Consider the following 104,697-nt stretch of genomic DNA (forward strand, 5'->3'; position numbering starts at 1 on the left):
GGGAGCCGGCGCAGTGGGGGCCGGCGTACCGGACGGTGGCGGGCATGTCGCCGCCTCCCCCGACCAGGCCGGTGCCGCTGGCGGGCGGGCCGAGGCGTGGGGCGGCGCGGTCGTCGAGCTGGCCAGCGCGCCGAGTGAGGCGTGGCTGTCAGTCGCCGCCGGCCGCAAGGGCGGCCTACCGGACGCCGCCCGGCACGTACTCACCGCCGTGGACCAGGTCCGTTTCGCCCACGTGTACGTCGACGGCAGCCTCGTGGCGATCGGCCGGGGCACGGTGACCGGGCAAGGACGCTGGTTGGGCCTCGGCCTGATCGAGGTGCTGCCGGTGGCCCGCCGACAGGGGCTGGCCCGCCGGCTGATCAACGAGTTGGCCGCCTGGGGTGTGTCCGGCGGTGCGACACACGCGTTCCTCCAGGTCGAGCAGCGCAACACAACGGCCATCGCGCTCTATCAGCGGCTCGGCTTCACCACCCACCACACCTATTTGACCCGGTTCGCCCCGAACCCACAACGCTGACCGCCCCCACGAACGACCTCCCGGGCGATGATCCACTCCACTTCCCCGATATGGGGGTATCAGACGCTCCAGACACCGCCACATCGGCGATATGGAGTTGATCGAGCGCGCCTCCGGCGGCCAGCGCGCTTGGCGCGGTCCAGCACGGTCGGCACGGCCCAGCACGGCCAGCGCGGTCAGCACGACCCAGCGCGGTCAGCACGACCCAGCACGGTCAGCGCGACCCAGCACGGTCAGCGCGACCCAGCGCGGTCAGCGCGACCCAGCACGGTCAGCGCGACCCAGCACGGCCAGCGCGACCCAGCACGGTCAGCGGCGGACGACGCGGCGGGGTTTGGCGGCCTTGACCTCGGCGTACCGCTTGAGCTGCCAGGAGCGGTAGTCACGACCGAGGGCGGTGAGCACCAGGTAGCCGATCAACACCCCGGCGCCGGAGGCGAGCAGGTAGAGCCAGATCTGGGCGAAGAACGTCGGCGCACCGCCGGCGAACGGGTTGTGCCCGATCAGCAGAGGCCCGACCAGCACGGTCAGCACCATCGCCACCAGCACCACGAGGGCCATGTCGGCCGCCCAGTCGGCCAGCGGTCGGCGACGCCCCCAGCGGAAGGCGATCACGGCCAGGATCAGCCCGATCACCGCGAACATCGCCAACGACACCCGGTCGGCGGTGGTGTCGTCTCCCTCGAAGCCGAATCGGATGATCAGCCGGGCGACCACGTTGACCGCGAACAGTGCTGCCACGAGCACCCCGACATCACGCCACCGTCTGTCCATCGCTGGGCCTCCTGCCGTACGCCCCGTCGCGGGGCTCCATCCCTGGCAGGAATATCTACCACCCTTACCTGGGTGGCGTCATCAGCCCGAGCGTGGTCGGCGGGGCGAGGATCTGCCGGAAGCCCATCACCGCGAAGGTCATCGCGCCGGCCACGATCATGGCCAGGCCGACCCAGTTGTCGCCGGCGAGCAACAGGTCGCCCTCGCTGGTCCGGATGGCAGCCACCGCCATCAACGCGAACCATGGCACCGCGGGCAGCGCCACCGCCCACCTGCGGCCGACCGCCTCGTAGGCGAACCAGCTCAGCGCGATGTTGGCGCCGACGGCGAGGAGTGCCGACACGCCGATCAGTTGGCCGCCGACGCGGACCGTGGCCAGCAGCAGCTCCAGCACCCCGGTCAGCACTCCGGCGATCACCACGACGATCGCGCCGGCCAGCCGCAGGCCCAGGTCCAGCAGTCGCGGCGGCGGCCCCGCCGGGGGCGGGGCTTCCTGGTCGTCCAGAACCGTCATCGATGCGGGCAGGGTCACCGGAGACCCGCCGCCGCGACCGAGGACCGGTCCGGCGCGGCCCCGACCGGAGACCGGTCCGACGCGGCCCCGACCGAAGACCGGTCCGACGCCTCCCCGACCGAAGACCGGTCCGACGCCGCCCCGACCGAAGACCGGTCCGACACGGTCCCGACCGGGGAACGGTCCGGGGCGGTCTCCTCGGGGAGTCCGGCGAAGAGGTCGTCCTCCCAGCCGTACGGCCCGGCACCCGGGCCCTTCTCGCCGACCGCGAGGGTGAAGAACTCCACGCCCATGAACTCGCCGCCGAAGTTGCCGGCGATCGAGTAGAGCCAGGAGGTGGCCGGGATCTGGGTGGCGTGTGCCCGCATCGCGGCCTCCTTGGCCGTGTGCTGGTCGGTGCCGTCGATCCGGGCGGCGATCTGGGCGTCCGGGGTGCCGAAGGGCAGGTCGGCGATGTCCTTGATGCCGGCGAACGGGTTGTCGGAGGACTCGGCGAAGTGCGTCATGCCAGCTTCCAGCACGCTGAGCGGCATGGCCGTCCAGTAGACCTTCAGCGGGGCGCAGCCCTCGGCGGCGGCCAGCTCGACAGCGCGCATCGCCACCCGGTGTGCCTGGATGTGGTCGGGGTGGCCGTAGAAGCCGTTCGGGTCGTACGTGATCAAAACCTGCGGGCGGACCTCCCGCATGATCTCCACCAGGTGCCCGGCGGCCTCGTCGAGGTCGGCCTGCCAGAAGGCGCGGGGGTGCTCGTTGGTCGCGAGCCCCATCATCCCCGAGTCGCGGTAGCGGCCGGCACCGCCGAGGAAGCGGTGGTCGCTGACGCCGAGCGCCGCGCACGCGGCGGCCAGCTCGGCGATCCGGTACCCGCCGAGCTGGTCGGCCTCGGCGGCGGCGAGCTGGGCCAGCGCGGGTTCGTGGATCTCGCCCTCCTCGCCGAGGGTGCAGGTCACCAGCGTGACGTGCGCGCCGTTAGCGGCGTAGTGCGCCATCGTCGAGCCGGTGCCGATCGACTCGTCGTCGGGGTGCGCGTGGACCAGCAGCAGGCGGCGGTCGGGCAGCATCGTCACGACGGTCACTCTAACTGGCGGTTACGGCCGGCTGGCACTAACGCGTCCGCCCAGGTCGGCCACATCACCTCCGGTACCGCTCTACGATTTGCTGTGTGGACTTTCCGGAGCTGGCCGCCCGCACCCGCCGGTTCAGCCACGGCGCGCCACGCGCTGTCTCCGTGGCTGAGGACGGCGCTCGGGTGATCTTCCTGCGCTCCGCCGGCCCCGAGGATCCGGCGGATGCGCTCTGGCTGCTGGACGTGGCCACCGCCGAGGAGCGTCTGGTCGCCGATCCGGCCAGGCTGTTGGGCGAAGGCGGGGATGTCCGGTCTCTCTCCCCCGGCGAACGCGCGTTGCGCGAGCGGCTACGGCTCAGCGCCGCCGGCATCGGCTCGTACGCGCTGGACGCCGCCGGTCGAATCGCGGTGTTCGCGCTGGCCGGGCGGTTGTTCCGGGCTGATCTGGTGCACGGCGACGTGATTGAGGTGGCCGCTGTCGGCCCGGTTCTGGACCCGCGTCCGGACCCGACCGGGCAGCGCCTGGCGTACGTGACCGACGCGGCCGAGGGTGTGCGCCGGGGCGAGCTACGGGTGATCGACGCCGATGGCACCGACAGTCTGTTGGCCGGCGAGGACGCCGGGGTGAGCTGGGGGTTGGCCGAGCACATCGCGGCTGAGGAGTTCGGCCGGTTCCGGGGCTACTGGTGGGCGCCGGACGGCCGCATGGTGCTCGCCGCCCGGGTCGACGAGTCCCGCCTGGAGCGCTGGCACCTGCACGACCCGGCCGAGCCGGCCAGCCCGCCGACCGCCGTCGCGTACCCCCGGGCTGGTGGGCCGAACGCGGAGGTCAGCCTGCACCTGCTGGACCTCGACGACGGCTGGGTCGACGTGCACTGGGACCGGGAGACCTACCCGTACCTGACCGCGGTGAGCTGGGTCGAGGGCAGCCCGCTGATCACCGTGCTGCGTCGCTCGCAGCAGCACGGGTTGGTGCTGGCGGTGGACCCACGCACGGGTGAGACGCAGGTGCACGCCGAGTTGGCCGATCCGCGTTGGGTCGAACCGATCGCCGGCACGCCGGCGCACCTGCCGGACGGCCGGGTGCTGGTCGGCGGAGAGTTGGCCCACGACGGGTACGACGCCCGGTGCCTGTTCGCGGACGGCACCCTGCTCACCCCGCCGTCGCTGTACGTACGGCGGGTGGTGGGTCGGCTGCCGGCCGCTAGCGGCCCGGCCGACCTGCTGGTGGAGGCGAGCGACGGCGAGCCGAGTGAGCGGCACCTGTTCCGGGTCCGCACCACCATCGGCGGTGGGGTGGACGCACGCCGGGTCACCACCGACTCGGGTTGGTACACCGCCGCCGTGGGCGGTGACGTGCTGGCCGTCGGGGTCGCGTCGCTGGACCACGCCGGGGTGCGGTGGACGGTTCGTCGTGGCGATCAGGACATCGCCGAGCTGCGGTCCTTCGCCGCCAACCCGCCGTACCAACCGCTGCCGCTACTGGAACGGGTGACCGATCGGCGGTTGCCGGCGGCGGTGCTCTACCCCGACAACCACGTCACGGGTCGGCGGCTGCCGGTGCTGTTGGACATCTACGGCGGGCCGGGGCACCAGGAGGTGGTGGCGGCCCGGGCCGCGTGGCTGGAACGGCAGTGGTGGGCCGACGCCGGGTTCGCGGTGGTCACCATCGACAACCGGGGTACGCCGGGGGTGGCCCCGTCGTTCGAGAAGGCGATCCACCGACGGTTGGCCGACGTGATCCTGAGCGACCAGATCGACGCCCTGACCGCGCTCGCCGGCAAGCACCCCGACCTGGACCTGGGTCGGGTGGGGGTGCGCGGCTGGTCGTTCGGCGGGTGGCTGGCCGGGTTGGCGGTGCTGCGTCACCCGGAGCTGTTCCGGTGCGGGATCGCGGGCGCTCCGGTGACCGACTGGACGCTGTACGACACCGCGTACACCGAGCGTTATCTGGGGTTGCCGGAGGACGGCATGGACGTCTACGCGCACCATTCGCTCGTCGAGTTGGCCGCCGAGCCGGTCACCGGCCCGGACCAGGCCCGCCCGTTGCTGCTGGTGCATGGCATGGCTGACGACAACGTGGTGGCCGCGCACACGCTCCGGCTCTCCGCGGCCCTGCTGAGCACCGGCCGCCCGCACGCCGTGCTGCCGCTGACCGGTGCCACGCACCTGGCCGCGAACGGCACCGCCGAGCGCCTGCTCCCGCTGGAGCTGGATTTCCTCCGTACCCATCTGCGGTAAGCAGCATTCGGCGAGTCAGTTCGGCACCCCCAGCCCTATACCGAAAGGGCTCCAGGATTGGTTGCACGCTCCCAAGATCGTGCTCGAACCAGGATCCAGTGGTATCCCGGTGCCACATGGCCACTCAATCCAGGATCGAGCGTGACCTTGGGCGAGGCGAGGCAAGCTGGTCGCGGCGCGGGCAGCTACCGCTGGCCGCGCGCCCAGGGAGGACGGGATGGCAGCCGAGACTGGGCTTTGGCACCCCGAGTAGGGACAATGCGGCGGTGTCGGATTTCACGAAGCCGCTCGGTTACCGCCTCATCACTGGGCCCGATGATGCTGAATTCTGCGCCCGCGTCAGCGGGCTTCTCGATCAGGGCTATCAGCTACATGGGTCGCCGGCGCTGACCTTCGACGGCGACCGCGTCATCGCCGCGCAAGCGTTGGTGCTGCCGCACTCGGCCGTCCCCGAGGCGCCCGTGGGAAGCGCCAGGTAGAGCCGCCCTGGAACTCGACTTTCTCCGTACCCATCTGGGGTGAACCGTCATGCCCGCAGCACCTGGCCGCTGCGGCAGGCTGACGATCACCAACGCTCCACGAGTTGTTCCCGGCCCTGCGGCGGATCGTACGGCTCGGGCCAGTAGTCGATGATCTTGCTGATCAGCCCATGCTCGGACATCTCCAGCCAGACACACGCGTCCTGCTGCTCGTCGCCGACGCGAACGTCGAGTAACAGGGCAGCGAGGCGGCCGTCCGCGATCACCCGTCGCGGCCGCAGGTGCCAGTCGCCCGGATACTCGGTGTTGAACCGCAGGAACGCGTCCTTGCCGCGAATGCGCTCCCGAGTCTGCGGCATCTCGTAGACCACATCATCGGTGAGCAGGGCGGCCAACCCGGACCAGTCGCGGCCCTCCAAAAGATCAACGTAGGCGTGGGCGGTCTGCCGGGCCGTCGAGGTGTCATCCACGGCGCGGACCCTAGCCGCTGCCAGCGACAATCCGGCGAGCCTCGCACATCAGCGTTCCTGCCCGCGCCGATGCCCGCAGCACGCCTCGCGACCTGACGTAGGGCTTGTATCTCAAGCCGCCTGAGATCGTGGTCGCCCGTGGCCAAAACGAGTTGTACGCCATCGGGGATGTCGCCCGGCCGACCGGACCGAGCGTCAGCGCCGCCGGGCGTACCCCACCTTCGCTGATCTCCGGCGACGCCGGGACGGTGAATCTTGGACAGCGGCAAGCGACGGTGATCTTGGCGGGTCCACATCAGCGAGGCCGATGAACGGATACGGTACGGCGGACGCTGACGTGATCGGCCGTCGCAGGTTCTCAGGGGCGTGCGTCGTATTGGACCCGGGCCTCGAAGACGCGATCCATGTGTGTCTCCGCCCAGTTCTTGATCGCGACCATGACCGGGAACAGCTCATGGCCGAGCGGGGTGAGCGCGTAGTCGACCCGGACCGGCACCGAGGCGGTGACCGTGCGGGTGACCAGGCCGTCGCGCTCCAACGTGCGCAGGGTCTGGGTGAGCATCTTCTGGCTGACGCCGGCGATGCGGTGGGCGAGCTCGCTGTGCCGCTGCGGGCCGCTGGCGAGCGCTGGGATCACCAGGGCGACCCACTTGTCGGTGAGCCTGCTCAGCAGCTCACGGGTCGGGCAACCATCCAGGAACGCATCGTAGTCGCGTTTGGCCTGCTCACGGCGCTGGGCCGCACTCGTCGTCGCCATCTTCTCTCCTCCGGTGCCCTAGGCACTTTACGGTACCTACTTTCTCTCAGTGCCGACGATTCGTACGGTCGTGGTGATCACGAAATCCCACGAAGGAGACGGCGATGCGCGCAGTCAGCTATGCAGAGTTCGGAGGGCCGGAGGTCCTGCACGTGGCCGAGGTGCCGGTGCCCGAGCCCGGGCCGGGGCAGGTCCGGGTACGGGTGGCGGCGTCAGTCGTACATCCGGTCGATCTGATGGTCCGCGCCGGCCGGTTCCCGGCCCCCTTGCCGACCGGCCTGCCGTACACGCCCGGCTGGGACGTTGCCGGCAGCGTCGACGCGGTCGGCCCAGCGGTCGAGGAGTTCACGATCGGCGACGAGGTCATCGGCTTCTCGCCGTGGCTGCAGACCACGGCCGGCGCCCACGCGGAGTACGTGGTCCTCGACGCCGCCTGGCTGACCTCCGCGCCCGCCAGCGTCCCCGCCACCGAGGCGGCGACCCTGCCGACCAATGGCCTCGCCGCCGCCCAGGCCCTTGACCTGCTCGCGCTCCCGGCGGGCTCGACAGTGCTCGTCACCGACGCCGCCGGGCAGGTCGGTGGGTTCGTTCTGGCGCTGGCCCGGGCGGCCGGCCTCCACGCCACGGGACTCGCCGGGGTCGACGACCGCGAGTTCGTCGAGTCGCTGGGCGCGGCGTTCCTGTCGCGCACCGACGATCCGACGGGGACGTTCGACGCGGTCATCGACCTGGCGGTGATCGGGCCCTCGCTGCTGGACCTCGTCCGCGATGGCGGCGGCTACGTGGCCGCGTCACCCCCGCTTCGCCCGGAGCCGGTGCGGGGAATCCGGACCTTCGCGCTCGAGGTGCAACCGGACGGCTCCCGGCTGGGCGAACTGGTCAAACTCGTCACCAGCGGCGACCTCCCACTCCGGGTCGCCGACGTGTACCCCTTCGCCGACGCGGCGGCCGCCCACGACCGGCTGGCCCAAGGCGGCGTACGCGGCGGCGTGGTGATCGTCCCCTGATCCGCTACGAAAGCTCGGCCGTCGCGCTCCACCGCGGGTGTCCGCCCTACCGGCTTCCTGATTGGCGATCCGTCGGTGGGGTGGGCTCGCCTGGTTGGGTCTGCCCGACGGCGTGGCGCAGTGCGCTGACGAAGGCCGTGGTCGCGGGTGGATCCGGCGGTTCGCCGTAGGTGGCCAGGTAGACGTGCCGCCGGAAGTCGCGCAGGACGCTGGCCTCGATTCCGGGCGCGTGGTGGGTACGCAGTGCCAGCCCCGGCATGGTGGTCACGCCCATGCCGGCAGCGACCAGTGCCTGCTGGACGATGATGTCGTCGCTGGTGTAGGCGATGGGCGGGACGAAGCCGGCCCGATCGCAGGCCTCAAGGAACTCGCGGCGGCAGTTCTCGCAGCCCGCGATCCAGGCGGAGTCGCGGTTGCCGGCCAGTGTCTGGCCGGGTTCGAGGCTGAGCAGGTACATCGGATCGTCGAACAGATGGGTGGCGCGAATGTCGTCCGGGGTCGTGTCGTCGTAGCGGAAGACGACAGCGACGTCGACCTGTCCGGCCCGCAGCAGGTCGAGTGCCACGCGCGGGTGGGCCTCGGTCAGCTGCAGTTCGATGCCCGGGTGCTCGCGGCGCAGGGTGCCCGCGGCGTGCGGCACCAGCGCGGCGAGCGCCGACTGGAAGCCGGCGACCCGGACGCGGCCGGTGCGCAGGCCCACCATCGCCGACAGTTCCGCGGCGGCGGCGTCGACCCGGCCGAGGATCTCGGTGGCGCGGCGGGCGAGGTGCTCGCCCTCCGGGGTGAGCCGGATGCCCCGGCCGACCCGCTGGACGAGCCGGGCCCCGGTCTCGGCCTCCAGCCTGGCCAGATGATGACTGACGGCGGGCTGGGAGTAGTTCAGGTGCTTGGCGGCCCTGGTGACCGATCCCTGCGCGGCGATCGCCGCGAGAACCCGTAACCGCAGGATGTCCAGCATTCATAGAGGATACGCATGGGTTCGCCCAACTATCGTCATTAGACGAATGAGTCGGCGCGCGGGAGGCTGAGCGGGACAGACCCCCTGCGTGAAGGAGGAGCGGCCATGATCCGGTCACCGGCGACGCTCACCGATCTCGCTGCGGCCGTGCGCCAGGCGGTCGACGTGCGGACCGGCTGGACGGACACCGCAGAACGGGTCGCCGACCAACTCCGCGCGCATCTGCCCGGCCCCGAGATCCTGACGCCCGATCAGCGTCTCGGCCAGCCCGACCGGGTGGCGGGCCACCTGCTGCACGCCGAGCCCGACGGGGCGTTCTCCATCCTCGGCCTGGTCTGGCGCCCCGGGCAGACCACCCGGATCCACGACCACATCACCTGGTGCGTCGTTGGCGTGCTGTCAGGCATCGAGCACGAGGAACTGTTCGACGACGCGCTCAACCCCATTGGCACACGGGACAACCCACCCGGCGAGGTCAGCGGCTTCGCGCCGCCCGGCGACATCCACCGCATCCGCAACGTCGGCGACGAGACCGCCATCAGCTTGCACATCTACGGCACCGACATCACCCGCGTCGGGTCCAGCGCCCGCCGCTACTACAACTGAGGAACTTGAACCATGGACCAGGACGCCATCGATGAGGTACTGAACCGTCCACTCAGCCAGGAACTACTGGCCCGTGACCTGGCCAGGCTGGCCTTCATCGCGCTGGACGGCACCCCGCGGGCAATCCCGATCGGAATCGTCTGGAACGGCACGGAAATCGTCATGTGCACCGCGACGAACGCGCGGAAGCTCCCGGCGTTGCGCCGCAATCCCGCGGTCGCGCTGACGATCGACACCGAGTCGCATCCGCCGAAGGTTCTGCTCATCCGAGGTCAGGCGGAGCTGGATGTCGTCGAGGGCATCCCGGACGAGTACTACCAGTGGAACGGCACGTACCAGATGACGCCCGAGCAACGGGCCGAGTGGGAGGAGGGCGTGAAGTCGCTCTACGAGGGCATGGTCCGGGTCCTGGTGAAGCCAACCTGGGTCAAGCTGATCGACTTCGAGACGACCATGCCCACCGCCATCGAGGAGCTCATGCAGCAACAGCAGGAACGCCAACGCACCTGAACGCGCAGACGCACCGCCGCACGGCAAGGGTCCCCTTCCGACGACGCCGTCGGAAGGGGACCCAGCAGCGCCTGGTGCGACGCCGATGCCCACCCACAAGTAGCCGATGAGCGGGTGGTGGTCGTGATGTCACTGGGTACCGGTGCGGCCCATCATGGCGAACCCAGTCGGTGAGGCGAGCGGAGCTGCCGATGAGCGAAAGCCGCTAGCAGAGCGGAGTGTTGGAGCCGGGTGGACGGCCATCGACGCACAGGTCGCTGAGGGCGAAGGCGAGTCGGGCTGCAAGAGCCGCATCGGCGAGCGTGAGTTCTGCGATCAGCGCGGCTGTCGCCGCGGTGAGGGCACGGGTGAGTTCAGCTTCGTCGAGCGCGCGTACCAGGGTGGTGTTCAGCGGCGCGGTCACCTCCGAGGGAAGCAGGTGGGCACCTTTCGCATGGCTCGTAGGGTGACCGAGGCGCAGGCAGGCCAGGGCGAGAACCTGGCCGCGTAGGGCGCTTATCCACTGCTCGGCCTGCCACCAGCGGTGTCGTCGGATGCATGTCCACGCGTGCAGGGCATGGTGCCATCCCAACCCGACCAGGGTCCGCCGACAGGGGGACGGGTCTTCCTTTGCATGTGCGGGATGCCCGAAGACGGTGCGCCAGTTCGGGCCATGCGGACCGAACTCCGCAGCCGGGGTGAACCCGATGTCCACTTCGAGCATCTCGGGAAGCAGGAACACCCGATACACCGACGAGCCGGACGGTAAGTCCCAGTGATGAACGGCGGCGAAGTCACGGTAGAGCAGTTCGGTCCAGCGGCGCATCGCTGAATCCAGCGGTCCTTCGATGCCGAACGCCACGTCAATGTCCGACCATCGGTCGCCGCCGCTGACGGCGTGGGATCCGGTGATGGCGGCCCCGACGACGGCGGGGTCTCCTTCGGCCAAACCGAGCAACCGCTCTCGGATCGAGTCACGCTCGCCGACGGAGAACACCGCGCCACCCTATCGCCTCATTTCCAGTGACATGTGCACTAACTGACGGCCGCAACACATCCTCTTCTGGCCGCAGGTCGCACGGCGTGGAACGCGGCTGCCCGGCGGGTGGCGAGACGCGATCATGCCGAAGAAGCAGTGCAACCGATCTTGCTTGAACGGCAAGGGCCTCAACGGCCCGAGGCGCGCGGACGCAGCGAGGGCTGACAACCTTCGACGGTGGTAGCACAAGTGCTACCGTAGGGCGTATGCATGAAGTTGGACTGCGCGAGATGCGGCAGAACGCCAGTGACCTGGTGCGTCGTGCGCAATCGGGTGAACGCGTGACGATCACTGTCGCCGGCCGCCCGGCGGCCGTACTCGGCCCGGTCAGTCCTCGAACCTGGCGCGAATGGGACGATCTGGCCGGCCTGTTCGACCAACCCACCGACCCAGGGTGGGCAGGCGATCGGGACCTCCTCGACGACACTGTCACGGATCCGTGGGTTGAGCGGTGAGCCGCGGCATCCTCGACACCAGCGTCCTCATCGCTACGGACGTAACCCCGATTCCTGGCGAACTGGCCATCAGCGTCGCCAGCCTTGCCGAACTTCAGTTCGGTGTCCTGGTCGCGAAGACCGCCGAAGCGAGGGCGCTCCGCTTGTCGCGGCTGAGCGCCATCCAACGCCGATTTGATCCGCTTCCCATCGACGACGTCATCGCCGACAGCTACGCACGATTGGCCGCACGCGTCGTAGAGATCGGCCGCCAGCCGCGAGCCAGAGTTATGGACCTCCTCATCGCCGCAACCGCACACGCGCATGACGCCGCCATCTACACCCGCAACGCCGACGACCTAGCAGGCCTCGAAGACCTCATCACGATCCACACGATCTGACAGCGTCCCGCCGAGCCGGTCAGATGAAGCGGCAGGGCCGCACCAGGTGACCCGTGCAGCAGAAGCAGAAGGGCCTCCTCCCGACGACGCTGTCGGGAGGAGGCCCTTGCCTGCGGTGTGACTTACGGCTTGACGTACGCGTTCACGAACGACGCGTAGCCGAAGACGCTGGAGATGAAGACCCCGCCGGCCTTGGACCCGTGCACGTTGTAGGCCACGTCGACGAAGAGCGGCACCACCGGGGCGTACTCCTTCATGATCCGCTCGTCGAGCTTGGCCCACTCGGGGCCCTGCTCGGCCGCGGACATCGCCTGGATGCGGTCCATCTCGGCGTTGATTGTCGGGTCGTTGAAGTAGGACTGGTTGCTGTTGCCCTCGGCCTTGATGGAACGGCCGTCGTAGAGCACCGGCAGGATCGACGCCCCGCTGGGCCAGTCCGCCGCCCAGTTACCGATGTACAGGTCCCAGGGGTTGTCCTTCTTCTTGATCTCGTCGAGCTTCGCGTCGTCGGAGATGTTCCGCAGCGTGATCTTGAAACCGGCCCGCTCCAGGTTGGCCTTGAGCTGGGCGCCCTGCTGCTGCTCGGTCGAGTTGTCGGCGACACCGAGGACCAGCTCGGGCGTCTTCCCGCCGAGCAGTTCCTTGGCCTTGTCGACGTTGCCGTTCGGTCCCGCCGGGTACGCCTCGTACGCCTTGTAGCCGATGGTGGCCGGCGGCATCAGGGTGGTCAGCGGCGCGGCGACGGTCTGCCCGCCCATCGCCTTGATGAAGCCCTCGCGGTCGATGGCGTAGTTGAGTGCCTGGCGGACCTTCAGGTCGGTGACCCGCTGGTTGTTGATCACGAGCTGGTTGGCGCTCGGGGTCGGCGAGAGGATCGTCCGCGACTTGAGCGCGGCGTCCCCGGCCACCTTGGCGACCAGCGAGGCCGGCACGAAGTTGAAGGCGAGTGCGCTCTGGTCGGCGCCGTTGTCGGCGATCACCCGGTTGTTGGCGGCGTCCGCGGTCGGGCCGAAGCTCCACACGAACTGGTCCGGGTACTGGTGCCGGACCGGGTCGGTGTTCGCGTCCCAGTTGGGGTTGCGGTCCAGGGTGATCTGCACGCCGACCTGGTTCTTGGCGACCTTGTAGGGGCCGGACGAGAACGGCTGCTTGTCCAGGTCGACGCCGGTGTCCTTGTCGGCGGGCAGCGGCGCGGTGGTCGGCAGCGAGACCGCGAACGGCAGGTCACAGCGGGGCTTGGCGAACTCGAAGCGCAGCGTCTTGGCGTCCGGCGCGGACAGGCCGGGCGGCAGCGACGTCTTGTTCTTCTTGAAGTCCCACTTGGTGTCGAACTGCGGGGTGTCGGCCAGCCACTCCTGGAGGTAGGTGGGGCCGCCGGAGAGGTCCGGGTCGAAGGAACGGGCGATGCCGTACGCGATCTCCTTGGAGGTGATCGGCCGGCCGTCCTCGAACTTCACCCCGTCCTTGATCGTGAATTCCCAGACCTTGCAGTCGTTGTTGACGTTCTTGCCCGGGGTCTCGGCCAGGTCACCGACGAGGACCAGGCCGCCCTTGCCGTCGTCCTTCCAGGTGGTCAGGTAGCGCGCGAAGAGCGGGTTGGTCATCAGACCGGCGAACGAGTACGTCCGCTGCGGGTCGAGGTGGGAGATCGGCGACTCCCGGATGATGGTGAAGGTGCCACCCTTCTGGGCGCCGCTCACCTCGGCCGCCGGGCCCTGCGAGTCCTTGGGGTCGGTCGCGATGACCCCGGTCTGCTGCCGTTCGGTGTCGACCGTGGTGCCCTCGCCCGTGTTCTTCGAGCACGCACCCAATGCCACAACCAGAGCTATCGCGCCGCCTGCGGCAACCGCCACGCGTGGTCGCATGAAGTACCCCCTTCACCCATGTGCCGTGCGGTTCGTCGGAGCGAGAAACCGCCGACGTCCCGAGGATCGTAAGGAAGAAAACCTGCAAGTTGTGTAACAGTTGTCGATAAATTTCGCCACGGTCGGCGGGCCGGACACCCGGCTGCTCAGCGCAGCCGTACCCGGGGGTCGATCGCCGCGTAGAGCAGGTCCACCAGCACGTTCGCCAGCACCACGAAGACGGCCGCGATCAGCACGGTGGCCATGATGGTGGGCAGGTCACCCGAGCGCACCGCGTCCACCGCCGTACGCCCCAACCCCTGGATACCGAACGTCGTCTCGGTGATCACCGTGCCACCCAGCGCCCCGCCCACGTCGAGGCCGGCGATGGTCACCACCGGCGTGATCGCCGCGCGCAGCGCGTGCCGCCCGTACACCTTGGGTTTGGCCAGGCCCTTGGCCCGTGCGGTTCGGACGAAGTCCTCCGACAGCGTCTCCAACATCTGCGCCCGGGACAGCCGGGCGTAGATGGCCGAGAAGAGGAAGGCCAACGCCACCCAGGCGAGGACCAGCCCACTGGCCCACTTCGCCGGGTTGTCGAACAGGGACGTGTAGCTGGGCACCGGCAGCAGTCGCAGGTTGTAGACGAACACCAGCAGCAGCACCGCACCCACGAAGTAGAGCTGCAACGAGGCGCCGGTCAGCGAGAAGCCGATGGCGGCCCGGTCCACCCAGGTGCCTCGGCGCAACGCGGACACCATGCCCAGCCCCACCCCGAGCAGCAACCAGAGGATGGCCGCCGGGATCACGATGCTCAGCGTCACCGGCAGCACCCGGGCGATGGTGTCCGAGACAGCCTCGTTGCTGACGTACGACCAGCCCAGGCAGGGCGCGTCGCACCGGCCGCCCTGAGCGCTGCCCAGGTCCCGTCCGGTGACGATGCCCTTCATGTAACCGGCGTACTGGCTGACCAGCGGGTCGTTCAGGCCCAGATCGTCGCGGACCCGCTCCAACCGCTCCGGGCTGCAGTTCTTCGGGCACATGCCGCTGACCGGGTCGCGCGGCAGGGCGAAGAACATCAGGAAGGTCAGCACGCTCACCGCGAACAGGGTCAGCGTGGCCGAGAAGAGCCGCTTGATCAGAAATCGCGACATGGTTGACCCCCTACCGGGACGACTTCGGATCGAGCGCGTCCCGCAACGCGTCGCCGAAGAGGTTGAAGGCGAACACCAGCGCGAAGATCATGATGCCCGGGAAGAACACGTACGCCGGGTCGGTCTGGAGGAAGTCCAGACTGTCGTAGATCATCCGGCCGAAACTCGGCGTCTCGTCGCTGAGGCCCACGCCGATGAACGAGAGCGCCGCCTCGCTGGTGATGAACTGTGGCACCGCCAGCGAGAACGAGACCAGGATCGGCGCCCAGATGTTCGGCAGCAGTTGCCGGAAGAGCATGTGCGCCAGCCCGGCGCCGCTGGCCTTGGCCGCCTCCACGAACTCGCGCTCGCGCAGCGCGATCACCTGCCCACGGACCAGCCGCGCCGTGCTGGTCCACCCGAAGATGGCGAAGACGGCGATCAACACGCCCACCCCGAAGGCCGCCGACACCTGCCCCCGCTCGCCGTAGAAGCGCAGCGTCACCGTGGGGGTGAGCGCCAAGGCGATGATCAGGAACGGCATGGCCAGCGTCAGGTCGGTGATCCAGTTGATCACCGCGTCGAACCAGCCGCCCAGGTAGCCGGCGAGGGCACCGAGCACCACGCCGATCGTCGCGGTGATCAGGGCCGCGGCGAACGCGATGAAGAGCGAGGTCCGCAGCCCGTAGATCAGCCGGATGAAGATGTCCCGACCCAGCCCCGGCTCCAGACCGAACCAGTGGTCCCCGGTCACACCGCCGGCGTAACCCAGTGGCATGCCGAAGCCGTCCAACAGGTTTTGGAACTGCTCCCGCGGGCCGATCCCGTAGACCATCTCGATCAGCGGGGCGGCCAGCGCCAGCAGCATGAAGAAGATCAGCAGTACGCCGCTGACCTTGGCCGTACGGTCGCGGCGCAGCCGGAGCCAGGCGAGCTGACCCGGTGAGCGGCCGACGACACCCTTCGCGGCAGGCGCGCTCGCGTCCGGGTCGGACTCGATCTCGGCCAGCGCCACACCCTCCACCGGAGACAGGCTCACGACGGCACCTCCTCGACGCTCGTCTCGGCCCCGCGACCCGCCGGTTCGCCGCCGCTCACGGCGGCCTCCGCCACCAGGCCGGCGTCGGCTGGTTCCGGGCTCGTGCTGGCCGCTTCCCCTTCGGGGCTCGTACTGGCCGCTTCCCCTTCGGGGCTCGTGCTGGCCGATTCCCCTTCGGGGAAGTGACACGCGGTGGCCTGGTTGCCGCCGTCGCGGGGGACCAGCGCCGGCTCATCGGTGGCACAGATGTCCTGCGCCTTCCAGCAGCGGGTGCGGAACCGGCAGCCCGACGGCGGGTCGAGCGGGGTGGGCACGTCACCGGTCAACCGGATCCGACCCGCCGGGCCGAGCTTCGTGACGTCCGGGATCGCCGAGAGCAGCGCCCGGGTGTACGGGTGCTGGGGGCGCTCGTAGATGTCCGCCCGGTCGCCGATCTCCACGATCCGGCCCAGGTACATCACCGCGACCCGCTGGCAGAAGTGCCGGACCACGGCCAGGTCGTGCGCGATGAACACGAACGCCAGGCCAAGCTCCCGTTGCAGGTCACGCAGCAGGTTGACGACCTGCGCCTGGATCGAGACGTCCAGCGCGGAGACCGGCTCATCGGCGACGATGAGCTTGGGTCGCAGGGCGAGCGCGCGGGCGATGCCGATGCGCTGACGCTGGCCGCCAGAGAACTCGTGCGGGTACCGGTTGTAGTGCTCCGGGTTCAACCCGACCAGTTCCAGCAACTCCTGCACCCGGGCCTTGATCCCACCCGGCGGCTTGATCCCGTTGACCTGCAACGGCATCGCCACGATCCGGCCGACCGTGTGCCGGGGGTTCAACGAGGCGTACGGGTCCTGGAAGATGATCTGCAGATCCTGACGCAGCGGGCGCAACTCCCGACGACCGACGTGCGTGATGTCCTGCCCGGCGAACTCGATGCTGCCGCTGGTCGGCTCCAGCAACCGCACCAGCATCCGGCCGGTGGTGGTCTTGCCGCAGCCCGACTCCCCCACCAGGCCGAGCGTCTCGCCCGGGCGCACATCGAAGTCGAGCCCGTCCACCGCCCGCACCAGGCCGGTGGCGCGCAGCCCCTGGCGTACCGGGAAATGCTTGCTCAGGCCGCGGACCCGCAGCAACGGCGCATCGGTCATCGGGCCACCCCCACGGATGCGATGTCCTCGGCGTAGAGCGCGGCACGCTCCGCAGCGCCCAGATGACAGGCGACCAGGTGGCCGGTTGCCTCGGCCAAGCCCGCCGCGTCGGTTGCGTCGGCCGCGTCGACGGGGCGCAGCGCGGGTACCTCGCTCTGGGACCGGCCGCCGGTGCGGTCCGCGTACCGGCAGCGTGGGTGGAACGCGCAGCCAGGCGGCAGGTTGATCAGGCTGGGCGGGTTACCCCGGATCGGCAACAGGTCCGCGTCCGCGTCGCCGTGCAGCGACGGCACGCTGGAGAGCAACCCCCAGGTGTACGGGTGCTGCGGCGCGCGGAGCACCTGCTCCACGCTGCCCCGCTCGACGGCACGCCCGCCGTACATGACCAGCACCTCGTCGGCGACCTGGCCAACCACGCCGAGGTCGTGGGTGATCAGGATGATCGCGGAGTGGAACTCGGCCTGCAGGTCGGCGAGCAGGTCCAGGATCTGCGCCTGCACGGTGACGTCCAGTGCGGTGGTCGGCTCGTCCGCGATCAGCAAAGCCGGGTCGTTGACCAGGGACATCGCGATCATCGCCCGTTGCCGCATACCGCCGGAGAACTCGTGCGGGTACTGGTCGAAGCGACGCGCCGGCTGCGGAATGCCGACCCGGTCGAGCATGTCGATCGCTCGCTGGCGGGCCGCGCGCCGGCTGGCCTTCGGGTGGTGCACCCGGTACGCCTCGGCGATCTGCCGGCCCACCGTGTAGTAGGGGTGCAGTGCCGACAGTGGATCCTGGAAGATCATCGCCATGTCCCGACCGCGCAGCCGACGTACCTCCTCGTCGGCGAGGCCGACCACCTGCCGGCCACCGACGGAGATCTCCCCGGTGATGGTGGTCCGCTTGGGATCGTGCAGGCCGAGGATGGCCAACGAGGTGACGCTCTTGCCGGAGCCGGACTCACCGACGATGCCGAGGGTGCGGCCCCGTTCGACGGCGAACGACACCCCGTCGACCGCGCGCACCACGCCGTCCTCGGTGTCGAACCGGACCCGCAGGTCGCTCACCCGCAGGTAGGCGTCCTCGTTGGCGCGCTGCGCCGGCACGGTGGGATGGTCGTCCGGCTTCCCGGACGGCGCCGGATCCGAGCTGTCCACGGCGGCCTCCCTCAGTGACGAAGAGAACTTACAACAAAGTCCCGAGGGTGAAAATAAGCTACAAGGTCGGCACCTGTCAGCGTGCCCGAGCGTAACGAGTCAGCATCGGCCTCGCATCCCCCGCCACCTCCCCCAGCAGGGCCATTCATGGCAGTGATCGCACGTCAGGTGCGACCATGGTGTCGGCAGTACCGGGAGGATTCCCGCCGGCACGACGTGGAGGTGACGATGCCCGCGGCGGTGTTCAACCACGAAGGCCCGTGGACCGAAGAGGATTACCTCGCCCTCGGCGAGACGCAGCAACGCGTCGAACTTTTCGACGGGAGCCTTCACGTGACCCCAGCCCCCACCCCCCGGCACCAGAACATCTCCGGCGAACTACGCGCGGCGCTCCGTACTCCTGCTCGTGACGCCGGACTACACGTGCTGGAAGCGGTGAACGTCCGCCTCAGGCCCGGCCGGATCCCCATCCCCGACCTCGTGATCACCGGTCCGATCGACTTCGACGAACTCAACGTCGAGGCGAGTGACGTACGGCTGGTATGCGAGATCATTTCGCCGAGCAACGCGTCGACGGACAAGGTGCTCAAGATGCATTATTACGCCGCCGCCGGGATCGAGTGGTACCTGCTGGTGGAGCAGGGGAACGGCACGCTGCATCTCTACCGCCGGCAGGGCAGCCACTACACCGAGCAGTCCGTGACCAGGCCGGGAGATCTGCTCATACTCACCGAGCCGGTGAAGGCCAGCATTCGGCCGGAGGAGTTGCTTCCCTGACGGAGGCGGCCGGCTGCCCTAGGGTCGGTCGCATGACCGAGTTCGACGCGGCTTCCACCGCCGTCCAAGCCGCCCTCGATGCGGGCGCACGGTACGCCGATGCCCGGGTGATGCATCGTCGCTACGAGTCGATGACCGCGCGCAACGGGGATGTGGAAGAGCTGACCCAGGACGAGAGCATCGGGCTCGGTGTCCGGGCGCTGGTCGGGGCGAGTTGGGGCTTCTACGCCGTACCCGATCTCTCGGACGCTGCCGCCCGCGACGCCGGCCGACGTGCGGCACGGACGGCGATGGCCAGCGCGCGGGTGCCCGGCCCATCGGTCGACCTGGTGCCGGTCGAGGCGGTCACCGCCAGTTGGGCCTCCGGTTGTGAGATCGATCCGCTCGGGGTGCCCCTGTCGGACAAGGGTGACCTGCTGGTCGGCGCTACTCGCACGATGGCCGAGCACGGCGCGGACCTGGCCGAGGGCCTGTACCAGATCTGGGACACGGCAAAGTGGTTCGTCTCCAGCGAGGGGCACCGGATCGACCAGCGGATCCGGGAGTGCGGCGGCGGCATCTCCGCCACCTCCATCGGTGCCGGCGAGACGCAGCGCCGGTCCTGGCCGAGCTACCGAGGGCAGTACGGCACCACCGGCTGGGAGTTGGTCGAGTCGCTCGACCTGGCCGCGCACGCCGCGCAGATCGCCGAGGAGTCCAGGGCGCTGCTCACCGCACCGCCCTGCCCGGCCGGCGAGACCGATCTGATCCTCGGCGGCGAACAGTTGGCCCTGCAGATCCACGAGTCGGTCGGTCACGCCATCGAGCTGGATCGGATCCTCGGCTGGGAGGCCGCGTTCGCCGGTACGTCCTGGCTGGACCTGGCCCAGCTCGGCTCGCTGCGCTACGGCTCCGAGCTGATGAACATCACCATCGACCCGACGATCCCGGGCGCGCTGGGCAGCTTCGGTTTCGACGACGAGGGCTCCCCGGCGGTCAAGCGGGACGCGGTCCGCGACGGCCGCTGGGTGGGTGTGCTCGCCGGGCGGGATTCCGCCGCCATGGCCAGCCTGGACTACGGCGGCAGCGTACGGGCCGACGGGTGGGCCCGGTTGCCGATGGTGCGGATGACCAACGTCGGTCTGGAACCCGGCCCGCACACTCTGGACGAGATCATCGCTGCGACCGACGACGGTGTGCTGATGGACCTCAACCGGTCCTGGTCGATCGACGACAAGCGACTCAACTTCCAGTTCGGCTGCGAGGTCGGCTGGGAGATCAAGAAGGGTCGGCGAGGGCGGATGCTGCGCAATCCCACGTACACCGGAATCGGCCCGCTCTTCTGGCGGTCGATGGACATGCTGTCCAGCGAGACGGTCTCCTGGGGCACGCCCAACTGCGGCAAGGGCCAGCCCGGCCAGACCGGGCACACCGGCCACCCGGCCGCGCCGGCCCGGTTCAGGAACGTCCGGGTAGGAGTTTCGGCGTGAGCGGGCCTACCGAATTGGAGCTGGCTGGGCAGGTCATCGAGCTGGTCCGGCGCCTCGGCGGCCCGACCGCGCAGGCCGAGGCGGTGGTGACGCGCGCGGATCTGGCGTTGACCCGGTTCGCCAACTCGGCCATCCACCAGAACGTCGCCGAGTCGACCGTCGGAGTTCGGCTCCGGCTGCACGTCGACGGTCGGACGGCCGCGGGCAGCGCAAGCGTGGTCACCGCCGACGGCCTGCGCGCGCTGGTGGAGCGCACCCTGACCGCGGCGCGGCTCTGCCCGCCCGACCCGGGCTGGCCGGGGCTGGCACCGCCCGCGCCCACACCGGACGCTCCGGGAGTCGACGAGGCCACCGCGTACGCCGAGCCGGATCAGCGGGCCGACCGGGTCGGAGCGTTCGTGGCCGCCGCCGGGGGCCTCAGCACGGCGGGATACTGCCGCACCGCACACCGCTCGTCGGCGTTCGCCAACTCGGCCGGGCACACCGCGCAGGGCCGCTCCGCGGAGGCGGCGATGGACGGCATCGCCCGGCGCGACGGCGCGGACGGGGTGGCCCGCCGCTACGCCGACCGGCTCTCCGACCTCGACGGCGCCGAGTTGGGCGCGCAGGCGGCGGCGAAGGCGCGAGCGGCGGTCGACCCGGTCGAGCTGCCGCCGGGGCGCTACGAGGTGGTGTTCGAGCCGGCCGCCGTGGCGGACCTGCTGCAGAACCTCTCCTGGTACGGCTTCAACGGCAAGCGGTACGCCGAGCGGCAGTCGTTCGCCGAGCCGGGGACGGCCCAGTTCGACTCGACGGTGACCCTGGTGGACGACCCGCTGGGCTCGTCGGGTCTACCGTTCGACGCCGAAGGCACCGGTCGACGGGCGCTGACCCTGGTCGAGGCGGGCACCACCCGCGCGGTGACACACGACCGGCGGACGGCCGCCGAGGCGGGCGCGGAGTCCACCGGGCACGCCACCGCGGGTGCGGCCACCTGGGGTCCGATGCCCCGCAACCTGCGCCTCTCCGGCGCTGCGGCTGGCCCGGCCAGCCCGGTTGGCCGGAGCACCACCGGCACGGCGGCCGGTGCGGTGGTCGACACGGACACCGCGGCGCTGGTCGCTGGCGTACGCCGAGGGTTGTTGGTCAGCGATCTCTGGTACACCCGGGTGCTGGACCCGAAGAGCCTCGTCGTCACCGGGTTGACCCGCAACGGTGTCTGGCTGATCGAGGACGGCACCGTCGTGCGGGCGGTACGCGACCTGCGGTTCACCGAGTCGTACCCGCGGGCTCTCGGGCCCGGGGCGGTGCTCGGGCTGGGCGCGCGGGAGGTGCGCCAACCGGACCGGGTGGACGGTGTGTGGTGGGCTGCGCCCTCGCTGCGACTGGCGTCCTGGCACTTCACCGGAGGTGCTTCCGGCTGACCGGGGTGACGTTTCTCGACGAACGCCATCGACCGGCGTGCCGACGGCTTTTCCGCAGGCCAGACACACGGGACGCTCCCTTGCGCGGACGGCTCGCAGAGATCGGCGTAACGTGTGTCACTTAGCTGCGTCGGTCGATCCGGCGCAGTCGTTGGTGTGCGCATGACGTGGCAGCGGGTGCGGGTTCGCCGGTCCGCGTGCCGACCGGAGAAAGAGCAGCCCGCCCGTACGGGCCCGTCGAGGAGACGACTCGAATGACTTCAACGGCAACGAGGCCGCGGGGAGCGCGGGCGCGCGCCGCCATCGCGGCGAAGACGTTGCGTACCGACCGCTGGTGGTTCGCCCCGCTGATCACCGTGATCGGGCTCAGCGCCTGGGTCGCGTACGCGACGGTCCGGGTCTTCCAGCACGACAACTACTGGGTGGACGCGTACCACTACCTGACCCCGTTCTACTCCCCGTGCGTGACCGACCGGTGCGTCGAGGCAGCCTCGCACTTCGGCCGGTTCCTGCCCGGTTGGTGGGTCATCCCGGATGCCGCGCTGACCCTGCCGTTCCTGCTGCTGTTCCGGCTCACCTGCTACTACTACCGCAAGGCCTACTACCGGTCGTTCTGGCTGTCGCCGCCGGCCTGCGCCGTGCCGGACGGTCACAAGGAGTACGCCGGTGAGACCCGCTTCCCGCTGCTCGGTCAGAACCTGCACCGCTACTTCTTCTACGCCGCGGCGATCATCTCGCTGATCAACACCTGGGACGCGATCCTCGCCTTCCACTCGCCGAAGGGCTTCGGCTTCGGGCTGGGCAACATCATCCTGCTGGTCAACGTGGTGGCGCTCTGGGCGTACACGATCTCCTGCCACTCGTGCCGGCACATCATCGGTGGCCGGCTCAAGCACTTCTCCAAGCACCCGGTGCGGTACCGGGCCTGGACGTTCGTCTCGGCCCTGAACGTCCGGCACATGCAGCTCGCCTGGATCACCCTCGGCACCCTGGCGCTGGCCGACTTCTACATCATGGCGCTCGCGGCCGAGTGGTTCTCCGACCTGCGGTTCATCAACTAAAGGGCCCCTGACATGACCACTACCACTCGTATCGAACGACACCACTACGACGTCGTCGTCATCGGGGCCGGCGGCGCCGGTCTGCGCGCGGCGATCGAGGCCCGGCTGGCCGGCAAGAAGACCGCGATCATCTCCAAGTCGCTCTTCGGCAAGGCGCACACGGTGATGGCCGAGGGCGGCGCGGCCGCCGCGATGGGCAACGTGAACAGCCGGGACAACTGGCAGGTGCACTTCCGCGACACCATGCGCGGCGGCAAGTTCCTCAACAACTTCCGGATGGCCGAGCTGCACGCGAAGGAGTCGCCGCAGCGGATCTGGGAGCTGGAGACGTACGGTGCGCTCTTCGACCGCACCAAGGACGGCAAGATCTCCCAGCGCAACTTCGGCGGTCACGAGTACCCGCGCCTGGCGCACGTGGGCGACCGGACCGGCCTGGAGCTGATCCGCACCCTCCAGCAGAAGATCGTCTCGCTGCAGCAGGAGGACCAGCGGGAGTTCGGCTCGTACGACGCCCGGATCCGGGTCTTCTCCGAGACCACCATCACCGAGCTGCTGCTCGACGGTGACCGGGTCGCCGGCGCGTTCGGCTACTACCGCGAGTCGGGTGAGTTCGTCCTCTTCGAGGCGCCGGCCGTCGTGCTGGCCACCGGCGGCGTCGGTCGCTCCTACAAGGTCACCTCGAACTCGTGGGAGTACACCGGGGACGGGCACGCGTTGGCGCTGCGCGCCGGGGCGACGCTGATCAACATGGAGTTCCTGCAGTTCCACCCGACCGGCATGGTCTGGCCGCCCTCGGTGAAGGGCATCCTGGTCACCGAATCGGTACGCGGCGACGGTGGCGTACTGAAGAACTCCGACGGCAAGCGGTTCATGTTCGACTACGTCCCCGACGTCTTCCGCAAGCAGTACGCGGAGACCGAGGAGGAGGCGGACCGCTGGTACACCGACCCGGACAACAACCGCCGCCCGCCGGAGCTGCTGCCCCGCGACGAGGTGGCCCGCGCGATCAACAGTGAGGTCAAGGCCGGCCGGGGCTCCCCCGCCGGTGGCGTCTTCCTGGACATCGCGAGCCGGCGTTCCGCCGACGAGATCCGCCGACGGTTGCCGTCGATGTACCACCAGTTCAAGGAGCTGGCCGACGTCGACATCACCGCGGAGCCGATGGAGGTCGGGCCGACCTGCCACTACGTGATGGGCGGCGTGGAGGTGGACCCGGACTCGGGTGCCGCCTTCGGCCACGTACGCGGACTGTTCGCCGCCGGCGAGGTCTCCGGTGGTATGCACGGCTCCAACCGGCTGGGCGGCAACTCGCTGTCCGACCTGCTGGTCTTCGGCAAGCGGGCGGGCGGGCACGCGGCCAGCTACGCCGACGGGCTGGCCGCCCGGCCGAAGGTGGCCGTGGACGCGGTCGAGGCTGCGGTGGAGACCGCGCTCGCCCCGCTGCAGCGGGACACCGGCGAGAGCCCGTACACCCTGCAGCAGGACCTCCAGGTGGTCATGGGGGATCTGGTGGGGATCATCCGCCGGGAGGGCGAACTGGCTGACGCGCTCCGGCGGCTCGCCGAGTTGCGCGAGCGGGTGGCCAAGGTCAGCGCGTTCGGCGGTCGGCGCTACAACCCGGGCTGGCACCTGGCGCTGGACCTGCGCAACATGCTGGTGGTCTCGGAGTGCACCGCGAAGGCGGCGCTGGAGCGGCAGGAGTCACGTGGCGGGCACACCCGGGAGGACTATCCGGCGATGGAGCCGAAGTGGCGGCAGGTCAACCTGGTCTGCTCGTTGGACGGTGACACCGTGCAGCTGACCCGCAAGCCGCTGCCGAAGATGCGGCCGGAGCTGATCGGCCTCTTCGACCGGGCCGAGCTGGGCAAGTACCTCACCGACGAGGAGCTCGCTGACTTCGACGCCCTCGTCGCCGACGCTGGAGAGGCGGACAACCGATGAGCGCGAAGCGTCAGTTCCGGATCTGGCGGGGTGACGAGACCGGCGGGGACCTGCAGGACTACATGGTCGAGGTGAACGAGGGCGAGGTCGTCCTCGACGTCATCCATCGCCTGCAGGCCACCGACGCGCCCGACCTGGCCTGCCGCTGGAACTGCAAGGCCGGCAAGTGCGGCTCCTGCTCCATGGAGATCAACGGTAAGCCGCGGTTGGGCTGCATGACCCGGATGTCGACCTTCGGCGACGAGGAGACCGTCACGGTCACCCCGCTGCGTACCTTCCCGGTCATCCGGGACCTGGTCACCGACGTCTCGTTCAACTACGAGAAGGCCCGGGAGACCCCGGCGTTCGCCCCGCCGGCGGACGTGGCTCCGGGTGACTACCGGATGCAGCAGGTCGACGTCGAGCGCTCGCAGGAGTTCCGCAAGTGCATCGAGTGCTTCCTGTGCCAGACGGTCTGCCATGTGATTCGTGATCATGACGAGAACAAGCAGGCGTTCTCCGGCCCGCGATACTTCATCCGCGCGGCCGAGCTGGACATGCACCCGCTGGACAGCCGGACCGACCGCAAGGAGTACGCGCAGGCCGAACAGGGCCTCGGATTCTGCAACATCACCAAGTGCTGCACCGAGGTTTGCCCCGAGCACATCAAGATCACTGATAACGGGATCATCCCCATGAAGGAACGGGTCGTCGACCGCAGGTACGATCCCCTTGTGTGGCTTGGTAGCAAGATCTTCCGTCGGGGCGAGACGCCCCAGACCAGCGTGACCACCGCCCGTCAGGGCTCGGCGACGCCGGGCTCAGCCCGGGGCGGGGTCCACTCGCACGCGGGTGGCTCCCACGACCCGCGGGCTGAGGCGCAGGCGCAGAGCGGCGTCAACTGGCACCGGGAGGTGCCCCACCCGACCGCTCCCTCAGTCGACGACCGGGGCAAGCTGCCGCTGACCGAACTCACCTTCGACCGGGCCGCCGCGCCGTCGCCGTTCGGCGACGACGTGACCTTCCCGCTGCCTCCGGAGCACCTCAACTTCGCGCACCCGGAGCAGGACAACAAGCACTGAGCACCTCAACAACGACGGGGGCCGCGGCAACAGCCGCCGGCCCCCGTCCCATTCCCACCCCCACCCATCCCCACCGCCCCCTCCCCACCCTCCCTCCCCCTTTCTCACCAGTTGATCATGGGGTTATAGCTGCGACGCGCCGGCGAGGGCGGCTATAACCTCATGATCAACGGGGACTGGGGGGTGGGTTAGGTGGTTTTTAGTAGGGGGCGGAGGGCTGCGACTATGGGGGCGTCGGCCGGGAGCCAGGCGACCGAGTCCAGCTCGTCGGCGGCCAGCCAGCGGAGCGCGGAGTGTTCCAGGGCCTGCGGCTGGTCGCCGTGCAGCAGGCGCGCGGCGTACACCTTGAGCACCGAGCGGCCGTGTGCCATCCGTACGTTGCGGCCGACCCGGTCGCCGATCTCCACGCGTACGGCCAACTCCTCGGCGCACTCTCGGATCAGCGCGTCGGTCTCGGCCTCCCCCGGCTCGACCTTCCCGCCGGGAAACTCCCACATCCCCGCCACCTCCGGCGGGGCGGAACGCGCACAGGCCAGCACCCGCCCGTCCCGGATGATCGCCGCACCGACGATCACCTTCAGGTCCCGTCGTTCGGCTTGCCCGTCATCATTCGCCCGTTCGGTCCGCACGGGCGTCCAGGGTGCCAGATCAATCGGCGGTTTGGGTACCGTAGCCGTCCGCTAGGCCAGCAGAACACGGAAGTGTGGGCGTGGACACCCCTTCCGGGCGGCGAGAGACTAGGGGACACCGACAAGACACGGGATGGCGACGATTTGGCCACGAGCCGACAACGGCGCTTGGGGGGTGCGGTGATGCGCGTGCTGTTCAACAGCAGGGCCAAGCACGACTACCTTTCCGACGCGTTGACCTTGCTATCTGGTTGGACGCGCGAAGGTGAGCAGATCCGACGGACGCTCGCGATCGACGATACCCAACACGCCGCCCTGACTGAACGCGTCAAGGTCGTCGCGGACGCGCTGCACCTGCGTCCCGAGATCAGCCGTTCGCCCGACAGCACCCAGATCCGGGTCGGGCACGGCAACGGCGAGCCACTGACCGAGGGTGAGGTCCTGTTGGCCGCCCGCATCGAGGACGCGTACCGGGCGGTCACCGAGTCCTGATACCCGCGTCCGGAGCCACCTCCGCGTCCTGGGGGTACCAGCGCAGCTCCACCGAGTTGCCGTCCGGATCTTCGACGTAGATCGAGGTCGCCGAACCGCGGGCGCCGAACCGCCCGACCGGCCCGGTCAGCACCGTGAAGACCCCGGAGTCGACCGCCCGAGCCCAGTCCAGCGGCGCCACCACCAGGCAGAAGTGGTCGACGTTCGTGCCCTGCCGTTCGCCTCGAACGAGGTCGATGATGCTGTCACGGCTGATCCGCACCGACGGGAACGGGACTGCACCCGCGCGCCACTCGTCGACCCGTACCGGCGCCAACCCGAGCTTTCCGCAGTAGAAGTCCAGGGAGCGCTCCACGTCGGCGACGGTCAGCACCAGATGGTCGAAGCCAGTCACCCGCACCGCGCTCACGCCTCCTCCAGTTCGGCCGCGTCGCGCAGCCAGTCGGTGAACAGGGCCGGATCGATGTCGGCGACGGCGCGCAGCTTCACCACCGCCATCGCTCGGGCAGCGGGCCGGCCAGGCCGGCCAGGTAGTCGTCGATGCTCATCTCGCAGCCTCTCGGTCGAATGGTTGCCGTGCCGCGTTTACGATCCGCGAACGGGGACCGTTGACCAAGACCTGATGCCGCTACGATCGTTGCCCGCAGGTCAACGATGGGGGCATGGTGCTGGAGCGGTACGAGGTCGAGACGTTCCTGACGCTCGCCGAGGAACTGCACTTCGGCCGTACCGCCGAGCGGCTGGGGGTCAGCACCGGCCGGGTCAGTCACGTCGTCAAGAAGCTGGAGCGCCAGGTCGGTGCACCGCTGTTCGCCCGAACCAGTCGGGTCGTCCGGTTCACTCCGATCGGCCGGCAACTCGCCGATGATCTGGCCCCGCTCGTCGCCGGTATGGACGAGGCTTTCCGACGCGCGGTCGACGCCGGCCGGGGCGTCACCGGGACGCTACGGGTGGCGTTCCTCGGCGAGTGGACCGCACCGGTGCTGCTGCGGGCCGTGGCCCTGTTCTCCGAACGGCACCCCGACTGCCAGGTGGAGGTGCACGAGGCACAGTTGTCCAACACTCGTTCCGGGCTTCTCGACGGCTCCACCGACGTGTTGATCGCCTCGTACCCCTTCGACGGGATGTCCACCGGCCCGGCGCTGCTCTGCGAGGGCCGGGCACTGGCGGTGGCCGCGGGTCACCCGCTCACCCGGGAACGGTCCGTGTCGCTGGAGGTGCTCGCCGACCACCCGGTGGTGCAGTACCCGACGGTCACCTCGGTGGAGTTCAAGCGGGACCGCACCCCGGAGCGCACCCCGTCCGGCCGGCCGGTGCCGAAGGGTCCCGCCGGGAACACCTTCTCCGAGATGCTGTCCCTGGTCGCGCTGGGCCGGGGCGTCCTGCCGGTGGGCGAACACACGCGGCGCTACTACCCACGCTCCGACGTGGCCTACGTGCCCATCCACGACGCGCCACCCATCGAACGAGGGCCGGTCTGGCTGCCCAGCAACACCACCACCCGGGTACGCGAGTTCGTCCGCGCCGCCACCGACGCGAACGTCCGATGAGGCACGGCGAGCCGTGCTGACCAGCCACGTCGCGCAGATCTTCGTCGACGACGCGGAGTGGGCGCGTACCCTCGGCGACCTGCGGCGGGCGCTCGTGCCCGGCGGTCGGCTGGCGTTCGACGCCCGCGACCCGGCGGACCGCCGCTGGGAGCGGTGGAACCCGGCGGACTCGCGGCGGCGGATCACGCTGCCGGACGGCGGCGAGTTGCGCAGCTCGGCGACCCTCCGCTTCCGCACGGAGGCCGAGCTGTGCGACTCCCTGACCACGGCGGGCTTCACCGTGGACCGCATCCACGGCGGCTGGCACGGCGAGCCGGTGGGCCGGGGCGACGGTGAGTTCGTGGTGATCGCCCGCGCCGACACGCTGGCACCGGTTTTCTAGCCTTGGACACATGGCGAACATCGCGTATGACCGCAAAGAGCAGGTCCAGCAGATCGAGAGTGGCCTCCTCGACGGTGAGCAGATCATCGCCGTCTACGACGCGGTCGGCACCGGCACCGGGTTCATCGGGCTGACCGACCGCCGCGTGATCATCCAGGACCGCTCGTTCATCGGGAAGCGGTTCGCGATCACCAGCATCCCGTACTCGAAGATCACCAGCGTGAGTGTGGTCAGCAACAAGTCCTGGGGTGGCTCGTTCTTCTCCACCGGGGCGATCGCCATCCACGTTGGCACGCACACCTACGAGGTGGAGTTCCGTGGCGCGCAGAAGAGCCACCACGTGCACAACGTGATCCTGCACCACATCTCCTGACCACCGCGGCCCGGCGAGGCAGATATATGCCTTGCCGGGCCGCGGCCGTCTCTGGTCTGCTCGGTCGACAGCCACGCGAAGGGAGCAGCCACCATGCCCGACACGACGAAGTCCCTCCGATCGAACGTCATCCGACCTGAGGAATCGAGGCTTCGTGAGCAGATCTGCTCCGGCTCCCGTGGCGCGGGAACGCGCCACTGACCCCCTGACCAACCCCGGAGGCCGATGATGTCGGTCTTCGACGATCCCGGCCTCTTCGGCCGGCTGTGGGCCGCCAGCTACGACAGCCCAGGCAGCCCCGACCCCGTGCCAGCGGTGGACTTCCTGGCCGATCTGGCCGAGGGTGGGCCGGTCCTCGAGCTGGCGATCGGCACCGGCCGGGTCGCGCTGCCGCTGGCCGAGCGCGGTCTCGACGTGCACGGTGTCGAGGCGTCCGAGGAGATGCTGGCGCAGATGCGGGCCAAGCCCGGCGGCGACCGGATCCCCGTGGTCGTCGCCGACATGGCGGACGTACCGGTGACGGGTGAGTTCCGGCTCGCGTACCTGGTCTTCAACACACTGTTCAACCTGGTGGACGCCGAGCGGCAGGCGGACTGTTTCCGCAACGTCGCCCGGGTGCTGTCGCCGGGCGGGGCGTTCGTCATCGAGACGTTCGTGCCGGACCCGCGCGCCTTCGACCGCCATGAGCAGGTGCAGGTCTGGGGCGTCACCGAGGATTCCGCGACGATAAGACTGCATCGGTACGACCGACCGGCGCAGTCCTTCATCCGGCAGACCATCACCTTCGACGCCGACGGTGTGCACCTGAAGCCGTTCGCCATGCGGTACGCCTGGCCACACCAGATCGACGAGATGGCGCAGCAGGCGGGGCTCCGGCTCACCGAGCGGTACGCGGACTGGCACCGGCAGCCGTTCACCGCGGAAAGCCCGTCGCACATCTCCGTCTACCGGGCGGAGTAACGACGGGTTGGTCGACTCCGGTTCCGGGAATCGGGGATGTCGAGGTCTCCTTGACGCCCCGACTTCAAGGAACCGGAGTCGATCACCAGGGGCTTTCCGCCCAGGGCTGATTCTGCTGTTGGCAGTCTTTGTTGATCCGCGGGGCCAGCGCCGGGTCAACTGGCCAAATGATAGCCCGTTTTCCCCGCAGCTCGCCGTACTGGCCGGTGGTCAGTCACCCGCAGCTTCGGCGCGTCCTACCTGGGCTCGCCGTGTCCGCGTTGGGCGACGGCATGGCGGTGGTCGCGGTGATCTGGCTCGCCAGCGACCTCGCCCCGCCCGGTCAGCGCGAGACCTGGACCGCGCTGGCCATGGCCACGTACACCGTGCCGAGCGCGGTCGGGACTGTCGTCTTCGGCCGGCTGCTACGTGGACGCGGCGGCGCCCAACTCGCCGGGTGGGACGCGATCCTGCGGGCGTGCGCGCTCGCGGCGATCCCGCTCGCCCACCTCGCGGGCGTGCTCACCCTCGGGCTGTACGTGGTCCTGCTGGCCGCGTCGGCCCTGCTGCACTCGTGGGGCTCGGCCGGACGGTTCACCCTGATCGCCGAACTGCTGCCGCAGCGACACCACCTGCCCGCGAACGCGGTGCTCGGCACCATCGCCGGGTTCGCCACGATCGTCGGCCCACCACTGGCGGGCATCCTGATCGGTTGGGCGGGACCGGTGTGGGTCATCGCCATCGACGCCGCCACCTTCGCCGCGCTGGCCCTCACGTACCGCCTCGCCCTTCCCACCAGCGACGAGGCCCCGCGGGCCGAGCGCGGCGCTTCGCGGACCGCCGGCCTCGCGGTCATCCGCCGCAACCCCGCCCTGCTGGGCCTCCTGGTGTTGAGCCTCGGGTTCTTCTTCCTCTTCGGACCGGTGTACGTGGCCATGCCGTTCCACATCAAAGACGACCTGCACGCCTCGGCGACGCTGCTCGGCATCTTCTACGCCGCCTTCGGCGTCGGCGGTCTCGTCGGCGGCCTGGTCGCCGGTTACCTCCGCCGCTGGCCGCTGCGGGTCACCACCATCGGCATCGTCGTCGGGTTCGGGATCGCCATGCTGCCTCTCGGCCTGGGTGCGCCGCTCGTCGTGTCGTTGCCGGCCTTCGCCCTGGCGGGACTGATCTGGGCGCCGTACATGTCCACGTCGATGGCGCTGTTCCAGCGCAGCACGTCGACCGAGCAACTGCCGGCGGTGCTCGCCGCGAACGGCGCCGTCCTCGTGCTGGCGGTGCCCCTGGGCACCATGCTGGGCGGGCCACTCGTGCGTGCCGTGGGCGCGCGCCCGACGATGCTGCTCTGCGCCGTGGCGATCGTGGCACTCGGCCTGGTCGCCGGAGGGCTCGCGATCTCCCGGTGGAGCGCGCGAACCCCCGGCGGGCCGACCGGCACCGAGGTCAGTGCCCGTCGCTGATCTGCACGTCGTCCGGTGCCGGCTGGCCGTGGCCGGTCTCGACGAACGCCTTGAGACTCAGCAGGAAGGTTGCCCACTTGGTGCTGCACTGGTGCATCAGCTCGGTCGGCTCGCGCCAGCCCTCGTGTGAGAACTGGACGATCGTGAACTCGCCGCGTCTGTCGAGACGCCAGCCGATCTCGGTGCCGATCCATTCCGTCGGGCCGTCGGTGACCCGCCACCGCACCCGGCCGGCCGGGTCCAGCTCAAGGATCTCCAGGTCGAACCCGGGGTCGTCGCCGAACCGGACGGCCAACCGGCCGCCGACCTCGCTCTTGCCTGTCGTGTCGACCGACCACCAGCCGGCAACGCCCTCGGGAGATGCCACCGCCTGGTAGACGTCGTCGAGCGGGGCGACGACGCCGACCCGGTGCAGGATGTCGACCATTGTCATTCTCCTTCGTCGTGGTGGCGGTTGCGCTCGATCGCCTCGGCGATCCGCTTGATCCGGCGGAGCCGGTCGTCCCAGGTGGAGCCCACCGCCGACAACTGGGCGACGGCGCGGGCGAGTTGCGCCTCGTCGACCTGGTAGTGACGCTCGCGACCGGCCGACTCGGCGTGGATCAGCCCGACCCGGCCCAGGACGGCCAGGTGCTTCGAGACGGCCTGCCGGGTGACAGGTAGCCGCCGGCTCAACGACGTCGCGGTGCCCGGCCCGTCGGAGAGCAGAAGATCGATCATCGTACGACGGGTGGGGTCACCGATCGCCGACCACAGCTCGTCGTCGACAGTGGTGCTCACGGCGTGGCGACCAGCCGTGCGACGTACCCGCCCAGCCTGGGCAGGTAGTGGTCCCAACCGTTCTCGTGGAACTGGTACTGCGCCTCCAGGACGGCGATCTCCCAGCCCATCTGGCGGAACCCGGTCTCGGTCATCCGGATCTGGGTGCCCGTGCCGCTCGGGGTCAGGTCGAAGGTGACCAGCAGCGCCGGTCCACTCCGCTCCGGCTCGGTGAAGCACCACCGGAAGGAGAATCGCTTTGGCGGGTCGACCTCGACGACGGCGAGCGCGACGGTCGTCGTCTCGCCGGTGTCGGCGTTGCGCCACACCAGTTCGCCGGGTGCGCCCGCGACCGGTTCGAACCGCGCGTCGTCGGGCCACCACTCCCGCATGTGCTCGGGCTGACTGACCACCTCGAAGACCACTTCGGGTGACGCGTCGACGTGGATGTCGCGCTCGATGGTTCCCTGTTCCATGCGCCCCAACCTTTCGCAACCTTTGGTTGCACCCAACCCACGACAGCTCTCCGTTCTCGCGCAACCTTTCGTTGCATGTCGCGGTCTGGTCGTACCCGGGGCGCACAATGCCGTGCATGTCTGAGCCATCGCCGCACCGGCACCACGCCATCGACTACGTCGAGTTCACGGTGACCAACCTCGCCGAGGCCAAGCGCTTCTATGCCGACGCGTTCGGCTGGCAGTTCAACGACTACGGCCCCGGGTACGCGGGCATCCGCAGCCCGCACGACTCCGGCCCCGAGGTCGGCGGCCTCCGCCTGGACCAGGCCGTCCAGCCAGGCGGCCCGCTGGTGCTGCTCTACTCAGTCGACCTGGACCGGTCCGTGCAGGCCGTGAAGGAGGCCGGCGGCCAGGTGGTGAAGGGGCCGTACGAGTTTCCCGGTGGCCGCCGGTTCCACTTCACCGACCCCAGCGGCAACGAGCTGGGCGCCTGGGCCGAGCGGTAACCGTGCCCGGGTCCCGCACGCCGGTCACCCGACTCTGAGGTCACTGGCGAGGTGGGTGATCGTCGTCGGCGCGTCCGGGTCGCGGGCCACCTGTGCGACCACCTCCCGGGCCACCGGTCGCTGCCGCACCTCCGCGGGCGCGATGCTGTCGGCCCGCACCAGGACCCGTGCCGCGTTGGCGGGGTCGTCGACCAACAGGTAGGCGCGGGCCGCGTCGAGCAGGTGCGCGGCGCGGTGTTCGGCGGGCAACCACCGCCAGCCGTCCCGCCCGGTCGCCGCCTCGTGCAACGCCACCGCGTCGCGCCCGCTGCCCAGGTCGACAGCCGCGGCGACCCGGGCCAGCTCGACTGCCGTCGGCCCGAAAGCGGTCCGGTGGTGGTCGCACCCGTCGCCCACCCGAGCGGCCATCTCGGCCGCCTCGTCCAGCAGCCCGACGGCGGCCCGGTCGTCGCCGGAGCGTGCCGCCATCAACGCCGCCTGGATCAACAGCGACCCACACAGCGACAGCTTCTGCGGCGCGCCCTCCGCACAATCATCAGGAGCGATCCGGTACGCGGCGGCCAGCAGCACCGACCGCGCCCGCCTCGACGCCCGCAGCACCTGGCCGAGCTGCACCGCCGCGGCGGCCACCAACACCCGGTCACCGGTCGCGGCGGCCATCGCCCGATCGGCGGCCAACCAACCAAGGCTCGCCTCGCCGAGCTTCACCAGCACCGACGCCGTCACCCGGTACGCCTCCACCAACACCGCCCGGCCAGCCGCCGGATCCTGGGCATGCGCGCGCTGAACATCGACCAACAGCCTCGGCAACAGGTCGACCACCTGCGGATACCGCGCATGCTGAAAGGTGGTCCAGGCATGCCCCACCTGCCGCGCAAGACGATCAGCCGGCAGAACCTCACGGCCCGCCGCCGAAGGGCCAAGCGCCATCGCGTACGTCGACAGCGCCGCCCGGATCCGCGCGACACCCTCGGCCCGCCCGGTCGCGTCGACCGGTTGGGCGTCCCGCCCGAGCAGCGCTGCGGCATCGACCCGCAGGACTGCGGCGATGTCCCGGATCGTCGAGACCCGCTCCAACGACCGAACCCCGCGCTCCACCTTGTCGACCCAGCTCTTCGACTTTCCGAGCCGGTCAGCGAAGGTCTGCTGCGACAGCCTCCGCCGGACACGCAGGTAGGCGACCCGCCGCCCGATCGGCAGGTGGTCACCGGTCACGGCTCCACCGCCTGTCCGGCACCACCCGAGTTGTCTCCTCGACCGGTATCCGTTCGGCCTCGGCCTGGGCGAGCAGGCGCTCCTTCGCCGCCTCCCGCTCGGCCGCCTCCGCCTGCTCACCCTGGCTGGACCCTGGATCACGCCGCGTACCGCCCACCTGCACCCCCTCACTCCGGGGCGCGGCGGGGTGTGGTCCCCAAGGAGCACGACCGCCGCGCCAGACTCGGGGCGCGCGACGGCTGCCGCACAAAGCAACCCGCACCCCGGTGATGGGGACGCTACGGACAGTACGGGCGAGGGCTGGAACGCTTACGCACCACTACCGGCCTGCTACTGGATGGTCAGGCTCATTCGTTCGCAGAGGCCCCGCAACTCCGGCGAGACAACCCTCTTGCGCAGCAGCGCCCGCGCGGTCTCCCCCGCCGCCGCCGACGACCGGGCATGTTGCGGACCAACACGCTCGGCGGTGAGCAGCATCCGCACCGCATCCCGATCCCGACCCACCGCCTCGGCGGCCCGACCCATGTCGAGCCAGAAATACACCTGCCGCACCGCTGGCAGCCCCGCCAGTTCGACACCCGCAGCCGTCTCCAACGCCGCTTCGGGGCGGCCGGTGTCGAGTTCGAAGGCCATCCGCCACAGCGCCACATTCCGTGGCCCCCAGGCGAGATCCCAGCTCTCCGTCTCACCGGTACGCGTGGCGATCCGCGCGGCCTCGGTGAGATGCCCCTCGGCGCTTGCGTGGTCGCGCAGGCCGGCGAGGTGAAGCGCCCGCGCCAAGTGCAGGAAGCCGAGTACGTCCAACGCGCCGTCCCTCGCGCTGCCCGCCAGGTCAGCGGCGGCCACGTCACAGAGCGTTCGCGCCGGCCCGAATGCCCCCGAGTACGCGGAAACCCGGGCGCGGTTGGCAGCCGCGACCCCCGCGGCCACCGGATCATCGAGCAGACCCGCGGCCTGTGCGCAGCGCTCTGCGGCCAGCCACGCGTGAGCAGGGAAGCTGACGTTCAGGAGTGAACCCATCGCCACGCCATATACCGGCACCATCTCGGTGAGCGCCGCACGCCGATCGGTGAGACCGTGCATCGCCGGCACCAGATCGACCAGCCGGCGCAGGGCACCCGCATAGTCACACCGCCCGTACAGGTCACGCACGAGAGCCGCCTCACGCTGCACCTGCTCGGTCGTTGCGGCGGTGTCGCCACGCCCGGTCATCGGCGTGTCCATCATGATCCGCCACACCCGCTCCGCGTCGATGCGAGCGGCATCGAGCTGCCGGTCGGCCGGCGTGTACGCCTGCCCGGTCAGATCGGCCACCGAGCATTCGAGCGCGGCGGCCAGGTCCACCACCATGTACCGATCGGTGCGCTGCTGCCCGCGCTCGATCCGTGACCAGGACGTGTGCGAGACACCGGCGCGGCTGGCGGCATACCGCACGCTCCAGCCACGCAGTTCGCGGCGAGCACGAATGCGATCACCGATCGACGGATCATCAGGTATCGGGCGGCGAGGCATCAGCGGTACTCCCGGGGTGGTGAACTGCTGGCACTTCGGACGGTACACCGAAGAAACATCGTCATCAGTGACCGCGCGACTACGCTTGAACGGGTCGCTACGCAACTGGCCACAGCGAGGTCCGTGCGTGGATAGCCACTCGCCGAAGATCATCTGGTGCGGCAGAGTGGTCCCATGACCGGCAGAGGATTGACCGTCGACGGATCGATCGCACGCGAAGGCGCGCTGAGTCGGGTTCCACCGGCGTTCGGCGGTGTCGTCGACGCGGCACGCACCCGGATAGTCGAGGCAGTCGGCGGCCGCCGACTGCACAGCGCCTACCTCTACGGCAGCATTCCGCGTGGCACCGCCGTACCCGGAGTCTCTGATCTTGATCTGTTGCTCGCTCTGCACGCCGAGCCGACCGAGGCCGACCGGCGGGATGCCACGCGGATCGAGGAAGCCCTCGACCAGTCGTTCGACGAGATCGACGGCGTGGGCATCCTGCTGTTCAGCGCACGCACCCTGCTCAGCGAGCTTGAACGTCACGATCTCGGCTTCTTCGTCGCCTGCCTGTGCACTCCCCTGCTGGGCGACGACCTCGCCGACCAACTCCCCGGCTATCGGCCCACTCCCCTGCTCGCCCGCGAGACGAACGGCGACCTGTCGATCGCTCTTGCGGACTGGCGTCGGCAGGCGGCCGAGGCGAGCACCGACAAGCAACGTAGGAGTCTCTGCCGGCTCGTCGCTCGTCGCATCGTCCGGACGGGATTCACCCTGGTCATGCCTCGCTGGGGAGGCTGGACAAGCGACCTCATCGAGTCCGCCGAGGCGTTCGGTCGCTACTACCCGGAACGCGCCGAGCAGATGCGCGCGGCTGCCAGGACCGGGCGTGCGCCCTCGGCGGATCCGGCGGTACTACGCCACCTCATCGACGACCTGGGGCCATGGCTCGCGGTGGAGTACGCGGCCGTCCATGGTGAGAAGGCGGTCCGTCCCTGACGATGCACCATGCCCTGTCCGAGCGACGCGAGCGAACATGGCCACCACTCAGGCTCGGGCATCTACCTGCTTGACACTCCTACGCCGTATCAGGTCCGCTCCCGAACAGGTGCGAGCCCGGTTCCGGGGTCAAAGCACCCGGATTATGTTGATCATCGCCTGCCGGCTGCGGCCTTCCGCCACCGCCGACATCGAGGTGTTCACTTGTTCCACCGTCTTGCGTGACCTGGCCCGCCGGGTCCGCTTCCTTGAAGCTGAAGCCCGCTCGTACGAGAAAGCCTTCCTTGCCATCGTGCGCGTCTGGCGGCCTGACCTTCTGGATCTGACCGGGGTCGGCGCAATCGTCGCCGCTACCGTCCTGACCTCCTGGTCGCATCCCGGCCGATGCCGCAACGACAGCGCCTTCGCCATGCTCGCCGGCGCCGCACCCATCCCTGCGTCCAGTGGCAAGACCATCCGTCACCGGCTCAACCGTGCAGGCAACCGCCAGCTCAACCGAGCCTTGCACACCATCGTGCAGACCCGGCTCAAGAAAGACGAAGCCACGCAGGCCTACGCCGAGCGACGCCGCACCGAAGGCAAAACCGACCGAGAGATCAAGCGATGCCTCAAACGCTACGTCGCCCGGCAGCTCTACCGGGTCCTCGAAACAACACCCTCAACCCCTTGACGAACCATAGGAGCGTCTTACTCGTCTAGTCGGTGATCTCGCAGACCACACCGCCGGCCGCGACCGGGGTGCCGACCGCGACGCGGAGGTCTTTGACCGTGCCGGCACGCTGAGCAGGCAAGGGTTGTTCCATCTTCATCGCCTCCAGGACGGCGATCAGCTGGCCCGGTTGGACGCGGTCGCCCTCGGCCACCGCGAGCCGGACCACGGTGCCCTGCATCGGGGAGAGCAACGTGGTCGACGACGATGCCGCGGGGCGCGACCCGGCCGGGCGGCGTGCGGGCGGGCGCGGGGCCGCGGCGGTGGGTGCCGGGCGGATGGCCGGCATCGCCACCTCGACCCGGCGGCCGTTGACCTCGACCACCACGACCTGGCGGGGTTGCGGTGAAGCGGGCGGCTCTTCGGGGATCACCGGCTCGATGCGGTTGTCGAAGTCGTTCTCGATCCAGCCGGTGTGGACGCGGAACGGGGAGTCGGTGAAGGCGGGATCCTCCACCACGGCCCGGTGGAACGGCAGCAACGTGGCGACGCCGTCGACGCGGAACTCCGCCAGGGCCCGCCGCGCGCGCTGCAGCGCCTGCTGCCGGTCGGCGCCGGTGACCACCAGCTTGGCCAGCAGCGAGTCGAAGACCGGCGAGACCACCGAGCCTGCCCGCACCCCGGCGTCGAGGCGGACGCCGGGTCCGGCCGGCGGATCGAAGCAGGCCACTGTGCCGGGCGCCGGCACGAACCCACGGCCAGGGTCCTCACCGTTGATTCGGAACTCGATGGCGTGGCCGCGTACCGGAGGGTCGTCGTAGCCGATCGCCTCGCCGTCGGCGAGCCGGAACATCTCGCGGACCAGGTCGATGCCGGTGACCTCCTCGCTGACCGGGTGCTCGACCTGCAGGCGGGTGTTCACCTCCAGGAACGACAGCGTGCCGTCGGCGCCGACCAGGAACTCGCAGGTGCCCGCCCCGACGTAGCCGGCCGCGGCGAGGATCGCCTTGGAGGCGCGGCGCAGTTCAGCGTCCTGCGCCGCGGTGAGGAACGGCGCGGGGGCCTCTTCGACCACCTTCTGGTGGCGGCGTTGAAGCGTGCAGTCGCGGGTGGAGACCACGACCACGGCGCCGTGCCGGTCGGCCAGGCACTGCGTCTCGACGTGCCGGGGCCGGTCGAGGTAGCGCTCGACGAAGCACTCACCGTAGCCGAACGCTGCCGTCGCCTCGCGGACGGCCGAGGCGAACAGCTCGGGGATGGACGACAGGTCGCGGACAACCTTGAGCCCGCGCCCGCCGCCGCCGTGCACCGCCTTGATCGCGATCGGCAGGCCGTGCTCGCGGGCGAACCCCACCGCTTCGTCGGCGTCACTGATCGGCTGGAGCGTGCCCGCCACCAGCGGTGCGCCGGCCCGGCGGGCGATGGCGCGGGCGCTGACCTTGTCGCCCAGTTGGCGGATCGCCGACGGCGGCGGGCCGATCCAGACCAGCCCGGCGTCCAGCACGGCCTGGGCGAAATCGGCGTCCTCGGAGAGGAACCCGTAGCCGGGGTGGACGGCGTCGGCGTTGGCGGACGCTGCCACCGCCAGCAGCTGGCCCCGATCCAGGTAGGTGTCCGCGACGGTCTCGCCGGCCAGCAGGTACGCCTCGTCGGCGACGGCCGCGTGCACGGCGTCGCGGTCCGCGCCGGCGTAGACGGCCAGGCTCACCAGGCCGGCGTCCGCGGCGGCGCGGGCGATCCGCACGGCGATCTCACCGCGGTTGGCGATCAGGATCCGTTTCATGGGGCTGCCCTCCTGTCCAGACCGCGCCGCCACGCTGTCGCGTCGCGGCTCCTCCAGCGCGACCTGGCCGGCGGCGCCACGGGCCCGGCCGGATGCTCGGCCAGCCACGCGCCGATCACCACGGCGACGGCCGCCAATTCCTCCGCGGTGAGCCCGCCGTGCCGGTTCACAGCGGGATGTTCCCGTGCTTGCGCGGGACGCGGTCGACTCGTTTGTCGCGCAGCGCGCGCAGCGCCCTGGCTACCTGGTCGCGTGTCTCGCTAGGCAGGATCACCGCGTCCACGTAGCCGCGGTCGGCCGCCACGTATGGGTTGCAGAGCGTCTCCTCGTACTCGGCGCGCAGCCGCTCGCGTTCCTCCGCGGGCGCCTTCCGATGGAGCACACTGACCGCGCTATCGCTGCCCATCACCGCGATCTGCCCGGTCGGCCAGGCGAACGTGACATCGGTGCCGAGGTGCTTGGAGCCCATCACGCCATAGCCGCCGCCATACGCCTTGCGGGTGACCACGGTGACCATGGGGACGGTGGCTTCCGCGTACGCGTAGATGAGCTTGGCGCCGCGGCGGATGATGCCGCCACGTTCCTGTTCCGTGCTGGGCAGGAAGCCGGGCACGTCGACCAGGGTGAGGACCGGCACGTTGAAGGCGTCGCAGAAACGGATGAAGCGGGCCGCCTTCTCGCTGGCGTCGATGTCGAGCGCGCCGGCCAGGTGCATGGGCTGGTTGGCGACCACGCCGACGCTGCGACCCTCGACCCGGCCGAGGCCGCAGATGATGTTGGGGGCGAACAACGCGTGCACCTCGAGCAGCTCGCCGTCGTCCAGCACGCCACGGATGACCTGGGTCATGTCGTACGGGCGGCTGCCGTCGTCCGGGATGATCGTGTCCAGGTCGGCGGCCGCGATGGCGGGCGGCGCCGGTGCGTACTCGGGCGGGTCGGTCATGTTGTTCGACGGCAGGTGGCCGAGCAGCGTACGGACGTAGTCGAACGCGGCCTTCTCGTCGTCGGCCAGGTGGTGCGCGTTGCCGGAGACCGTGTTGTGCGTGTGCGCGCCGCCCAACTCGTCGTGGTTGACCCGCCGGCCGGTGACCGCGCGCAGCACCTCGGGCCCGGTGACGAACATGTGCGAGATGCCGTCGACCATCACCACGATGTCGGTGATGGCCGGCGCGTAGACCGCGCCGCCCGCGCACGGCCCGGTCATCAGCGAGATCTGCGGAATGACCCCGGACGCGGCGACGTGCCGGCGGACCAGCTCGGCGTAGTACGCGAGGGACACCACGCCCTCCTGGATGCGCGCGCCGCCGGAGTCGTTGAGGCCGATGATCGGCACGCCGGTGCGCAACGCCAGGTCCATCACCTTGATGATCTTCTCGCCGTAGACCTCGCCGAGGCTGCCGCCGAACACGGTGAAGTCCTGGGCGAAGACACAGACCTGCCGGCCGTCGACGGTGCCGTAGCCGGTGACCACGCCGTCGCCGTACGGCCGCTTGGTGTCCATGCCGAAGTGGTGGCAGCGGTGCCGGGCCAAGGCGTCCAGCTCCACGAAGGAGCCGCGGTCGAGCAGCGCGTCAACCCGTTCCCGCGCGGTGAGCTTGCCCCTCTCCCGCTGCCGCCGGGCGGCGGCCGGGTCGTACGGCTGCCGGGCGGCCTCTCGGCGGCGTACCAACTCGGCGTTCCGGTCCGCGGTCGTCACGGGAGGATCACCACCTGGGCCGCGTACGTGAGACCGGCGCCGAACCCGACGAGCAGCGCCCGGTCCCCGCGCGCCACCGCGCCACGCGACATCAGGTCCTCCATGGCCAGCGGGATGGAGGCGGCCGACGTGTTGCCGCTGTGTACCACGTCCCGCGCCACCACGGTGGTCGGCGGCAGGCCGAGGCTGCGCGCGGCGGCCTCCACGATCCGCAGGTTGGCCTGGTGCGGGATGAATGCGCCGAGGGCGCCAACGTCGATGCCGGCCGCGTCGAGGGCCCGCCGCGACACCTCCGGCACGATCGTGGTCGCCCAGCGGAACACCTCGGGCCCGGCCAGCCGCAGGTACGGCCGTTCCGGCTTCTCACCCCACGCGTGGTCGTGGCTGATCAGCGCGTGCTGACCGCCAACCGAGCCCCAGCTCACCGGGCCGATGCCCGGGGTGTCGGCCCGGCCCACCACGACCGCGCCGGCACCGTCGCCGAACAGGAACGCGCTGCCACGGTCGGTCGGGTCGACAATGTCGCTCATCCGTTCCGAGCCGACCACCACGATCCGCCGGGCCTGACCGGCACAGACCATCCCGTCGGCCAGCGCGAGCGCGTAGCAGAAGCCCGAGCAGGCGGCGTTGACGTCGAGCCCGGCTGCCGCGTTGGCGCCGATGAGTTCGGCGATGCGCGGCGCGCCGGGTGGCGACTGCTCGGTGAAGGACATCGAGGCCAACAGGACCATGTCGACTCCCTGTGGGTCGGTGCCGGCCTGGGCGAGGGCCTTGCGGGACGCCTCGGCGGCCATCGCCAGCACGGTCTCCCCCGCTCCCGCGATCCGCCGGGAGACGATTCCGGAGCGGCGCCGGATCCATTCGTCGGACGAGTCGATGCGTCCGCAGATCTCCTCGTTGCCGACGACCCGGGCCGGGCGGTACGCGCCGACGCCGAGGATCGCCGAGCCCGGCGTGGTCATCACTCCCCCTCTCGGGCACCGGCGCCGAGCGCCACCGGATCCCGTTCGACCCGGGCCCGCTCGATCAGCAGCGGCGCGAAGTGGCCGTCCAGGTAGCGGCGTCGGCAGGCGCGCCGCTGGATCTTGCCGCTGGAGGTCTTGGCGAGCGTGCCGCGGCGCAGCAGGAGCAGCTCGTCGACGTCGAGCCGGTGATGCTCGTGGACCGCCGCGCGAACCAGGTCGCGAACCGCGGCCGGGCCGGGCCGCCGCAACACCCGGCCGTCCACCTCGATGAGCAGGACGAGCCGCTCGTACTCGCCGTCGTCCACGGCGAACGCCGCGGCGCAGTTCGGGTACAGCCCGTCGACGGCGCGCTCGGCCGAGTACTCGATGTCCTGCGGGTAGTAGTTGCGGCCCTTGCGGATGATCACATCCTTGAGCCGGCCGGTGATGTACAGCTCGCCGTCGTACACGAACCCGAGGTCGCCGGTGCGCAGCCAGGTGCCCGGCCGGTCCGCGAGGCGCGCCCGGAACGTCTCCTCGGACAGCTCCGGGCGACGCCAGTAGCCGGCCGCCACGCACGGCCCACCGACCCAGATCTCGCCGACCCGGTCAGGGGCGCACACGACGCGCGTGGCCGGGTCGACGATCCGCACCTCGGTGCCGGGAACGGTGCCGCCGACGCTGACCGCCGGCGTGCTGCCGGCGGACGGGACGCCGAGGACGCGTACGGTGCCGTCGCGCAGCGCCGCAGCGTCCAGCCGTAGCATCCCCGGCCGCTGGTGCTGGCTGGCGCCGGTGACCTTCAGGGTGTTCTCGGCGAGGCCGTAACCCGGGCACATCGTGTGCGGGGAGAGCCCGTGCCCGGCGTACGCCTCCTGGAACGCGGTGACCACGTCCCAGCGCACCGGTTCAGCGCCGTTGGCGGCGACCCGCCAGCGGGACAGGTCGCCGACGTTCGCCGCCGCGCCCTCGGCGGCGGCGCGCACGCACAGCTCGTACGCGAAGCTGGGCGCCGCCGAATGGGTGCCGCCGAACCGGGCGATCGCCTCCAGCCAGCGGGCCGGCCGCCGCACGAAGGAGTCCGGCGCCATCAGGTACGAGGGCACCCCGGCCCACAGCGGCAGGATGATGCCGAAGAGCAGGCCCATGTCGTGGAACAGCGGCAGCCAGTTGACCAGGGTGGCGTCCGGGGAACACGGCCAGAGCTCGTCGGTCTCGCGGGCGTTGGCCGCGAAGTTCCGATGGGTGACCATGACGCCCTTCGGGTCGCCGGTGGAGCCCGACGTGTACTGCAGCAGCGCGATGTCGTCCGGGCCCGGCCGGCCCGCCGGCCAGTCCGACGCTGGGTCGACGCGGTCGAGTCCGTCGGTGGCGACCAGGTTCAGGCCGGCCAGCTCCGGTTCGTCGCCGAACCGCCCGAGCAGGTCGTCGCGCACCGCCTCGGTGGTGAGCACGGTGGTCGTGCCGGCGTCGTCGGCGACGCGGCGCAGGCGGGTCAGGCCGTCCCGCCTGCGGGGAACCTGGACCGGCGCGCCGGCGACCCGGGCCGACATGCACCCGAGCAGGCTGCGGATGAACTCCAGGCCCGACGGGTAGAGCAGCACCACGGTTCCGCCGCCGAGCCCCAGCGCGGCCAGGGCCGCGGCCCGGCTTCGGGCCGCCCGGTCGAGCCGGCCGTAGGTCAGGGTCTCCGCGGGGACCTCGCCGTCGCGCAGGAAGACGTAAGCTGTGCGATCCGACTGCTGCGCACCGCGCCGCCGGAGGATCTCCGGCAAGGTGTCCACTGTGTTCATGCGAGTTCTCCTTGTTCGATCCCGGTCTTCTCGAACTCGTCGAGCAGCAACTCGTGCCAGAACTCGGCAGACACCTCGAAGAACGGCCGGACGCCGCCTGGTTCCAGGTGCAGCTCGCGGCGATAGCCGTCGATGAGCCTGACGGCCATGAGCGAGTCGAAGCCGAGCTCGATCAGGTCGCTCCGCTCGGTCAGCTCGCCAGCGGGCAGCGCCAGTGCCTCCTCGAGGCTGCCGTAGACGTACTGCCGGAGCAGCTCCAGCCGTTCCGTCCGGTCGGTGGTGGCCGCCACCTTGCGCAGCACCTCCGACTCCGGCTCCGGTTCGTTCGTGGCCGGTTCGCCACCGGCCGGCTCGGCGGCTGCCGCGACGGTACCGAAGGCGCTGTAACTGCGGCGTTCGAAGCTGTACGTGGGCAGCGCAACGGTGTGCGCCGGCACCTGCGCGTAGACCGCGGACCAGTCCACCGGCAGCCCCGTCACGTAGAGCTCGCCGAGTCCGCGCAGCGCCTCGGCTGGCTCGTCGGCGTCGGCCCGCATCGACGCCACCCAGGTGTGCTCCACGCCGAGGCACTTGGTGCCCAGGCCGAGCAGGGTGCGGCCCGGACCGGTCTCCACGAAGGTCGCGTGGTCCAGCTCGCGGATCGTGCGCATGCCATCGTGGAACCGCACCGGTTGGCGGGCCTGCCGCGCCCAGTACTCGGGGTCGGCCAGCTCGCGCTCGCCGGCGACTGCGCCGGTGACGCCGGAGACCAGGGGCACCCGGGGCGGCCGCACCCGGATGCCGGCGGCCACGTCCCGCAGCCGGTCGAGGACCGGGTCCACAAGTGGCGAGTGGAACGCGTGCGAGACGTTCAGGTCCCGGTGCCAGCGGCCGGCCGCCGCCAGCGCGGAGCGGACCGTGGCCAGCGCGGCGGTGTCACCGGAGAGGACCAGCTCGCCGGGCGCGTTGATCGCGGCGATGCCGACCAGCATCCGCTCCCGTTCGGGCAGGCCGGCCAGCAGCTCGACGACCTCGTCCGGCGCCATCCGCACGGCGAGCATGCCGCCCGGCGCCATCTCCTGCATGGCCGCGCCGCGCGCGACCACCAGCCGGAGGGCGTCCGGCAGCTCCAACGCTCCGGCGATGCAGGCGGCGGCCAGCTCGCCGACGCTGTGCCCGAGGACCACGGTGGGCCGGACGCCCCACGATCGCCACAGCTCGGCGGTCGCGTACTCAAGGCAGAACAGGGTGGGTTGGGCGTACCGGGTCTGGCGGAGCTCGTCGTCGGCGGTGTCGAAGAGCAGCTCGACGAGCGGCCGGCCGAGCGCGTCCGGCATCTGGTCCGCGCACTCGTCGATGGCCCGGCGGAAGACCGGTTCGGCCTGGTAGAGCCCTCGGCCGGCGCCGGCGTACTGGCTGCCCTGACCGCTGAACAGGAAGGCGACCCGGCGGTGGTGGCGCGGTGCGGCGGCCCGGGCGATGACCGCCGGGCTGGGCTCGTCGCGCAGGTGACTGGCCAGCGCGCCGGCCAGGCCGGAGGTGGTGTCGCCGGTTACCGCAAGCCGGTATATCTGGTGCGAGCGGCCGACCGCCGCGGTCCGGCACACATCCGCCGCCGTCCGGCCGCGATCATCGGCGAGGTCGGCGGCATAGCGGACCGCGAGCTGCCGCAGAGCGGTCCGGGTGCGGGCGGAGAGCGGCAGCAGGTGTACGCCACGCGCCGGTTCGGCCGGACGGTGCCGCTCCGGCGGCTCGCTCAACACGATGTGCACGTTGGTGCCGCTGGCACCGAACGAGCTGACGCCGGCGTGCCGCGGGCCGTCCACCGGCCACGCGACGGTCCCGGCCGGCACCTGCAGGGGCATCTCGTCCCAGCCCACGTCGGGGTTCGGCCGCCGCAGGTGCGGATGCCCAGGGATCACGCCGTGCCGCACCGCAAGCGCCGCCTTGATCAGGCCGGCTGCCCCGGCCGCCGCCTCCAGGTGCCCGATGTTGGCCTTCACCGAGCCGACCAGCAGGGGTCGGTCGCGGTCGTGGAACACCGCGTCGAGGGCGCGCAGCTCGATCGGGTCGCCCAGCGGCGTACCGGTGCCGTGTGCCTCGACGTAGGACACCTCGTCCGGCCGTAGTCCCGCCTCAGCCAGGGCCGCCCGGATCACGTCCTGCTGGGCCTGGCCGTTCGGCACCGAGATGCCACTGGCCCGCCCGTCGTGGCCGGCCGCGGTGCCGCGGATCACGGCCACCACGTCGTCGCCGTCGGCGACCGCGTCGCCGAGCCGCTTGAGGACCAGGACGCCGCAGCCCTCCCCCCGGACGTACCCGTCGGCGGCCGCGTCGAAGGTGTGACAGCGCCCGCTGGGCGACAGCGCCCGCGCCTTGCTGACCAGCACAAAGCCGTACGGGGAGAGGATGACGTTGACACCGCCCGCGACCGCCAGGTCGCATTCGCGGCGCCGCAGGCTGGCGACCGCCAGGTGGACCGCCATGAGCGACGACGAGCACGAGGTGTCCAGCACCAGGGCGGGCCCGCGCAGCCCGAACGTGTGCGCGATCCGGCCGGCGATGAAGCTGTTCTCGCCGAGCAGCTGCATGCCGTCGATTTCGGCCGGCGGGCACAGTTGCTGGCGGAGCCGGACGTAGTCGTTGGTGCTGGCACCGAGGAAGACCCCGGTACGGCTGCCGTCCAGGGTGTCCGCGGCGATACCGGCCCGCTCCAGCGCCTCCCAGACCACCTCGAGCGCTATCCGCTGCTGCGGGTCCATCCCGACGGCTTCGGCGGCGGAGACCCGGAACGGCACCGGGTCGAACCCGGTCACGTCGGGCAGGAAGCCGCCGTCGGTCGTGTAGGCCTTGCCTGGGACCGACGGGTCGGGGTGGTAGAAGGCGGTGCTGTCGGCGCGGTCGGCCGGAAAGGGCCGGATCGCGTCGGTGCCTGCGACCAGGTCGTTCCAGAAGGCGTCCGGGTCCTCGGCCGCGGCGGGCAGCCGGCAGCCGATCCCGGTCACGGCGATCGGCTCGGCCCGCTGTGCGGCCAGCTCGCCGCGCAGTCGCTCGATCATGTCCAGCGCGTCGGCCAGCCGGTCGCGCAGGCTCGGGTCACTCATCGGCGGGTGTCCTCCCTGGTGAGAGTGCGTGCGGCGGTCATCTCCCGCGCGAAGCGCGCCAAGAGTTCGTCCTCGGGTTCGGCAACGGGCTGCGGCGGGGAGGTGTCCGGCGCCGGCTCCGGCTCGACGACCTGGTCGACCAGGTAGCGGGCCATGGCCAGCGGGGTGGGCTGCTCGAACGCGATCGTGGTGGGCAGCCGGCAGCCGAACCGCCGCTCCAGGCGGATGCGCAGCTCCAGCGCCATGACCGAGTTCATGCCGAGGTCGAAGAAGCCCTGCTTCGGCTCGATCTGGTCAGCCGACTCCAGGCCCAGCACCACGGCGGCGTCCGCACCGACCGCGTCGGCGGCCCAGCTGAGCCGCTCGTCGGCGGCCAGGCCGCGGAGCACCTCGGCGGTGCCGCCGGCCGCGCCGGCCCGCTGCTCCTCGACCGCCCGGGCCTGCTCGTCCAGCAGCGGCCAGGGCCCGCTCTGCCGGTACACCGGCACGGTCAGCGCCCAGTCGGGCCGGGCCACCACTGTCTCGCTGCGGTCGGTGCCGACGAGGTAGTCCAGCGCGGCCAGCGCCTCCCGCGCGGCTGGCAACGCGAAACCGGCCCGGACCGTCCGGGACCGGGTGGTCGGGTCCACCGGGCCGGCGTCGTCCCAGGGCGTCCAGTTCACCGCCACCCCGGCCAGCCCGGCCGCACGCCGCTTGCGGACCAGGCCGGTGAGTAGGCCGTCGCCGATGGCCTGGTGGCCGGCACCGACCGAGCCCCAGGCACCGGCCGCGCCGCAGAACACCACGAACAGCTCGAGCCCGGCGCCGTACCGCTCGTGCAGGTGGCGCGCGCCGGCGTAGCGCTCCCGGGCCACCCGGGCGGCGTCCGCGGCGGTGGTGGGCGGCGTTTCCCGCAGCGCCCAGTCGAGCCCGAGCCAGACCAGGCCGCGCGGCGCTAGGCCCTGCCGGTCCAGATCCGCGCACAGCGCCTCGGCCGCGGCCGCGTCGGCGAGGTTCGCTGGGCGGACCCGGACGTCGGTCCCGGCGGTGCGCAGCGCCGCCAGGTCCGGGTGATGGTCGAGGGTGGCCGCCGCGGCCGCGTCGGGGACGGTCAGGACGATGTGCCGCGCGCCGCGCCCGGCGAGCCAGCCGGCCACCGCCGGCCCGACGCCGGGGTCGGCGGCGGCGACCAGGTACGCGCCCGACCGGTCCAGCCGAACCGGGGCGTAGCCGGGCTCGACGACGCCGGCCGCCTCGACCCGCGCCACCAGGCGGCGCCCAGCGCGCAGCGCCACGTGGTCCTCACCGTCGCCGTGGTGCAGCTCGGCCCGGATCGCGGCCGCCTCGGCCTGCGGGTCGCCTGCACGGGGATCGAGGTCGAGCAGGCCGCCCCAGCCCTTGGGGTGGTGCAGCGCGGCGCAGCGGGCGAGCGGCCACAGCGGCACCTGGTGGGGTGAGCCCGACCGGTCGCCGGTCAGGTGCTGGCCGCCCCGGGTGACGATCCAGGCGCCGCTGCCGCCGCGGACGGCGAGCGCGCCCAGCAGCCGGTGCACGGTCGCGTAGACGCCGGCCGCCGCGTCGTCACCGTCGATGTCCGGGCCGTCGATGTCCGGGCCGTCGATGTCCGGGCCGTCGATGTCCAAGCCCCACAGCAGCACCGCGCCGCGACAGCCCGGGCCGTCGCCGAGCTCGTGCACCAGCCCTTCGACCGTCTCAATGTCGAGTGCCCCGGGTGCCGGGCGGAACACCACGGTGGCCCGTTCCCCCACCTTCTCGAGCTGGGCTGCGAGGGCCTCGCCAACGCCACCCCGGTCGGCCAGGATCAGCCAGGCCGCATCCGGGTTGGCGACCGGCGGCGGGTCGACCGGCTCAGCGCCCCGGGAGCGCGGTCGCCACCCGGTCTGCCAGACCAGTTCGGTCAGGGTGTCGCGGTCCGCGTCAGCCAGCTCGCGGACCGGCGTGCGCCGCAGTCGTACCCCGTACGCGGCCAGCACGTCGCCGGCGTCGTCGGCGATGTGGAGGTCACCGACGACCTCGTCGTCGCCGCCGCCAGTGACCCGGGCGGCCACCCGGAGCGCCGGTCCCGGGTCGCGCAGCAGGAGCACCCGGTCGGCCGCGACGAGGTCCCAGCCGTCGCCGGCGAGGGCGTCGAGGCCCGCCGCCAAGGCAAGTGGCCGGCGGCGCCACGCACCCGGACCATCGTCCAGCTCGACGGCGACCGCGTCCTGCGGCGCGAACGGCGCTGTCCCGTTACCCACGGTGGCCGGGTCGTACGGCGCGACCAGGCAGGAAAGGCCGGTTCCGGAGGTCACCGCGGTGCCGCCGGCCGTGGGCGTGGCCCGCAGTGACAGTGTCACCGGAGCCGACGGCCCGACCGGCACCGGGGCCGGCAGCCGGACGTCGGTCACGATCGCGACCTCACCCGGTGCCGCGGCCGCCGCGGCCAGCTCCAGCCACAACGCCCCGGGGACCGTGCGGACCGCGCCGACCGCACCGGCGCCGCAGCGGGCCAGCCGGTCCGCGTCCACCACGGCCTCGCCGACGCTTTCCCCGTCGGGCAGGTCGATCCAGCGGCGCAGCAGCGGATGCCGGGTCGCGGTGCCGCCGTCGGCCGGGTGGGCGGCCCGGTGCTCGACCCAGTAGCTGCGGTGCTCCCAGGCGTATCGAGGCGCCGCAGTCCGCCGGCCGGCCGGGACCAGCGGCCGCCAGTCCACCGTGACCCCGGCGACGTGCAGACCGGCCGCGGTCTCCAGCAGCACGTCGGCCGGGTCCCGTTCGCGGACCAGCGAGGGCAGCGCGACGGCGTCGTCGTCACGCACCGCGTCCAGCAGCAGGGGATGCGGCGAGATCTCCACGAACGCGTCGACGTCGTCGGCGCGCAGCCCGGCCAGCGCGGCGGCGAAGCGGACCGGCTCGCGCACATTACGGGCCCAGTACTGCGGGCTCAGCTCCGCCGTCGCCAGCGCGCCCGCGGCCACCGACGAGAAGAACGGCAGACCGTCCGGTGCCGGGCGCAGGTCGGCCAGGCGCTCGGCCAACTCCCGGGCGTGCGGCTCGACCAGCGGGCAGTGGCTGGCGCCGTCGGCCCGCACCGGGCGGCAGAACACGTTGCGGTCGCGCAGCCGGTCGGACAGCCAGGCGACGTCGTCGCGTTCGCCGGCGACGACCGTGGACCGGCCGCCGTTCACCACCGCGATCCAGAGGGGTCGGCCGAGGTTGGCCAGCAGCTCGGCTACCTCGCTCTCCGGCAGCCCGACCACGACCATCGCACCCCGGCCGATCAGCCGCTGGATCGTCTCGGCCCGGCGGCAGGCCAACGTGGTCGCATCGGCAAGCGAGTACGCGCCGGCGGCGTAGGCGGCGGCGACCTCGCCGACGCTGTGCCCGATCACCGCGTCCGGCCGCACGCCGAGGTGCCGCCACAGGTCGGTGAGCCCGGCCTGCACCGCAAACAGGGCGAGTTGCTGCCGGTCGTCGAGCAGTTCGTCCCCGGCGGCCAGCGCGTCGTGCACGGACCAGCCGGTCAGCTCCCGGACCCGCTCGTCGCACCGCCGCACGGTCTCCCGGAATACCGGCTGGCCCGCCAGCAACGCCCGGCCCATGCCGGTCCACTGGGAGCCGTGCCCGGAGTAGACGAACGCCAGGCGGCGAGTGCGCCCGCCCACGGAACCGAGCACCAGGTTGTCGGCGCTTTCCCCGGCCGCCAGCGCGGCCAGGCCAGCGGTCAGGTCGGCACCGTCCCGGCCGGTGACGACCGCACGGTGGTCCATGGTGGTGCGGTGGCGGCCGGCGGTGTAGCACAGGTCGGCGATGGCGCGAGCGTCGGCGGACGCCACCGCCGCCCGCCACCGCTCAGCCTGGGCGCGCAGCCCGGCCTCGTGCGGGGCGTAGAGCGGCAGGAGGTAGCGGGCTTCGTCGGAGGACGCCGGCTCCGGAGGCAGGTTCGGAGCGTCCGGCGGCTGCGCCACCACGAGGTGGGCGTTCGTGCCGGTGAAGCCGAAGGCGCTGACGCCGGCGATACGCGGTCCGGTCCAAGTGGTACGCGTCACCGGCACCTCGAAGGGTAGGTCGCGCCACGGGATCGCGTCGCTCGGACGGGAGAAGTGCAGGTGCGGCGGAATCTCCCCGGTGCGGACCGCGAGTACCGTTTTGATCAGGCCGGCGATGCCGGCGGCGGCCTCCAGGTGGCCGATGTTCGTCTTCACCGAGGCCACCCGGCAGGGGTTGCCGGAATCGCGGCCGTCGGCCAGCACGGCGCCCGCCGCCTGCAGCTCGATCGGATCGCCGAGCGGTGTGCCGGTGCCGTGCGCCTCCAGGTAGCCGACCTCGGCCGGGCGCACCCCGGCGTCGCGCAGCGCGGTCCGGATCAGCTCTTCCTGGGCCGGTCCGCTCGGCACGGTGAAACCGCTGCTGGCGCCGTCCTGGTTGACCGCCGAGCCGAGGATCACGGCCAGCACCCGGTCGTGCTGCGCGACGGCGGCGCTGAGTGGCTTGAGGACCACGACGCCGCAGCCCTCGCCGCGGGTGTAGCCGTCGGCGGCGGCGTCGAAGGTCTTGCACCGGCCGTCCGGCGCGAGCGCTCCGGCCGCCTGGCTGGCCCGGTGGATCGTGGAGCGCAGCATGAGGTTGACGCCACCCACGATGGCCGTGCTGCTCTCGCCCGCGCGCAGGCTGCGGCACGCCAGATGGACGGCGACCAGCGAGGACGAGCACGCCGTGTCGACCGCGAGGCTCGGCCCGCGCAGCTGCAAAAAGTGCGCGAGCCGGCCGGGCACGGCTGCGAACGAGACCCCGGGGCCGTAGGACAAGTCCACGTTGTCCGGGCTGGCCGTCACGACCTGCTGGTAGTCGGACGAGTTCAGTCCCACGAAGACGCCGGTCGCGCTGTCCGCCAGGGTGTCCGCCGGGATGCCGGCATCCTCGATCGCCTCCCAGGCGACCTCCAGGAAGATCCGCTGCTGCGGGTCGAGCGCCCGCGCCTCGCGCGGCGGGATCCGGAAGAACCGCGCGTCGAACCGGTCCACGCCGTCGAGGAAGCCGCCCCGCCACGGGGTTTCGTCCTCGAACCGGCCGTCCGGCACCGTGCCGATCGCGTCGGCACCGGCGAGCAGCGACTCCCAGAACGCATCCGGGTCGGCCGCGCCCGGGAAGCGGCAGGCCAGGCCGACGACCGCGATGGGTTCCGCCGCCCCGGGCGGTTGCGGCCGGTCGGCCACGGCACCCGCGGCCACGGCACCCGCGGCCGGCGCTGCCGACGGCAACCGGCGGGCCAGCTCACGGGCCAGCCGGGTCACGGTCGGGTGATCGATGGCCACGGTGCTCGGCAGCTCGGCACCGAACTCGCGCTGGAGGGCACGCCGCAGCTCTACCGCGGTCAGCGAGTCCATACCAAGCTCGGCGAAGCCCCGGTCGGTCGGCACCTGGGCCGGCTCCACGCCCAGGACCGCCGCCACGGTGCGGTGGACTCTGCGCTGGACGTCCGGGCGCTGGACGTCCGGGCGCTGGACGTCGGGGCGCTGGACGTCGGGGCGCTGGACGTCGGGGCGCTGGACGTCGGTGGGCGTCCTCTCGACCGCCGGCGCCACCGGTGCCGCTGGCGGCGCCACCGCGCTGATTGCGGCCTGGCCGGGGGCGTCCGCGCTGATTGCGGCCTGGCCGGGGGCGTCCACGCTGAACCAGAACGGGCTGTGGTGCCACGGGTAGGTGGGCAGCCCGGCCGGGTCGCCCGGGTCTGGCTGGACGGCCGCGAAGTCGAGGTCGTGCCCGGCCCGGTAGAGGGCCGCGGCCGCCTCCAGGAGGGTCCGCCATTCGTCCTGTCCGGTACGCAGGCCCGAGGTGGCGGTCACCTCCGCCCCGGCGGCGGTCGCGCTGCCGGTCACCGCGGAGAGCAGCGAACCGTGCGGCCCCAACTCCAGGAAGGTGCGTGGGCCGGCATCCAGGCAGGCGCGCACCGCGTCGTGGAAGCGCACCGGCTCGCACACGTTGCGGCCCCAGTAGGCGGCATCGAACAGTGGGCCGTCGCCCGGCGTGCTCGGGAAGACCGGCACGGCGGGCTCGCCGACGTTCAGGTCACCAAGCTCCGCGACGAGCCGGTCCGCGTGCGGCCGCAGCGCCGGATGGTGAAAGGCGTAGCGGCCCGGGACGAGACGGTGCGGCACGCCGCTGCCGGCCAGCGACCCGGCCAGCGACATGAGCGCCTCCTCGGGGCCGGAGAGCACGACCGACTCCGGCCCGTTGACGGCCGCCACGACGACGCCGTCCGGGCACCGTGTCACCGCGTCCTCCGTCGGAAGGCGGACAGCGAGCATCCGGCCGGTGTCGTACGCCGGTTGGAGCACCCGGCCGCGCAGCACGATGATCCGGGCCGCGGTCGCCAGGTCCAGCGCGCCGGCCACGTGCGCGGCGGCGACCTCGCCCATGCTGTGCCCAACGATGGCGTCCGGCACGATCCCCCAGCTCCGCCACAGAGCGGCCAGCGCGACCTGGAGCGCGAACACCACCGGCTGGGCCGTCTCGGTGCGCAGCAGCGCCTCCGCCGAGCCGGTGCGCAGCACGTCGAGCACCGACCAGCCGGCGACTGCGCCGATCGCCTCGTCGCAGGCGGTGAGCGCGTCCCGGAAAGCCGCGCTGCGTTGCGCCGCCACCAGCCCCATGCCCGGCCGCTGCTGGCCCTGGCCGGAGAAGACCCAGCACACGCCGGGCGTCGTCGCGGCACCCAGCCGGGTCCGGGTCTCCGCCGTGTCGGCCAACTGCTCGGCGAGCTCGGCGGCGGTGTCGCCGACAACTGCCAGCCGGAACTGCCGGTGATGGGTACGCCGGACGCCGGACGCGCTCGCGTAACCGGCGGGATCGTCCTGCCTGCCGAGCCGATCGCGGTGCGCGGCCGCCAGGTGCTCCAGCGAGGACGGGCTGCGGGCGGACAGCGGCAGCAGCATCGGGCCGGTGCGCGCCCGGCCCGGTGCTGCCGGTACCGCCAGCGCCGCGGCCAGCACCACGTGGGCGTTGGTGCCGCTGAGCCCGAACGCGCTCACCCCGGCGAGCCGCGGCCCGTCGGCCCAGTCGGTCAGCTCGGTGGGCACCCGCACCGGCCAGTCCTTCCACCGAATGCCCGGGTTGCCGGTGCCGAAGTGCAGGTGCGGCGGGATGAGGCCGTGGCGGATCGCCAGGGCGGTCTTCACCAGGCCGGCAACCCCGGCCGCGCCGTCGGTGTGGCCGAGGTTGGTCTTCACCGACCCGACCAGCAGGGGCCGGTGCGGTTCGCGGTCGGCGCCGTAAACCCGGGCCAACGCGCCCATCTCGATGGGGTCGCCGAGCGGTGTGCCGGTGCCGTGCGCCTCGACGTAGCCGACCTCCGCCGGCGTCACTCCCGCGTCCCGCAACGCCTCGGTGATGACGTCGCGCTGCGCCGCGCCGTTGGGCACGGTCAGGCCGGCGCTGGGTCCGTCGTGGTTGACGGCCGTGCCGCGGACGACCGCGATGATGTCGTCCCCGTCGGCCAGCGCGTCGTCGAGCCGCTTGAGGACGACGACGCCGGCGCCCTCCCCGCGGACCATGCCGTCCGCAGCGGCGTCGAAGACCCGGCACCGGCCGGCCGGGGAGATGGCCCCGACCTTGCACATGAACATGGTCAGCTCGGGGGTGAGCATCACGTTGACGCCGCCGGCCAGCGCCAGGTCCGCCTCGCCGCTCCGCAGGCTCTGCACGCCGAGGTGGACGGCCACCAGCGACGAGGAGCACGCGGTGTTCACCGCCAGGCTCGGGCCGTGCAGGCCGAGCAGGTAGGACAGCCGGCCGGGGCCGAAGCTGGCCTCCTTACCGGAGGCGTACCAGGCGTCGATGCCGCGCAACCCGGCCTGCCGGGTGTGTAGCAGGAAGTAGTCCATGGCCAGCGCGCCGGTGTAGACCGCGGTCCGGCTGCCCAGCAAGGAGTCCGGGGGGATGCCAGCGTCCTCCAATGCCTCCCAGGCCACCTCGAGCAGGATTCGCTGCTGCGGATCCATCTGGCGGGCCTCGTGCGGCGGCACGCCGAAGAAGCCGGCGTCGAACCCGTCGATCCCGTCCAGGAAACCGCCCCAGCGGGCGTACATCCGGCCCGGGGCGTCCGGGTCCGGGTCGTAGAACCGCTCGGTGTCCCAGCGGTCGGCCGGAACCTCGCGAATCACATCGACGCCGTCGCGCAGCAGCGACCAGTATCCGTCGCGGCCGGCGCCACCATTCGGGAAACGGCAGCCGACGCCGACGATCGCCACGGGAACCGGCCGGTAAGTGCGCATGAAATGCCCCCCATGCCAAACGGCAAATCGTGGATCAATAAACTGCGAATGCGGAATCGCACGATGGAAGAAAGCTAACTGCCGGCTCCGGATCGCGTCTTCGGCTGCTGTGTCGACATGCGAAAGGTGGAGCCTTTCATCATCCCGACGGACGTCGTTCGGCGGAATTGCGGAAGGGCTCGTCCGCCACGATCTGCCGCAGGCGGCGCCGGTCCACCTTGCCGGTGCCCGACCGCGGCAGCCGGTCGAGCCAACGCACTCGGTCGACCAGCATGGACCGGGGCAACAGCCCGGCGGAGTGCCGCTTGATCTCCAGCAGGCCGGGCCGGTCGCCGTCCACTGCCACCAGGAAGGCGACCAGCTCGCGGTGCAGGCCGTCGCCCGCCGTCACCACCGCCGCGGCCGCGACGGCGGGGTGCCGCAGCAGGGCGGCCTCGATCTCGCCCGGCTCGATTCGATGGCCGCGCACCTTCACGCAGTCGTCCCGCCGGCCGACGTACTGGTAGTTGCCGTCGTCGTCGAGGACCACCAGATCGCCGGTGCGGTACGGCAGCTCACCCTGGGGCCGCCCACCCCAGTAGCCGAGCATCACGGTCGGGCCGCTGACCAGCAGCTCGCCCTCTTCTCCCGGCCCGGCCGAGGTACCGTCGGCGCGGACCGCCCAGACCCGGTCGCCGCTGGCCGCCGTACCGATCGGCACCGGGGTGATCCGGTCCGGGGCCACGTCGGTCACCTCGTAGGCGGTGCACACATTGGTCTCGGTCGGCCCGTACAGGTTGAACAGGCGCACGTCCGGCCACCAGCGCCGGAGCCGCCGAACGTAGTGGACCGGGAACGGCTCCCCCGCGAACAGCACGGCCCGTAGCGCCGGCAGGTCCGCGTCGAGCAGCGCCGCGTCGTCCATCATCAGCATCAGCACCGACGGCACCGAGTACCACACCGAGATGCGCTCCCGGGCGACGAAGTCGACCAGTTGGGCCGGCGAATAGGAGAAGGTCTCCGGGATCAGGCTGACCGACGCGCCGGCCCGGAAGGCGCCGTAGAGGTCGAGAACCGACAGGTCGAAGTGGAACGGCGCGTGGTTGGACAGCCGGTCCTCCGGACCGAGGCCGAGCTCGGCCACCGCCCAGTCGACGAAGGCCAGCGCGTTGCGGTGGCTGATGCAGACGCCTTTCGGTTCCCCGGTCGAACCCGAGGTGTAGAGGATGTACGCGAGCGAGTCCTCGGTGGTGTCCGGCTCGGGCGGCGGGCCGGCCGGAGGCGACTCGATCTCCGACCAGGCCGCACCCGGCGTCGGCAGCAGCAGGTACGCGGGTGCGGCGTCGCGCAGCTCGTCGCTGCGCGCCTTCGTGGTGATCACGACGGACGCGGCGCAGCCCCGGACGATCCGCGCGGCGCGGTCGGCCGGACTGAGCGGGTCGATCGGCACGTAGACCGCCCCCAGCCGCAGCGCCGCCTGCATGGCGGCCACCACCAGCACGGATTTCTCCGCCCAGAGCACCACCCGGGCGCCGGCGCGTACACCACGCGCGGCGAGGGCGGCGGCGATGCGATCGGCGGTACGGTCCAGCTCGGCGTAGGTGAGCTCGCCGTCCGGTCCGGCGACGGCCGGCGCGTCCGGTTGCCGGGCGGCTGCCTGTCGCACCGGTTCGGTCAGCTTCACAGTCCCAGCTCCTTTCCGATGATCTCTCGCTGCATCTCCGAGGTGCCGGAGAAGACGGTCGACGGGAGCGCGTCCAGCAGGGCTTTCTCCTCCGGGCTGCCGCCCAGGTAGGCGGCCGCACCGAACACCTGTAGGGCGTCCGTGGCGGTGTGCACCGCTGCCTCGCTCACCGCGGCCTTGGCCAGCGCCGCCAGCAGGACGGCGTCGCCCGCGTCGCGGGCCGCGCAGGCCCGGTAGAGCAGCGACCGGGCGCCCTCCAACCGCAGCTTCATGTCCGCGATCCGGTGCCGCACGGCCTGGAAGGACCCGATCGGCGCGCCGAACTGCCGGCGCTCACGGGCATACGCCACGCACCGCTGAACCACCCGGTCCATCAGCCCGAGGTAGCCGGCGAACAGACAGGTCCGCTCCCAGTGCATCGAGGACTGGAAGATGGCGGCGCCGCGGCCCTCGGCGCCCAGCCGCGCCGACTCTGGCACCGGCGTGTCGGCGAGACGCAGGCGGCCAGCCGGACACCGGGCCAGGACGATCTTGGGCAGCGGGCCCTCGACGGTCACGCCGGGCGCGTCGCGCTCGACCACGAAGGCCGAGACACCGAGGAAGCCCAGGTCCGGGTCGGTAGTGGCGTAGACGACGAAGACGTCGGCCAGCGGGCCGTTGCTGACGAACGACTTCTCGCCACTGAGCCGATAGCCGTCCGGGGTGCGGACCGCCTTGGTGGTCAGCGCGGTCACGTCCGAGCCGGCCTCGTCCTCGGTGATCGCATTGCCGGCGATCCAGGTGCCGTCGCAGAGCCGCGGAAGGACCCGCTCGCGGATCTCGGCCGTGCCGTGCTCCGTGATCGGCATGGCGCAGGCGAACAGGTGTGCGGCCACGCCGAAGACCAGTCCCATGTCCGGGTAGCCGCGGCCGAACGCCTCCATGGCGTGCGCGGCGCCGACCGCGTCGAGGCCACCGCCGCCGTATTCGGTCGGCACGCTCAGCCCGGGCAGCCCGAGCGGGGCGCACTGGCGCCACTCCTCGCGGGTGAAGTGGCCGTCGGCGGGCGCGGGCAGCGCGCGTACCGCCGCGATGATGTTCTGATAGCGGGCGCGCTGCTCCGCCGTCCAGTCGAAGCTCATCGGTCGCCCCGCTCAGCCGGCCGGCCGCGCGACGCCGGCCAGGGCCAGCTCCCGCTCGGTCTCGGCGACGGTGGTCTCCACGCGGGACATGGCGTGGCGCAGGATCGGCGGTCCCATCAACGACGTGAACACGGCGATCAGCACGATCACGGTGTAGGTCGCGATGTTCAGCACACCCAGGCGCAGGCCGGCGGTCGCGACCACCACCTCGACCACGCCACGGGCGTTCATCCCGGCCCCCAGGGCGATGCCCTCCCAGTGCGACAGCCGGCTGGTGCGAGCGCCCAGGTAGGCGCCCGCGAACTTGCCGACGACCGCCACCAGCAGCAGCGCGATTCCGGTGAGCAGCACCTTGGGGTCGGCCAGCGCGGTCAGGTCCATGCGCAGGCCGGCGGTGGCCATGAACAGCGGGGCCAGCACGCTGAGGACGACCGTCCGCAGGGGTGAGAGGTGCTGCCAGAGGGTCGGATCGTCACCGCTTACCTGACCCACCAGGATGCCCGCGACAAACGCGCCGAACAGCGGCTCTATCTTCATCGCGTGGGTGGCCGCAGCGCCCAGCAGGATCACCACGACGGCCACGGTCACCCGCACGCCGCCGTCTCCGGCCCGGCCGGCGAGCCGCATCGCCCAGCGCACCAGCGGACGGCCGATGAACATCGCCGCCACCACGAAGGCCACCAGGTACAACGCCGACAGCGACACCGCCCCGGCCCGTACGCCGGTGGTCGCCGCGGCCGAGACCACCGACAGCAGGAACCAGCCGACGGCGTCGTCCACTGTGCCGGCGGCCAGCGTGAGCTGGCCGATGTCCCGGTGCAGAAGGCCCATGTCGGCCAACGTCTTGGCGATCACCGGGATCGCGGTGACGCACATGGCCACGCCCAGGAAGAGAGCGAAGACGCCGCGCCCGGTCCCGTCCGGGATGAGTAGGCCCGGCACCACGAAGCCGGCGCCGATGCCCAGCGCGAGCGGCAGCAGGAGCCCGCACAAGCTCACCCGCACCCCGGTCGAGCCGCGCTTGCGCACCATCGCCAGGTCCAGCTGCGCACCGGTCAGGCCGACCAGCAGCAGCACGCCGAGTTGGCCCACCGCGTCGGTCAGGTGCAACTGATCCGCATCGGCGGGCAACACCCACTCGAACGCGCCGGGCGCCAGTGCGCCGGCCAGCGACGGACCCAGCAGGACGCCGGTGAGCAGCTCACCCACCAGCGCGGGGAGTCCCAGGCGGACCGCGAGGCGGCCCAGCGCGAGCGCCACCAGTAGCAGCAGCGAAACCTGTAACAGGAAGACGAGCAGGACATGTGGTGCCAGCGACGGTAGTGGATCACTCATCGTCGGACCTCCCTCGGCTGCGACACGGCGGGGGAATCGCCGCAAGTTAGCGTAGGGAAACCGATCGGCGTCATCTTCCGTCGGAATCAGCAGGTCTTCGGTGCCCGGCTCTGGTCCGTTCGGCGATGTTTGTAGGCACACCAGCCGACCGGATGCCCACACAAATGTGGTCTTGCACGCCAGCTCCGCTGCTCATCACGTCACTACAACGGTGGAAGCCATATCCCCGCCCGCTGTCTACATTCGGCATACCGGGCGGTGGCTATCGCCTTGTCATTCTTCAGATCCGCAGAGGGGGTTTCAGATGGACTACGACCAGACGCTCAAAATTCTCCTGGAATTTGTGGAGAAACATGTCTTGGCGGGGGCCGGACAGACCGGTTCGGAACCAGGGCTGACGGCGCAGACCCCGCTGCTGGAATGGGGCGTACTCAACTCTCTGCGGCTGACCCAGCTGCTGGGCTTCATCCGCGACGAGCTCCAGGTCGACGTGTCGCCCGAGCTCATCGTCGGCCGCAACTTCCGGGACCTGGACGCGATCACGCGCCTCGTCATCAGCCTGCACGACGACCCGGCCCGCGTCTAAGCGCGGCCATCGACAGACGAGGAGTCAGCGTGAGTGACGTCGATTTCGACATCGGCATCATCGGTGGTGGGCCGGCCGGCTCAACCGCCGCGTCATACCTGGCCAAGGCCGGGCTCTCCGTGGCGGTATTCGAGGATGAGCTCTTCCCGCGCCAGCACGTCGGGGAGTCCCTGGTGCCCGCCACCACGCCGGTGCTGGCCGACATCGGGGCGCTGTCCCTCGTCGACGGCGCCGGCTTCCCCCGCAAATACGGGGCGGCCTGGACGTCGGCGGCCGAGGACGACATCCCCACGCTCGGCTTCAGCGGGCTGTCGCACGGCTTCGGCTCGGCCGAGATCCTCTTCAACGAGCGCGACCAGCCCGGGGTGCACCAAGATTACACATACCACGTTGACCGCGGGAAGTTCGACCTGCTGCTGTTGCAGCACGCGAACTCGCTCGGCGCGAAGGTCTTCGAGGGGGTACGGGTCCGCCGGGTCGACTTCGAGCAGCCCAACCCGAACCTCGTCTTCTCGCTCGGCCGCAACGAGATGTCGGTGCGCACCCGCATGGTCATCGACGCCAGTGGCCGCGGCACGCTGCTCGGCCGGCAGCTCAAGCTCAAGGTCTCCGACCCGGTCTTCAACCAGTACGCCATCCACGCCTGGTTCGACAGCCTGGACCGGCAGGCACTGGCGTCGCGCGAGGGGCAGGCCGACTACATCTTCATCCATTTCCTGCCGATCAGCGACACCTGGGTGTGGCAGATCCCGATCACCGACACGATCACCAGCGTCGGTGTGGTTACCCAGAAGAAGCACTTCGCCTCGTCGCCGTCCGACCGGGAGCAGTTCTTCTGGGAGTGCGTGAGCAGCCGCCCAGCGCTCGCCGCCGCACTGCGGTCCAGCGACCAGGTTCGCCCGTTCAAGTCGGAGGGCGACTACAGCTACGGGATGAAGGAGATCTGCGGGGACAACTTCGTCCTCATCGGGGACGCCGCCCGCTTCGTCGACCCGATCTTCTCCAGCGGCGTCAGCGTGGCGCTCAACAGCGCACGTATCGCCTCCACCGACATCATCGCGGCGGCCGAGAAGGGCGACTTCGGCAAGCCGGCATTCGCGACGTACGAGGAGAAACTGCGCCGCGGCGTGCACAACTGGTACGAGTTCATCTCGATCTACTACCGGCTCAACATCCTGTTCACCGCGTTCGTCCAGGACCCTCGGTACCGCCTCGACGTACTGAAGATGCTCCAGGGCGACGTGTACGACGACGCCGAGCCGGCCGCGCTGGCCGCGATGCGCAAGGTGACCTGGGCGGTCGAGAACGACCCGGACCACCTATGGCACCGGCACCTCGGCAGCCTGCGGGCTCCGGCGTCGGCTCCCCTGTTCTGACGATCCGGAGGCGCTGGCATGCAGAGCACGGCGGCGACGTTCGACGTCGCGATTCTCGGCAACGGTCTGGTCGGCTCGACCCTCGCGGCCGTGCTTGCCAGGCGCGGCGCCCGGGTGGCGCTGATCAGCGAGGACACCCACCCGCGCTACACCCCGGGCGAGATCGCCACCCCCTACACCGCCGCGCTGCTGCGGATGCTGGCCGAGCGCTACGACGTGCCCGAGCTCGCGGCGCTGGCCACCGCGAAGCGTGCGCGCACTGAGGTGTCCGCGCATCTCGGCACGGCCCAGGCCAGCAGTTTCGTCTACCACCGCGGCGGCGGGCCACGGGCACCACGGGAGGTGTTCCAACTGGCGCCGCCGCGCGTCCTGCCGGCACCACCGACGCTGTATCGGCAGGACACCGACGCGTACGTCTTCCACACCGCCTGCCGCTACGGCGCCACCTCCTACCAGCAGGCCAAGGTGGCCGAGGTGGTGACCGACGCGGACGGCGTCACGGTGGTGCGCGCCGACGGCCGGACCATCCGGGCCCGGTTCGTGGTGGACACCGGCGGCCGCGGCGCCCGCCTGATCGACCTGTTCCACACGCGGGAGCAGCCGAGCCGGCTGCGCCACCGGTCGGCCGGCATCGCCACCCACATGGTGCGGGTCGGCTCGCTCGATCTGGCGCCGCCGGACCGGCCGCCGGTCCCGTGGGGCGCCGGCCCGTTGCATCACGTGTTCCGCGGCGGCTACGTGTGGGTGGTGCCGTTCGGTCCGGGCCGCGACGGCACACCACTGGTGTGGAGTGTCGGCGCATCCCTGACCGGCGTCGAGGCCGTGGGCGAGCCGGCCGAGCTGTGGGCCGGGCTGCTGGACCGGTTCCCGGACATCCGCGCGCAGCTCGGCGCTGCCCGGTCGGTGCAGCCGTGGGCCACGTTCGAGTCGGCGCCGCTCGGCGACGGTTGCGCCGGCGACCGCTGGTGCGCGATCGGTGAGGCCGCGGGCTTCGTCGATCCGCTCATGTCCCGGCCGCTGCTGCGCGGCCTGGAGGCGGTCGGTTTCCTGGGCGGGCGGCTGCTCGACGCGATCCGCACGGGCGACTTCGGCGCGCGCCGGTTCCAGTTCATGACCGAGTTCGCGCAGCGCGCGATGGATGCCGACGACCGCCTGGTGCACGCGTTCTTCGGCGCGTCGGTCGACTACGGGCTGTGGAGGGCCTTCCTCGCGGTGTGGGAACTAGGTTCCTTCTACGGTCGGCTCACGGTCGAGCACGCCGGGCGGGAGTTCGAACGGCTGGAGACGGCGAAGTATCTGGGCCTGCCGTTCCCCGGCCACGAGGGCTATCACGAACTGTTCGAGCGGGCCTGCGCCGACATCGACGACGTGACAGCCGGCCGGACCAGCGCGCAGGCGGCGGCCGGCCGGATCCACGCCGGCCTGCGGGCCACCGGCCTCGTGCCGCCCGGACTGCCGCTGGCGGACCCGTCGCTGCGCTTTCTGCACCCCGGCCCGGCCGATCTGGTGCGGCTGCTGCGGTGGGACGCGCCGGACGAGGTCCGCCCGCTGATCACGGCCATGCGAAGGAGCAGGAGATGAAGAAGTACGACCATGATGTGGTGATCCTCGGCGCCGGTATCGCCGGTTCCATCCTCGGCGCGGTCCTGGCCCGCAACGGCGCGGACGTGCTGGTGATCGACGCGGGCTCGCACCCGAAGTTCGCGATCGGCGAGTCGATGATCCCGTACACGCTGCTGACGTTGCAGGCCATCGCCGACCGGTACGACGTGCCCGAGGTGAAGACGCTCAGTAACTTCAAGGCCTGCACCCGCGACATCAACCCGTCCTTCGGCTGGAAGAAGCACTTCGGCTTCCTGCACCACCGGCCCGGCGAGGAACCGGATCACTGGGAGGCCAACCAGTTCAACACCCCCGGTGTCCTGCACACCTCCAGCCATCTGTTCCGGCAGGACACCGACGCGCACATGTTCCACGTGGCGGTGAGGTACGGCTGCCAGGCCAAGCTCGGCTACCGGGTCGAGGACGTGGAACTCGATGAGGACGTCGTGGTGGTGCGCGGTGCCGACGGCGCCGAGATCCGGGCCCGCTACCTGGTCGACGCCAGCGGCTTCCGCTCCCCGCTGGCCGACAAACTGGATCTGCGGGACCAGCCCTGCCGATTCAAGCATCACTCCCGGTCGATTTTCACCCACATGATCGGGGTCAAGCACACCGACGAGGTGCTGCGGCACAGCGCCGACCAGCGGCCGCCGGTGCCCTGGCACCACGGCACGATGCACCACCTGTTCGAGCGCGGCTGGTTCTGGGTCATCCCGTTCAACAACAACCCGTACTCGCGCAACCCGCTGTGCAGTGTCGGCCTCACCATGGACAACCGGCTCTACCCGAAGCCCGACGGGGTATCGCCCGGCGAGGAGTTCTACCAGTTCGCCGCCCGGTTCCCCGCGGTGGCGCGGCAGTTCGCGGACGCGCGACCGGTGCGCGAGTGGGTCGGCACCGGTCGGCTGCAGTACTCGTCGCGCAACTCGATCGGGCACCGTTGGTGCCTGATGTCGCATGCCGCGGGCTTCCTCGACCCGCTGTTCTCCCGGGGCCTGTCCAACACCGCCGAGGTCATCAACGCGCTGGCCTGGCGGCTGCTGGCGGCGCTGGAGGACGACGACTTCTCGGTGCAGCGGTTCGCCTACGTGGAGAAGCTCGAACAGGGCCTGCTCGACTTCAACGACAAGCTGGTCAACTCGGCGTTCACCGCGTTCGACACGTACCCGCTCTGGAACGCGGTGTTCCGGATCTGGGCGTTCGGCTCGGTGATCGGCGGGTTCCGGGTGCAGCGGGCGCTGGCCAAGTACCGCACCACCGGCGACGTGAAACATCTGACGGCGCTGGAGGACCCGCCGAACGTGGGCCTGTGGTGGCCGGACCACGACGGTTACCGCAAGCTTTTCGACGCGATGGTGGAGGGCTGCTCGGCATACGAGAAGGGCCTGACCTCCGCCGACGACGTCGCACGCGAGCTGTTCAGCCGGATGCGGGACGCCGACTTCGTGCCACCGGGGGTGGGCTTCGCCGACGAGAACCGGCCGTACCTGAAGCCGTCGCCGAGGGTGCTCGCCAAGGTGCTGCGCTGGGCGGCCCGGGAGGCGCCGCCGGAGCAGAAGGAGATGGTGATCGGCACCGCGCGGGACATGCTGAAGTCGGCGACCCGCGGCCGGCGGCTCTTCTGAGCGGCAGACACCACAAGGGGATCGGGCCCATCGGCTGAGATGGGCCCGATCCTTTTTCCTTGCCCGCTGCGCCGACGGGGGGCGGCGAGGGGCATTCAGTAGACGCTTATGGCCCGCAGGTCCTCGATGACGGCCTGGTAGGCGCGGGACTGGAAGACGGGCATGAGCCGCAGGAGCTTGGCGCGGTCACCGCTGACCTTCAGCCGGCCGGTCATGAAGCCGGTCGCCGGGTGCATCTTGCCCTCCTGGAGCTTCACGCTGTCGGGGTAGCTCGCGGTGATGGTGAACGACGGCTCGGCCACCTCGCCGATGCGGGCCTCCACGATGCGCCCGCTGCGGATGCGGAAGTAGTAGGGCCACCGGCCGGCTTCGGGGTGCTCGAGCACCACGTACTGAACATCGAGGTCGGTGCCGGGTCGCTCGGGCTGGTCGGCGGCGCGCCGCTCCAACTCGCGGAAGAATTCCTCGGACAGGTACTTGACCGTTGTCATCGGGGGGCCTCCTGGTCGGTGTGCACGTGAAGCGTCTCCAGCCCGCGCAGGGTCAGCCGCGGGCGGTACTCGGGCGAGCCGTCCAGCCGCAGCACCGGGAACCGCCGGAGCAGCCGGTCCAGGACGACCTCGGCCTCCAGCTTGGCCAGCGCCCAGCCGAGGCAGTGGTGGATGCCGGCGCTGAACGAGATCGGCTGGTGGTCGTCGCGGCGGACATCGAAGCGATCCGGGTCGGGGAACTTCTCCGGATCGCGGTTGGCCGCGGCGAGCAGCGTGATGACCGTGGACCGGGGCGGGATCTCCTGCCCGGCCACGATCAGCGGCCGGCTGGTCATCCGGATCACCAGGTGGACCGGCGGGTCCCAACGCAGAACCTCCTCCACCGCGCCCGGGATCAGTGACGGGTCCTTGCGCAGCAGCTCCATCTGCTCCGGGTGTCGCAGCAACGCGTAGACGGCGTTGCTGAGCAGGTGGGTGGCGGTCTCGAAGCCGGCGCCGACCACCATGTTGCAGAAGCCGATCAACTCCGCGTGGCTGAGCCGGCCCTCCTCGTCCTCCATCTGCACCAGGTCGGAGAGCAGGTCATCCTGCGGCTCCGCGCGCCGCCGCGCCACCAGGCCGTCGAAGTACTCGTCGCTGAACTCGGCGCCGGCGTCCGCCTCGAGCAGTTCCTCGGAGGTCAGGCCCAGCTCGAAGGTGCGCTGGAAGTGGTTCATCGGCGCGCGCAGCGGCGGCGCCTCCTCCCGCGGCACGCCCAGCATCGCGCAGATGACCTGCAGCGGAATGTCGTAGAAGACGTCGTTGAGGATGTCGCCGCCGCCGGCCGCGGCGAGCGGCTCGATGAACTCGTCGAACAGCGACTCGATCACCGGCCGCATCGCGTCGATCCGGCGCGGAGTGAAAGCCCGGGCGATGATCCGCCGCAGCCGGGTGTGCGTGGGCGGGTTGGCCCACAACATGCTGGTGCTCATCCGGCGCAGCGAGGCGTGCTCGGCCCAGTCCCCACCGAACCGCCCGTCCATGAACAGCTCGGGGTCCTTGCCCACCTCCTTGTCCCGCAGCACCTGGTTGACGTCGTCGTACCGGCTGAGCACCCACAGGCCCATGGCGCTGTGGTGCACCGGCGCGGCCTCGCGCAGGCGGTGGTACCGCGAGTACGGGTCGGTGCGGCCCTCCGGCGACAGCAGCACCTCGGACAGGGCCGCGTCGGCGGCCTCGTTGAACATCGTGGGGGTGATGGTCACGGCTTTGCTCCTCCGGTCGAAGGCCGGGCCGACGCGCCGAGCACGGCGCGGAGCCCGTCGCGCACGACCGCGCCGGTGCCGGGCGGCGCCGACCGCAGCGTCCACAGTGCGAGGCGGGCCAGGTCCGGCGGTGTCGGGTGGTAGTAGCGTTTGCGTGGGTCGGTGAAGCCGAACACGTCCGGCACCACCTCGGCGTCGCGGAGCAGCACGAAGAGGCGCTCCCCCGCGGCGGACGGGTCCGCGGCGCCGTCGGCGCACAGGCCGACCGCCCGGTCGAGCAGCCGCCGGAAGCCAGCGTCGCCGGGGAACGGCGAGCCCGCGTCGGGGCTGCCGGCCAGCGCGCGGGCCGGGCGGTCGTCGCCACGGCGCAGCCGCCGCAGCGCGCCCTGCGCCTGCAGCGTGCCGAAGAGCAGCCCGACCTCCCAGACCCGCAGCACTGCCTTCCACAGCAGCGGGCTGCGGGTGCCGGCGAGCACCATCTCGGCGAGGGTGTTGCCGCCGGCGCGCAGGCTCGCCAGCGTCGCCTTCGCGGTGGCCACGCCGGCCGGGTCGAGTCCGCCGGCGCCGCGCCCGCGCAGCAGCACCGCCAGCAGGCCGGCCGCGGCGAGCTGGTCGGTGAGCCCGCGGGAGAGGAAGAAGCCGGACGGTTCCCGCCCAGGCAGCGCACACCACCGCGGCCCGGCCAGGGTGGTGCCGGCCGGAGGACGGTGGGTCACCACGGTCCACGGCTGCACCACCCGGGCCGCACCGAGCTGCGCCCTGATCATCGGGTACGGCTCGATCAGGTCCCGCAAAACGTCGCCCGGCGACGCGCCGGACGGGAACGGATACCGGGTCGCGTCCACCGTGAGGCCAACGCCGGTGACCAGGCTGGTCGACCTGCGATGGTTGCCGAACGGCACCCGCCACAGGTAGCCGCCGTCGAAGACGTGGTAGCACGGCCCGTCGTCCCAGCGGCCCGGCGCACCGAACGCACGGGTTGAGCCGGTCGCCTCCCGCATCGAGCCGGCGCCGACCAGGTGCGTGTGCAGCGACCAGCTATGCGCCGGCAACTCCTCGCCGTCGACGAGCCCGGCCCCCGCGGCGAAGGCCTCGCCGCCACCGCCCGCGTCGACGACGAAGCCAGCGTGGAACCGCCGGCCGTCGACGGCCGTGAGGGACACCCCGGACGTCTCGATGCGGACCTCGGCCAGGCGCACGTGCTGCCGGGCGTCGGCGCCGTACCGCACCGCGGCGTGGAACAGGAAGCTGTCGGTGTCCTGCCGGTACAGTGTCGGCTCAGCCGGTATCGCGGCCGGGCTGGTGATCTGCAGGACGTCCGCGGCGGCCGGGGCCCGCCCGTGGTGGTGGTAGAGGAAGCCGAGCGTGCGTCCGACCCCCGTGCTGCGGCTCACCCGCCGGCTGGCCGAGGGGGCGTCGGCCAGCCAGGCCAGCTCGGGCACCCGATGCCAGACGGCCATGGTGCGCAGCAGCGTCGCGGTGTACGGCGTGACGATCTCCTCGGTGCTGAACCGGGGATGGCCCCCGGGGTCGAGAAGCAGCACCCGGGTGCCACCCCGGGCGAGCGCCGCGGCCAGCGCGGAGCCGGCGAACCCGGCCCCGAGCACGGCCACGTCGTAGGAGGACTCCTGCGCCATCTCGACCCCTTCTCCCGTCCGGCCTTCCGTCTTAGGAGCACGCTATGAACGTGGCGCGCTCCTGTCTTCCCCACCCAGGAGTCCCCCCTGGGACGGAGCACCCCTCCGGAAGGGGGTCCCGATCACTGCCGGAGGCGGTCCAGGTATTCCCGCAGTGGCGTCACGTCGTGGGCGTCCGCCCGCAGGCCGAGGTAGCCGTCCGGACGGATCAGGAACATCGCCGGGCGGTCGGCGCCGTACCTGCGGTGCACGTCGCCGTGCTGGTCCACGAACACGCCGGCCGGCACGTCCAGCATTGGCTTGCGCACCACCGTGAACACCCGGCCCAGCGAGCCGAGTACCGCCCGGGCCCGGTCGGCGGCTTCGGCCAGCGCCGCCGGTTGCTGCTGCCCGCCGAACAGCAGCAGGCGGTGCCCCGGCCCGCGCAGCAGGTGCCGCAGGGTCTCGTAGCCGTTGCGGTCGCGCAGGAAGCCGTCCGGCGCGACGTCACCGGGGGCCGGCCCGGATGGGCCGGCGGCCTGCCACCGGTCGAGCACGGCCGGGCTGTCCCGGTACTCGATGTTGAGTCCGCCGAAGGAGCGCACCACCTTCTCCTCCGCCCGGCGGATCCGGTCGAGGAGGTGAAGGACGCCGTCGCGCATCATCCGCGACACCGGCGAGTGCAAGGTGACCGCCTTGGTGGCCCGCTCGGTGCGCCGCAGAACCTGCTTGGCGACATTGGAGCGTTCCTGCTCGTACGAGTCGATGAGCATCTCGCCAGCGGCGCCCTGCACCACAAGTGCCAGCTTCCAGCCCAGGTTGTACGCGTCCTGCAGGCCGGTGTTCATGCCCTGGCCGCCGACCGGGCTGTGGCTGTGCGCCGCGTCGCCGCAGAGGATGGTGCGCCCGGAGCGGAATCGCTCGGCCCGCTGCTGCCGCGCTGTGAACTGGGTTGTCCACAGTGGGTCGGAGAGGGCCGGGTCGAGCGTGGTTTCTGCGGCCACCAGGCGCCGGAACACCTCGATGTCCGGATGCGGGCCAAGCTCATGCACGTCGTCGCCCTCGTAGTCGATCACCAGCCGCCAGCCGTCCGGGCGGGGCAACGGGACGGCGGCGAACACCCCGTGCCCGCCGAAGATGACCTGGATCCGGTCGCGCGGGAGCCGCCATGGGGCGCGGACGTCAGCGAGCAGGAAGGTGCGGTTCAGGTCGTGGCCGGCGCCGCCGATCCGTGCCGCCTCCCGGATCATGCTGTGCGCGCCGTCGCAGGCGACCAGCCACTCGGCGGTGCATTCCTCCTCGGCGCCGTCCGCGCGCCGCATGATTACCGAGGTGCTGTCGCCGTCGCCGCGCCAGGCGATGACCTCGGTGCCCCACTCCGGCTCGACGCCGAGCCTGGTGGTGTGCTCAAGCAGGATCTCCTCGGTCCGGGACTGCGGCAGCGCGACGCTGAACGGGAACGGCGACTCAGCCTTGCCCAGTTCGACCGACGCGACCTCGTCGGCACCGTCGCTGATCTGGATGCCGATGATCGGCACGCCGTCCCGGACCACGCTGCCGGCCAGCCCCAGATCGTCGAAGGTTTCCAAGGTACGCATCAGCACGGCCAGCGCCCGGCTCTCCCGCACCGGCCCGGAGCGGCGGTCCACCAGCCGCGCCTGGACGCCGTGCCGGGAGAGCTCCGCGGCGAGCATCAGGCCGGTGGGACCAGCGCCGACGATCAGGACCGGGCTCGTGGTGTGACGCATCTCGGTCGTCATGCCCGCTCCTCCCCCCGGCGGTGTTCGCCTGCATAGACGACTGGGACGAGCAGCAGGCCCACGACGGCGGCCGCGATGACGGCGGTCAGTCGGCCAGCGGACAGGTCGGCGAACCCATGGATGACCGGGTTGTACCACTCGAAGATCGGCGTGAACGGCCACCAGCGCGCGAAGGCCTGCGCGGCCTCGGGCAGGTACGCCATCCGGCTGAAGCCGCCGCAGACGAAGAACGTCATGATCGCGCCGAGCGTGACGACCGGCTGCGCGGCCCGGAAATGCCGCAGTAGGTAGCCGAGGACCAGGCCGAACGCCGCGCAGGCCACCATGACCGGCAGGAACCCGAAATAGACCCCGAGCAGCCGGCCCGGGCTCACCTCGAAGTGGCCGATGGCGTACGAGAGGGCCAGCGGCAGCAACGACATCACGGTGGCCATCAGCACCGCCGAGAGGATGATGCCACCGCCGGCCGCGGCGATCGGCAGCGGCGTCAGCAGGATCTCTTTGCGGGTGCGGTATTCCCGCTCGACGAGCATCAGGTTGGCCGCGATCAGCATGCTGCCGAAGAACCAGGCGAGCAGGATGCTGCTGCCGCCGAGATACGCGGCGCGCCATACGTCGTCCGGATGCTCGGTCTGCTTGGCCAACTCGACGTCGAGCGCCCCCGACGCGTTGATCGAGTTGACCGCCAGCTCGATCCGGCCGCGGTAGTTCTTCGCCGCGTCCGAGTTGACGTTGAACGAGTCGACCTGGATGCGGTGCGTCTGGTCGTAGTCGGGCGGGATCACGATGACCGCGTGCAGCCGACCCCAGCTCAGCTCGTCCCGGGCCTCGGCCAGGTCGGTGGTGACGATCCGGAAGTAGGGACCGATGTCGGAGTGGGCGTCCCGGACGGCTTGCTCCGCCTGCTGACCGGCCGCGGAGCTCGACTGGTTGACCAGCGCCACCGGGTAGGCGTCGCCGACACCGCCGTAGACCATCGTGGACAGGATCAGCATGGCCGACGGCACGATGACGACCTGGATGATCAAGGCTCGTTCCCGCCGGAGCAGCAGCAGGTTGCGGTGGAAGACCGCCAGAATCGCGCGCAGGATGGACATTACAACCTCCCTACTGTCCTTGGGTGAAGGTGAGACGGGACCGGAGGAACCAGACGGACGACGTCACCAGCACCGCCACCAGCGCTGCCATCCAGCCGGCCGCGCCGGGCAGGGTGGCCACCAGTGGCAGGCCCTCCATCGCGGCGCGGATCTGGTCGGTCATCGACGCCACCGGCCAGTACCTGGTGGAGAGCCAGAGCGCCTCGACGAGCCCGCCGTGCGCGTAGCCGCGTAGGTAGGACTCGAAGCCGCAGAGCAGGAAGTGCACCAGGGTGAGCACCGCCGCCAAGGGCACCACCGGCAGCGACCGGCGCAGCGCCACGCCGAGCAGCATGCCCAGCGCCGCGCCGTAGAAGAACAGCGCCAGCATCGGCAGCCAGGTGCCGGGGCCGAGACGGGACAACGGATAGTCCAGGGTCAGTGCGAGCGTGCCGGCCACCAGGGCGGTGCTGAGCAGCGTCTGCACCGAGGTGACCGCCCATTTGCCGACGATGAACGGGGTGAAGCTGCGCGGTGCCAGCACGATGCCCTTGGCCGTGCGGTCCTCCCATTCGCGGGCCACGAGGTTGCCGGTGTTGACCATGGCGGCGTACAGGATCGTGAACATCAACAACCCGGTGCCCATGTAGCGCTGGAAGCTCATGTCCTTGCTGAACCGCGGATTCTCCTGAATCACGACCGCGGCCGACGGCGACGACGCGACGCTCATCTCCCGGATGATGTGCTCGATGCGCAGCTCGAAGTTCTTGGTGATGTCGGAGTTGATGTTTTCCAGCTGGAGGTTCACCTCGGCCCGGCCGGCGGCCGCCGCGGTGTCGAAGCCCGCCGGGATGCGGACCAGCCCGATGGTGTCGCCGTCGCGGTACATCTCGGCGGCGCGCTCCGGGTCCTCGGTCTTGATCAGCCAGGCCTTGCCGTCCTCCGACTTCATCGACCGCATGATCTGCATGAACTGGTCGCTGTAGACGCCCTGCGAGTCGCGGGCCACGACGATCGGCACGGTCGTGGCGGCCTGCACGATCAGCGAGTAGAGCAGCGCGAACAGCGCCGGCACCAGAATGCTGATCACCAGGAACACCGGGCTGCGCAAGGTCATGACCAGGTCTTTGCGCACCAGTGCGCGGATAGCGCGAAACATCGTCGTCTCCCTCAGTTGCGCAGGCTTCGGCCGGTGAACTCAAGGAACACGTCCTGCAGGTTCGCGTCCTTGAGCTCGAAGCTCTCGATCTGCCGCGGCTGGGCGCCGAACCGGCCCTGCTGGAGCGCGGCGAGCACCTCCAACGCCTGCGGCGACCCTTCCAGGCCCACGGTCACCACCTGGTCGTCGCGGGTCACCCGGTGCAACGCGGACATCGCGTGCTCGGCCGCCTGGGCCACGTCGGGCGAGGCGAACCGCAGCACCAGACGCAGCGCGGTCACCTTGGCCTTGAGCTCGGCCAGCGTGCCCTCGGCGACCGCGGCACCCCGGTCGATGATCAGGATGCGGTCGGCGAGAGTCTCGGCCTCCTCCATGTAGTTGGTGCTCAGCAGCACGCTCATGCCGCCGTCGGCCAGCTCGCGCACCCGGTCCCAAATGGCCTGCCGGGACTGCACGTCGACGCCGAGCGTGGGCTCGTCGAGCAGCAGCGCCTGCGGCTTGGTCAGTAGCGCCCGGGCCAGGGTGAGCCGGCGCTGCATGCCGCCGGAGTAGGTGCCTACCCGGTCGTTCTGCCGGTCAGTGAGCTGCACCAGTTTGAGCACCTCGCCGACCTGGGCCTTGAGGTCGCCGCTCACGCCGTAGTAGTTGCCGTGGAACAGCAGGTTTTCCCGGGCGTTGAGGCTGTCGTAGAGCGCCGTCTCCTGCGGCATGACGGCGAGATTGCGCAGCACCGTCTTGCGCTCCTTGTGCGGCTCCTGACCAAACACCCGCACCTGGCCGTCGGTGGGCTTCCGCAGCCCGCAGATCAGGTTGATGGTGGTCGTCTTACCGGAGCCATTGGGGCCCAGGAGGCAGAAGATCTGCCCCCGCGGGATCGCGAAGGACAGCTCGCGGACCGCGACGAACTCCTCCTTGCCGCGCCGGTGGAAGCGGACGGAGACCCGGTCCAGCTCGATCACCGAATCGTGACCGGTCAGGTCGCGCAGACTGGCCGGGTCGGCCATGGTGGTCATGGATTGCTCCTTCGGTAGTCGGTGGCCGACGACGGTGGGGCCGTCGTCGTGACGAAAAATGAGACGTGCCGCTCGGCCAGCTCGCGGCCGAGCGCCCTTTCCTCCTCGGTGGACTGAGCGTTGAGATAGACGAAGCGCACGTTGGCCAGGGGCGCGAGCAGCTCCCAGACCAGCTGCTCCGCGGTGAACTCGGAGCGCAGGCGGCCGGTGGCGAGCCAGACCTCGAACAGCGGGTGCAGCTGCCGCTGCACGGCGGCGATGGCGTCGGTGAGGCTCTTGCCGCCGGCCGCCTTGCCCAGCAGGCCCTCGCGCATCATCACGCTGCTGAAGCGGCGGGCCCGTGGCTGGTCGAACGCATCGACGATGCGGCGCGCCAGGTCGGGCAGCGCCGCTGCCGGGCCCAGCTCGGCCAACGGGCTGAGGTCGACCCCCAGCTCGCCGAGCTCGAGCAGGCCGGACTGGGCCATCAGCGTGTCGAAGATGGCCTGTTTGGAGTCGAAGTGGACGTAGATGACGCTCTCGCGCACACCCACTGCCTCGGCGAGCTCCCGGATGGACGTGGCGGCGAAGCCCTTGGCGGCGAAGGCCTCAAGGGCCGCGTCGAGCAGCGCCTCGCGGGTGTGCAGACCTTCGGCCTTGGCCGGGCGGCCGGGTCGACGGGTAGCGGCGGATCGTGGCATGACAGAATCCTAACGTACGATCGTTATTTAAAAACCTAACGGTTGATCGTAATTTTTCACTAACTGAAAGTGCCGCGCCTCTCCGGCCCGGCCGAGCCGCCCTGACGTGCGAGAACCGTCCAAACTCGACCGCGCCGGCAGGGCATGGAGGCGGTCGCGGACGGCTTCGGACGCAATACTGAGCGTTGCAATGTAAAGATCCCCATGTATCTTCATGCCGGTGAATGTCTACTCCGTCGGGGGAGAGAGACGTGTCCGACAAGCCCATTTCCGCAGGTGATACCGCGACCCGGCTCCTCCTCGTTGACGATCGGACCCTGGTTCGGGTAGGGGTTCGCATCCTGCTGGAGCAGGTCCCCGGTTTCGAGGTGATCGGGGAGGCCTCGGACGCCCGTGAAGCCATCCGCAAGACCAGCACCCTGACCCCGGATGTCGTGATCATCGACGCGTTGGCCCACCGAGTGGACGCCGCCGAGGTCACTCAGCGGCTGCTCAGCAGTCCCCTGCGCCAGCCCCCCCGCATCCTGATCCTCGTCAACGCGGAGGACGAGGGCCGCAAGGCGCTCCAGGCCGGCGCCGCAGGTGTGCTCCGCAAACACGCCACCGCGGATGAGTTCGTCTCCGCGATCCGGATCATCGCGGCCGGCTACCTGGTGCTGGCGCCCCAGACCAGGTATCCCGCGCACGCCGCCACCATCGTCGAACACACCGTGGCCGACCCGCAGATGCAGGGCGCGCTCACCCCGCGCGAGATGGACGTGCTCAAGCTGATCGCCCGCGGCGCAACCAACGCCGAGATCTCCCGGGAGCTCTCGTTACGGGAGAGCACCGTGAAGTCTCACGTGCAGCACCTGCTGACCAAGTTGAACTTACGCAGCCGCGTGCACGCGGTCATCTATGCCTTCCACACCGGCCTCATCCAGACCCGGAGCATCGAGCTGGAGCGGCGGTGACCGGAGTCGCGATGCCGGCCAGATCCTCGGCCAGCGCCGCCATCAGCGGGGCGATCTCGTCCTGGAGGTAGAAGTGGCCGCCGCCGAAAGCGCGCTCGCCGAAATCGTCTGACTCTCGCCGCCACGCCCGCGTGCCGGCGTCCGAGGTGAGCGGATCGCCGGTGCCGCGGTAGACCCGCACCGGACAACCGAGCGGCTCGCCCGGCTGCGTGGCGTACCGGCGCAGCAGTTCGAGGTCGGCCCGCAGCGGTGGCAGCAGCAACGAGCTCAGCGCCGGGTCGGCCAGCACGGCGCTCGGCACCCCGCCCAGCCCGGCCAGCCGCTCCAGCAACCGCGGATCGTCGGGTGCGGGCAGCCGCAGCCGGCCCGCCTGCGGCGCCCACGGCGCGTCGAAACCGGAGATCAGCAAGCCGGCCGGGGGCACCCCGGCGCGCTCCCGCATCCGGCGGGCGGTCTCGAAGGCCAGCAGCCCGCCCATGCTGTGACCAAACAGGACGAGTTCGGCGGGTGGCATCCCGGCGAGTTCCGCGGCCAGCGCGGCGGTGACCGCCCCGGCCGTCGTGACCGGCGCCTCGCCGCGTCGGGCGCCGTGCCCGGGCAACTCGACGCCGATCGGCTCCACCCACTCCGGCAACGCGGCGACCCAGGACCGGTACGCCGCCGCACTACCGCCGGCGTACGGCAGCAGCACCAGCCGCAGCCGCGCCGCCGGACGCGGCCGCCACCGGTGCAGCCAGCGCCCCTTCATGACTCGTCGTCCGGTGCCGGGCAGCGGACCTGGCCGTACCGGCCGCCGAGGAACGCGAGCGGCTCGGTGTCCCTGAGGATGCCGAACTCCAGCACCTCGCCGAGGACGATCAGATGGTCGCCGCCCTCGAACTCGGCCTTGGTCCGGCACTCCAGGTACGCCACCGCGCCGACCAGGATCGGCGCGCCGGTGCGGCCCGGGCGGAACGGCACGTCGGCGAAACGGTTCTCCCCGGCGCGGGCGAACTGCCGGGAGATGTGCTCCTGGTCCGCGCCCAGGATGTTGATCGCGAAGCCACCGGCCTGCTGCAGGCCGGCCTTGGCGCGGGACGACGAGTGCACGCAGAACAGCACCAGCGGCGGTTTCATCGACACCGACGTGAAAGAGTTCGCGGTCAAACCGAGCGGTACGCCGACGACATCCGCCGTCACCACCGTCACCCCGGTGACAAACCGCCCGAGCACCCGGCGCAGCTCCAGCTCATCGAGCGTTACCTCGGACCTCATGCGCACCACCTCGCCGTAGTTTGCTGATTCCGAGTCAGCGTAGGAATGTGCACCGTCGGTGTCTTCCATCAGCGTGATGAGCACGGCGCATCCGGTCACCGGGTGCTCATACCTGCGGACTAGCCTCTACTGTCCGCAAACCGGCGGATGCCGGCTCGGCCGGCGGCCCCAGAGGCGCAGCTTGTCCGGTTTACGCAGGGTTCGGACCCACCGGATCCGGTCGTCGGCGAAGGCTGGACGCGGTTTCGGGTCTGCTTCCGAGGAAGGCGCGGATCCCGCTGAGGGCGGCCTCCCGGTCCAGATCTGCCATGACCAGCGTCCCCTGCCCGCGTCGCGAGTGTCGCAACGAGGGAGTCGGCGGTTCGGCGCTGCCCGTGCGGGAACTCGGCCTGCTCCGGCGACCCCATCGACCCGGTCGTCCATGACGTTCCACAAGCCAGCCAGGCCGCCTCTTGTCGCGGCGTCTGGCGGGCGGGCCGGAGTGTGACCAGGGCGTGCAGCCACATTCGCGACGACATGCTTCCCAGCGCTCAGGGCGGGTCGGGCAAACAAGACCACGTCAATGATTCACTGCCGGCCACACACAATCTTTGTCTCGTTCACCTCGGCGACACCTTCGGAACGTCGTGAGCACCGACGGCAAGACGTGATCATCCGGCGGTGAGGCGCCTGGTCGCCCCGGTGCGGACTGCCCGCGCAGCGGCTCGTCAGTCCGCACGCACGAGACCCACCCCAGGGGCTAGTCGCCCCCTGAGCTTCCGGAGAAACAGAACATGGAGTTACCTGCGCGGCGGTCCCGAAGCTGGCCGGGGACTCTCAGATTCGGTCTGCCCCCACTGATCGCGGTGTTGCTCCTGGCACCGGTCGCGGTGCTCTTCCAGCAGGCCCATCCGACAAGCGATGACCGCGCCTCTGTGCAGCGAGAACGCGACGGCGCCAGGTATCTCCGGCCACTCGGCCAAGTTGCCGTCGCGCTGGTGGATGCCCAGTCCGCAGCCGTGGCCGGTCGGCCCGCCTCGGGCGAGCCGCTCAAGGAGGCAGTAGCCGAGATGGCCGTCGTCGACACCCGGCTCGGCGGCGAACTGCTGGCACGCGAGCGTTGGGCCGGGCTCCGGGCGAAGATCGACGCGCTGCCCAATCGTGGCGCCGACGAGGCCGCCGACACCATGGCCACCTACAGCGAGGCCGCCGACCTGCTCCTCGGGCTCTACCGCAAGGTACGCGAGGCTTCCGGACTCGCACGCGACTCCGTCGCCGACACCTATTACCTGCAGGACGGTGCGGCCGAGGAACTGCCCGAGGCGCTGGTGAACGTCGGGCGATTCAGCGACCTCGCGATGATCGCCTCCGGCCAGAGCAGCGAGCACCACGAGCTCACCATTGCCAACCTCGGCACTTACCGCTCAGACGCGCTCTCCTCAGCCGATGACCTGATCGACGACCTACTCGCGGCGGAGACCGAGAACGTCAGCCTCAGCAGCGGAGTGCTCGGTGAGATCGACGCCTTCCAGCGGGCGATGGAGACGTTGGGCGCCGTCACCTTCGCGACCAAGGCGAAGCCGAGTCCGGCCGGTACTGCCAAGCCGACCTCCAACGGCAAGGGCGACAACTCGGACGACGCTGACCCTGCGGGCAGCGGCCACAGCGCCGCCACGAGCCTCGTCGTCGACGTCGCCCAGGTCAGAGCGGCCCGCACCACCGCCCAGGACGCCGCGGCCAAGCTCAACACGGCCATCCTCAACGAGCTGGACGGTCGGCTTTCCGCTCGGGCTGATGACCTCGACGGCCAGCGGCGACGCGTCTTGGGCGTTACCGCTCTCGCGGTCGCTCTCGCGGTCACCGCGGTGTGGGTGGCCCTTCCTCGTAGGGTGCGCCGGAGACGACGCGCGGGCAGACGAGACACCAGCTCACTGTCTTCGCCGATGGTGCCCCAGCCAGCCGCACCGCCGGCCCTGCAGAGCAGAGGTGGCGTCCACCCGCAGGCTGGATACCCCGCGCTCGATGAGGACAGCGACCCGAAGCATTGGAACCGGACAAATGCTGCTCGATAGACTCCGCATTCGGGGCAAGCTCGCCGTTCTGCTGGTCATTCCACTGTTCAGCATGGCCGCGCTGGCCGTGCCGGTGGTCGCCGAGCGGGCAGGTGCCGCAGCACGAGCGGACCGGGCCGCCGTCGCCGCACGCACCGCGGAGCTGGTCGGCACAGTGGTGCAGGAGTTGCAAGAGGAGCGGCTACTCTCCGTCGGCTACCTGCTCGGCGTGGCGGACCATGCGTCTCTGGTGCGGCAGTCGACGGCGGTAGACGACAAGGTCGAGGACCTGCGCGCGAACCTCGACATCGATCGGTCCAGCCCGATCGTCGCCGCGCTGGACGGTGTTCGCAAGATCACCGACACACGAACCGCCGTCCTGGCGCACAAGGCCAGCACCGACGCGGCACTGACGGGCTTCACGAGCGTGATCGGGCCGCTCATCGAGGCACCCCAGTTGTTGTTCGACGCGGATACCGCCACTGCCGCAGGCCGCCAGCTGGTCGCTCTCGACGCCCTGCTGCGCACCGACGAGCAGATCAGTGCCGCCGGAACGCTGCTCCTCCTCACCGCCGCGGCACCGAGCCAATCCGCCAGCAGCCGCTACATCGCCACGCTGGCCTTACTGCAGGTGGCGCTCGACCGGTTCCACGCCTTCGCCACCAGTGAGCAGACCGCACTCCACCAGCTGATCAACACTGGGGTGATCGCCCGAACGGGACAAGACTTCCTGGCTCTGGGGGCAGCCGACCCGAGGTCCGCCGTCACAAAAGTACCGATCACCACCATCTTCCCGGCCGTCTCTTCGCTCGGCCGACTCGGCGAGTTCGTCAAGAAGAAGCTCGTCGCCGACATCATCACCGAGGTCAACGACCAACAACGCCACGCGCTCACCACCGCGTACACGGTGGGCGGGCTGGTGCTGCTGACGCTCCTGTTGGTGGTGGCCCTCAGCGTCGCGGTGGCCCGTTTCGTGGCCCTCCCGCTGACGTGGCTGACCAACTCCGCCGAGCGAATCGCCCGGCTCTCGGAGGCGGAACTGGTCCGCATCGCCGACGACGAGACGGAGTCGCCATCCCCGGTTCGACTTGACCCGATCGACGTCAGCGGTCACGACGAGATCGGGGACCTGGCGCGCGCCTTCGAGCGTGTGCAACACACCGCGGCACGGCTGGTGGAACGGCAGGCAGCGAGTAGACGCAACGTGGCGCAGATGTTCGGGCACATCGGTCGGCGCACACAGAACCTCGTCGGTCGTCAGCTCGCGCTCATCGACCGGCTGGAGCAGCAGGAGACCGATCCGGGCCGCTTGCAGCACCTCTACCGACTGGACCACGTGTCCAGCCGGCTGCGCCGCAACGCGAACAGCCTGGTGGTCCTCTCGGGTTGGAACAACTCGGAGGGCCACATGGCCCCGCTGCCGCTCGGCAACGTGGTCCGGCTCGCGCTCGGCGAGATCGAGGACTTCACCCGAGTCGACGTGGAGGTCACCGACGACGTGTCGGTCGTCCCGGCCGCGATCGGCGACCTCGCACTCACCCTCGCCGAACTGATGGAGAACGGCACCACCTTCTCACCGCCCCACACCCGGCTCACGGTCGTGTCCCAGACGCTCCCCCACGGGGTACGCATTTCGCTGGTCGACCACGGTATCGGTATGCCCGCGGAGCGGCTGGCCGAGGAGAACGTCCGCCTGACCCGACGCGAGCGGCTCGACCTCGTGCCGACCGAGCTGTTGGGGCTCTTCGTCGTCGGCCGGTTGGCTCGGCGACACAACTGGCGGGTTTGCCTCACTGCGACTCCGGGTGGTGGCGTCACTGCCGATATTGAGATCGATTCCCGCCTCTTGGTCGACACCCCAGCCCGGGCAGGGAGGTCAGGCAGGCCGGGCGTCACGAAAATTGCCGGCATCGGCTCGGCGCCGCAAGCCGTGGAAACGGCGCGCGCAGGAGAGAACCGGCGGAGTCCCGAGCTGCCGAAGACCGAGGGCACGACCGATCGCGAACGCGTCGAATCGGTCACTCGGCCACCCAACGAGCTGTCGCTGAACCCGGCGCTGCTCGACCGGGCGAGGCAGACACTCTCCAGCGGCGCCAAGTGGAACGCGTTCGCTCCGCTCGGCAGCCCGGCCACTGCGGCACCGTCCAACGGCGTCGTCGCCGTTCCCACCCCCACCGCGGTGTCCGGGAGCGCCGTGGGGGGCGGACCGGTGTCCATCGCCGGCTCGGGGTCGCTGGTTGTTCCCCCGATCCCGCAGGCCCGACCAGCGGCGGCTGCCGTGCCCCAACTCACCCGACGGATACCCGGCGCGAGTCTGCCCGACGCCGAGCCGGTCCCGAGCTACCACGGCAGCGCGTCGGCACCAGAGAATCCCGACGAGGTTCGCCGTCGGATCAACCAGTTCGAGGCGGGCATCCAGCGCGCCCTAGGTGAGGCAAGCCCGAGTTATCACCGCGAAGAAGGTTCACCACGATGACGAGCCCATTCCTCCACGAGAACGCCACGCACAACCCGAACGGGGACTTCACCGGCCTCAGCCATGAGGCGAGGACCTTCAACTGGTTACTCGATGGGTTCACCACCAACACAGCCGGCGTGCTGGAGGCGATCGCCGTCTCCTCGGACGGATTGCTGATGGCGATGTCGGCGACAAAGGACCGACCGAACGCGGAACGGCTCGCCGCAGTGGTGTCCGGGATGACCAGCATGTCCGCTGGCGCCGCCAACTGGTACGCCCTGGGGATGCTCAACCGGATCATCATCGACATGACCGACGGCTACTTGTTGATCACGACCATCAGCAGCGGCTCCGTACTTGGTGTCGTGGCCGATCGTTCGGCAAACCTTGGAACGGTGGCGTACGAGATGACCCTCTTCACCACCCGGGCAGGCAGCGCGCTCACCCCGCAGCTCATCGTTGAACTGAAGAACTCGGTTCAGGGCTGAGCGGGCGAGTCAACAGCGACGTCATGCACTGGAAGGAACCTGACGGGGAGGAGCCGGCACCGGGCGTCCAGATCCGTCCCTACCTGCGGGCCGTAACGCCGGCCGAGCAGTTCGCTGGGCCGGCACCGACCCCCGAGGCAACGCTCGACCCTGCCATCACCGACGTTCCACGTCCCTTCGTGCTGACCTCGGGACGAGTGGCGGGAACCGACCCCTCGATCAGTCTGGAGACCCAGGTGACGGCCAGGCATCCGGGCCTGAGCTGGGACTCACCCGGATTGTCGCGGCTGACTCCCGAGATGCGGAACATCGTCCTGCTCTGCGCTGAGCCGCTCTCCGTGGCGGAGGTCTCGGCCCAACTACAACTGCAGCTCGGCGTGACGAAGGTCCTGGTCGGCGACCTGCGTGCCGCCGGTTACCTGGACGTACACGTGCGTCACGGGGCCGAATCTTTCAACCCCGACGTGATTCTGAGAGTGATCGATGGACTTAGCGCAATCTCCTGAGTGGCAGGCCAACGCACCCCAGAGCAACGGCTCGGTTCACCCGCGACCGTCTGATGAGGCTGACCCGATCCGTGGCCGGCCATCCGTGCCGCTGCCTGTGAAGATCGTCATCGCAGGCGGCTTCGGCGTCGGTAAGACCACCACCGTCGGTGCCATCTCCGACATCGCGCCGCTGACGACCGAGGCGGCAATGACCGAAGCTGCGGTCGGCGTCGACATCCTCGGTCTCGGATCGGAGAAGACCACGACCACGGTCGCCATGGACTTCGGCTGCGTCACCATTGACCGGAGCCTCAAGCTCTACCTATTCGGTACACCTGGACAGTCGCGGTTCGGCTTCATGTGGGACGACCTGGCCCACGGCGCGCTCGGCGCGCTCGTCGTTGTGGACAGCGCCCGGCTCGACGACTGCTACCCCGCCATCGACTACTTCGAGCACGCCGGCCTGCCCTTCGTCGTCGGCGTCAACGCCTTCCACGGCCACCTGATGCACGAGCTGGCGGAGATCCGTTGGGCCCTCGCGATCGGCGATCAGGTGCCGGTGGTGCGGTTCGACGCGCGCGAGCGAACCTCGGTACGGGACGCGCTGCTGGTGGTACTCGGCACCGCGCTGAACAAGGCGCTCGGAGAACAGCCCGGCTAGCCACACCATCCTGACGCCGCAGGCATCGACAGCGAGGCCGCCGAAACCCTCCGACCTGCGTTTTACCAGATCAGCGATGTGGTGTTGGGGCACCCCTACACGTTGAAGCGGAACTCCACGACGTCGCCGTCCTGCATGACGTACTCCTTGCCCTCGATGCGGACCTTGCCCGCCGCCTTGGCCGCCGGCATCGAACCGTGCTCGACCAGGTCGTGGTAGGAGACCACCTCGGCCTTGATGAAACCGCGCTGGAAGTCACTGTGGATGACACCCGCGGCCTCCGGCGCGGTGGCGCCGACCGGGACGGTCCAGGCGCGCGCCTCCTTGGGGCCGGCCGTGAGGTACGTCTGGAGGCCGAGGGTGCGGAAGCCGACCCGGACAAGCTGGTTGAGGCCGGGCTCGTTCTGCCCGATCGACTCCAGCAGCTCGCGGGCCTCCTCCTCGGGCAGGTCCACCAACTCAGACTCGATCTTGGCGTCCATGAAGACGGCCTCGGCGGGGGCGACCAGGGCGCGCAGCTCGTCGAGGAACGACTCGTTGGCCAGCTCGGCCTCGTCGACGTTGAAGACGTACAGGAAGGGCTTCGTGGTGAGCAGGTGCAGCTCGCGCAGGTGCTCCAGCTCGATCTTGGCGGCGGCGGCACCGGAGTAGAGGGTGGTGCCGCCGTCGAGCACCTCGATGGCTGCCTTCGCGGCAGCGACCGCGACGGCCCGGTCCTTGCGGAGCTTGGCTTCCTTCTCCAACCGGGGCAGGGCCTTGTCCAGGGTCTGCAGGTCGGCGAGGATCAGCTCGGTGTTGATCGTCTCGATGTCGTCGGCCGGGGAGATCTTGCCGTCGACGTGCACCACGTTCGGGTCGGAGAAGGCCCGGACGACCTGGCAGATCGCCGAGGCGTCCCGGATGTTGGCCAGGAAGGCGTTGCCCCGGCCCTGCCCCTTCGACGCGCCGCGAACCAGGCCGGCGATGTCGACGAACGACACCGGGGCCGGCAGCACCTTCTGCGAGGAGAAGATCTCGGCCAGCTTGCCCAGCCGCTCGTCGGGCAGCCCGACCACACCGACGTTGGGCTCGATGGTGGCGAACGGGTAGTTCGCCGCCAGCACGTCGTTCTTGGTCAACGCGTTGAAAAGCGTGCTCTTGCCGACGTTGGGCAGGCCGACGATGCCGATGGAGAGACTCACGACCAGCCAGCTTACGCGGGTGCCGATTGGGCCGACCCACGTGGCTCCGATTCGACGGGCCGGGCGATCGATCGTCGCTCCCGCCGGGCCGGGTCGAGCATTGTTACCCTTCCCGATTCGATGTCGCGCTGTTGGAGGTGGGATGAACTCGACCTTGCCCGAGCTGTACATCGCCGTCGATGTGGAGGCGGACGGGCCGATCCCCGGGCCGTACAGCATGATCTCGCTGGGGATGGCCGTGGCCGGACAACCGGATCTGACCTTCTACACGGAGCTACGTCCCATCTCCGACGAGTTCGTGCCGGCGGCGCTGGCCGTCTCCGGGCTGGACCGGGACCGCCTGCTGCGGGAGGCGCCCACCGCGCAGGAGGCGATGTCCGCCGCGGCGGCCTGGGTCGACGGGCTGCGTCGGATCGGCCGTCCGGTCTTCCTCGCCGCGCCCGCCGTCTGGGACGGCATGTTCGTGCACTGGTACTTCGTCCGCTTCGTCGGCCGCAGCCCGTTCGGTGTCACCGGCTCTGGTGTCGATCTCCGCAGCTACTGGATGGGGCTGACCGGCGGCGAGTGGGTTCAGACCCACAAGAGCACGATCAAGAACGAGCTGGGCCTGCACGGCGTGCCGCACACGCACCACGCCGGGGAGGACGCCGCCGAGCTGGCGCAGGTCTTCGACGCGGTGCTCCGCCGCCGACAGTCCGCCGAGCAGGATTGACGCTCAGGCGAGCAGGCGTGGGGCGATGACCGTCTCCTGGACGCTGCCGTCGGCGCTGCGGCTGACCTCGTACGCCGAGACGCCCTCGCGGTCCGCGATTGCCTCGACCAGCCGGGTGCCCCGGTAGACCAGGCCGACTCCGTCGTCGGTGCAGTGGCTGGTCGGCAGCGTCCCGTTGCCGACCAGCTCGTGCATGAGCGGGCGCCGCTCGGCCTCGCTGTCGTAGTGCACCCCGTTGCCGTACGGCAGCCAGGCCAAGCCCTCGGTGAAGCCGCGCAGGCGGGGACCGAAGCTGTCGGTGGCACCGCCGACGTGCCAGCAGATCGAACCGGCGGAGACGCCGGCCAGCACCACGCCAGCCTGCCAGCACTCGTGCAGGATCTCGTCGAGCCCATGCACCCGCCAGATGGCGACCAGGTTGGCCACGCTGCCGCCGCCGACCCAGACCACGTCCTGGGCGAGCAGGTGGGCGCGGACGTCCTCGACGTTCGGCATCGGGAACAGGTTGAGGTGCGACAGCCGGAACCGGGTGTCCGCGAACGCGCCGTAGACCGCGCTCAGCGAGGTGGGCTGGTCCCCGAGGGCCTGCCCGAGGTAGCAGATCCGCGGCTGCGGACCGGCCTCGGCCAGCTCGGCCGCCAACTCGAAGACCGGGCCGGGGCGCAGGTCGGCGGGGCCCCGGTCGCCCCGGAAGAAGCCCATGCTGGTGGCGAGGATTGTCGGGTCGCTGGCGGGCATCGGGGCGTCCTTCCGTCGGGGCGTTGCGGCGTCCATCCTGCCGCAGCCAGCCCTCCGCCCGTGGGCCGGTCGCTCACCTCCCGCCCACGGTGATCATGGGCTTGGCGTGGCCTGCGCAGATCGAACCCCCGCCAGGCCCGTGATCAACGGGACAGGTCTGGTCGCCGCTGGCGGGGCACCTCGACCTCGGGCCATCGACCCGAGGCCAGCTCGTCGGCCGGGGGCAGTTGCGCGGCGGCGGCGTGGGGCAGAGTGAATCGATCAGCGGCGGCCGGGCCAGCCGAGACCGACTCGCGCAGCATCCAGTGCACCTCGTCCGCAGTCCAGCCCAGCCCCGGCCGCGCGGCGATCTCGCCAACCAACCGCCGGCCGACGCGGGTGTCGTCGTCGTAGAAGCGCATGCACCAGTGGTGCGTCCACATCCCCAGGGCACGCAGACCCGCGTCGTCGAGTGAGCCCGCCAAGCGGCCGCAGGCGGTGTCGGCGAAGGCCTGCTCCGGGTCGGTCGCCCGGTCCCGTTCGATGGCGCCACCAGCGGCCGGCGCGACGGCCCGCATGCGGCGGTAGAGGGACTGCGCCACCGCGCGCGGCAGCGGCGGAAACGCGCCCTGTGTCGACGCCGCCGTCCAACCCACCACGCTCGCCATTCGCCGCACCCCTTCTTCAGTTGGTGGCCGGACGTTACCCGGCACGACCGACACTTCCGGGCCGAAAACCCCCGCAGATCATGGATAGCGACGATGACCTGGGGCGTCTGTACGGGTGACAACGAAATGGGGTGGTGGGTGGGCGCGCGCGGCTGGCCGAGTTCGTCGGCAGCCGTACGCCGGCGCTGATGCGGGTCGCGTACCTGCTGACCGGGGATCGCACTGCCGCCGAGGACCTGTTCCAGTCGGCGTTGGCGCGGACCATCCCGAAGTGGGGATCCGGTCAGCCTCATCGGCGGCGCCGCTGACCCCCCACGCCCCCGGGCGGGGCTGGGCACAGTGAGGTCCGATTCCCGCCAGCAGGCGGCCCGACCAGCGGGGCATCATCGGTGACATGGAGTTGGACTTCGAGCGTTGCTACCGGGCCGTGGACAGCCGCGACCAGCGGTTCGACGGCTGGTTCTACACCGGTGTGACGTCCACCGGCATCTACTGCCGGCCGTCCTGCCCGGCGATCACGCCCAAGCGGAAGAACGTCCGGTTCTTCCCGTCAGCCGCCGCGGCGCAGGGCATCGGGCTGCGCGCCTGCCGCCGCTGCCGGCCGGACGCCGCACCGGGTTCACCCCTGTGGGACGTCCGCGCGGACGTGGTCGGCCGGGCGATGCGACTGATCGCCGACGGCGTGGTCGACCGGGACGGCGTACCGGGGCTGGCCTCCCGCCTGGGTTACACCGAACGGCACCTGCACCGGATGTTGAGCGCCGAGATGGGCGCCGGGCCGCTCGCGCTGGCCCGGGCTCAGCGGGCGCAGACCGCCCGAATCCTGATCGAGACGACCGGCCTGCCCATGGCGGAGATCGCGTTCGCCGCGGGCTTCGGCAGCATCCGGCAGTTCAACGACACGCTCCGCGAGGTGTACGCGAGCGCACCGTCCGACCTACGGACGGCCCGGGGCCGCCAGCAGGCGCCGACCGGGGCGGGGACCATCGCGCTCCGGCTGGCGTACCGTCCGCCGCTGCACGCCCAGGCGCTGCTGGACTTCCTCGCGGTGCGGGCGCTGCCGGGCGTGGACGAGGTCCGCGACGGGACGTACCACCGGGGTTTGCGGTTGCCACACGGCACCGGCCAGGTGGCGCTGACCCCGGCGGACGGGCACGTCGCGGCGACGCTGCGGCTGGCCGACCTGCGTGACCTGGCCCCGGCGGTGGCCCGTTGTCGGCGGCTGCTCGACCTGGACGCGGACCCGGCGGCCATCGACGCCACGCTCGCCGCCGACCCGGCGCTCGCCCCGGCGGTCGCCGCCGAACCGGGAATCCGGGTCCCCCGTGCGGTGGACGGCTTCGAGATGGCCGTCCGCGCCATCATCGGCCAACAAGTCTCGGTCACCGCAGCCCAAAAATCCCTAACCCGCCTCCTCCAAACCCCAACCCCCACCCCAACCCCCACCCCCGACCGCGTCGATCATGAGGTTATTGCCGACGGCGTCGGCGTGTCGCGACAACAACCTCATGATCACCCGGGCGCAGGGGGGCCGGGGGCGGGCGGAGGGGGGTCGGGGGCGGGGGGACTGCGGGGGTTTTTGGGTGCGGAGGAGCTGTTGGCGTTGCCGGACTCGGGGTTCGGGATGCCCGCCGCACGGCGGGAGACCCTGCGGGGGCTGGCGCGGGCGGTGGTCGACGGGTCCCTGGACCTCGCGGCGGGTGTCGATCGGGAGGACGCCGTCCGGCGGCTGCTCGCGCTGCCCGGCATCGGCCCGTGGACCGCCAACTACCTGGCCATGCGCGCCTTCGGCGACCCGGATGTCCTGCTCAGCACCGACCTCGCGGTCCGCCGCGGCGCCGCCGCGCTGGGCCTGCCCGACACCCCGACAACCCTCGACGGGTACGCCGAACGATGGCGCCCCTGGCGGTCCTACGCCACGATCAGACTCTGGAGAGCGGCATGAGCATCGACAGCACCGTGCTGAGCACACCGACCGGTCCGCTCAGCATCCTCGCCGGCCCGGACGGCGACGTTCGGGCAGCCGGTTTCACCCCGGACCCGGCGGCGCTGCTGCCCCTGGTCCACCCGACCCTGCGGGCCCCGTTGCGACAGCGGGCCGACCTCGGCCCGGTCAGCGCGGCCGTGCGGTCCTACCTGGACGGTGACCTCAGCGCCATCGACACGGTGCCGATCCGTCAGCACACCGGCGGGGAGTTCATGGCGCACGCGTGGCAGGTGCTGCGCGAGGTGCCTCCGGGCACCCCGATCACCTACACCGGGTACGCCGCGCTCGCCGGTCGGCCACCGGCGGTGCGGGCCGCCGCGGCCGCCTGCGCCCGGAACGCGGCGGCCCTGTTCGTGCCCTGCCACCGGGTACTTCGCACCGACGGCACGCTCGGTGGCTACCGCTGGGGGCTGGACGTGAAGAAGTGGCTTCTCGGTCATGAGCGACGCTTGACGGCAAGCTGACACAATTGTCACCTTCTATTAACGCTACCGTCTGGTAGTGCCTGTGGAGAGCGGCGGCAACCCGGCCACGTGGGTCGCCGCGCCCCTCCACCCGTTGCACAACCTCTGGCGGCTGCGTCCCTACCTGCGCCCGTACGCCGCCGAGTTCGCCTGGCTGCTCGTCGCGGGCCTCGCCGGAACGGCGGCCGGGATCGCCGTACCGCTTGTCGTGCAGCGGGTGGTGGACGGGCCGGTGGCCCGCCACGAACCGGTCGGGCTGCTTCAGCTCGGCGGCCTGGCGCTGCTGCTCGGCGTGGTCGAGGCGGTGCTCATCTTCATCCGTCGGTGGGTGCAGTCCTCCTCGGCGGTGGGCATGGAGGCGGCACTACGCGCCGACGTCTACGCCCACCTGCAGCGGTTGCCGACGAACTTCCACGACCGCTGGCAGTCCGGCCAGTTGCTCTCCCGGATCACCAGCGACCTGTCGGTGATCCGCCGGTTCCTCTCCTTCGGCGTGTTCTTCCTGGTGCTCAACCTGACCACCTACGTGGTCGTGGTGGTGCTCCTGATCAACCTGCACCCGCTACTCGGGGTGCTGGTCGCGGCCAGCGGGGTGCCGCTGCTGCTGATCAGTCGCCGGTTCGGGCGGCACTACCATGCCGCGTCCCGGCGGATGCAGGACCAGCAGGGCGACGTGGCGACCCTGGTCGAGGAGACCGCACAGGGCCTGCGCACGATGAAGGCGTACGGCCGGGGGCCGGAACTGGCGGCCCGCTTCGCCGGCGGGGCCCGGACGTTGCACGACACGGGGGTCAGCAAGGCTCGGCTGCTGGCCAACACCTCGGCGTTGCTGGACCTGGTGCCCAACGTGACGCTGGGCGTGGTGCTGGTGGCCGGGTCCGCCGCGGCCGCGAAGGGCGCGCTCACCATCGGCGAGCTGGTCGCGTTCGTCAGCCTCCAACTGATGCTCATCTGGCCGGTGCAGTCGCTGGGTTGGATCATCGCGAACGGTCAGGAGGCCGCCACCGCCGCCGACCGGCTCCAGGAGGTGCTGGACACTCCACCCCAGATCGTGGACCTGCCCGGCGCGCTCGCGCTGCCCCGCGACGCGGTCCACGGCCGGCTCCGTTTCGAGCGCGTCGCGTTCAGCTACCCGGGTGCCACCACACCGGTGCTGCGCGAGATTGATTTGATCATCGAACCGGGCGAAACGCTCGCCCTGGTCGGTGCCACCGGCTCCGGCAAGAGCACGCTGCTCTCCCTGGTGCCCCGGCTGCACGAGGCGACCGCCGGCCGGATCACCCTGGACGGGCACGACCTGCGCGAGCTGCGGCTGGCCTCCCTGCGCCGACTGGTCGGGGTGGCGTTCGAGGAGCCCACGCTGTTCTCCATGTCGGTGCGGGAGAACCTCACCCTGGGTCGCCCGGACGCCGGTGACGACGACGTCCGGGCGGCCCTCACGCTGGCCCAGGCGGACTTCGCGTACGAGTTGCCGTGGGGACTGGCCACCCGGGTAGGTGAGCAGGGACTGTCCCTCTCCGGCGGGCAACGGCAACGACTCGCGTTGGCGCGGGCTGTGCTCGGCCGGCCGGCGGTGCTGGTGCTGGACGATCCGCTGTCGGCCCTCGACGTGCACACCGAAGCGCTCGTCGAGGCGGCACTGCGGCGGGTCCTGCGCAACAGCACCGCGCTGCTGGTGGTGCACCGGCCGTCGACGATCGCCCTGGCCGACCGGGTCGCCCTGCTCGAAGACGGGCGCATCACCGCGGTCGGGCGGCACTCCGACCTGCTGGCCACCGTGCCGACGTACCGGGCGCTGCTCGCCGCCGAGCCGCCGACCGGGCACCCGCCCGCAGCCGGAGCCGCCGGCCCGAGCCCGTCCCCATCGGACGGGCGGGGGCTGGTGCGCTCGTGACGGTCTCCCAGCAGCCCGAACCGCCGCCCGAGGAGGAACCGGAGCTCACCCGCTGGCGCGGAACCGCCACGGACCCGGAGGCCGACCGGAGCCGAGCCGAGGACGCCACCCCCGAGGCGGTGGCCCGGCTGCGCCGGCTCAGCCGGGCCCTGCTCGCCGACGAGCTACGACCACACCGGGGGCGACTCGCCGCCGCCGTCGGCCTGCTGCTGACCCAGAACGCCGCCGCGATGGCCGGCCCGTACCTCGTCATGGTCGGCATCGACCGGGCCATTCCACCGCTGCGCGCCGGGGATCCTGGCCCGCTGGTCGCCGTCGCCGGGGCGTTCGCGGTCGCCTCGATGACCGAGTACGCGGCCCGCCGCGGGTTCCTCACCATCTCCGCCCGGATCGGCCAGGCCGTCCTGCTCGACCTGCGACAGCGGGTGTTCGGGCACTTCCTGCGGCTGTCCGTGGGCTTCCACGAGCGGTACACGTCCGGCCGGATGGTCTCCCGGCTCACCAGTGACCTGGACTCGATCGCCGAGTTGGTAGACGGTGGAATCGACAGCCTGGTGATGGCCGGGCTGTCGATGTTGTCGGTGGCCGCCATCCTGCTCTGGCTGGACCTGCCGCTGGCCGCCGTGACGCTGCTCGCCTTCCCGTTCCTGTTCTGGCTCTCCCGTTGGTTCGCCAGGTCGTCGGCGAGCGCGTACCGGCGGACCCGGGACGCGGTCGCGCTGGTCATCGTGCACTTCGTGGAGTCGATGCGGGGCATCCGGGCGGTGCAGGCGTTCCGCCGGGAGCCGCGCAACCAGCGGATCTTCGTGGCGCTCGGCGACGACTACCGACGAACCAGCCTGCACACGTTCCGGCTGATCGCCACGTACTCGCCGGCGATCAAACTGATCGGCAACGTCACCGTGGCGGTGGTGCTCTGCTACGGGGGATGGCGGGTGCTCGGCGGACAGACCGAGGTCGGTGTGCTCGCCGCGTTCCTGCTCTACCTACGTCGCTTCTTCGAGCCGATGCAGGAGTTGAGCCAGTTCTACAACTCGCTGCAGTCGGCCACCGCGGCGCTGGAGAAGTTGGCCGGGGTGCTCGACGAACGGCCGTCCGTGGCCGAGCCGGCCCGGCCCACACCGTTGCCGACCGGGCCCGGCCGCGGCGAGTTGACCTTCCGGGCGGTCTCCTTCGGATACCGCGCGGGCACCCCGATCCTCGGCGGGCTGGAGCTGACCGTGTCAGCCGGGCAGACCGTGGCGCTGATCGGACCGACCGGCGCGGGCAAGTCGACGATCGCGAAGCTGGTCGCCCGGTTCCACGACCCGGACACCGGCACCGTCCGGCTGGACGGGGTCGACCTGCGCGAGGTGAGTGACGCCGACCTGCGCCGCGCGGTCGTGCTGGTGACGCAGGAGAACCACCTGTTCACCGGGACCGTCGCGGAGAACATCCGGTTCGGCCGCCCGAGCGCCGACGACGCGGCGGTCGAGGCCGCCGCGCGGTCGATCGGCGCCCACGACTTCATCGCCGCCCTACCCGACGGGTACGCCACGCAGGTGCACCGACGTGGCGGCCGGCTCTCCGCCGGGCAGCGGCAGTTGGTCGCGTTCGCCCGGGCGTTCCTGGCCGACCCGACCGTACTGATCCTGGACGAGGCGACGTCGTCGCTGGACGTGCCGACCGAGCGGCTCGTGCAGCGGGCACTCGGCACCATCCTGCGCGACCGCACCGCTCTGGTGATCGCACATCGACTCTCCACCGTGGAGACGGCCGACCGGGTGCTCGTTCTCGACAACGGGAAGGTCGTCGAGGACGGCCCGCCCGGTGTGCTGGCCGAGGCCGACGGCCGGTACGCGACCCTGCACCGGCAGTGGCGCGACTCGCTGATCTGAACCAGCGATCCGCAACTACGTGGCCCGACCCCCCGGCGGTGCCTACGATCGCAGGATGACCGATACGGCGAGGACGGCCCGCGCCGGCGTTCCCGAGCGTCCAACCCTGGACGGGCTCGAGGAGAGCTGGGCACGCCGCTGGCAGGAGGAGGGCACGTACGCGTTCGACCGCTCAAAGCAGCGTAAGGACGTGTACGCGATCGACACCCCGCCGCCGACCGTATCCGGCGAGTTGCACATGGGGCACGTGTACTCGTACACGCACACCGACACCGTCGCGCGGTACCAGCGGATGCGCGGCAAGGCCGTGTTCTACCCGATGGGCTGGGACGACAACGGCCTGCCCACCGAGCGTCGTGTGCAGAACGTCTACGGGGTGCGCTGCGACCCGGCACTGCCGTACGACCCGGTGTGGCGGCCACCGGCGACCCCGGTCGACGACGCGGCCCGCCGCGACCCCACCCCGATCTCCCGGCGTAACTTCATCGAGCTGTGTGAACAACTGACCGTCACCGACGAGCAGGCCTTCGAGGCGCTGTGGCGGCGGCTCGGGCTCTCGGTGGACTGGTCGCTGACGTACACGACGATCGGCCGGATCGCCCGGGCCACCAGTCAACGGGCGTTCGTGCGCAACCTGCGGCGTGGCGAGGCGTACCAGTCGGAGGCACCGACGCTCTGGGACGTCGGTTTCGCCACCGCGGTCGCCCAGGCGGAGTTGGAGGACCGGGAGCGCCCGGGTGCCTACCACCGGCTGCGGTTCGTCGCGTCCGGTGGGCGTGAGGTGCTCATCGACACCACCCGGCCCGAGCTGTTGCCGGCCTGTGTGGCGTTGGTCTGTCACCCCGACGACGAGCGGTACGCCGACCTGGTGGGCGGCACCGTGCACACTCCGCTGTTCGGCGTCGAGGTGCCGCTGCACGCCCACCCGCTCGCCGACCCGGCCAAGGGCACCGGCGTCGCGATGGCCTCCACGTTCGGTGACCTGACCGACGTGACCTGGTGGCGTGAGCTGCGGTTGCCCACCCGCGTGGTGATCGGCCGGGACGGTCGGCTGCTCGCCGAGCCGCCGGCCGGGGTGCCGGCGCAGCCGTACGCGGCGCTGGCCGGGCAGACCGTCAACGGCGCCCGCCGGGAGATCGTCGGAATGCTGGCCGACGCGGGTGATCTGATCGGCGAGCCACGCCCGATCACCCACCCGGTCAAGTTCTACGAACGCGGTGACCGGCCACTGGAGATCGTCTCGACCCGACAGTGGTATCTGCGCAACGGTGGCCGGGACGACGCTCTGCGGGCCACACTGCTGGCCCGGGGCGAAGAGTTGCACTGGGTGCCGGCGCACATGAAGCACCGCTACGACCACTGGGTGGGCGGCCTGACCGGGGACTGGTTGGTCAGTCGCCAACGCTTCTTCGGAGTGCCGGTGCCGGTGTGGTACCGGCTCGACGACATTGGCGAGCCGGACTGGTCCCACCCTCTCACGGCGGACGAGTCCGCGCTGCCGGTCGACCCATCCAGCGACCCGGCGCCCGGCTACGACGAGTCGCAGCGCGGACAACCGGGCGGCTTCGTCGGTGACCCGGACGTGCTGGACACCTGGGCGACCTCGTCGTTGACGCCGCAGATCGTCGGCGGCTGGGAAACCGACCCGGACCTGTTCGCCACGATCTTCCCGATGGATCTCCGCCCGCAGGGGCAGGAGATCATCCGGACCTGGCTCTTCGACACCGTGGTCCGTTCGCACTTCGAGCACGGGGTGCTGCCCTGGCGGGACACCGTGCTCTCCGGCTGGATCCTCGACCCGAACCACAAGAAGATGGCCAAGTCCAAGGGCAACGTGGTCACCCCGCTGGCACTGCTGGAGCAGCACGGCTCGGACGCGGTCCGCTACTGGGCGGCCAGTGGCAAGCCCGGCATGGACCTGGTCTTCGACGCGGCCCAGATCAAGATCGGCCGCCGGCTGGCCACCAAGCTGCTCAACGCCTCCAAGTTCGCGCTCGGGCTGGGCGCGGCGGACGCGCTGCGCGCCCCGTACGACACGGCGCGTCTGACGCCGCGCCGCGACCTGGAGCTGTCGGCGACCGCACCACTCGACCGGGCCATGCTCGCCGAGTTGGCCACCGTGGTCGCCGCCGCGAGCACCGCGTTCGACGCGTACGACCACACGGCGGCGTTGCAGGTGACCGAGGCGTTCTTCTGGCGGTTCTGCGACGACTACATCGAGCTGGTCAAGGAACGCGCCTACGGCACCGGCGCGGCCGCCGACTCGGCGCGGGCGGCGCTGGCCTCGGCGCTGTCGGTGCAGTTACGGCTGTTCGCCCCGGTGCTGCCCTACGTGACCGAGGAGGTCTGGTCGTGGTGGCGGTACGGCTCGGTGCACCGTGCGCCGTGGCCCACCACCCACGAGGTGGCCCGGTCGATCGAGGGGTCGGGCGACCCGGCGCTGTTGCGGCTCGCCGGCGACGCGTTGAGCCAGGTGCGGCGGGCCAAGTCGGAGCGGAAACTGTCGATGAAGGCGGAGGTGCCGCTGGCCGAGGCGCTCGGCCCGGCGGCGCTTCTGGAACAGCTCACCCTGGTCGCCGACGACCTGCGGGCAGCCGGCCGGATCGGCAAACTCGACCTGCTCCCCGACCGCACCCCGGAACTCGTCATCGCCTGCGCCTTCTGACCTGTGTCCGCCGCCGCCCACCCCGCCGGGGCGGCGGCGGACCGGTCCTCACCAGCCGCGCAGGAAACGCAGCCCGAGCAGGATCGCGATCACGGCCGGCCCCACCAGCAGGGTGATCGCCTGGAGGCGGTACGGCATCCGGTGCCGGGTCAGCTCGCCCGCGTTGCCCAGCACGATGGCCCCGGCCAGCATCAGGAACGCACCCCACCAGCCGGTCTCCAGGTCGAGCAGATCCACCCGGATCAGTTGCAGGGTCAGGCCGAGCAGCGCGCCGGTCAGCGCCAGCAGGGCCACCGCCCGGTGCAGGCCGCGGGCCAGCGGGTGGGCGGCCCGCCAGCCGTAGGTGCCGGCGACCGCCAGGCACGGCAGCACCACCATGAGTGGCCAACCTCGCCCCATCACGCCGAACATCAGCAGCGCGCCGACCGCGAAGACCATGGTGCCGACGCAGGCGAGCATGTACCCGGCGAAGGCCCGACTACCACCCCGGGCCAGCAACGGCCCGCCGCTGGCCGCGATCAACGCGGCCGGGATCAGGATGAACACGGCCCACCAGTGGAACTGGCCGCTGCCCTGCGCGGCCGTGGCGACCGTGGCGCAGGCCAGCCCGGCGACCGCCAGGCTGGTCAGCCACGGCCGGCTACTCCTGGAGTACGGCTCAGCCAACGACGTTCGCTCCGCTTCGACGCTCACGCCCCTCAGCCTGGCCCGGTGTGGGCCCACCGGTCCATCCGGCCAGCCCTACCGCCGGACGGTGGCTGGCCGGAACACCGTTTCGCACCGGCCTCAGCTCGTCTCGCCGGCCACGCTGAACGAACGCAGACGGTCGATGGCCAGCACGGTGAAGCCGATGCTCACCAGCGCGGTCATCACCGACGCCACCGGCACCGACACGGTGGTCTCCAGCAGCCCGGTGGGGGCGAGCCGGTCGGCGAGGGCGATCACGTACTGCTGGATGGAGAGCACCTTGGTGCCGCTGACGAAGTTGCCCAGCAGCCCCTCCCAGATCAGCACGTACACCAGGCCGAGCAGCACCGGCCGCCTGGTGACCAGGCTGAGCGCGAGGAACAACGCCGAGTACGCCAGCGCGCCGAGCGTCGCCGAGGCCGCCAGCGCCAGACCGAGGCGTACCGAATCGGCCAGCACGCCCGCGACGTAGAGCGGCACCGCGACGGTGACCGCGGTGACCCCGGCGGCCACCGCGAGCTTCGGCAGCACGATCTGCCAGCGCGGCAGCGGCTTGGTCAGGATGTGCACGACCGTGCCGTCGTCGATCTCCGCGCCCAGCACACCCGTGCCGATGATCAGCGCAACCACCGGCAGCACCACGGCCAGCCCGAGGCCGACCAGCACCGGCGGCCCCCACTCGCCCGGGTCCACCCCGAGCGACCGGCAGAGCACGGCCAGCCCGAGCAGCACCAACGGCAGCGGGAGCAGCAGCAGGAACCGACGCCGGCCGAACAGCCCGCGCGCGGTGATCCAGGTAATTGTCGACATGTCAGGCCTCCACCAGGTAGGAGAAGACGCTCTCCAGAGACTCGTCGGACGGCACCAGTTGGCGCACCCGGATGCCTTGCTTGAGCGCGATCCGGGGCAACGCGCGGGTGAAGGCGCCATAGTCGCCGGCCCGCACGGTCAGACCCGTCGGGTCCAACTCGACGCCGCTCACCGACGGCTCGGCGATCAGCGCGACGGCCAGCGCCCGGTCGTCGGTGGAGCGGATCGCGAAGACGTGCGGGCGGTTGGTCATCAACCGGCGGATGGTCCGGAAGTCGCCGGAGGCCGCCAGCCGCCCGGCCACCATCACCTGCACCGTCCCGGAGACCTGCTCGACCTCCTCCAGGATGTGCGAGCTGAACAGGATCGTCCGGCCGGCGTCGCCCAGCGTGTGCAGCAACTGCATCATGTGCAACCGCTGGCGCGGGTCCATCCCGTTGAACGGTTCGTCGAGCAGCAGCACCTGCGGGTCGTGCACCAGCGCGGCGGCCACCCGGGCCCGCTGCCGCATGCCCTTGGAGTACGTGCCGATCCGGCGGTCCTGCGCCGACTCCAGCTCCACCAGGTCGATCGCCCGTCGGGCGGCCGCCGCCGGATCGGTCAGCCGGTGCAGCTTCGCGCTGGCCAGCACGAACTCGTACGCGGTGAGGAAGCCCTGCACCGCCTCCCGTTCGCTGACCAGCCCCAACCGGCGATAGACGTCCGGGTTACGCCAGGTCGGCTCGTCGTCGAGGGTGACCGTGCCACGCGACGGCGCGAGGAACCCGGCCATCATGTGCAGCAGCGTGGTCTTGCCGGCGCCGTTCGGGCCGAGCAGGCCGGTCACGCCCGGCCCGAGGGCCATGCTGATGTCGTTCACCGCGACCACGTTGCCGTACCACCGGGACACCCCGGTCAGACTGAGCGTGCTCATCAGGAGGCGACCTTCCGGTAGCGGGCCAGCAGGAGGGCGGTCGCGCCGGCGACCAGCAGCACCGCGGCCAGGGCGTAGACCGGGCCGAACCCGCCGATCGACAGGCCGGCCTCGCCGTCGTCGAAGAGGAGGTCGCCGAGCGCCCAGATGCCCGTCCCCCGCACCAGCGTGGTGGGTGAGGCCAGACCGGCCAGTTCGTTGGCGGCACGCGACGGCAGGATGCTCAGCACCCCGACGATCGGGGTGGTCATCAGGAAGACCGCGACCACCCCACCGGCGGCGAAGGCGCGCTTGCCGGTCAGCGAGGCGACCAGCAGCCCGATCGAGGCGAAGACCGCCGCCCACAGCCCGGCGTAGAGCAGCCCGGGCAGCAGGTCGAGCAGCTCGTTCCAGACCCCACTCATCCCGTCCTTGGTGGTGAACGCGGCACCCAGGAACATCAGCAACTGTGGCCCGCCGAGCAGCAGCCAGAGCGCCGTGACAAGCGCCAGCAGCTTGGCCAGTGCGTAGTCGGTGCGTGGCAGCGGTCGGGAGAAGTACAGCGGCAGCACCCCGCTGCGCAGGTCCCGGGAGACCAACTCGGGCGCGGCCACCGCGACGAAGAAGATGACAAGCCAGCTCATCGAGTCGGCGAACTGGGCGTACGTGGCGACCACCTCGCCGATCTGGCTGCGGATGGCCGCAAGGGCCACCGCGACCAGGGTGACGATGCCGACCACCAGCCACGGGAAGATCTTTGCCTTGGCGCTGCGCCCGAACCCGAACACGGTACGTACCCCGTGCAGGTAGAGGGCGCCGAAGACGTGGCGGCGGCCCAGCCTCGGGCCCTCGTAGCGCTGGTAGCCGATGTCGTGGATGACGCCGGTCGGCGCGGGGCGCACGGCGGCGGAAGACGGCTCAGGCATTGGTGAGCTCCCTCGCGGCGAAGAGTTCGGCCACCCGGTGCCGGCGCTGGTCCAGTCGGTGCAGTGGCAGGTCCAGTTCGGCGACCGCGCCCAGGATCAGGTCGTAGGTGCGGTCGTCGGCGAGCGGTACGAGGAGCAGACGCCCGTCCCGCGCCACCGGCAGCTTGAGCGCCGTGAGCCGGGCGGCAAGCTCCTCGGTGCCCTCGCTGACCTCCACGGCGAGCACGTCGGTGGCCTCGGTCATCGCGGAGATGTGGTCGGCGCGCAGCAGCTTGCCGCCGTCGATGGCGATCAGCGTGTCGCAGATCCGCTCCACCTCGCCGAGCAGGTGTGAGCAGACCAGCACGGAGATGCCGAACTCGGTGCCGATCCGGTGCACCAGGGCCAGCATGGCGTCGCGGCCGGCCGGGTCCAGGCCGTTGGTCGGCTCGTCGAGCAACAGCAGGTCGGGGTCGTGCACCAACGCCTGGGCCAGCTTGACCCGTTGCTTCATGCCGGTCGAGTAGCCACCGACCGGGCGGTAACGCTCCTCGTAGAGGCCGACGTGCCGCAGCGCCTCCGACGCCCGTTCGCGGGCGGCGGTGCGTGGCAGGCCGCTCATCCGGCCGAGGTGGGTGACCAGCTCGGCGGCGGACAGGTCCGGCGGAAGGCAGTCGTGTTCGGGCATGTAGCCGACGCGGGCGCGGACCGCCGCCGGGTCGGTGGTCGGGTCGATGCCGAGCACCGAGACCTGACCGCTGGTGGGGGCGATCAGGCCGAGCAGAATCTTGATCAGCGTGGATTTTCCGGCGCCGTTCGCGCCCACCAGGCCGATGATCCCGGGCTCGACGGCGACGGTGAGGTCGGCCAGCGCGGTGACCCGACCTCCGTACGTCTTGGTGAGCGACTGGGTCGCGATCAGTGTCACGTTGCCCAGCGTAGGGAGTCGATGCCCACCACGGACACCGGCACGCCCCCGGCGCTCCCCTGATCATTGCCGCGGCGTACCCCTAAGGACCCTCGCCCGGGTGGTCGGATCATCGTCGCCGTAGGCGTCCGGCGCGACCCCGCCTCCGGAAAGGCCCGTCCGGGGTGACACCATTCACCTTCCGGCCGGCTGGCCGTCGCGCCCGCGCCACCGGGGCGTCGAGCGAGTTTCTCTTCGCCGCGGGGACCGGTTCGTTGTGGAGCCGGGTGCGATCGACAGTAGGGCGGCGGCGTCGGCGTTGATCCGCCCGCAGGGGTCGTGGAGTGGCACTCTCGACCGATCGGCGGTCGGCTGCGAAACTGTGTGCCGGTCAGCGAGTGGGGGGCGTGGATGAGCAACGGCTGGGTGCTGCCCGACGAGGTGCTCCGGGACGCACCGGCGTACACGCCGCGTCCCGGTGAGCTCGCGGATCTGGAGCTGCTGCTGACCGGTGCGTACGCCCCTCTGACTGGTTTCATGACCCGCGCCGACCTGGTGTCGGTCAGCCGGCGCGGCCGACTGGCGGACGGCACTCCGTGGCAGGTCGCGGTGACGCTCCAGGTGCCGACCGCGCTGGCCCAGGGCTTCGATCCGCGTGACCCGGCCCGTCGGGCGCTGGTGCTGACCGACGGTGAGGGCGCTCCGGCGGCTGCCCTGGACGTGGCGGACGTCTGGCAGGTGCGCGAGGGCGTGGCGGGAGTGGGCGGCCAGATCCGTCGGTTGGGCGACGGTGGTCACGGCCCGTTCCAGCGACTGCGCCGCTCCCCCGAGGAGGTCCGGGCGTTGCTGCCCCCGGGCCGGGTGCTCGGGGTGATCGCCGACCGGCCGCTGCATCGTCCGCAGCTCGCCCAGATCGCCCATGCCGCCCGTACCCTGGCCGCGCACCTGCTCGTGATGATCCCGGTCGGTGAGGGTGGCGCCGGTGGGCTCCCACCGGAGGCGCTGGTACGCACCATCTTCGCCGCCCGGGACCGGATGCCACCGGCCACCGTGGTCGCGGTGCCGCTGTCCCACCGCCGGGAGGAGATCAGCGACGCGCTGCTGCGTGCCCGGGTCTCCGCCGCGTACGGAGTCACCCACCTGCTCTCCACCGGGGAGATGCTCTCCGGTGCCGGGCTGCGGGTGCTGGTGCCGCGTGAACTCGCGTACGACAACCGGGACGGGCAGTGGCGCTGGCGGGAGGACATCCCACCGCGCAACCGTCGGCTCGCGCTAACCCAGCCGGAGATCGACGACCTGCTCGACCGGGGCTTCCCGTTGCCGGAGTGGCACACCCCGCCGGCCGTGGCGAGGGAGCTGGCCCGGGCTCGGCCACCGCGCCGGCACCGCGGCCTGGTGGTCTTCCTGACCGGCCTCTCCGGCTCCGGCAAGTCGACGATCGCCCGAGGGCTGGCGGACGCGTTGCGGGAGAGCGGTGACCGCACGGTGACCCTGCTCGACGGGGATGTGGTGCGCCGGGAACTCTCCGCCGGGCTGGGCTTCACCAAGGCCGACCGGGATCTCAACGTCCGAAGGATCGGGTGGGTGGCCTCCGAGATCGCCCGGCACCGGGGGGTGGGCATCTGCTGCCCGATCGCCCCGTACGCGGCGGCCCGCGCAACGGCCCGTGAGATGGCCCTGGCCGCCGGGGCGGGTTTCGTGCTGGTGCACGTCGCCACTCCGCTGGAGGTGTGTGAGCGTCGGGACCGGAAGGGCCTGTACGCGCGAGCGCGAGCCGGCCTGCTGACCGGGATGACCGGCATCGACGACCCGTACGAGGAGCCGACCGACGCCGACCTGGTGCTCGACACCACTGACCTGAGCGTCGCGGACGCGGTGCAGGCCGTGCTGCACCAGCTGACCGAGACCGGTTGGGTGGAGCTGAAGGTCGCGTCCGCCTGAGGCGTCGCCGCACCCCGTTTCTTCCGGCGTTGCCGGCTACGCGCTAGTGTTCATCTTTGTTGGAACACGTTTGACCGCGTGAGAGCACGTGGACCCCCGGGAGGCACGGCGAATGCTCGCTCAGCAGCGGCAGGCAGCCATCCTGGAGCGGGTCCGGTCGACGGGCGGCGTCCGGGTCAGTGAGTTGGCCGGCGAGTTCGGTGTCTCCGACATGACCATCCGGCGTGATCTGGAGGCGCTGCACGAGCGTGGTCTGCTGGCCAAGGTGCACGGCGGTGCCACGACAGCCGGGTCGAGCTCGACCGACGAGCCGGGCTTCCACGCCAAGTCGGTCCGCCAACTGTCGGAGAAGGCCGCCATCGCGGACCGGGCGGCCCAACTGGTCCGACCTGGCGCGGCGGTCGCGCTCTCCGCCGGCACCACCACGGCCGAGCTGGCCCGGAGGCTGGTGGACGTGCCCGGCCTGACCGTGGTGACCAACTCGCTGCCGGTGGCCGAGATCCTGCACGCCGGTGGCCGACCGGACCAGACGGTCGTGCTCACCGGCGGCGTACGCACCCCATCGGACGCGCTGGTCGGTCCACTCGCGGTCGGAGCCGTCCGGTCGCTGCACCTGGACCTGCTCTTCCTGGGCGTGCACGGCATCACCGAGCGGGCCGGCTTCACCACCCCGAACCTGATGGAGGCGGAGACCGACCGGGCGCTGGTGGCCGCGGCGGACCGGCTGGTGGTGCTCGCCGACCACACCAAGTGGGGCACGGTGGGAATCTCCTCGATCGTCGAGCTGGCAGCAGCACACGTACTGGTCAGCGACGACCGGTTGCCTCCGCCCGCGCGACGGGCACTCGGCGAGCAGGTGGGCGAATTGATCATGGTAACGGCGACAGGGGCGGGCCGCGCGACGCGCACGCCGACGAGTGAGGGGGCGGCGCAGTGAAACGCACCGCGATCGATCTGGCCGACGGCCGGGAGCTGATCTACTTCGACGAGCGCGACGACGCCGTCCGCGACCAGCCGGACCGCCGCGATCTGCCGCCGCCGCCCCCCGCCTCCCAACTGCGCTACGACCCGCTGACCGACGAGTGGGTCGCGGTCGCCGTGCACCGGCAGACCCGCATCTTCCTTCCGCCGGCGAGCGAGTGCCCCCTCGACCCGTCGCAGGGCGACCGGCTGACCGAGATCCCCGCGCCCGACTACGACGTGGTGGTCTTCGAGAACCGGTTCCCGTCGCTGAGCGGCCGAGTCGCCGACGAGCCCGGGGAGATCACCCCGTTCACGCCGGTGCGCCCGGGTGTCGGTCGGTGCGAGGTGGTCTGCTTCACCTCGGACCACAACGCCTCCTTCGCCAGCCTGCCCCCGCGCCGGGTCCGCACCGTGCTCGACGCGCTCGCCGACCGGACCGAGGTGCTCGGTGAACTGCCCGGCGTGGAGCAGGTCTTCTGCTTCGAGAACCGGGGCGTCGAGATCGGCGTCACCCTGCACCACCCGCACGGGCAGATCTACGCGTACCCCTTCGTGACGCCGCGCACCCGCGCGCTGCTGGCTGCGGCACGCCGGCACGCCGAGCGGACCGGCGGGGGCAACCTGTACGCGGACGTGCTGGCCGCCGAGCGCGCCACCGGTGACCGGGTGGTGGCCGAGAACGAACACTGGACGGCGTTCGTGCCGGCGGCCGCCCGCTGGCCGTTCGAGGTGCACGTCGCGCCGCACCGCGTGGTGCCGGACATCCCCGCCCTCAGTGACAGCGAGCGGGACGCTTTCGGGCCGCTCTACCTGGACCTGCTGCGTCGCTTCGATGGCCTGTTCGACATGCCGATGCCGTACATCTCGGCCTGGCACCAGGCGCCGGTGCGGATCGACCGGGAGTTGGGCCACCTGCACCTGCAGCTGTTCAGCATCCGGCGAGCCAGCGACAAGCTGAAGTACCTGGCGGGCTCCGAGTCCGCGATGGGTGTCTTCATCAACGACATCGCTCCGGAACGTGCCGCCGAGTTGCTCCGCGCCGCCTGAAGAAGACGCCTGGGGAACAGGGCGCGGGGGGCCCGGGACAGGGCCCCCCGCAGGGAAGGGACGGCTGGCTGTGCACGGCACAGCCGGGAAGGCTGGCTGATCGGCGCACGGGTGCCGCGGGTCGACCGTGGTCAACCTTCCTCGGACGCGACTGGCATCTCGTCCATCCTGGTCAACGAGGCGCGCCGGCCGGAGTGACGCCAACCGGCGCGTCACCGCCGGAAACGCCGAAGCCCGCCGGCAGGTGCCGGCGGGCTCCGATCATGCGGTACGCCTGGATCAGGCAGCGATCCGACGGGCCAGGTTCTCGTCGAGCGCGTTCATGAACTCGTCGGTGGTCAGCCACGGAGCGTCGCGCGAGATGAGCAGCGAGAGGTCCTTGGTCATCTGGCCGCCCTCGACGGTGTCGACGATGACCTGCTCCAGGGTGTTGGCGAACTCGGTGACCGCCGGGGTGCCGTCCAGCTTGCCCCGGTGGGCCAGACCCCGCGTCCAGGCGTAGATGGACGCGATCGGGTTGGTCGACGTCTTCTCACCCTTCTGCCACTGCCGGTAGTGCCGGGTGACCGTGCCGTGCGCGGCCTCGGCCTCGACGGTGCGGCCGTCCGGGGAGAGCAGAACCGAGGTCATCAGGCCCAGCGAGCCGAAGCCCTGCGCGACGGTGTCGGACTGCACGTCACCGTCGTAGTTCTTGCAGGCCCAGACGTAGCCGCCCTCCCACTTGAGCGCGGCGGCGACCATGTCGTCGATCAGCCGGTGCTCGTAGGTGATGCCGGCTGCGGCGAACTCGGCCTTGAACTCGGCCTCGAACACCTCGGCGAAGATGTCCTTGAACCGACCGTCGTACGCCTTGAGGATGGTGTTCTTCGTGGACAGGTAGACCGGGTAGTTGCGGTCCAGCCCGTACCGGAACGACGCCCGGGCGAAGTCCCGGATCGACTCGTCGTAGTTGTACATGCCCATGGCGATGCCGCCGCCCGGGAAGTTGGCGACCTCCATCTCCATCGGCGCCCCGCCGTCGGCCGGGGTGTAGGTGATGGTCACCGTGCCCGGGCCGGGGACGACGAAGTCGGTGGCCTTGTACTGGTCACCGTGGGCGTGCCGGCCGATGATGATCGGCTTGGTCCAGCCGGGGACCAGCCGCGGCACGTTGGACATGATGATCGGCTCGCGGAAGACGACGCCGCCGAGGATGTTGCGGATGGTGCCGTTGGGCGACCGCCACATCTTCTTCAGGCCGAACTCCTCCACCCGGGCCTCGTCCGGGGTGATGGTCGCGCACTTGACGCCGACGCCGTGCTCCTTGATGGCGTTGGCGGCGTCGATCGTGACCTGGTCGTCGGTCTCGTCGCGGTGCTGGATCGACAGGTCGTAGTAGTGCAGGTCGACGTCGAGGTAGGGCAGGATCAGCTGCTCCCGAATCTGCTTCCAGATGATCCGGGTCATCTCGTCGCCGTCGAGTTCTACGACCGGGTTGTTTACCTTGATCTTCGCCATCGACCGGCGCTCCTCTCGGGGGACATGCTCAAGCAGTACGAGCGTACTGCAATTGGGCCGGCAGCTCCCAGCCGGCCTCGACCGGCCGGCGGAAACCGGGCTGCACGGCACAGGAGTTCGCTGGCAGGATCGCCCGATGCCACTGAGCCGCACCATCGGGTCTATCACGGTCACCGCACTCACCGACGGCGAGGGGGCCTTCTTCCAACCCCGCACGGAGGCGTTTCCGCACGCCACGGCGGCCCACTGGCAGGAGGCCGACCGGCGCGACCCCACCTCGGTGACCGCCGACGGTCAGTGGTGGCTGCGGTTCCGCAGCTTCGCGATCCGTTCCGGTGGCGGGCCGGTCACCCTGGTCGACGCCGGGATCGGCCCGACCGACGCGCCCGCCGCGAGCTGGGCGCCGGTGCCCGGCCGGATGCCCGCCGAACTGGCCGCCGCGGGCATCGACCCGGCCGACGTCGACACGGTGGTGCTGACCCACCTGCACACAGACCACATCGGGTGGGCGGTCACCGGCGCACCGGGACGGCCGTACTTCCCGAACGCCACCTACCTGCTGCAGCGCGCCGAACTCGACGCGGCGGAGGCGCTCAACCCCGGACTGCCGGCCGGCCTGATCGCGCCCTTGCGCGCCGCCGGCCAGCTGCGGGTGGTCGACGGCGAGACCACCCTCACCCCGGCGGTACGTCTGCTGCCCACGCCCGGCCACACACCCGGCCACCAGTCGGTGCTCCTGACCGCAGCCGACGAACGGATGCTGGTCACCGGCGACCTGCTGGTGCACATGGTGCAACTCGTCGACCCCGACCTGGCGTACGCCCACGAGGAGGACCCGGAGCGAGCCCGCACCTCCCGGCTGACCGCCCTCCGCGCCCACTCCCCCACCCTCCTAGCCACCCCCCACCTGGGAACCCCCTTCACCCCCCACCCATGATCACCACTCGCCATGAGTCAAGATCCGCACAACATCCTGGTTGTAGTGGCCTC

91 protein-coding genes and 1 pseudogene are annotated in these 104,697 nt (G+C 71.0%); 44 read left to right on the forward strand and 48 right to left on the reverse strand.

Annotated features, from left to right (window positions below; all coding sequences use genetic code 11):
* Positions 1 to 517 (forward strand): GNAT family N-acetyltransferase (locus tag C7C45_RS10965; RefSeq protein ID WP_146247306.1); only part of this gene is annotated, 517 nt, incomplete at its 5' end.
* Positions 518 to 826: 309 nt separating this feature from the next.
* Here C7C45_RS10965 and C7C45_RS10970 read toward each other — a convergent pair.
* The 3 genes from C7C45_RS10970 to mshB form a co-directional block, all read right to left on the reverse strand.
* Complete coding sequence (locus tag C7C45_RS10970) at positions 827 to 1,291, reverse strand: hypothetical protein (protein WP_110563519.1); 465 nt, start codon at positions 1,289 to 1,291, stop codon at positions 827 to 829.
* A gap of 64 nt (positions 1,292 to 1,355) precedes the next feature.
* Complete coding sequence (locus tag C7C45_RS10975) at positions 1,356 to 1,805, reverse strand: hypothetical protein (RefSeq protein ID WP_244200327.1); 450 nt, start codon at positions 1,803 to 1,805, stop codon at positions 1,356 to 1,358.
* Between the two features lie 14 nt (positions 1,806 to 1,819).
* A complete protein-coding gene (gene mshB / locus C7C45_RS10980; protein WP_110563520.1) occupies positions 1,820 to 2,881 on the reverse strand; it encodes an N-acetyl-1-D-myo-inositol-2-amino-2-deoxy-alpha-D-glucopyranoside deacetylase in 1,062 nt (353 codons plus the stop codon).
* 86 nt (positions 2,882 to 2,967) lie between these two features.
* On the opposite strand from mshB, the gene C7C45_RS10985 reads away from it, so the two are divergent.
* The gene (locus C7C45_RS10985) at positions 2,968 to 5,112 is read left to right on the forward strand and encodes a S9 family peptidase (protein WP_110563521.1); all 2,145 of its coding nucleotides are present in this window, start codon (positions 2,968 to 2,970) and stop codon (positions 5,110 to 5,112) included.
* 266 nt (positions 5,113 to 5,378) lie between these two features.
* The gene (locus C7C45_RS34930; RefSeq protein WP_244200328.1) at positions 5,379 to 5,591 is read left to right on the forward strand and encodes a DUF1737 domain-containing protein; all 213 of its coding nucleotides are present in this window, start codon (positions 5,379 to 5,381) and stop codon (positions 5,589 to 5,591) included.
* 86 nt (positions 5,592 to 5,677) lie between these two features.
* Here the strand turns inward: C7C45_RS34930 and C7C45_RS10995 are convergent, their stop codons facing one another.
* Positions 5,678 to 6,091 (reverse strand): nuclear transport factor 2 family protein, encoded by a 414-nt coding sequence (locus C7C45_RS10995; RefSeq protein WP_110563523.1) that lies wholly within the window; start codon positions 6,089 to 6,091, stop codon positions 5,678 to 5,680.
* A 328-nt stretch (positions 6,092 to 6,419) separates the two neighbouring features.
* Positions 6,420 to 6,818, reverse strand: coding sequence for a winged helix-turn-helix transcriptional regulator (locus tag C7C45_RS11000; RefSeq protein WP_110563524.1), 399 nt, complete (start codon positions 6,816 to 6,818; stop codon positions 6,420 to 6,422).
* A gap of 104 nt (positions 6,819 to 6,922) precedes the next feature.
* Between C7C45_RS11000 and C7C45_RS11005 the strand changes: the two genes are divergently transcribed.
* The gene (locus tag C7C45_RS11005) at positions 6,923 to 7,825 is read left to right on the forward strand and encodes an NADP-dependent oxidoreductase (RefSeq protein ID WP_110563525.1); all 903 of its coding nucleotides are present in this window, start codon (positions 6,923 to 6,925) and stop codon (positions 7,823 to 7,825) included.
* Positions 7,826 to 7,871: 46 nt separating this feature from the next.
* On the opposite strand, the gene C7C45_RS11010 is transcribed toward C7C45_RS11005, so the two are convergent.
* Positions 7,872 to 8,783, reverse strand: a complete 912-nt coding sequence (locus C7C45_RS11010; protein ID WP_110563526.1) for a LysR family transcriptional regulator — start codon at positions 8,781 to 8,783, stop codon at positions 7,872 to 7,874.
* Between the two features lie 105 nt (positions 8,784 to 8,888).
* On the opposite strand from C7C45_RS11010, the gene C7C45_RS11015 reads away from it, so the two are divergent.
* Together C7C45_RS11015 and C7C45_RS11020 are read left to right on the forward strand one after the other, a co-directional pair.
* Positions 8,889 to 9,389 carry a cysteine dioxygenase family protein gene (locus C7C45_RS11015; RefSeq protein WP_110563527.1) on the forward strand — a complete coding sequence of 167 codons (501 nt, stop codon included), beginning with the start codon at positions 8,889 to 8,891 and terminating at the stop codon, positions 9,387 to 9,389.
* Between the two features lie 12 nt (positions 9,390 to 9,401).
* Positions 9,402 to 9,899, forward strand: a complete 498-nt coding sequence (locus C7C45_RS11020) for a pyridoxamine 5'-phosphate oxidase family protein (protein ID WP_110563528.1) — start codon at positions 9,402 to 9,404, stop codon at positions 9,897 to 9,899.
* A 205-nt stretch (positions 9,900 to 10,104) separates the two neighbouring features.
* On the opposite strand, the gene C7C45_RS11025 is transcribed toward C7C45_RS11020, so the two are convergent.
* Positions 10,105 to 10,875 (reverse strand): hypothetical protein, encoded by a 771-nt coding sequence (locus C7C45_RS11025; protein WP_110563529.1) that lies wholly within the window; start codon positions 10,873 to 10,875, stop codon positions 10,105 to 10,107.
* A 248-nt stretch (positions 10,876 to 11,123) separates the two neighbouring features.
* Here C7C45_RS11025 and C7C45_RS11030 point away from each other — a divergent pair, with 248 nt between their 5' ends.
* On the forward strand, positions 11,124 to 11,372 hold the full coding sequence (locus C7C45_RS11030; RefSeq protein WP_110563530.1) for a type II toxin-antitoxin system Phd/YefM family antitoxin: 249 nt from the start codon (positions 11,124 to 11,126) through the stop codon (positions 11,370 to 11,372).
* Positions 11,369 to 11,752 carry a PIN domain-containing protein gene (locus C7C45_RS11035; RefSeq protein ID WP_110563531.1) on the forward strand — a complete coding sequence of 128 codons (384 nt, stop codon included), beginning with the start codon at positions 11,369 to 11,371 and terminating at the stop codon, positions 11,750 to 11,752. Before C7C45_RS11030 ends, C7C45_RS11035 begins: the two co-directional genes overlap by 4 nt.
* 122 nt (positions 11,753 to 11,874) lie before the next feature.
* On the opposite strand, the gene C7C45_RS11040 is transcribed toward C7C45_RS11035, so the two are convergent.
* From C7C45_RS11040 to C7C45_RS11060, 5 genes are all read right to left on the reverse strand, one after another.
* Positions 11,875 to 13,617: an ABC transporter substrate-binding protein gene (locus tag C7C45_RS11040; RefSeq protein ID WP_110563532.1), complete on the reverse strand. Its 1,743-nt coding sequence runs from the start codon at positions 13,615 to 13,617 to the stop codon at positions 11,875 to 11,877.
* Positions 13,618 to 13,763: 146 nt separating this feature from the next.
* Positions 13,764 to 14,750, reverse strand: coding sequence for an ABC transporter permease (locus C7C45_RS11045; protein ID WP_110563533.1), 987 nt, complete (start codon positions 14,748 to 14,750; stop codon positions 13,764 to 13,766).
* A 10-nt stretch (positions 14,751 to 14,760) separates the two neighbouring features.
* Positions 14,761 to 15,768, reverse strand: coding sequence for an ABC transporter permease (locus C7C45_RS11050; protein WP_110563534.1), 1,008 nt, complete (start codon positions 15,766 to 15,768; stop codon positions 14,761 to 14,763).
* Positions 15,765 to 16,907, reverse strand: a complete 1,143-nt coding sequence (locus tag C7C45_RS11055; protein ID WP_167454698.1) for an ABC transporter ATP-binding protein — start codon at positions 16,905 to 16,907, stop codon at positions 15,765 to 15,767. The genes C7C45_RS11050 and C7C45_RS11055 overlap by 4 nt, the downstream gene beginning before the upstream one ends.
* On the reverse strand, positions 16,904 to 17,995 hold the full coding sequence (locus C7C45_RS11060; RefSeq protein ID WP_208641129.1) for an ABC transporter ATP-binding protein: 1,092 nt from the start codon (positions 17,993 to 17,995) through the stop codon (positions 16,904 to 16,906). The genes C7C45_RS11055 and C7C45_RS11060 overlap by 4 nt, the downstream gene beginning before the upstream one ends.
* A gap of 279 nt (positions 17,996 to 18,274) precedes the next feature.
* Here C7C45_RS11060 and C7C45_RS11065 point away from each other — a divergent pair, with 279 nt between their 5' ends.
* The 6 genes from C7C45_RS11065 to C7C45_RS11090 all read left to right on the forward strand — a co-directional run bounded on the left by C7C45_RS11065 (position 18,275) and on the right by C7C45_RS11090 (position 25,758).
* On the forward strand, positions 18,275 to 18,823 hold the full coding sequence (locus C7C45_RS11065) for a Uma2 family endonuclease (RefSeq protein WP_110563605.1): 549 nt from the start codon (positions 18,275 to 18,277) through the stop codon (positions 18,821 to 18,823).
* 32 nt (positions 18,824 to 18,855) lie between these two features.
* Positions 18,856 to 20,292, forward strand: coding sequence for a TldD/PmbA family protein (locus tag C7C45_RS11070; RefSeq protein WP_110563536.1), 1,437 nt, complete (start codon positions 18,856 to 18,858; stop codon positions 20,290 to 20,292).
* Complete coding sequence (locus C7C45_RS11075; RefSeq protein WP_110563537.1) at positions 20,289 to 21,695, forward strand: TldD/PmbA family protein; 1,407 nt, start codon at positions 20,289 to 20,291, stop codon at positions 21,693 to 21,695. The genes C7C45_RS11070 and C7C45_RS11075 overlap by 4 nt, the downstream gene beginning before the upstream one ends.
* Before the next feature lie 254 nt (positions 21,696 to 21,949).
* The gene (locus C7C45_RS11080; protein WP_110563538.1) at positions 21,950 to 22,756 is read left to right on the forward strand and encodes a hypothetical protein; all 807 of its coding nucleotides are present in this window, start codon (positions 21,950 to 21,952) and stop codon (positions 22,754 to 22,756) included.
* A gap of 12 nt (positions 22,757 to 22,768) precedes the next feature.
* Positions 22,769 to 24,697 carry a fumarate reductase/succinate dehydrogenase flavoprotein subunit gene (locus tag C7C45_RS11085; RefSeq protein ID WP_110563539.1) on the forward strand — a complete coding sequence of 643 codons (1,929 nt, stop codon included), beginning with the start codon at positions 22,769 to 22,771 and terminating at the stop codon, positions 24,695 to 24,697.
* Positions 24,694 to 25,758 carry a succinate dehydrogenase/fumarate reductase iron-sulfur subunit gene (locus C7C45_RS11090; protein WP_110563540.1) on the forward strand — a complete coding sequence of 355 codons (1,065 nt, stop codon included), beginning with the start codon at positions 24,694 to 24,696 and terminating at the stop codon, positions 25,756 to 25,758. Before C7C45_RS11085 ends, C7C45_RS11090 begins: the two co-directional genes overlap by 4 nt.
* Before the next feature lie 188 nt (positions 25,759 to 25,946).
* Here C7C45_RS11090 and C7C45_RS11095 read toward each other — a convergent pair whose 3' ends face one another.
* Positions 25,947 to 26,387: a (deoxy)nucleoside triphosphate pyrophosphohydrolase gene (locus C7C45_RS11095; RefSeq protein ID WP_110563541.1), complete on the reverse strand. Its 441-nt coding sequence runs from the start codon at positions 26,385 to 26,387 to the stop codon at positions 25,947 to 25,949.
* 183 nt (positions 26,388 to 26,570) lie between these two features.
* Here C7C45_RS11095 and C7C45_RS11100 point away from each other — a divergent pair, with 183 nt between their 5' ends.
* Entirely contained in the window at positions 26,571 to 26,879 is a 309-nt protein-coding gene (locus C7C45_RS11100; protein ID WP_110563542.1) for a 4a-hydroxytetrahydrobiopterin dehydratase, read from the forward strand.
* Here the strand turns inward: C7C45_RS11100 and C7C45_RS11105 are convergent.
* Positions 26,866 to 27,288, reverse strand: coding sequence for a VOC family protein (locus C7C45_RS11105; protein ID WP_110563543.1), 423 nt, complete (start codon positions 27,286 to 27,288; stop codon positions 26,866 to 26,868). The two genes, C7C45_RS11100 and C7C45_RS11105, sit on opposite strands and share 14 nt — an antisense overlap.
* A gap of 256 nt (positions 27,289 to 27,544) precedes the next feature.
* Between C7C45_RS11105 and C7C45_RS11115 the strand changes: the two genes are divergently transcribed.
* The 5 genes from C7C45_RS11115 (at position 27,545) to C7C45_RS11135 (ending at position 31,583) form a co-directional block, all read left to right on the forward strand.
* A complete protein-coding gene (locus C7C45_RS11115; RefSeq protein ID WP_110563606.1) occupies positions 27,545 to 28,429 on the forward strand; it encodes a LysR family transcriptional regulator in 885 nt (294 codons plus the stop codon).
* Positions 28,430 to 28,442: 13 nt separating this feature from the next.
* Positions 28,443 to 28,811 (forward strand): hypothetical protein, encoded by a 369-nt coding sequence (locus C7C45_RS11120; RefSeq protein ID WP_110563544.1) that lies wholly within the window; start codon positions 28,443 to 28,445, stop codon positions 28,809 to 28,811.
* Positions 28,812 to 28,821: 10 nt separating this feature from the next.
* Positions 28,822 to 29,184 (forward strand): PH domain-containing protein, encoded by a 363-nt coding sequence (locus C7C45_RS11125; protein WP_110563545.1) that lies wholly within the window; start codon positions 28,822 to 28,824, stop codon positions 29,182 to 29,184.
* A gap of 228 nt (positions 29,185 to 29,412) precedes the next feature.
* Positions 29,413 to 30,144, forward strand: coding sequence for a class I SAM-dependent DNA methyltransferase (locus tag C7C45_RS11130; protein ID WP_110563607.1), 732 nt, complete (start codon positions 29,413 to 29,415; stop codon positions 30,142 to 30,144).
* Between the two features lie 167 nt (positions 30,145 to 30,311).
* Positions 30,312 to 31,583, forward strand: a complete 1,272-nt coding sequence (locus C7C45_RS11135) for an MFS transporter (RefSeq protein WP_110563546.1) — start codon at positions 30,312 to 30,314, stop codon at positions 31,581 to 31,583.
* Here the strand turns inward: C7C45_RS11135 and C7C45_RS11140 are convergent.
* The 3 genes from C7C45_RS11140 to C7C45_RS11150 are packed head-to-tail and all read right to left on the reverse strand — an operon-like array spanning position 31,567 to position 32,818.
* The gene (locus tag C7C45_RS11140; RefSeq protein WP_110563547.1) at positions 31,567 to 32,010 is read right to left on the reverse strand and encodes an SRPBCC family protein; all 444 of its coding nucleotides are present in this window, start codon (positions 32,008 to 32,010) and stop codon (positions 31,567 to 31,569) included. The two genes, C7C45_RS11135 and C7C45_RS11140, sit on opposite strands and share 17 nt — an antisense overlap.
* A gap of 2 nt (positions 32,011 to 32,012) precedes the next feature.
* Positions 32,013 to 32,363 (reverse strand): ArsR/SmtB family transcription factor, encoded by a 351-nt coding sequence (locus C7C45_RS11145; protein WP_110563548.1) that lies wholly within the window; start codon positions 32,361 to 32,363, stop codon positions 32,013 to 32,015.
* Positions 32,360 to 32,818, reverse strand: coding sequence for an SRPBCC domain-containing protein (locus C7C45_RS11150; RefSeq protein WP_110563549.1), 459 nt, complete (start codon positions 32,816 to 32,818; stop codon positions 32,360 to 32,362). Before C7C45_RS11150 ends, C7C45_RS11145 begins: the two co-directional genes overlap by 4 nt.
* Before the next feature lie 116 nt (positions 32,819 to 32,934).
* Here C7C45_RS11150 and C7C45_RS11155 point away from each other — a divergent pair, with 116 nt between their 5' ends.
* Positions 32,935 to 33,306 carry a VOC family protein gene (locus tag C7C45_RS11155; RefSeq protein WP_110563550.1) on the forward strand — a complete coding sequence of 124 codons (372 nt, stop codon included), beginning with the start codon at positions 32,935 to 32,937 and terminating at the stop codon, positions 33,304 to 33,306.
* Between the two features lie 24 nt (positions 33,307 to 33,330).
* Here the strand turns inward: C7C45_RS11155 and C7C45_RS11160 are convergent, their stop codons facing one another.
* The 3 genes from C7C45_RS11160 to C7C45_RS11165 all read right to left on the reverse strand — a co-directional run bounded on the left by C7C45_RS11160 (position 33,331) and on the right by C7C45_RS11165 (position 36,000).
* On the reverse strand, positions 33,331 to 34,521 hold the full coding sequence (locus C7C45_RS11160; RefSeq protein ID WP_244200330.1) for a helix-turn-helix domain-containing protein: 1,191 nt from the start codon (positions 34,519 to 34,521) through the stop codon (positions 33,331 to 33,333).
* Positions 34,511 to 34,678 carry a hypothetical protein gene (locus C7C45_RS34010; protein ID WP_167454699.1) on the reverse strand — a complete coding sequence of 56 codons (168 nt, stop codon included), beginning with the start codon at positions 34,676 to 34,678 and terminating at the stop codon, positions 34,511 to 34,513. Before C7C45_RS34010 ends, C7C45_RS11160 begins: the two co-directional genes overlap by 11 nt.
* A gap of 173 nt (positions 34,679 to 34,851) precedes the next feature.
* On the reverse strand, positions 34,852 to 36,000 hold the full coding sequence (locus tag C7C45_RS11165) for a helix-turn-helix domain-containing protein (protein ID WP_244200334.1): 1,149 nt from the start codon (positions 35,998 to 36,000) through the stop codon (positions 34,852 to 34,854).
* A 207-nt stretch (positions 36,001 to 36,207) separates the two neighbouring features.
* Here C7C45_RS11165 and C7C45_RS11170 point away from each other — a divergent pair, with 207 nt between their 5' ends.
* Both C7C45_RS11170 and C7C45_RS11175 read left to right on the forward strand, forming a co-directional pair.
* Complete coding sequence (locus tag C7C45_RS11170; RefSeq protein ID WP_110563551.1) at positions 36,208 to 37,014, forward strand: nucleotidyltransferase; 807 nt, start codon at positions 36,208 to 36,210, stop codon at positions 37,012 to 37,014.
* Positions 37,015 to 37,159: 145 nt separating this feature from the next.
* Positions 37,160 to 37,684 (forward strand): transposase, encoded by a 525-nt coding sequence (locus C7C45_RS11175; protein WP_208641124.1) that lies wholly within the window; start codon positions 37,160 to 37,162, stop codon positions 37,682 to 37,684.
* A gap of 25 nt (positions 37,685 to 37,709) precedes the next feature.
* Here the strand turns inward: C7C45_RS11175 and C7C45_RS11180 are convergent, their stop codons facing one another.
* From C7C45_RS11180 to C7C45_RS11220, 9 genes are all read right to left on the reverse strand, one after another.
* Positions 37,710 to 39,446 (reverse strand): acetyl/propionyl/methylcrotonyl-CoA carboxylase subunit alpha, encoded by a 1,737-nt coding sequence (locus C7C45_RS11180; protein WP_110563552.1) that lies wholly within the window; start codon positions 39,444 to 39,446, stop codon positions 37,710 to 37,712.
* Between the two features lie 166 nt (positions 39,447 to 39,612).
* The gene (locus C7C45_RS11185) at positions 39,613 to 41,142 is read right to left on the reverse strand and encodes an acyl-CoA carboxylase subunit beta (RefSeq protein ID WP_110563553.1); all 1,530 of its coding nucleotides are present in this window, start codon (positions 41,140 to 41,142) and stop codon (positions 39,613 to 39,615) included.
* Positions 41,139 to 42,104: a beta-ketoacyl-ACP synthase III gene (locus tag C7C45_RS11190; protein ID WP_110563554.1), complete on the reverse strand. Its 966-nt coding sequence runs from the start codon at positions 42,102 to 42,104 to the stop codon at positions 41,139 to 41,141. The genes C7C45_RS11185 and C7C45_RS11190 overlap by 4 nt, the downstream gene beginning before the upstream one ends.
* Entirely contained in the window at positions 42,104 to 43,879 is a 1,776-nt protein-coding gene (locus C7C45_RS11195; RefSeq protein ID WP_110563555.1) for a fatty acyl-AMP ligase, read from the reverse strand. The genes C7C45_RS11190 and C7C45_RS11195 overlap by 1 nt, the downstream gene beginning before the upstream one ends.
* Positions 43,876 to 46,962 carry a type I polyketide synthase gene (locus C7C45_RS11200; RefSeq protein WP_110563556.1) on the reverse strand — a complete coding sequence of 1,029 codons (3,087 nt, stop codon included), beginning with the start codon at positions 46,960 to 46,962 and terminating at the stop codon, positions 43,876 to 43,878. Before C7C45_RS11200 ends, C7C45_RS11195 begins: the two co-directional genes overlap by 4 nt.
* A complete protein-coding gene (locus C7C45_RS11205; protein ID WP_110563557.1) occupies positions 46,959 to 55,214 on the reverse strand; it encodes a type I polyketide synthase in 8,256 nt (2,751 codons plus the stop codon). Before C7C45_RS11205 ends, C7C45_RS11200 begins: the two co-directional genes overlap by 4 nt.
* A gap of 139 nt (positions 55,215 to 55,353) precedes the next feature.
* Positions 55,354 to 56,877, reverse strand: coding sequence for an amino acid adenylation domain-containing protein (locus tag C7C45_RS11210; protein ID WP_110563558.1), 1,524 nt, complete (start codon positions 56,875 to 56,877; stop codon positions 55,354 to 55,356).
* Positions 56,874 to 57,998: an acyl-CoA dehydrogenase family protein gene (locus C7C45_RS11215; protein ID WP_110563559.1), complete on the reverse strand. Its 1,125-nt coding sequence runs from the start codon at positions 57,996 to 57,998 to the stop codon at positions 56,874 to 56,876. The genes C7C45_RS11210 and C7C45_RS11215 overlap by 4 nt, the downstream gene beginning before the upstream one ends.
* 12 nt (positions 57,999 to 58,010) lie before the next feature.
* Positions 58,011 to 59,333, reverse strand: coding sequence for a cation:proton antiporter (locus tag C7C45_RS11220; protein ID WP_110563560.1), 1,323 nt, complete (start codon positions 59,331 to 59,333; stop codon positions 58,011 to 58,013).
* A 304-nt stretch (positions 59,334 to 59,637) separates the two neighbouring features.
* On the opposite strand from C7C45_RS11220, the gene C7C45_RS11225 reads away from it, so the two are divergent.
* Genes C7C45_RS11225 through C7C45_RS11240 form a run of 4 tightly spaced genes read left to right on the forward strand, consistent with a single transcriptional unit; the run spans position 59,638 to position 64,522 of the window.
* A complete protein-coding gene (locus C7C45_RS11225; RefSeq protein WP_110563561.1) occupies positions 59,638 to 59,919 on the forward strand; it encodes a phosphopantetheine-binding protein in 282 nt (93 codons plus the stop codon).
* 29 nt (positions 59,920 to 59,948) lie between these two features.
* Complete coding sequence (locus tag C7C45_RS11230) at positions 59,949 to 61,295, forward strand: NAD(P)/FAD-dependent oxidoreductase (RefSeq protein WP_110563562.1); 1,347 nt, start codon at positions 59,949 to 59,951, stop codon at positions 61,293 to 61,295.
* A gap of 18 nt (positions 61,296 to 61,313) precedes the next feature.
* Complete coding sequence (locus tag C7C45_RS11235) at positions 61,314 to 62,876, forward strand: NAD(P)/FAD-dependent oxidoreductase (protein WP_110563563.1); 1,563 nt, start codon at positions 61,314 to 61,316, stop codon at positions 62,874 to 62,876.
* The gene (locus tag C7C45_RS11240) at positions 62,873 to 64,522 is read left to right on the forward strand and encodes an NAD(P)/FAD-dependent oxidoreductase (protein WP_110563564.1); all 1,650 of its coding nucleotides are present in this window, start codon (positions 62,873 to 62,875) and stop codon (positions 64,520 to 64,522) included. The genes C7C45_RS11235 and C7C45_RS11240 overlap by 4 nt, the downstream gene beginning before the upstream one ends.
* A gap of 95 nt (positions 64,523 to 64,617) precedes the next feature.
* Here the strand turns inward: C7C45_RS11240 and C7C45_RS11245 are convergent, their stop codons facing one another.
* The 8 genes from C7C45_RS11245 to C7C45_RS11280 all read right to left on the reverse strand — a co-directional run bounded on the left by C7C45_RS11245 (position 64,618) and on the right by C7C45_RS11280 (position 73,561).
* Entirely contained in the window at positions 64,618 to 65,013 is a 396-nt protein-coding gene (locus C7C45_RS11245; RefSeq protein WP_110563565.1) for an SCP2 sterol-binding domain-containing protein, read from the reverse strand.
* Positions 65,010 to 66,257, reverse strand: coding sequence for a cytochrome P450 (locus C7C45_RS11250; protein ID WP_208641125.1), 1,248 nt, complete (start codon positions 66,255 to 66,257; stop codon positions 65,010 to 65,012). The genes C7C45_RS11245 and C7C45_RS11250 overlap by 4 nt, the downstream gene beginning before the upstream one ends.
* On the reverse strand, positions 66,254 to 67,894 hold the full coding sequence (locus C7C45_RS11255) for an NAD(P)/FAD-dependent oxidoreductase (protein ID WP_110563566.1): 1,641 nt from the start codon (positions 67,892 to 67,894) through the stop codon (positions 66,254 to 66,256). The genes C7C45_RS11250 and C7C45_RS11255 overlap by 4 nt, the downstream gene beginning before the upstream one ends.
* Positions 67,895 to 68,016: 122 nt before the next feature.
* On the reverse strand, positions 68,017 to 69,633 hold the full coding sequence (locus C7C45_RS11260; RefSeq protein ID WP_110563567.1) for an FAD-dependent monooxygenase: 1,617 nt from the start codon (positions 69,631 to 69,633) through the stop codon (positions 68,017 to 68,019).
* Positions 69,630 to 70,730, reverse strand: a complete 1,101-nt coding sequence (locus C7C45_RS11265; protein WP_110563568.1) for an ABC transporter permease — start codon at positions 70,728 to 70,730, stop codon at positions 69,630 to 69,632. The genes C7C45_RS11260 and C7C45_RS11265 overlap by 4 nt, the downstream gene beginning before the upstream one ends.
* Before the next feature lie 10 nt (positions 70,731 to 70,740).
* The gene (locus C7C45_RS11270; RefSeq protein WP_110563569.1) at positions 70,741 to 71,868 is read right to left on the reverse strand and encodes an ABC transporter permease; all 1,128 of its coding nucleotides are present in this window, start codon (positions 71,866 to 71,868) and stop codon (positions 70,741 to 70,743) included.
* An 11-nt stretch (positions 71,869 to 71,879) separates the two neighbouring features.
* Complete coding sequence (locus C7C45_RS11275; RefSeq protein WP_208641126.1) at positions 71,880 to 72,881, reverse strand: ABC transporter ATP-binding protein; 1,002 nt, start codon at positions 72,879 to 72,881, stop codon at positions 71,880 to 71,882.
* Positions 72,878 to 73,561 (reverse strand): TetR/AcrR family transcriptional regulator, encoded by a 684-nt coding sequence (locus tag C7C45_RS11280; RefSeq protein WP_110563570.1) that lies wholly within the window; start codon positions 73,559 to 73,561, stop codon positions 72,878 to 72,880. The genes C7C45_RS11275 and C7C45_RS11280 overlap by 4 nt, the downstream gene beginning before the upstream one ends.
* A 251-nt stretch (positions 73,562 to 73,812) precedes the next feature.
* Here C7C45_RS11280 and C7C45_RS11285 point away from each other — a divergent pair, with 251 nt between their 5' ends.
* Positions 73,813 to 74,514 carry a LuxR C-terminal-related transcriptional regulator gene (locus C7C45_RS11285; RefSeq protein ID WP_167454700.1) on the forward strand — a complete coding sequence of 234 codons (702 nt, stop codon included), beginning with the start codon at positions 73,813 to 73,815 and terminating at the stop codon, positions 74,512 to 74,514.
* On the opposite strand, the gene C7C45_RS11290 is transcribed toward C7C45_RS11285, so the two are convergent.
* Together C7C45_RS11290 and C7C45_RS11295 are read right to left on the reverse strand one after the other, a co-directional pair.
* Positions 74,477 to 75,262, reverse strand: coding sequence for a thioesterase II family protein (locus C7C45_RS11290; protein ID WP_110563572.1), 786 nt, complete (start codon positions 75,260 to 75,262; stop codon positions 74,477 to 74,479). The genes C7C45_RS11285 and C7C45_RS11290 overlap by 38 nt on opposite strands.
* Positions 75,259 to 75,768 carry a flavin reductase family protein gene (locus tag C7C45_RS11295; RefSeq protein ID WP_110563612.1) on the reverse strand — a complete coding sequence of 170 codons (510 nt, stop codon included), beginning with the start codon at positions 75,766 to 75,768 and terminating at the stop codon, positions 75,259 to 75,261. The genes C7C45_RS11290 and C7C45_RS11295 overlap by 4 nt, the downstream gene beginning before the upstream one ends.
* 845 nt (positions 75,769 to 76,613) lie before the next feature.
* On the opposite strand from C7C45_RS11295, the gene C7C45_RS11305 reads away from it, so the two are divergent.
* From C7C45_RS11305 to C7C45_RS11325, 5 genes are read left to right on the forward strand one after another with little or no spacing between them, the layout of a single operon-like run.
* Positions 76,614 to 77,819, forward strand: coding sequence for a hypothetical protein (locus C7C45_RS11305; protein WP_110563573.1), 1,206 nt, complete (start codon positions 76,614 to 76,616; stop codon positions 77,817 to 77,819).
* Positions 77,806 to 80,274, forward strand: a complete 2,469-nt coding sequence (locus C7C45_RS11310; RefSeq protein WP_110563574.1) for a sensor histidine kinase — start codon at positions 77,806 to 77,808, stop codon at positions 80,272 to 80,274. The genes C7C45_RS11305 and C7C45_RS11310 overlap by 14 nt, the downstream gene beginning before the upstream one ends.
* Positions 80,271 to 80,744, forward strand: coding sequence for a roadblock/LC7 domain-containing protein (locus C7C45_RS11315; RefSeq protein ID WP_110563575.1), 474 nt, complete (start codon positions 80,271 to 80,273; stop codon positions 80,742 to 80,744). Before C7C45_RS11310 ends, C7C45_RS11315 begins: the two co-directional genes overlap by 4 nt.
* Positions 80,745 to 80,767: 23 nt before the next feature.
* Positions 80,768 to 81,250, forward strand: coding sequence for a DUF742 domain-containing protein (locus tag C7C45_RS11320; RefSeq protein ID WP_110563576.1), 483 nt, complete (start codon positions 80,768 to 80,770; stop codon positions 81,248 to 81,250).
* Complete coding sequence (locus tag C7C45_RS11325) at positions 81,228 to 81,893, forward strand: GTP-binding protein (protein ID WP_110563577.1); 666 nt, start codon at positions 81,228 to 81,230, stop codon at positions 81,891 to 81,893. The genes C7C45_RS11320 and C7C45_RS11325 overlap by 23 nt, the downstream gene beginning before the upstream one ends.
* A 95-nt stretch (positions 81,894 to 81,988) precedes the next feature.
* Here the strand turns inward: C7C45_RS11325 and ychF are convergent, their stop codons facing one another.
* Positions 81,989 to 83,074 (reverse strand): redox-regulated ATPase YchF, encoded by a 1,086-nt coding sequence (ychF, locus tag C7C45_RS11330; protein ID WP_110563578.1) that lies wholly within the window; start codon positions 83,072 to 83,074, stop codon positions 81,989 to 81,991.
* A gap of 142 nt (positions 83,075 to 83,216) precedes the next feature.
* Between ychF and C7C45_RS11335 the strand changes: the two genes are divergently transcribed.
* A complete protein-coding gene (locus C7C45_RS11335; RefSeq protein ID WP_110563579.1) occupies positions 83,217 to 83,786 on the forward strand; it encodes an exonuclease in 570 nt (189 codons plus the stop codon).
* Between the two features lie 3 nt (positions 83,787 to 83,789).
* Here the strand turns inward: C7C45_RS11335 and C7C45_RS11340 are convergent, their stop codons facing one another.
* Complete coding sequence (locus tag C7C45_RS11340) at positions 83,790 to 84,524, reverse strand: Type 1 glutamine amidotransferase-like domain-containing protein (protein WP_110563613.1); 735 nt, start codon at positions 84,522 to 84,524, stop codon at positions 83,790 to 83,792.
* 143 nt (positions 84,525 to 84,667) lie between these two features.
* Positions 84,668 to 85,171 carry a hypothetical protein gene (locus tag C7C45_RS11345; RefSeq protein WP_110563580.1) on the reverse strand — a complete coding sequence of 168 codons (504 nt, stop codon included), beginning with the start codon at positions 85,169 to 85,171 and terminating at the stop codon, positions 84,668 to 84,670.
* 188 nt (positions 85,172 to 85,359) lie between these two features.
* Here C7C45_RS11345 and C7C45_RS11350 point away from each other — a divergent pair.
* The 6 genes and pseudogenes from C7C45_RS11350 to valS form a co-directional block, all read left to right on the forward strand.
* A pseudogene (locus C7C45_RS11350) lies at positions 85,360 to 85,446 on the forward strand (SigE family RNA polymerase sigma factor); the annotation flags it as partial.
* A gap of 119 nt (positions 85,447 to 85,565) precedes the next feature.
* Entirely contained in the window at positions 85,566 to 87,116 is a 1,551-nt protein-coding gene (locus tag C7C45_RS11355; RefSeq protein WP_110563581.1) for a DNA-3-methyladenine glycosylase 2 family protein, read from the forward strand.
* Positions 87,113 to 87,622 carry a methylated-DNA--[protein]-cysteine S-methyltransferase gene (locus C7C45_RS11360; protein ID WP_110563582.1) on the forward strand — a complete coding sequence of 170 codons (510 nt, stop codon included), beginning with the start codon at positions 87,113 to 87,115 and terminating at the stop codon, positions 87,620 to 87,622. The genes C7C45_RS11355 and C7C45_RS11360 overlap by 4 nt, the downstream gene beginning before the upstream one ends.
* A 37-nt stretch (positions 87,623 to 87,659) precedes the next feature.
* Positions 87,660 to 89,516 (forward strand): ABC transporter ATP-binding protein, encoded by a 1,857-nt coding sequence (locus tag C7C45_RS11365; protein WP_425271129.1) that lies wholly within the window; start codon positions 87,660 to 87,662, stop codon positions 89,514 to 89,516.
* Positions 89,513 to 91,393, forward strand: coding sequence for an ABC transporter ATP-binding protein (locus tag C7C45_RS11370; protein ID WP_110563584.1), 1,881 nt, complete (start codon positions 89,513 to 89,515; stop codon positions 91,391 to 91,393). Before C7C45_RS11365 ends, C7C45_RS11370 begins: the two co-directional genes overlap by 4 nt.
* A 55-nt stretch (positions 91,394 to 91,448) precedes the next feature.
* On the forward strand, positions 91,449 to 94,058 hold the full coding sequence (valS, locus tag C7C45_RS11375; RefSeq protein WP_110563585.1) for a valine--tRNA ligase: 2,610 nt from the start codon (positions 91,449 to 91,451) through the stop codon (positions 94,056 to 94,058).
* 48 nt (positions 94,059 to 94,106) lie between these two features.
* On the opposite strand, the gene C7C45_RS11380 is transcribed toward valS, so the two are convergent.
* The 5 genes from C7C45_RS11380 to C7C45_RS11400 form a co-directional block, all read right to left on the reverse strand.
* Positions 94,107 to 94,751 (reverse strand): hypothetical protein, encoded by a 645-nt coding sequence (locus tag C7C45_RS11380; RefSeq protein ID WP_110563586.1) that lies wholly within the window; start codon positions 94,749 to 94,751, stop codon positions 94,107 to 94,109.
* Between the two features lie 93 nt (positions 94,752 to 94,844).
* On the reverse strand, positions 94,845 to 95,555 hold the full coding sequence (locus C7C45_RS11385) for an ABC transporter permease (protein WP_110563587.1): 711 nt from the start codon (positions 95,553 to 95,555) through the stop codon (positions 94,845 to 94,847).
* 1 nt (position 95,556) lies between these two features.
* Entirely contained in the window at positions 95,557 to 96,468 is a 912-nt protein-coding gene (locus tag C7C45_RS11390) for an ABC transporter ATP-binding protein (RefSeq protein WP_110563588.1), read from the reverse strand.
* Positions 96,468 to 97,373, reverse strand: a complete 906-nt coding sequence (locus C7C45_RS11395) for an ABC transporter permease (protein WP_110563589.1) — start codon at positions 97,371 to 97,373, stop codon at positions 96,468 to 96,470. The genes C7C45_RS11390 and C7C45_RS11395 overlap by 1 nt, the downstream gene beginning before the upstream one ends.
* A complete protein-coding gene (locus C7C45_RS11400) occupies positions 97,366 to 98,280 on the reverse strand; it encodes an ABC transporter ATP-binding protein (protein ID WP_110563590.1) in 915 nt (304 codons plus the stop codon). The genes C7C45_RS11395 and C7C45_RS11400 overlap by 8 nt, the downstream gene beginning before the upstream one ends.
* A gap of 390 nt (positions 98,281 to 98,670) precedes the next feature.
* Between C7C45_RS11400 and cysC the strand changes: the two genes are divergently transcribed.
* The 3 genes from cysC to galT all read left to right on the forward strand — a co-directional run bounded on the left by cysC (position 98,671) and on the right by galT (position 102,210).
* Positions 98,671 to 100,200, forward strand: coding sequence for an adenylyl-sulfate kinase (gene cysC, locus C7C45_RS11405; RefSeq protein ID WP_110563614.1), 1,530 nt, complete (start codon positions 98,671 to 98,673; stop codon positions 100,198 to 100,200).
* A 112-nt stretch (positions 100,201 to 100,312) separates the two neighbouring features.
* Positions 100,313 to 101,137, forward strand: coding sequence for a DeoR/GlpR family DNA-binding transcription regulator (locus C7C45_RS11410; protein WP_110563591.1), 825 nt, complete (start codon positions 100,313 to 100,315; stop codon positions 101,135 to 101,137).
* Entirely contained in the window at positions 101,134 to 102,210 is a 1,077-nt protein-coding gene (galT, locus tag C7C45_RS11415; RefSeq protein ID WP_110563592.1) for a galactose-1-phosphate uridylyltransferase, read from the forward strand. The genes C7C45_RS11410 and galT overlap by 4 nt, the downstream gene beginning before the upstream one ends.
* Before the next feature lie 279 nt (positions 102,211 to 102,489).
* Here the strand turns inward: galT and C7C45_RS11420 are convergent, their stop codons facing one another.
* Entirely contained in the window at positions 102,490 to 103,707 is a 1,218-nt protein-coding gene (locus tag C7C45_RS11420; RefSeq protein ID WP_110563593.1) for an NADP-dependent isocitrate dehydrogenase, read from the reverse strand.
* Between the two features lie 136 nt (positions 103,708 to 103,843).
* Between C7C45_RS11420 and C7C45_RS11425 the strand changes: the two genes are divergently transcribed.
* Positions 103,844 to 104,644: an MBL fold metallo-hydrolase gene (locus tag C7C45_RS11425; protein ID WP_110563594.1), complete on the forward strand. Its 801-nt coding sequence runs from the start codon at positions 103,844 to 103,846 to the stop codon at positions 104,642 to 104,644.
* Positions 104,645 to 104,697: the final 53 nt, after the last annotated feature.

Source organism: Micromonospora arborensis (assembly GCF_003205615.1).
In the GTDB taxonomy this organism is placed as follows: domain Bacteria; phylum Actinomycetota; class Actinomycetes; order Mycobacteriales; family Micromonosporaceae; genus Micromonospora; species Micromonospora arborensis.

Coding starts and splice junctions, on each gene's coding strand:
- C7C45_RS10970 (WP_110563519.1), bottom strand. CDS start 1,291: ATGGACAGACGGTGGCGTGATGTCGGGGTGCTCGTGGCAGCACTGTTC.
- C7C45_RS10975 (WP_244200327.1), bottom strand. CDS start 1,805: ATGACGGTTCTGGACGACCAGGAAGCCCCGCCCCCGGCGGGGCCGCCG.
- C7C45_RS11000 (WP_110563524.1), bottom strand. CDS start 6,818: ATGGCGACGACGAGTGCGGCCCAGCGCCGTGAGCAGGCCAAACGCGAC.
- C7C45_RS11005 (WP_110563525.1), top strand. CDS start 6,923: ATGCGCGCAGTCAGCTATGCAGAGTTCGGAGGGCCGGAGGTCCTGCAC.
- C7C45_RS11010 (WP_110563526.1), bottom strand. CDS start 8,783: ATGCTGGACATCCTGCGGTTACGGGTTCTCGCGGCGATCGCCGCGCAG.
- C7C45_RS11015 (WP_110563527.1), top strand. CDS start 8,889: ATGATCCGGTCACCGGCGACGCTCACCGATCTCGCTGCGGCCGTGCGC.
- C7C45_RS11020 (WP_110563528.1), top strand. CDS start 9,402: ATGGACCAGGACGCCATCGATGAGGTACTGAACCGTCCACTCAGCCAG.
- C7C45_RS11030 (WP_110563530.1), top strand. CDS start 11,124: ATGCATGAAGTTGGACTGCGCGAGATGCGGCAGAACGCCAGTGACCTG.
- C7C45_RS11040 (WP_110563532.1), bottom strand. CDS start 13,617: ATGCGACCACGCGTGGCGGTTGCCGCAGGCGGCGCGATAGCTCTGGTT.
- C7C45_RS11045 (WP_110563533.1), bottom strand. CDS start 14,750: ATGTCGCGATTTCTGATCAAGCGGCTCTTCTCGGCCACGCTGACCCTG.
- C7C45_RS11055 (WP_167454698.1), bottom strand. CDS start 16,907: ATGACCGATGCGCCGTTGCTGCGGGTCCGCGGCCTGAGCAAGCATTTC.
- C7C45_RS11065 (WP_110563605.1), top strand. CDS start 18,275: ATGCCCGCGGCGGTGTTCAACCACGAAGGCCCGTGGACCGAAGAGGAT.
- C7C45_RS11070 (WP_110563536.1), top strand. CDS start 18,856: ATGACCGAGTTCGACGCGGCTTCCACCGCCGTCCAAGCCGCCCTCGAT.
- C7C45_RS11080 (WP_110563538.1), top strand. CDS start 21,950: ATGACTTCAACGGCAACGAGGCCGCGGGGAGCGCGGGCGCGCGCCGCC.
- C7C45_RS11085 (WP_110563539.1), top strand. CDS start 22,769: ATGACCACTACCACTCGTATCGAACGACACCACTACGACGTCGTCGTC.
- C7C45_RS11090 (WP_110563540.1), top strand. CDS start 24,694: ATGAGCGCGAAGCGTCAGTTCCGGATCTGGCGGGGTGACGAGACCGGC.
- C7C45_RS11100 (WP_110563542.1), top strand. CDS start 26,571: ATGCGCGTGCTGTTCAACAGCAGGGCCAAGCACGACTACCTTTCCGAC.
- C7C45_RS11125 (WP_110563545.1), top strand. CDS start 28,822: ATGGCGAACATCGCGTATGACCGCAAAGAGCAGGTCCAGCAGATCGAG.
- C7C45_RS11130 (WP_110563607.1), top strand. CDS start 29,413: ATGTCGGTCTTCGACGATCCCGGCCTCTTCGGCCGGCTGTGGGCCGCC.
- C7C45_RS11135 (WP_110563546.1), top strand. CDS start 30,312: ATGATAGCCCGTTTTCCCCGCAGCTCGCCGTACTGGCCGGTGGTCAGT.
- C7C45_RS11140 (WP_110563547.1), bottom strand. CDS start 32,010: ATGGTCGACATCCTGCACCGGGTCGGCGTCGTCGCCCCGCTCGACGAC.
- C7C45_RS11150 (WP_110563549.1), bottom strand. CDS start 32,818: ATGGAACAGGGAACCATCGAGCGCGACATCCACGTCGACGCGTCACCC.
- C7C45_RS11155 (WP_110563550.1), top strand. CDS start 32,935: ATGTCTGAGCCATCGCCGCACCGGCACCACGCCATCGACTACGTCGAG.
- C7C45_RS11170 (WP_110563551.1), top strand. CDS start 36,208: ATGACCGGCAGAGGATTGACCGTCGACGGATCGATCGCACGCGAAGGC.
- C7C45_RS11175 (WP_208641124.1), top strand. CDS start 37,160: ATGTTGATCATCGCCTGCCGGCTGCGGCCTTCCGCCACCGCCGACATC.
- C7C45_RS11180 (WP_110563552.1), bottom strand. CDS start 39,446: ATGAAACGGATCCTGATCGCCAACCGCGGTGAGATCGCCGTGCGGATC.
- C7C45_RS11190 (WP_110563554.1), bottom strand. CDS start 42,104: ATGACCACGCCGGGCTCGGCGATCCTCGGCGTCGGCGCGTACCGCCCG.
- C7C45_RS11195 (WP_110563555.1), bottom strand. CDS start 43,879: ATGAACACAGTGGACACCTTGCCGGAGATCCTCCGGCGGCGCGGTGCG.
- C7C45_RS11200 (WP_110563556.1), bottom strand. CDS start 46,962: ATGAGTGACCCGAGCCTGCGCGACCGGCTGGCCGACGCGCTGGACATG.
- C7C45_RS11205 (WP_110563557.1), bottom strand. CDS start 55,214: ATGCGCACTTACCGGCCGGTTCCCGTGGCGATCGTCGGCGTCGGCTGC.
- C7C45_RS11215 (WP_110563559.1), bottom strand. CDS start 57,998: ATGAGCTTCGACTGGACGGCGGAGCAGCGCGCCCGCTATCAGAACATC.
- C7C45_RS11220 (WP_110563560.1), bottom strand. CDS start 59,333: ATGAGTGATCCACTACCGTCGCTGGCACCACATGTCCTGCTCGTCTTC.
- C7C45_RS11225 (WP_110563561.1), top strand. CDS start 59,638: ATGGACTACGACCAGACGCTCAAAATTCTCCTGGAATTTGTGGAGAAA.
- C7C45_RS11235 (WP_110563563.1), top strand. CDS start 61,314: ATGCAGAGCACGGCGGCGACGTTCGACGTCGCGATTCTCGGCAACGGT.
- C7C45_RS11240 (WP_110563564.1), top strand. CDS start 62,873: ATGAAGAAGTACGACCATGATGTGGTGATCCTCGGCGCCGGTATCGCC.
- C7C45_RS11245 (WP_110563565.1), bottom strand. CDS start 65,013: ATGACAACGGTCAAGTACCTGTCCGAGGAATTCTTCCGCGAGTTGGAG.
- C7C45_RS11255 (WP_110563566.1), bottom strand. CDS start 67,894: ATGGCGCAGGAGTCCTCCTACGACGTGGCCGTGCTCGGGGCCGGGTTC.
- C7C45_RS11260 (WP_110563567.1), bottom strand. CDS start 69,633: ATGACGACCGAGATGCGTCACACCACGAGCCCGGTCCTGATCGTCGGC.
- C7C45_RS11265 (WP_110563568.1), bottom strand. CDS start 70,730: ATGTCCATCCTGCGCGCGATTCTGGCGGTCTTCCACCGCAACCTGCTG.
- C7C45_RS11270 (WP_110563569.1), bottom strand. CDS start 71,868: ATGTTTCGCGCTATCCGCGCACTGGTGCGCAAAGACCTGGTCATGACC.
- C7C45_RS11275 (WP_208641126.1), bottom strand. CDS start 72,881: ATGACCACCATGGCCGACCCGGCCAGTCTGCGCGACCTGACCGGTCAC.
- C7C45_RS11280 (WP_110563570.1), bottom strand. CDS start 73,561: ATGCCACGATCCGCCGCTACCCGTCGACCCGGCCGCCCGGCCAAGGCC.
- C7C45_RS11290 (WP_110563572.1), bottom strand. CDS start 75,262: ATGAAGGGGCGCTGGCTGCACCGGTGGCGGCCGCGTCCGGCGGCGCGG.
- C7C45_RS11295 (WP_110563612.1), bottom strand. CDS start 75,768: ATGAGGTCCGAGGTAACGCTCGATGAGCTGGAGCTGCGCCGGGTGCTC.
- C7C45_RS11310 (WP_110563574.1), top strand. CDS start 77,806: ATGCTGCTCGATAGACTCCGCATTCGGGGCAAGCTCGCCGTTCTGCTG.
- C7C45_RS11315 (WP_110563575.1), top strand. CDS start 80,271: ATGACGAGCCCATTCCTCCACGAGAACGCCACGCACAACCCGAACGGG.
- C7C45_RS11320 (WP_110563576.1), top strand. CDS start 80,768: ATGCACTGGAAGGAACCTGACGGGGAGGAGCCGGCACCGGGCGTCCAG.
- C7C45_RS11325 (WP_110563577.1), top strand. CDS start 81,228: ATGGACTTAGCGCAATCTCCTGAGTGGCAGGCCAACGCACCCCAGAGC.
- C7C45_RS11335 (WP_110563579.1), top strand. CDS start 83,217: ATGAACTCGACCTTGCCCGAGCTGTACATCGCCGTCGATGTGGAGGCG.
- C7C45_RS11340 (WP_110563613.1), bottom strand. CDS start 84,524: ATGCCCGCCAGCGACCCGACAATCCTCGCCACCAGCATGGGCTTCTTC.
- C7C45_RS11345 (WP_110563580.1), bottom strand. CDS start 85,171: ATGGCGAGCGTGGTGGGTTGGACGGCGGCGTCGACACAGGGCGCGTTT.
- C7C45_RS11355 (WP_110563581.1), top strand. CDS start 85,566: ATGGAGTTGGACTTCGAGCGTTGCTACCGGGCCGTGGACAGCCGCGAC.
- C7C45_RS11360 (WP_110563582.1), top strand. CDS start 87,113: ATGAGCATCGACAGCACCGTGCTGAGCACACCGACCGGTCCGCTCAGC.
- valS (WP_110563585.1), top strand. CDS start 91,449: ATGACCGATACGGCGAGGACGGCCCGCGCCGGCGTTCCCGAGCGTCCA.
- C7C45_RS11385 (WP_110563587.1), bottom strand. CDS start 95,555: ATGTCGACAATTACCTGGATCACCGCGCGCGGGCTGTTCGGCCGGCGT.
- C7C45_RS11390 (WP_110563588.1), bottom strand. CDS start 96,468: ATGAGCACGCTCAGTCTGACCGGGGTGTCCCGGTGGTACGGCAACGTG.
- C7C45_RS11395 (WP_110563589.1), bottom strand. CDS start 97,373: ATGCCTGAGCCGTCTTCCGCCGCCGTGCGCCCCGCGCCGACCGGCGTC.
- cysC (WP_110563614.1), top strand. CDS start 98,671: ATGAGCAACGGCTGGGTGCTGCCCGACGAGGTGCTCCGGGACGCACCG.
- C7C45_RS11410 (WP_110563591.1), top strand. CDS start 100,313: ATGCTCGCTCAGCAGCGGCAGGCAGCCATCCTGGAGCGGGTCCGGTCG.
- C7C45_RS11420 (WP_110563593.1), bottom strand. CDS start 103,707: ATGGCGAAGATCAAGGTAAACAACCCGGTCGTAGAACTCGACGGCGAC.
- C7C45_RS11425 (WP_110563594.1), top strand. CDS start 103,844: ATGCCACTGAGCCGCACCATCGGGTCTATCACGGTCACCGCACTCACC.